The following is a 110346-nucleotide window of genomic DNA, read 5'->3' as shown; positions in this document are numbered from 1 at the left end:
CTGCGCGCGGCCGAGGTCTACGACGGCAGCGACCCCCGGCCGCTGCACTTCGACCCGCAGGGCTCGGGCGAGGACGAACTCGGCTGGCTGGTCGCCAACCACGTGATCCGCCGCGCGAGCTGGCAGGCGGTGCAGGGCCAGGACGCCATCGAGCTGCGCCCGGCGACGCGCGTGCTGGGCCTTTCCTTCGACGCCGCTGGCGCGACGCTGCGCTGCAAGCGCGCCGACGGCGGCGAAACCACGCTGCGCGCGCCGCTGATCGTCGCCGCCGACAGCCGCTTCTCCGAAGCGCGCCGCCAGGCCGGCATCGGCGCGCGGATGCGCGACTTCGGCCGCAGCGTGATCGTCTGCCGCATGGCGCACGGCGCCTCGAACCGCGCGGTGGCGCAGGAGTGCTTCCACCACGGCCACACGCTGGCGGTGCTGCCGATGAACGGCGGCGAAAGCTCGATCGTGCTGACGATCCGCTCCGACCAGGCGCTGGCAATGCAGCGCTGGGACGACGCGGCCTTCACCGCCTGGGTGCAGCAGCAGCTCGGCGAGCGCCTGGGCACGCTGGAATCGCGCGGCAAGCGCCACCTCTACCCGCTGGTGGCGGTGTACGCGCAGCGCTTCGTCGCGCCGCGCTTCGCGCTGGTCGGCGACGCGGCGGTGGGCATGCACCCGGTCACCGCGCACGGCTATAACTTCGGCCTCTATGGTGTCGACGAGTTGAGCGCGCTGCTGGCCGCGGCGCGGCGCGGCGGGCGCGACCTCGGCAGCCTGGACGTGCTGCTGCCCTACGAGACGCGCCACCGGCGCGAGACCTGGACCATCTTCCACGGCACCAACACGATCGTCGGCCTGTTCACCGACGACCGCCAGGCGGCGCGCGTGCTGCGCCAGGCCGTGGTGCGCGTGGCCGAGCACCTGCCGCCGCTCAAGCGCGCGATCACGCAGCGCCTGACGCGCAGCGGCCCGACGCCGTGGCCATCGCCGCCGCCGCTGCCGAAATTCCCGAAACTGCCGGACGCGCTGGCGGCCTTCCTGCGCGGCTGATCAGCTCGCCAGCAGTGCGGCGACGCGCTCGCGCAGGAGCTTGGGACTGACCTGCGCGGCCGGCACCGGCTCGCCCGCCACCAGCCCGACGCGGCTGAAGAAGCCGCGCCGGAACGGCTTGCTCATCGCGTTGCCGTCGATGCGCGAGAAGAACGAGCCCCACAGGTTCTGCAAGGCCATCGGCACCACCGGCACCGGGTTGGCCTCGAGCAGCTTCATCACGCCGCCCTTGAACTCGCCCAGCGAGCCGTCGCGCGTGATCGCGCCCTCGGGGAAGATGCACAGCAGGTCGCCGCCGTCGAGCACCTCGCGGGCGCGCGCGAAGGCCTGCTCGTAGGCGCGCGGGTCTTCCTTCTGCGACGCGATCGGGATCGCCCTGGCCAGCCGGAACAGCGTGCCCAGCACCGGCGTCTTGAAGATGCGGTGGTCCATGATGAAGGCGATCGGCCGCGGGCTGGCCGCCATCAGCAGGATCGCGTCGACGAAGCTGACGTGGTTGCACACCAGGATCGCCGCGCCCTCGGTCGGGATGTGCTCGTCGCCGCGCACCTTGAAGCGGTACACCAGCCGCGTGGCCACCCAGGCGATGAAGCGCAGCAGGTACTCGGGCACGACGAGGAAGATGTAACCCGCGACGAGCAGGTTCAGCAGCCCGGTGATCAGGAAGAGCTGCGGCACGCTGACGCCGGCCTTCAGCAGCAGCACGGCCATCGCGGCGCTGCCGATCATGAAGAGGGCATTGAGGATGTTGTTGGCGGCGATGACGCGCGAGCGGTGGCTGGGCTTGGCGCGCATCTGGATCAGCGCGTACATCGGCACGCTGTACAGGCCGGCGAACAGCGCCAGCAGCGCGAGGTCGGCCATCACGCGCCAGTTGGCGCCGAGCGCGGCGAACTGCGCCAGCGTCAGCGCCGTCGGCGGGTGCGCGACGGAACGCGAGGCGAAGTACAGGTCGATCGCGAACACGCTCATGCCGAAGGCGCCGAAGGGCACCAGGCCGATCTCGACGTGGCGCCGCGACAGCGTCTCGCACAGCAGCGAGCCGGTCGCGATGCCGATCGAGAACACCACCAGCAGCAGCGAGGCCACCTGCTCGTTGCCGCCCAGCACGTCCTTCGCGAAGGCGGGGAACTGCGTCAGGAACACCGCGCCGAAGAACCACATCCACGAGATGCCCAGCAGCGAGCGGAACACCGCGATGTTCTCGTGCGCCAGCTTCAGGTTGCGCCAGGTCTCGGTGAAGGGGTTCCAGTTGATGCGCAGCGCCACGTCGGTGGCCGGCGCGGCGGGCACGAACTGCGCCGCCAGGCGGCCCAGCACGGCCAGCGCGAGGCAGCTCCAGGCCACGTAGCGCGCGCCGACCTCGGGCACCGCGATCAGCAGGCCGCCGGCCACGTTGCCGAGCAGGATGGCGACGAAGGTGCCCATCTCGACCATGCCGTTGCCGCCGGTCAGCTCGCGCTCGCTCAGGTGCTGCGGCAGGTAGGCGTACTTCACCGGGCCGAACAGCGTGGAGTGCACGCCGAGCAGGAAGGTGCACAGCAGCAGCACCGGCACGCTCTTCGCGGCGAAGCCGTACAGCGCCAGCGCCATGATCACGATCTCCAGCGTCTTGACGAAGCGGATCAGCGTGGCCTTGTCGTATTTGTCGGCGAGCTGGCCGGCGGTGGCCGAGAACAGCAGGAAGGGCAGGATGAACAGCGCCGCGATCAGCTGCACCACCAGCGCGGGCTCGAGGCCGCCGGCCTGCGCCGTGCCGTAGGTCACCATCACGGTGAAGGCGAACTTGAACAGGTTGTCGTTGCCGGCGCCCAGGAACTGCGCCCAGAAGAACGGCGCGAAGCGGCGCTGGCCGAGCAGCGCGAATTGATTCGGGTGCGGGTCGTGCACGGTCTGTCCTCCCGTTGTCGTTCTCGGCTCAGCGCACCGTCTGCACCGGCGCGCCCAGCCCGCTGCGATTCAACCACGCGAACACGGAGTCGACGGTGACGGTCTCGATGCGATCCGAGAAGCGCTTCTCGTTCGGATGGTCGTCGAAGGCGATGTTGACCGCGGTGGCGCGCGCGCCCAGGCGGGTCAGCGCGCCCAGGCGCAACGTGGTCGGCTCGTAGCCGCTGAGCTTCAGCCAGGCCTGGGCGCGTTCACGCGTCGTGGCCTGCGGCGCGCTGGCCAGCGCCAGCGTCTCGACGGCCCACTGGTTGCTCTGCTGGTAGCGCTGCGCCCAGGGGTAGGCCACCATGCTGTAGGCGCTGGTGTGCAGCCGCGTCGCCTGCGCGTCGTCGCGCAGCAGCGGCAGCAGCCTGGCCTGCAGGGCCGGCTCGGGCACGACGAAGCCGGCCTTGTACTCGTGCAGGTCGTCGAGGAAGAACTCGCCCAGGCCCTGGCGGAAGACGTCGGCGCGCGCGCTGCCGCAGGCATTGAGCTTGTGCACCACGCGCCAGCGCGGCCCGTCGCGGTAGGCCAGGCCGAGGTGAGACCAGGCCAGGCCGTACTTCGACAAGTCCTGCCCGGCGCGCGCCAGCACCACCACCTGCGCGCCGCTGGCGTCGAGTGCAGCGGCGGTGTGCTGGGCGAGCGTCATCGCGCGCTGCACGTTGAGCGCCTCGGGCGGCTTCTGCTCGCAGCTTCGCCCGGCCTGCGCGGCGCCGGCGGCCAGCGCCAGCACGAGGGTCAGCGCGGCTTTCATCGGCTGATGCGCTCGTTGTAGAGCAGCGCCTGCCCGATCTCGTTCGGGATGTAGGCCAGCGCCTTGCCCGCCGCCGACAGCACCCAGCCGGCGCTGAAGGCGCTGACGGTGATCGCCGTGCCGGCGGCCACCGAAAGCCCGCCGGCCGCCGCGGCCGACAGCGTGACGCTGGCGCGCACGCCGTCGGAGACGCGCTCCAGCACCCACACCGTGCCTTCGGCCGAGGCCTGCACCGCGACGACGGTCAGCATCGCGCCGCCGGACAGCAGCATCGCCGGCGCGGCCACCGACACCGCCACCGGCAGCATCGACAGCGCGCTGGCGTCCGAGGCATGCGGGTGGGCGCGCGCCGGGCCGGCCAGGCTGGCGGCCAGCGCGGCCGCGACGGCGATGGAACGGAAAAGTCGGTTCGGGTTCTTCATCGTGCGCCTCACTGCTCGTGGCCCATGCGGCGCGCCTCGGCGCGGATCTCGGCGATGCGCGCCTCGTGCGCGTCGCGCAGCGTCTTGGCCAGCGTGAACACGCTGGAGACCAGGAACATCCAGGCCACGCCGAGGAAGGCCTTGTAGGTCGGGTTGATGTCCATGCGCCACAGGCCCCAGCCGGTGAGCGCCATCGCCAGCGCGAAGCCGCCCCAGACGACCAAGCCCCACATCGGCGTGTCGACGCGCTGGCCCTGGTTGTCGCGCACGTACTTGGCGACCATGAAGGCGGCCGAGAGGCTGAAGCCGTAGCCCATGAACATGAAGGCGCGGTCCAGGTCCTGGCCGGGCAGGTAGGCCAGGCCGGTGGCGGCCAGGCAGGCGGCGACGCCGAAGGAGATCCAGACCTGGGCCTTCCAGGCCTTGGTGTCGTGGTGGATCGCGGTGCGGTTCATGCAGTCATCCCTGTCGGGTGGTTGAAGGTGGTTGCATCCTGCCGTGCCGCGCCGACGGTATCCATCACCCCAAGGAGGGTTGCATTGCTGCGCGCCTGAAGTATCGTTTCGTGGTACTTTTAGGAGCCGAACGAGATGAGCACAACCCACGACCTGGTCACCGCGCTGAAGGCCGAGCTGAAGGCCGCCGGCGTCACCTACGCCGACCTGGCGCGCGAGCTGGGCATGGCCGAATCGAGCATCAAGCGCGTCTTCGCCAAGGCCGACATGCCGCTGTCGCGCATCGACGAGGTGCTGCGCGTGCTGAAGATGGATTTCGCCGACCTGGCGCGCAAGGTGGCCGACGCGCAGCCGCTGCGCCGCGAGCTGACGCACGAGCAGGAGGCCGCGGTGGTGGCCGACCGCAAGCTGCTGCTGGTGGCGATCTGCGCGCTGAGCCAATGGACCTTCGAGCAGATCGTCGCCACCTACCAGCTCACCGAGGCGGAGTGCGTGCAGTGCCTGGTGCGGCTCGACAAGCTCGGCTTCATCGAGCTGCGCCCGCTGAACCGCTACCGGCTGAAGGTGGCCAAGGGCTTCCGCTGGCGCCCGCACGGGCCGGCGATGAGCTACTTCCGCCAGCACGTGGTCGACGACTACTTCAGCGGCGGCTTCGACGCCGAGGGCGAGATGCTGATGCTGGTGCACGGGCAGGTGGGGCGCAGCCTGGCGGCGACCTTCATGGAGCGGCTGCAGCGCGTCGGGCAGGACTTCGCGCAGCAGCACCTGGCCGACCAGAAGCTCGCGCCCGAGCAGAAGCGCCCCTACACGCTGGTGGTGGGCATGCGCTCGTGGCTGTTCGCCGCGTTCCGCGACCTCAAGCGCGAGCCGGACCGGCTGCCCTGAGGCTTCGCTTCTTCAGCGCGCCGGCAGCAGCGCCGCCGCGGCGGCCGCGGCCGTGGCGCCGCGCGCCGAGGCGACGCGCGCGCCGGCCAGCGTCTCGGCCAACGGGCTTTGCAGCGTCGCGGCCAGCGTCGCCGGGGTCTGCCGCGGGTCGTGCGGCAGCCCGCGCCAGGGCTGGGCGCCGTGGGCGAGCAGGTAGTCGACCAGCTCGCGCCGGCGCGTTTCGTCCGCGACGAAGGCCGGCGTGATCACGCGCGCCAGCGGCGCCCACGGAAGCTGGTTGGCCTGTTCGGCGGGCACGCGGTCGACCAGCGTCGGCACACGCTGCACCCACCAGTCGAGCGCGTCGAAATCGGCGCTGCGCAGCGCTTCCTCGAAGCCGCCGCTCAGGCGTCCGTGGTGGGCGCCCAGCCCGGCCTGCGCGCTGTGGCCGCCCGCCTCCAGCGCCCGCGCCAGCGGCGCGCGCAGGTGGCTGGGGTGCAGCGCGCCCAGCATGCCGAAGGGCAGGGTGTCGGCGCGCAACTGGCCCTGCGCGAGCCAGCCGTCGAGCACCGTGTCGAGGCCGGCGGCGCGTGCGTTCGGGCAGCTCAGCGCGCGCACCACGTCGTGGTGGATGGCGCGCGCGTCGGCCTCGGCCAGCCAGCGCAGCGCCTCGCGCTGGGCCTGGCTCGCCGCCGCGAAGTCGGGGCAGGGTTGGGCCTGCGCCAGCGCCACCCAGGGCGGCGTGGTGCAGGCCTCGGGCGACGCGCCCTTGTCGATCAGCTCGGGCAGCATCGCCCAGTGCGCCGGGTCGCGCGCCGCCAGCGCCAGCGGGCACAGCGGCAGGCCGGAGACACGCACGTCCTCGGCCTTCAGGCTGCCGCCGCGGTAGGGGCCGCAGCGCGGCTGCAAGGCGCGCTCGACGCTGTTGAGGCGGTGGCACGAGGTCGGGTCGCCCTCGGTGAACTTGTCGTACAGATGCGCCACCACCAGCGAGGTGGTGCAGCCGCCGAGCAGGCACGCCCCCGCCGTCAGGACGAGGGCGGCGGCGAGGCGGTGCAGCGCATTCTTCTTCATGCGGCCCCTGCCTCAAAAAACGTGCCCTGCGCCGAAGTGACCAGCTCCGTCGCCCGGCGGTAAGCGCTTGTTGCGGCTTGTGGGCCATGTGCGTTACATCGCGCTACAAATGCCGCCGCAGCGGGCGATCGAAGAATGTCGAGCGCGCCTCAGGCGGCCTTGTGGTCGAGCAGGAAGTTCGCGCCCGCGACCTGCCCCAGCGCCTCCACCAGCCAGGGCAGCACGCCGGCCAGCGTGTCGTGCAGCGTGTAGGGCGGGTTGATCACGAACATGCCGCTGCCGGCCAGGCCGAAGCCCTGCGCGTCGGCGCGCGCCACCGTCAGCCGGGCGTGCAGCCAGCCCTTGGGCGCCAGCGCCTCCAGCCGGCGCGGCAGCTCGGCCGCCTCGACCTTCTGCACCTGCGGATACCAGACCATGTAGACGCCGTCGGCGAAGCGCTGCACGGCGTCGCGCAGCGTGGCGACCCCGCGCGCGTAGTCGCCGTGGCCTTCGTAGCTGGGGTCGATCAGCACCGCGCCGCGCCGCGAGGGCGGCGGCAACTGGCTCTTCAGGCCGTCGAAGCCGTCGGCGTGGCGCACGTCGACGTGGCGCTGCCCGCCGAGGTAGGACGCCAGGATGCGGTGCTCGGTCGGGTGCAGCTCGAACAGGCACATCGGGTCGCCCGGGCGCATCACCATGCGGGCGAAGGCCGGCGAGCCGGGGTACTGCTCGAGCCGGCCGCCGGGGTTGAACTCGCGCACGCGCGCCACGTAGTCGGCCACCGGTTCGGGCAGGCTCTCACCCTTGGCGTCGCGCTCCCACAGCCGCGCGATGCCGTCGAGGTACTCGCCCTTCTTCTGCGCGTAGCGGCCTTCGAGCGAGTAGCCGCCGGCGCCGGCGTGGGTGTCGACGAAGCGGTAGGGCTTGTCCTTGCCGTTCATGTGGCGCAGCACCTGCACCAGCACGACGTGCTTGAGCACGTCGGCGTGGTTGCCCGCGTGGAAGGCGTGTCGGTAGGCGAGCATGGCGTCAGTCGGCGGGCGAAACGCGCACTGTATCGCCAAGCCCTTCGTCCTCGACGCGGGCGAAGCGCTCGGCCAGCCAGTCGACCAGCCGGCGCACGCGCAGCGGCACGTGGCGGCTGCCGGGCAGGATGGCGTGCAGCGGGAAGGACTCGCGCGTCCATTGCGGCAGCAGCGCCACCAGCCGGCCGGCGCGCAGGTCGGCCAGCACGTCCAGCCGCGACTTGTAGGCCAGGCCCAGGCCCTGCACGGCCCATTCCCGCACCAGGCCGCCGTCGTCGGCGCGCCGGTTGCCGTGCACGCGCACTTCCACGGTCTGCGCGCCCTTGGCGAACGCCCACACCATCTGCGCGCGCCCGCCCAGCGTCAGCGGCAGGCAGTTGTGGCGCTCCAGGTCCTGCGGATGCGCCGGGCTGCCGTGCGCGGCCAGGTAGGCCGGCGCAGCCACCAGCACCCGCGTCGTCGTGTGCAGGTGGCGCGCGACCAGGCCGGAATCGCGCAGCAGGCCGTAGCGCAGCGCGATGTCGACCTGCTCGCGGCGCAGGTCGTGCATCGCATCCGACAGGTGCAGCGCGACGCGCAGGCCCGGGTGCTGGGCGAGGAAGTCGTCGAGCATCGGGCCGAGACGCTGCCGGCCGAGGTCGGACGGCGCGGCGATGTGGATCTCGCCTTCCAGCCGCTCGCGGCGCGCGCCGAGCAGCGCCATCGCGTCGTCGATCGAGCCGAGCGCGCGCTGCGCGTGTTCGCGCAGCAGTTCGCCTTCCGGCGTCAGGCGCAGCGAGCGTGTGCTGCGCTCGACCAGCCGCACCTTCAGCAGGCTCTCCAGCCGCTTCAGCGAGGCGCTGGCGGCGGCCGGCGTCAGGTGCAACTGGCGCGCCGCCGCGCTCAGCGTGCCGGCATCGGCCAGGCGCAGGAACAGCCGGAGCTGCGGCAGTTGCAGGTCGGCGGGCGCTTCCATCATCAAATCTCGATTGAAACTGAAGTCAGATCGAGCGCCATTATCAAACGTCGATGACGAACCTACATTGGCCGCATCGTCCTCTTTGCAATCACATCCGATGAAAGCCGTTGCCTACCGACGCCCATTGCCGATCGACGACCCGCAGTCGCTGATCGACCTCGACCTGCCCGAACCCGAGCCGCGCGGCCGCGACCTGCGCGTGCGCGTTCACGCCGTGTCGGTGAACCCGGTGGACACCAAGCTGCGGCGCAACAGCGCGCCGCCGCCGGGGCAGGCCAGGGTGCTCGGCTGGGACGCCGCCGGCGTCGTCGACGCGGTCGGGCCCGAAGCGAGCCTGTTCAAGCCCGGCGACCGTGTGATGTATGCCGGCGACATCACGCGGCCCGGCAGCAACAGCGAGCTGCACCTGGTCGACGAGCGCATCGTCGGGCGCATGCCGGCGGCGCTGGACTTCGCCGAGGCGGCGGCGCTGCCCCTGACCGCGATCACGGCGTGGGAACTGCTGTTCGACCGGCTCGGCGTCGATGCGCAGACCGAAGGCACGCTGCTGATCGTCGGGGCGGCCGGCGGCGTCGGCTCGATGCTGACCCAGCTCGCGAGACAGTTGACCCGGCTCACCGTGGTCGGCACCGCCTCGCGGCCCGAGACCACCGCCTGGGTGCACGAACTCGGCGCCCACCGGAGCCTCGACCACCGCCAGCCGCTGGCCGAGGCGCTGCGCGCCGCCGGCCTGCCCGCCGTGACGCACGTCGCCAGCCTGACGCAGACCGAACAGCACTTCGCCCAGTTGATCGAGGCGCTCGCCCCGCAGGGCCGGCTGGCCCTGATCGACGACCCGGCCCAGCCGCTGGACGCGCGCGCGCTCAAGCGCAAGAGCCTGTCGCTGCACTGGGAGCTGATGTTCACGCGCTCGATGTTCGCCACGCCGGACATGCAGGCGCAGCACGACCTGCTCGGCCGGGTCGCCGACCTGGTCGACGCCGGCCGGCTGCGCAGCACGCTGGGCGAACACTTCGGCCAGATCAATGCGGCCGACCTGCGTCGCGCGCACGCTTATATCGAATCCGGAAAAGCCCGTGGCAAGGCGGTTCTGGCAGGTTTCTGATTCACTCGCACCATGACGACCAAGCTCTTCACCCCCTTCCAGGCCGGCGACATCGCGCTGGCCAACCGCATCGTGATGGCCCCGCTGACGCGCAACCGCGCGCTGCCCGGCCGCGTTCCCGGCGACCTTCAGGCCGAGTACTACCGCCAGCGCGCCGGCGCCGGGCTGATCGTCACCGAGGCCTCGCAGATCTCGCCCGAGGGCCAGGGCTACCTCGACACGCCGGGCATCTACAGCGCCGAGCAGGTGGCTGGCTGGCGCCGCGTGACCGACGCGGTGCACGCCGCCGGCGGCAAGATCGTGATCCAGCTCTGGCACGTCGGGCGCGTCTCGCACGTCTCGCTGCTGCCCGAGGGCATGGTGCCGGTGTCGGCCAGCGCGCAGGCGGCCCAGACCAAGACCTACACCGCCAAGGGTTTCGAGCCGGTGTCGGCGCCGCGTGCGCTGCGCGGCGACGAACTGCCGCGCATCGTGGCCGACTACCGCGCCGCGGCGCGCAACGCGGTCGCTGCCGGCTTCGACGGCGTCGAGCTGCACGCCGCCAACGGCTACCTGCTGGAGCAGTTCCTGCGCGACAGCCTGAACGACCGGACCGACGCCTACGGCGGCGGCATCGCCAACCGCGCGCGGCTGCTGCTGGAGGTGATGGCCGCGGTGGTGGCCGAGGTCGGCGCCGGCCGCAGCGGCATCCGCCTGTCGCCGGTGACGCCGGCCAACGGCCTGGGGCAGGACAGCGACGCCGCGGCACTGTACGGCCACGTGGTCGAGAAGCTGGCGGCGCTGAAGCCCGCTTACGTGCACGTGATCGAAGGCGCCACCGGCGGGCCGCGCGACGTGGTGCCGTTCGACTTCGAGGCGCTGCGCCGCATCTACAAGGCGGGGCACCCGGCCGGCGCGTGGATGGTCAACAACGGCTACGACCGCGCGATGGCGATGGCCGCCATCGACCAGGGCCGCGCCGACCTGGTGGCGTTCGGCCGGCCCTTCATCTCGAACCCGGACCTGGTGCGGCGCCTGCGCGAGAACGCGCCACTCAACGAGTTGCAGCGCGAGGCGCTGTACGGCGGCGGGGCAGCCGGCTACACCGACTATCCCGCGCTGATGTGAGCCCCCGGGCCGCGGCGTACCGCGGCCACCCCCCGAGGGGGTCGCCGGCCGCTTGGGAGCGGCCCGGCGCGGGCCGGCGGCTGATCGCTTACTGCGGCGGAATGCGCAGCAACTGGCCCGGGTAGATCTTGTCCGGGTGACTGAGCATCGGCTTGTTGGCCTCGAATATCTTCGGGTACAGGTTGGCGTTGCCGTAGAACTTCTTGGCGATCGCCGACAGCGTGTCGCCCTTGACCACGGTGTGGTACTGCGACTCGTCGGCCGGCTGCGCCACGGTCATCAGGTCGGACACCGAGGCGACGCCCTGCACGTTGCCGCAGCACAGCAGGATCTTCTCCTTGGTGGCCTGGTCGGCGGCCTGGCCCGAGACGGTGACCGCGCTGCTCGTGCCGTCGAAGGCCACGGCGAGCCCGTCGGCCGAAAGACCTTGCGCGGCGATGTACTTCTCGATCGCCTGGCTGGCCGCGGCGTTGGCGGCGGCGGCGCGCTGCTGCAATTCGGCCGGGCTGGCCTGCGCCGGCGCGGCGACCGCTTCCTTGCCGCCGAACAGCTTTTCACCGGCTTCCTTGAAGAAACTCACGATGCCCATCGGGGCCTCCTTCCTTGGGTTGTGCGAAGCACGCGACATGGTGCTCACCCCCCATTCTGCCCCCCGATCGCGAACGGGCAAGACCACCCGCAGCCCCAGCACACCGAGTACACCCCGGCGTCGCCCGAGGGCCACGCGCGGGTGCAGCAGTTCCGCGAATCCGCCGGCCGGCCTCAGCGCGGCGCGCGGTAGCCGCGCCGGGCCGCCACCACGGCACGCCCCTTCGGCCCGGTGATCCAGCGCGTGAACAGCTTGCCGGCCGGGTGGTTGACACGAAACGAGCGCATCACGTGCACCGGCAGCGCCAGGCGCGCATCGCCGTCCACCAGCACCGCCAGCGGCGCGCCGCCCTGGCCGGCCCAGACGCCGCGCTCCACCAGCGCGTAGGCACCCTGGCGCCGCGCCTGCGCGGCCAGCGCGCCCGGCTCGGCCTTGGCGTACCAGGGCGCGGCGGGCGCGACCCGGGCCGCGCGCCACAGCGCCTGCTCGGCCGCATGCGTGCCCGAGCCGTCGCCGGCGCTGAGGAAGGTGATCGCTCCCGGGTTGGCCAGCGCCGCCTCGCGCAACTGCGCCAGCGCGGCGGCAACGTCGCCCATCCCGGCGACGCCGGCCGGATCGGGCGCCTTCTTTTTCGGCGCCGGCCCGACCAGCACCAGCGCCGCGTCGGCGACGCGGCGGCGGTCGTGCACCAGGCCCTGCGCTTCGAGGCGGGCTTCGGCCTCGGGCGCGTTGGTCAGCGCGGCGTCCAGTTCGCCGCGCTCCAGCGCGTCGAGCAGCGGCAGCGACGGCCCCGGCTGCAGCTTGACCGCCACGCCGGTGTCGCGCCCGAAAGTCTTCTGCAAGGCCGCCGCCAGGCCGGAGTCGACCAGCGCCTGGTCGACGCCCAGGCGCAGCGGGTCGGCCAGCGAGGCGCGCTGCTGGGCGCGCAGCGCGAGCGGCGTGGCCAGCGCGGCCACCGAGGCGATCAGGAGGCGTCGACGATGCGGCATGCGGCGATTCTGCGGGCGCCGCCGCCGCGCCGGGGCCCGTCAGGGCACCAGGACCAGGATCCAGTTCACGAGAGCGCGCGCTTCGCGCTCGCTGACCACCGCGGCGTTGGGCGGCATGTTGACGTCGGCCACCTTGCCGACCCAGTGGCGCGCAGCGGCGTTCGAGCCGCCCATCACCGTGGCGGTCAGGCGCTCGGAGGCGGCGGGGTCGTCGCGGTAGCGCCTGGCGATCTCGATCCACGCCGGCGCGATCGGCGGCAGGCCGTCGCTGCGCCGCGGCCCGGCTTGCAGCGCATGGCAGGCCAGGCAGCCGCGCTCGGTGGCGAGGCGGAACATCGCCTCGCCGTATTCCGCCGGCGTGGCGTGCGCCGCCGGGGCGGCAAGGGTGAGGGCGAGCACCAGCAGCGCCGGCGACGACGGTTTCAGCAGCAGGGGTTTCATCGGTGGTGCGAGCTTAAGCCGAGGACGGCACAGTCTGAGCATAGAACTATGCAGCGAATGCATGACCACCCCCGGCCTTCGGTGGTTACCGCGCCGGTACACTGATTTCACAATGGCGTCCAAGCGCCTCGCATCCGTGGCCTGCCGCCGCCAACCGGCCCGGCCACGAAACCCGCCGTAACCGCTGGCGAGCGCCGCGGCCACGGCAGGGCAAGCCCTCCGGAGCGTCTGTCCTCGGGCTTGGCCGGCTTGCCCCGCACCGATTTTTTGACCTTGAAGATTGGAATCGACATGAACCGTCCCGTGCTCGAAGGGGTGCGCCTGAACGCGCCTGCCTACGTCCGTCATGCCCGCCTGCTGGCCTGGGTCGCCGAGATGGCGGCGCTCACCGAGGCCAGGGACGTCTACTGGTGCGACGGCTCGCAGGAGGAATACGACCGCCTGTGCGCCCAGCTCGTCGAGGCCGGCACGATGAAGCGGCTGAACCCCGCGCTGCGCCCGAACAGCTACCTCGCCTGCAGCGACCCGAGCGACGTGGCCCGCGTCGAGGACCGCACCTTCATCTGCAGCGAACGCAAGGAAGACGCCGGCCCGACCAACAACTGGATGGCTCCGGCCGAGATGCGCGCGCTGCTGCAGACCGGCGACAAGGCCTTGTTCAAGGGCTGCATGCGCGGCCGCACGATGTACGTGGTGCCCTTCAGCATGGGCCCGATCGGCTCGCCGATCGCGCACATCGGCGTCGAGCTGTCCGACAGCCCCTACGTCGCCGTCAACATGAAGATCATGACGCGCATGGGCCGCGCCGTGCTCGACGTGCTGGGCAGCGACGGCTTCTTCGTGCCGGCGATGCACACCGTCGGCGCGCCGCTGGAGCCGGGCCAGAAGGACGCCGCCTGGCCGTGCAACAAGACCAAGTACATCGTCCACTACCCCGAGACGCAGGAGATCTGGAGCTACGGCTCGGGCTACGGCGGCAACGCGCTGCTGGGCAAGAAGTGCTTCGCGCTGCGCATCGCCTCGACCATGGGGCGCGACCAGGGCTGGCTCGCCGAGCACATGCTGATCCTGGGCGTCACCTCGCCCAAGGGCCGCAAGTACCACGTCGCGGCGGCTTTCCCGAGCGCCTGCGGCAAGACCAACTTCGCGATGCTGATCCCGCCGGCCGGCCTGAAGGGCTGGAAGGTCACGACCATCGGCGACGACATCGCCTGGATCAAGCCGCACGCCGACGGGCGCCTGTACGCGATCAACCCCGAGGCGGGCTACTTCGGCGTGGCGCCGGGCACCAACCGCAAGACCAACCCGAACTGCATGGACAGCCTCGCGCGCGACGTGATCTTCACGAACGTCGCGCTGACCGACGACGGCGACGTGTGGTGGGAAGGCATGACCGACGCGGCGCCCGCGCACCTGATCGACTGGCAGGGCAAGGACTGGACGCCCGCCATCGCCAAGGAAACCGGCGCCAAGGCCGCGCACCCGAACGCGCGCTTCACCGTGGCCGCCACCAACAACCCGGCGCTCGACGCCGAGTGGGACAACCCGAACGGCGTGGCGATCGACGCCTTCATCTTCGGCGGCCGCCGCTCGACCACCGTGCCGCTGGTCACCGAAGCGCGCAACTGGACCGAGGGTGTCTACATGGCCGCGACCATGGGCTCGGAGACCACCGCCGCCGCCGCCGGCGCGCAGGGCGTGGTGCGCCGCGACCCGTTCGCGATGCTGCCCTTCATGGGCTACAACATGAGCGACTACTTCCAGCACTGGCTGGACCTGGGCGCCAAGCTGCAGGCCGCCGGCACCAGGCTGCCGAAGATCTACTGCGTCAACTGGTTCCGCAAGGGCGCCGACGGCAAGTTCGTCTGGCCCGGCTACGGCGAGAACATGCGCGTGCTCGAATGGATGGTCGAGCGCATCGAGGGCAACGGCGGCGGCGTGGAACACGTGTTCGGCGTGACGCCGAACTACGAGCACCTGAACTGGACCGGCCTCGATTTCACGCGCGAGCAGTTCGACCAGGTCACGCGCATCGACCCGGCCGAATGGAAGGCCGAGATGGCGCTGCACGGCGAGCTGTTCAACCAGCTCTCGTACCACCTGCCGGCGGCGCTGACGCAGACCAAGGCGAAGATCGAGCAGCGCCTGGGCGCCTGAACCCCCGCGCGGCGAGACAAAAGAAAAGGCCGGCGGACGCCGGCCTTTGTCGTTGGACGGGCAAAACCTCAGTCGGGCTGGCTCATCGACGCGACGGCGCGCAGCTCGGCCGCGTGGCTCGGCTGGATGTCGTCGTAGGCCGCGGCCAGGCGCAGCAACTGCGCCGAGGCTTCCGGCACGGTGGGCGCGCGCAGGCGCAGCGAGCGGCCGATCGAACGCAGCGCCGACGGCAGTTCGAGGATGGCGCGCGCCAGCCAGTCGGCCAGGCGCGGCGCCGGGCCCTCGACGCCGAAGGCGTTGGCGTGGGCCGGGATGTTGACGATTGCAGTGGTCATGACGACCTCTTCTTTCTACTTCGGGTGGCCGTTCAGGCCTTTTCGTTGATCAATTCGTGGCGGTCGGCCGCGGCCATCAGGTCGGCGGCGAAGCCCGGGTCGGTGCGCAGGTAGCCGTTCGCGAACTGGCGCAGCTCGTTGGCCTCTTCGATGGCGCTGTGGCGACGGCCGCGCGGCACGCCGCGGCTCAGCGAGGACATCAGCGCCCGGGTCAGGCGCGCGGCGGCAAGAGCCAGGTCGCCGAAGGCCTGACCCACGCCGCCGGAACGCGCCGGACGGAAGGACTGGGAAGGCAGGATGTGGCTGGTCATGGCATTTACTCCTTGGGCATCTGTTTGATGCTGCGGTGCAGTATAGGGTAAACACTTATCGCATGCAGTGAATGTTATGAATACTCGGCATTCACGCAAGGAATGGGAGGCAGCCCGTGAACTTCCGCACGCTGGATCTCAATCTGCTGCGCGTCTTCGACACCGTGATGGCCGAAGGCAGCATCACACGCGCCGCCGAACGCCTGGCGATGACGCAGCCCGCTGTCAGCAATGCCTTGAAGCGCCTGCGTGATACCGTAGGCGAGGACTTGCTTACACGCGCACCCAGAGGTGTCGCCCCCACAGCCTTCGGCGAGGCGCTGTGGCCTCAGGTGCGTTCGGCGCTGGGCCAGTTGCGCGCCGCGCTGGAACCGGGCGATTTCGACCCGTGCGCCGATGCCCGCGTGTTCCGCCTGACGATGGCCGATGCGATGGCGGCCTTCCTGCTGCCGCCGCTGATGGCGCGCTTCCAGGCGTTGGGCGCGCGCTGCCGGATCGAGGTGCGCCCGCTGCTCGACCGCGACCCGCGCGAGGCGCTGGGGCACGCCGACATCGACCTCGCGCTGGGCCACTTCCCGGAAGTGGTGGCGGCGCTGGTGGCGCAGGGCCGCGTCGCACCACTGCGCCACCGCCGCTTCGGCGAGGGGCGCTACGTCTGCGCGATGCGGCGCGAGCACCCGCTGGCCGGAGCGCCGCTGACGCTGGACGCCTTCTGCGCCGCCGAGCACGTGCTGGTGAGCTTCAGCGGCCGGCCGCACGGCTTCGTCGACCAGGCGCTGGCCGGCCAGCAGCGCAGCCGCCGCGTCGTGCTGACGGTCAACCAGTTCTTCAGCGCCGCGCGCGTGGTGGCGCAGGCCGACCTGCTGACCGTGCTGCCCGAGCGCTTCCTGGCGCTGACGGGGCTGGACGACCGCCTGGTGGTGCGCGAGCTGCCGGTCGAGCCGGGCGCGGTGTACTCCGACGCGCTCTGGCACGTGCGCCACGACCGCTCGGCGGCGCTGCAATGGCTGCTGGCGCAGATCGCCGAGGTGGCGGACGCCGCGCCTTGACGCGGCCGGTGGTTTTTGCGATGCTTTGCCAAGTGGTCTAGGCCACTTTATCCACCTCACGCCGGAGCCCGCCATGAACTCACCCGCCGACCAGAACCGCGTGGCCCACGCCGCCGCGCAGGCCGCCCGCAGCGCCCCGGGCCGCGTCGTGCGGGCGCCGCGCGGCAGCACGCTGGCGTGCAGGTCGTGGCTCACCGAGGCGGCCTACCGCATGATCCAGAACAACCTGGACCCCGACGTGGCCGAGCGGCCGCAAGAGCTGGTGGTCTACGGCGGCATAGGCCGCGCGGCGCGCGACTGGGCCGCGTTCGACCGCATCCTCGAATGCCTGAAGGAACTGGGCGACGACGAATCGCTGCTGATCCAGTCGGGCAAGCCGGTCGGCGTGTTCAAGACGCATGCCGACGCGCCGCGCGTGCTGCTGGCGAATTCGAACCTCGTGCCGAAGTGGGCCACCTGGGAGCACTTCCACGAACTCGACCGGCAAGGCCTGTTCATGTACGGCCAGATGACGGCCGGATCGTGGATCTACATCGGCACGCAGGGCATCGTGCAGGGCACCTACGAAACCTTCGCCGAGGCCGCGCGCCAGCACTACGGCGGCGCGAATGGTCAAGGATGGGCCGGCCGCTGGATCCTCACCGCCGGCCTGGGCGGCATGGGCGGCGCGCAGCCGCTGGCGGCGAGTTTCGCCGGCGCGGTGTCGCTGAACATCGAGTGCCAGCAGTCCAGCCTCGACTTCCGGCTGCGCACGCGCTACCTCGACAAGCAGGCGCGCGACCTCGACGACGCGCTGCGGCTCGTCGCCGAGCACACGGCGCGGCGCGAGGCGGTGTCGATCGGGCTGCTGGGCAACGCGGCCGAGATCCTGCCCGAGCTGGCGAAGCGGGCCAGGGCCGGCGGCCTCAAGCCCGGCCTGGTCACCGACCAGACCTCGGCGCACGACCTGATCAACGGCTACCTGCCGGCCGGCTGGACGGTGGCGCAGTGGCGCGCCGCGCAGGCCGATGCGAACCAGCACGCGCGGCTGAAGGACGAGGCGGCTCGCTCCTGCGCCGCGCACGTGCGCGCGATGCTCGACTTCCACGCGATGGGCGTGCCCACCGTGGACTACGGCAACAACATCCGCCAGGTCGCCTTCGACCAGGGCGTGAAGAACGCCTTCGACTTCCCCGGCTTCGTGCCGGCCTACATCCGCCCGCTGTTCTGCGAGGGCAAGGGCCCGTTCCGCTGGGTGGCGCTGTCGGGCGACCCCGAGGACATCCACAAGACCGACGCGAAGATCAAGCAGCTCTTCCCGCACAACGCCCACGTGCACCGCTGGCTCGACATGGCCGGCGAGCGCATCGCCTTCCAGGGCCTGCCGGCGCGCATCTGCTGGCTGGGCCTGGGCGAACGCCACCTCGCCGGGCTGGCCTTCAACGAGATGGTGAAGACGGGCGAGCTGAAGGCGCCGATCGTGATCGGCCGCGACCACCTCGACACCGGCTCGGTGGCCAGCCCGAACCGCGAGACCGAGGGCATGAAGGACGGCACCGACGCGGTGTCCGACTGGCCGCTGCTGAACGCGCTGCTGAACACCGCGGGCGGCGCCACCTGGGTGTCGCTGCACCACGGCGGCGGCGTCGGCATGGGCTACTCGCAGCACGCCGGCATGGTGATCGTGGCCGACGGCACGGACGCCGCGGCGAAGCGCCTGGCGCGTGTGCTGGTCAACGACTGCGCCAGCGGCGTGATGCGGCATGCCGACGCGGGTTACGAGCTGGCCGTGAAGACGGCGCGCGAGCAGGGGCTGAACCTGCCGATGCTGCGCGGATGAGCGCCGCACGGATCGACCTCGCGGCGATTCCGGCGCAGCGCTGGAGGAACGGCGCGGGGTGGACGCGCGAGATCGCGGCCGGCCCGGGCGGTGAGGACTTCGATTGGCGCCTGAGCGTCGCCGAGGTCGAGCGCGAGGCGCCGTTCTCGGCTTTTCCCGGTGTGGATCGCTGCATCGTCGTGTTGAGCGGCGAGGGCATGGCCTTGCACGACGAGGCGGGCGCGTTGGTGCAATCGCTGCGCCCGCTCGAACCCTGGTCGTTCGCGGGCGAACGGGCGCTGCACGCGCGACTGCCCTCGGGCGCGTGCCGCGACTTCAACGTGATGACACGCCGCGGCGCGTGGCGCGGCGACACCGCCGTGCTGCGTGCGGCGGCGCAACCCGGGCGCGGCGACAAGACGCTGCTGCTCGCCGCACGCGGCCGCTGGCGCATCGGCGATGCGGCATTCGGCGCGCTGCAAGGCCTGCTGCTCGATGGCGACGCACCGCCCGTCGCGCCGCTGGACGCCGCCGCCGCGCTGCTGCACGTGCGCCTGTGCCACGATCGGCAGCCATGAACCGCCTGCATGCAGAGCACGCGCTGCTGCCCGAGGGCTTCGCCGCCGAGGTGCTGCTCGCCTGGGACGAACAGGGCCGGCTCACCACGGTGCGGCCCGGGGCTGCCAAGCCCGAGGGCGTCGAGCGCATCGAAGGGCTGATCGTGCCCGGCCTGCCCAACCTGCACTCGCACGCCTTCCAGCGCGCCTTCGCCGGCCTGACCGAATACCGCGGCGCCGCGCAGGACAGCTTCTGGACCTGGCGCGACCGCATGTACCGCTTCGCCGGCGCGATCACGCCCGACCAGATGGAGGCGGTGGCCACGCAGCTCTACGTCGAGATGCTGCGCGCCGGCTACACCTCGGTGTGCGAGTTCCACTACGTGCACCACGACAACGGCGGCGAGCCCTACGCCGACCGCGCCGAGATGGCGCTGCGCCTCGCGGCGGCGGCGCGCCGCGCCGGCATCGGGCTGACGCTGCTGCCGGTGCTGTACCAGACCAGCGGCTTCGGCGCGAAGCCGCCGCGCGCCGACCAGAAGCGCTTCCTCAACCGCGTGGACGAGTTGCTGCGCATCGTCGAGGCGCTGCGCGCGCAAGACATCCGCAGCGGCGTCGCGCCGCATTCGCTGCGCGCGGTGCCGCCGCCGGCCTTGAAGGATCTGGTCGACGGCATCACGGCGCTCGACCCCGGCGCGCCCATCCACATCCACGTCGCCGAACAGACGCAGGAGGTCGACGACTGCCTCGCCTGGAGCGGCGCGCGCCCGCTGCAGTGGCTGCTCGACCATGCGCCGGTGGATTCGCGCTGGTGCCTGGTGCATGCCACGCACCTGGACGACGCCGAGCGTGCCGGCGCGGCGCGCGCCGGCGCGGTGATCGGCCTGTGCCCCAGCACCGAGGCGAATCTCGGCGACGGCCTGTTCGACCTGCCGGCCTGGACCGGCGCCTGGGGCATAGGCTCGGACAGCCACGCGAGCGTCGACGCCGCCGAGGAGCTGCGCCTGCTCGAATACGGCCAGCGCCTGGCGCGCCGCCAGCGCAACGTCGGCCTGGCCGAGCGGATGTGGAACACCGCCGTCGCCGGCGGCGCGCAGGCCGCGGGCCGCGCGGTGGCCGGCCTCGCGCCCGGCCAGCAGGCCGACTTCGTTCGCCTCGCCGACGCGATGCTCGACGACCTGGCGCCGGCCGAGCGCCTGGCCAGCCACCTGTTCGCCAGCCACCGCCGCGACGCGGTGCGCGATGTCTGGGTGGCCGGGCGCCGGGTGGTGCAGGCGGGCCGCCACGCCGCGGCGCCGGCCGCCGAGCGCGGTTTTCTCGCCGCGCGCGGCCGGCTGCGCGAGGCCTTGCGATGAACACCACGACACCCTTCGATCTGCTGCTGCGCAACGTGCGCGTCGTGAGCTGCGCCGACGCGGCCTGCGCGGTCTCGCCGCCGTCCTACGTCGCCGTCGCCGGCGGCCGGATCGCGGACCTCGGGCCGATGCAGCAACTGGCCCCGGCGACACGCGCGCTGCGCGAGATCGACGCGCAGGGCGCGCTGCTGACCCCCGGGCTGATCGACTGCCACACCCACCTCGTGCACGCGGGCCACCGCGCGCGCGAGTTCGAGATGCGCCTGCAAGGCGCGAGCTACGAGGAGATCGCGCGCGCCGGCGGCGGCATCGTCTCGACCGTGCGCCAGACGCGCGAGGCCAGCGAGGCCGAACTGCACGCGCAGTCGGCGCGCCGGCTGCGCGCGCTGATGGCGCACGGCGTCACGACGGTGGAGATCAAGTCGGGCTACGGCCTGTCGCTGGACGACGAGCTGAAGTGCCTGCGCGTGGCGCGCGCGCTGGGCGAGCAGTGGCCGGTCACGGTGCGCACCACGCTGCTGGCCGCGCATGCCGTGCCGCCCGAGTACGCCGGCCGCGCCGACGACTACACCGCGCTGGTGGCCGAGCGCATCGTGCCCGAGGCGGCGCGGCTGCAACTGGCCGACGCGGTGGACGCCTTCTGCGAGTCGATCGCCTTCGACCTGGCGCAGACGCGCCGCGTCTTCGAGGCCGCGCGGCGCGCCGGGCTGCCGGTCAAGCTGCACGCCGAGCAGTTGTCCAACATGCACGGCGCCGCGCTGGCGGCGGAGTTCGGCGCGCTGTCGGCCGACCACCTGGAGCACGTCGACGAAGCCGGCGTGATGGCGCTGGCGCGCGCCGGCACCGTGGCGGTGATGCTGCCCGGCGCGTTCTACTTCCTGCGCGACACGCGCGTGCCGCCGATCGAGTTGTTCCGAAAACACGGCGTGCCGATGGCCGTGGCCACCGACTGCAACCCCGGCAGCAGCCCGGGCACGCACCTGCCGCTGATGATGAACATGGCCTGCACGCTGTTCCGCATGACGCCGGCCGAGGCCTTGCTCGGCGTCACGCGCCACGCGGCGCGCGCGCTCGGCCTGGCCGCCACGCACGGCACGGTCGAGCCCGGCAAGGTGGCCGACCTGTGCCTGTGGGATGTCGACCACCCGGCCGAGCTGAGCTACGCGATCGCCGCCTCACCGCTGCGGGCGCGCCTGCACGGCGGCCTCGACCATCTGCCGTAGCAGCGGCTGCACACGCGCCGCGAGGTCGCCGCGGTAGGCGAAGGGCGCGGTTTCGTCCATGTAGGTGCACTGGCACAGCTCGAGCTGCAGCGCGTGCACGCCCTGGCCCGGCGCGCCGTAGTGGCGCGTGATCCAGCCGCCCTTGAAGCGGCCGTTGCTGACGTGGGTGTAGGCATCCTGCGCCCGCATCGGCGCCTCGGCGGCGGCCTGCACCGCGGCCGCGCAGGCGCGCCCGTCGGCGGTGCCCAGGTTCAGGTCGGGCAGCTTGCCGGCGAAGAAGCGCGGCAGCACGCTGCAGATCGAGTGCGCGTCCCACAGCACCACCTGGCCGTGGCGCGCGCGCAGGCGCGCCAGCTCCTCGGCCAGCGCGTCGTGGTAGGGCCGCCACCAGCGCTCGCGGCGCTCGTCGCGCTCGGCCGCGCCGGGCGCCTCGCCGGGAAGGTACAGCGGCTCCTTGCGGAAGCTGTCCAGCGGCAGCAGGCCGGTCACGTCCTGGCCGGGGTACAGGCTCTCGTCCTCGGGCGGACGGTTCAGGTCGATGACGTGGCGCGCGTAGTGGGCGGCGATCACCGTCGCGCCCATCGCGTGCGCGAACTCGTACAGGCGCGGCAGGTGCCAGTCGACATCGGCGCGCTGCAAGGCGGCCGGCGTCATGCGCCGCTCCAGCGCGTGCGGGATCAGCGTGCCGGCGTGCGGTATCGACACCAGCAGCGGCGCGGTGCCGCGGCTCAGCGAGAAGACTTCCTGCTCCATGCGTGACAACCCTGGGTCAAGTGGCCTAGGTAAGTGAAGGCCGCCGTGTAGACTGCGGCACGCGCCTTGCAAGGCGGACACATCCCACTCCAGGAGTCGAGACGATGAAGAACAAGCGCTCTCTTGCCATGTCCGTTGCCGGGCCGCTCGCGGCCGCCGCCATTCTCGCCGCCGCCGGGCCCGCGGCGGCCCAGGAAACCCCTGTGGCGATCGGCATTTCCGGCTGGACCGGCTTCGCGCCGCTGACGCTGGCCAAGGAGGCCGGCCTGTTCAAGAAGTTCGGGCTGGACGTGACGCTGCGCAAGATCCCGCAGAAGGACCGCCACCTCGCGATGGCCTCGGGCGACATCCAGTGCGCCGCCACCACCGTCGAGACCTGGGTGGTGTGGAACGCCAACGGCGTGGCCGCCACGCAGATCTTCCAGCTCGACAAGAGCTACGGCGCCGACGGCATGGTGGTCAAGCCCGGCGTGGCGAAGATCGCCGACCTGAAGGGCAAGACGGTGGCCGCCTCGGCGCCCGGCACGGCGCCCTACTTCACGCTGGCCTGGATGCTGAAGAAGAACGGCCTGTCGGTGAAGGACGTGAAGGTGGTCAACCTCGAACCGCAGGCCGCCGCCAACGCGATGATCGCCGGCAACCAGGACATAGCCGCCGGGATGACCTACGAGCCCTACCTCGGCGCGGTGCGCGCCAAGCCGGAGGCGGGCAAGATCATCGCCACCACGCTCGACTACCCGATGATCATGGACACCGTCGGCTGCACGCCCAAGTTCCTGAAGGACAACCCCAAGGCCGCCAAGGCGCTGGCCGACGGCTACTTCGCCGCGCTCGACATGATCAAGACCGACCCGAAGAAGAGCTACGAGATCATGGGCGCCGACGTCAAGCAAAGCGGCGAGGCCTTCGAGAAGAGCCAGGCCTACCTGCGCTGGCAGGACAAGGCGGCGAACCAGAAGTTCTTCGCCGGCGAGCACGCGCAGTTCAGCAAGGAGGCGGCGGAGCTGCTGCTGGAGATCGGCATCATCAAGCAGATCCCCGACCTGAAGTCGCTGGCCGACACCTCGTTCATTCAATGACAGCCCCCCAGTCGCTTCGCTCCCGCCCCCGAGGGGCGCCGTCCGCCTTGGGGCGGCCCGGCGGCGGACCGTGAAGCCGCTGCGCGAGGTCGCGCCCGGGCCGAAGGCGGCGCTGGGTGTCGCCTTCTTCGTGCTGTTCTTCGCCGCGTGGGCCGCCGCCACGCTGGGCGGCTACGTCTCGAAGACCTTCCTGGCCGACCCGCTGACCATGCTGCGCTCGGGCTGGACGCTGCTGGCCGAGCAGGGCTTCGCCACCGACATCGGCTACACCGTCTGGCGCGTGCTCGGCGGCTTCGTGCTGGCGGCGCTGCTGGCCGTGCCGCTGGGCGTGGCGATGGGCGCCTACAAGCCGGTCGAGGCCTTCTTCGAGCCCTTCGTCTCGTTCGCGCGCTACCTGCCGGCCTCGGCCTTCATCCCGCTGCTGATCCTGTGGGCCGGCATCGGCGAGGCGCAGAAGCTGGCGGTGATCTTCATCGGCTCGTTCTTCCAGCTCGTGCTGATGATCGCGGTGACGGTGGGCGGCACGCGCCGCGACCTGGTCGAGGCCGCCTACACGCTGGGCGCCAACGACTGGGGCATCGTGCGCCGCGTGCTGATCCCGGCCGCCGCGCCGCAGGTGGCCGAGACGCTGCGCCTCGTGCTCGGCTGGGCCTGGACCTACGTGATCGTCGCCGAGCTGATCGGCGCCTCGCACGGCATCGGCCACATGATCACCGACAGCCAGGCGCTGCTGGCCACCGACCAGATCATCTTCGGCATCATCACCATCGGCGTGATCGGGCTCGTCTCCGACCTCGCCTTCAAGTACGCCAACCGCGCGCTGTTCCGCTGGGCCTCGCTGTGAGCCGACCATGAGCCGCCTGTCCATCCGCGGCGTCGGCCGCACCTTCCCCGGCGTGAACCGCGGCGCGCCGACCGTCGCGCTGCAACCCACCGACCTGGAAGTCGCCGACAACGACTTCATCACCATCCTCGGGCCCTCGGGCTGCGGCAAGTCGACGCTGCTGCGCATCGTCGCCGGGCTGGACGAGCCGACGCAGGGCGAGGTGCTGCTCGACGGCGCGCCGGTGCGCGGCCCGGGCCCCGAGCGCGGCATGGTGTTCCAGAGCTACACGCTGTTCCCGTGGCTGACGGTGCGCGAGAACATCTGCTTCGGCCTGCGCGAGAAGGGCCTGCCGGCGGCGCAGCAGGCCGAGATCGCCGCGCGCTTCATCGCCGAGGTCGGCCTGCGCAGCTTCGAGAACCACTACCCCAAGCAGCTCTCCGGCGGCATGCAGCAGCGCGTGGCGCTGGCGCGCGCGCTGGCCAACGACCCGAAGATCCTGCTGCTCGACGAGCCCTTCGGCGCGCTCGACAACCAGACCCGCGCGCTGATGCAGGAGCTGCTGCTGTCGATCTGGGAGCAGCACCGCAAGACCGTGCTGTTCGTGACGCACGACGTCGACGAGGCGATCTTCATGGCCAACCGCTGCGTGGTGTTCAGCGCGCGCCCCGGGCGCATCAAGAACGAGCTGGCGATCGACCTGCCGACGCCGCGCCACTACACGGTGAAGACCACGCCGCGCTTCTCGGAGCTGAAGGCGGTGGTGACCGAGGACATCCGCGCCGAGAGCCTGAAGACGGCGCAGATGGAGCACTGATCGCGGCTCAGATCGTGGCGCCCTCTTCGACCAGCGCGGTGGCCGCGGCGATGTCCGGCGCCATCAGGCGATCTTCCGCCAGGCGCGGCACGCGCGCGCGCAGCCGCGCATGAAGCGCCTCGATCGTCGGCGAGGATTGCAGCGGGCGGTGGAAGTCCAGCGCCTGAGCGGCGGCCAGCCATTCGATGCCGACGATGCCGGCGGTGTTGTCGAGCATCGTGTGCAGGCGCCGCGCCGCGTAGGTGGCCATCGAGACGTGGTCTTCCTGGTTCGCCGAGGTCGGCAGCGAATCGACGCTGGCCGGGTGCGCGAGCGACTTGTTCTCCGAGGCCAGCGCGGCGGCGGTCACCTGCGCGATCATGAAACCCGAGTTCAGCCCGCCGTGCTCGACCAGGAAGGCCGGCAGGTTCGACAGCACCGGGTCCATCAGCATCGCGGTGCGGCGCTCGGACAGCGCGCCGATCTCGGCGATGGCCAGCGCGAGGTTGTCGGCCGCGAAGGCCACCGGCTCGGCGTGGAAGTTGCCGCCCGACAGCGCCTCGCCGGCATCGGCGAACACCAGCGGGTTGTCCGAGACGCCGTTGGCCTCGGTCAGCAGGATGTTCCAGGCGTGCGCCATCTGGTCGAGGCAGGCGCCCATCACCTGCGGCTGGCAGCGCAGGCAGTACGGGTCCTGCACCTTCTCGCAGTGCCGGTGCGATTCGCGCAGCGCGCTCGCGCCCAGCCAGGCGCGGTAGCGCGCCGCCACGGCGCGCTGGCCCTTCTGGCCGCGCACCGCGTGGATGCGGTCGTCGAAGGGCGTGTCCGAGCCCTTGGCGGCGTCGACCGTCAGCGCGCCGACGGCCAGCGCGGCGTCGAACACGCGCTCCAGCCGCAGCGCGGCGTGGATCGCCAGCGCGGTGGAGGCCTGCGTGCCGTTGAGCAGCGCCAGGCCTTCCTTGGGCCCGAGCGTGAAGGGCGTCAGGCCGGCATGCGGCAGCGCCTCGAGCGCGCTGATGCGCCGGCCGGCCACGAAGGCCTCGCCGACGCCGATCAGCACGCCGGCCAGGTGCGCCAGCGGCGCGAGGTCGCCGCTGGCGCCGACCGAGCCCTTCTCGGGCACCACCGGCAGCACGTCGTGCGCCAGCAGCGCGAGCAGCGCCTCGATCACTTCCAGCCGCACGCCCGACACGCCGTGCGCGAGGCTGGCCGCCTTCAGCAGCAGCATCAGCCGCACCACCGGCGCGGACAGCGGCTGGCCCACGCCGGCGCCGTGCGACAGCACGAGGTTCTTCTGCAACTGCGCCAACTGGTCGTCGGCGATGCGCGTCTGCGCGAGCTTGCCGAAACCGGTGTTGATGCCGTACACCGGCTCGTGGCGCGACACCAGCGCGCGCACGCAGTCGACGCTGGCCTGGATGGCGGGCCGGGCGGCATCGGCCAGCGCCAGCCGCAGCGGCCCGGCGGCGGCGCGCGCGAGCAGGTCCTTGTCCAGCCCGCCCGGGGCGATCGTCGTCGTGGGGGTCGAGGTCATCGCTGCGCTCCGCAAACTGGTCTAGACAACTTTAGCACGCCCACGGAGACGATCAAGCCATGACGACGCGCGCGCCCCGCCGCCTGCCCTCGAAGGACATCAAGGCCTCGATCCGCCAGCGCATCGCCGACGGCGGCTGGCAGCCGGGCATGAAGCTGCCCTCCGAGCGCGAGCTGGTGCAGCAGTTCGGCTGCGCGCGCATGACGGTGCACCACGCGCTGCGCGAGCTGGAGGACGAGGGCCTGATCGAGCGCCGCCAGGGCTCGGGCTCCTACGTCGCGCGGCTGCACCCGATCTCCAACGTGCTGCGGGTGCGCGACATCCACGAGGAGATCGCCGAGCGCGGCCACCTGCACGTGACGCGCGTGCTGTCGGTGGCGCGCGAGAAGGCCGGCGCCGAGGTCGCCGCGGCGATGCGGCTGCGCAAGGGCAGCACGGTGTTCCACGTGCGCCTGGTGCACCTGGAGAACGGCGTCGCCATCCAGCTCGAGGATCGCCACGTCAACCCGGCGCTCGCGCCCGGCTTCATGGCGCGCGACTTCACGCAGGTGACGCCCTCGCACGTGCTGTTCGAGCACGCGCCGCTGACCGAGGCCGAGCAGGTGGTCGAGGCGGTGCTGGCCGACGCCGAGCAGGCGCGCGCGCTCGAGGTGCCGGCCGGCTCGGCGCTGCTGCGCGTCTCGCGCCGCACGGTCTCGCAGGGTGCCGTGGCCTCGGTGGCGCGCCTGTACCATCCCGGCACCCGCTATCGCCTGATCGGACACTTCTCGGTCTGATCGCCCGTTTTCCATGAGCCACGACCTCACCGACGCCGAGTTCGCCGAACTCGACGAGCTGCTCGCGCAGACGCCCGAGCCCTTCGAGCCGCTCGACGCGGTGATGCTCGACGGCTACCTGTGCGGCGTGATCGTGCAGCCGGTGCTGCTCGAACCCGAGGCCTGGCTGGCGCACGTGTTCGACTTCGACGGCCAGCCGCTGCCCGACGACGCCGACCCGGCCTGGCGCGAGCGCGTCGGCGCGCTGATCCTGCGCCGCCACGCGGCGCTGCGCCATTCGATCGCCGAGGACGGCTCGGTTCGACCCGCTGATCCTCGAACTCGACGACTTCGAGCCGCCGCGCACCGACGAGCCGGCGGCCAGCCTCAACCCGGTGTCGCAGGCGCTGTTCCCGTGGGTGGCGGGCTTCCAGCACGCGATGGAGAGCTTCCCCGACCTGGTCGAGCTGCCCGACCCGGCCATCGACGTGGCGCTGGCGCGCCTGTACCGCCACCTGCCGGCGCAGACCGACGAGGAGCGCGAGGTGGTCGCCACGCTCGACGCGGAGCATCCGCTGGCCACGCTCGACGAGGCGATCGAAGACCTGATCGTGATCGTCGCCGACCTCGAAGACCTGACCCGCGAGCGGCGCTACAAGGTCGAGACGATACGCCGCGAGGCGCCCAAGGCCGGCCGCAACGAGCCCTGCCCCTGCGGCAGCGGCCGGAAGTACAAGCACTGCCACGGGCAGGGGTGAGCGGCCGATGAGGCTCCAGCTCCTGTCCGACCTGCACCTCGAGACCGAGCCCTTCGAGCCCGAGCCGAACCCGGCCGCCGAGCTGCTGGTGCTCGGCGGCGACATCGACAGCCGCTGGGCCGCGCTGGAGCGCTTCGCCGGCTGGCCGGTGCCGGTGCTGATGGTGGCCGGCAACCACGAGTTCGACGGCCGCGATCTCGACGCCGCCTGGCCGGCGCTGCGCGAGCGCTGCGACGCGCTGGGCATCACGCTGCTGGAGCGCGAGAGCCTCGTGCTCACCGACGCGCAGGGCGCGCGCATCCGCTTCGTCGCCACCGTGCGCTGGTGCGACTTCGACGTCTTCGGCGACGCCGGCCGCGCCGGCGCGATGCGCGCGGCGGCCTACTACATGCGCATCATGAAGAGCACGCGCCGCGGCGCGCCCTTGGCCCCCGAGGGCGTGCGCGAAGAGGCGCTGGCCTGCCGCGCCTGGCTGGCCGCCGAGCTGGCGCGCAGCGGCGCGTGGGACCGCAGCGTGGCGCTGACGCACTTCGCGCCCTCGCTGCGCAGCGCCGATCCGCGCTACGGCGCGCAGCCCGGCACCGCCAGCTTCTGCAACGGCGACGACGAACTGCTGCCGCTGGCCTCGACCTGGATCCACGGCCACCTGCACTGCCGGCACGACTACCTCGTCGAGCACCCGCGCGGGCGCACGCGCGTGGTCTGCAACGCGCGCGGCCACGTGCGCAACGGCGAGGCCGAAGGTTACGACGCGATGCGCTTGTACGAGGTCTAGAGTCCGCCGCGCGGGGCCGGCAGCCGCTGCCGCGCCAGCTCGGCGAAGTAGCGCGCGCCGATCGGCAGCAACGCGTCGTTGAAGTCGTAGGCGCTGTTGTGCAGCGGCACGCCGCCCGGGCTGCCGGCGGCGCCGTTGCCGATGAAGACGAAGGCGCCCGGCACGGCCTTCAGGAAGGCGCCGAAGTCCTCCGAGATCATCATCGGCGCGACCTCGGCGTCGACGTTCTCCGGCCCCACCACCGCGGCGGCGGCGCGCACCGCCACCGGCACGCACTGCGGCCAGTTCACCGTGGGCGCGAACTCGTGCGTGTAGTCCACCTCGCAGTGCACGCCGTGGGCCAGCGCGACGCCCGCGCACACCTCGCGCATGCGCCGCTCGAGCAGCGCCTGCACCTCGGGCGAGTAGCTGCGCGTGTCGCCCTGGATGACGACGTTCGACGGAATCGCGTTGCGGATGCCGTCGGTGTGCAGCTCGGTGCACGACAGCACCGCCGATTCGGCCGGATCGACCGCGCGCGCGACGATGGTCTGCAAGCCCAGCACGATCGCCGCCGCCGCCACCAGCGGATCGGCCGCCATGTGCGGACGCGCCGCGTGGCCGCCGCGTCCGCGCACGCGGATCACGAAGTTGTCCTCGCTGGCCATGATGCCGCCGGCGCGCGTGGCGATCGTGCCCACCGGCAGGCCCGGGATGTTGTGCGCGCCGTAGATCTCGTCGACCGGGAAGCGCTCGAACAGCCCGTCGTCCATCATCGCCCGCGCGCCGCGCCCGTGCTCCTCGGCCGGCTGGAAGATGAAGCGCACGGTGCCGTCGAAGTCGGGGCGGGCCCGCAGCAGGTGCGCCGCGCCGAGCACCATCGCCATGTGGCCGTCGTGCCCGCAGCCGTGCATGCAGCCCGGGTTCTGCGAGGCGTGCGCGCGGCCCTCGGCCGTCTCGGTCATCGCCAGCGCGTCCATGTCGGCGCGGATGCCGATCGCCGCCGCGCCGCCGCCGGCCCTCAGGCTGGCGACGACGCCGGTGCCGCCGATGCCGCGATGCACCTCCAGGCCCAGCGCCTGCAGCACGTTGGCCACGTAGTCCGAGGTCTTGCGCTCGTTGAAGCCGGTTTCGGGAAAGCGGTGCAGGTGGTGGCGCCACCGCACGAGCCGGGCCGACAGTTCGGGGTCGACGACGTGGTCCATGGGGGCGAAGCATAAAACTATCATCCCCGCACCCCCTCCCTCTCCCACGCCGCCGGAGCCGCCCTTGCCCACCGCCCCTCTTTCCCTCGACGCCGGCGCGCTGCTGGAGCAGCTTCGCGCGCTGGGCGCCATCGGCGCCGATGCGGCGGCGGGTGGGCGCACGCGCATCGCGCTGAGCGACGCCGACAAGGCCGGCCGCGACCAGCTCGTGCAGTGGATGCGCGAGCTGCGGCTCGAGGTGCGCGTGGACCGCATCGGCAACGTCTTCGGCATCCTGCCGGCGGCCGCGCCGGCGGGCGAGCGGCGGCCGCTGATGATCGGCTCGCACATCGACACGGTGCGCAACGCCGGCGCGCTGGACGGCTGCTACGGCGTGCTGGCCGGCCTGGCGGTCGCGCGCGCCTACCGCGCCGCCGGCACGCCGCCGCCGCGCGCCATCGTGGTCGCCGCCTTCACCAACGAAGAGGGCGTGCGCTTCCAGCCCGACATGATGGGCTCGCTGGTCTACGCCGGCGGCCTGGCGCTGGACGAGGCGCTCGACACCCTGGGCACCGACGGCGCGCGCCTGGGCGACGAGTTGCAGCGCATAGGCTACGCGGGCGAGATGGCGCCGGGCGCCATCGTGCCCGGGGAGTACCTGGAGCTGCACATCGAGCAGGGCCCCGTCCTGGAGGCCGAAGGCCGGCTCATCGGCGTGGTCGAGAGCCTGCAAGGCATCTCCTGGCAGAAGATCACCGTGCACGGCACGGCCAACCATGCCGGCACCACGCCGACCCGGCTGCGCCACGACGCGGGTTACGCCGCCGCGGCCATCGTGGCCTTCCTGCGCGAGCACGTCGTGGCCGCCGCGCCCGACACCACGCTGGCAACCACCGGCTCGCTGCGCCTCGAACCGGATGTGGTCAACGTGATCCCGCGCAAGGCGGTCTTCACGGTCGATTTGCGCGACCCGGACGAAGCGCGCCTGCAAGCCGCCGAGCGGCGCCTGGCCGACTTCCTCGTGCAGATCGCCGCCCGCGAAGGCGTGCGCATCGAAACCGAGCGCCTGGCGCGCTTCGAGCCGGTGAGCTTCGACGCCGGCCTGGCCGACGAGATCGAGGCCTCGGCGCGGCGCTTCGGCTTCACGCACCGGCGCATGACTTCGGGCGCGGGGCACGACGCGCAGATGATCGCGCGCATCGCGCCCGCGGCCATGATCTTCGTGCCCAGCCGCGGCGGCATCAGCCACAACCCGCGCGAGCACACCGACGACGCGCAGCTCGTGCAGGGCGCGCAGGTGCTGCTCGACGTGGTGCGGCGGCGCCTGGCCGCCAGCGCCTGAGACGAACACGAACGAACCTTCGCCATGCTGATCGCCAACGCGCGCGCCGGGCGCGCCGCCTATCCCGACGAACTGCGCGCCATCATGAGCATCGAGCGCGCCGAACAGAGCCGCCGCTGGCTCGCGCCCTGGCCGGCGCTCGCGCGCGGCGCCACGCCGCTGTACGACCTGCCCGACACGGCCGCCGCGCTGCGCGTCGCGCGTTTCAGCGTCAAGGACGAGTCGGTGCGCTCCCCGCTCGGCAGCTTCAAGGCCCTGGGCGCGCCGATCGCGCTGGTGCGCCAGATCCTGCGCCTGCACCCCGGCCTGGAGCCCGGCGCCATCCTGGCCGGCCGCTGCGCCGAACGGCTGGCCGGCTACAGCGTCGTCAGCGCCACCGACGGCAACCACGGGCGCGGCCTGGCCGCGGCCGCGCGCGACGCCGGCTGCCGCTGCGTGATCGTGCTGCACGCCCAGGTCAGCGCCGAGCGCGAGGCGGCGATCGCCGCGTTCGGCGCCGAGATCGTGCGCATCCGCGGCAACTACGACGAATCGGTCGCCGAGGCGGCGCGGCTGGCGGCGCGCCACGGCTGGCAGGTGATCTCCGACACCTCCTACGACGGCTACGAGGACATCCCGCGCGACGTGATGCAGGGCTACAGCGCCATCGCCGCGGAGATCGTCGAGCAGACCGGCGCGCGCCGCGGCGAAGACGGCGCCTACACCCACGTGCTGCTGCAAGGCGGCGTCGGCGGCCTCGCGGCCGGCCTGGTCAGCTACCTGTGGGAATGGCAGGGCGCGCGCCGGCCGCACTTCATCGTGGTGGAGCCCGAGCAGGCCGACTGCCTGCTGCAAAGCGCGCTGCGCGGCCGCGCCGCCAGGGCCTCGGGCACGGTCGATTCGCTGATGGCCGGCCTGGCCTGCGGCGAGACTTCGCCGCTGGCCTGGCGCTTCCTGAGCGGCAGCGTCGACCACTTCATGACCATCACCGACGCCCAGGCCGTCGCGGCGATGCGCGCGCTGGCGGCCGGCGGCGAACGCGACGTTCCCCTCGTCGCGGGCGAATCGGGCGTGGCCGGGCTGGCGGCGGCGCGGCTGCTGCGCGCCGACCCGGCGCTGTCGGCGGCGACCGGCCTCGATGCGCAGTCGCGCCTGCTGATCGTCAACACCGAGGGCGCCACCGCGCCCGGCGTCTACGCCGAACTGGTCGGCGAGCCCGCCGAGGCCGTGCTGGCGCGGCAGGCCGCACGCCGGAAAGCGGGCAAGATAACGGCGGGTTGACGTTCCACCCGCTACATCCCGCACCATGCCTGATGCCGCCGCCTTGCGACTCGAACTGTGCGGCGCGCCGCGGCTGCTCGAACCCGGGGGAGGCGTCATCACCATCGGGCCGCGCCTGGCCGCGCTGCTGGCGCTGGCGGCGCTGCGGCCGCCGCTGGCGCGCGAGCTGGCCGCGGCCTGGCTGTATCCGGAACTCGACGCGGCCGGGGCGCGCCGCAACCTGCGCCAGCTCCTGCACAAGCAGCGCGCCCTCGTGCAGCGCCTGCTCGTGCCGGACGGCGACCGGCTGCTGCTCGCCCCCGGCGTCGGCGTCGATGCCCTCCAGGCGCCGGACGCCGACGCGCCGCATCCGCCGCTGCTGCTCGGCACGCGCCACCAGGGCGATCTGCCGGCGCTGCAAGCCTGGCTGGACGGCGAGCGCGAGCGGCTCGCCGCGCGCTGGCGCCAGGCGGTGGCCGACCGTGCCGACGACGACGAGCGCGAAGGCCGCTTCGCCGCCGCGCTGGTGCACGCCGCCAAACTGGTGGCGGCGCTGCCGACCTCGGAGGCCGCGCATCGGCGCGTCATGCGGCTGCACGACCTGCGCGGCGACCGCGCGCAGGCGCTCGCCGCCTTCGACGCCTGCGAACAGGTGCTGCGCGACGAGTTGAGCGCCCGCCCCGGGCCCGAGACGCTGGCGCTGCGCGCCGGCATAGAGGCCGATGCCACCGCCCTGGCGCGGCCGACGCCGGCCGCCTTCGCCGAACGCCCGCTGCTGCACCGGCCGCCGCACCTGATCGGCCGCGACGCCGAGCGCTCGGCGCTGGCCGATGCCGTCGCGGCCGGCCGCCACGCAGTGGTGACGGGCGAGGGCGGCATAGGCAAGAGCCGGCTGCTCGAGGAGCACCGGCGCGCCCGCGGCGAGGCCGGCGCCCGCGCGCTCGAAGCCGGCGGCCGCCCGGCCGACGCCACCCTGCCGTACGCGCTGCTGGCGCGCCTGCTCGCCGCCGCGCTCGCGGCCTGCCCGCACGAACCGCTGCCGTCGGTGCGCGGCGAACTGGCGCACGTGCTGCCGCAGCCCGGCCATGAACCGAGCGGTCGCGCCGACGCGCTGCGCCTCGTGCGCGCGACGATCGCGCTGCTGCGCGACGTGGCCGCCGCCGGCGTCGAGACGATCGTCATCGACGACCTGCACCACGCGGACGACACCAGCCTGCGCCTGCTGTCGCACGTGGTCGCCGAGAGCGGGCTGGCCTGGGTGGTGGCGGCCCGGCCGGACGAGCTGGCGCCCGCCGGCCGCGAACTGCTGGCGGCGCTGGACCCGGCGGCGGCGCACCTGCCGCTGCGACCGCTGGCCGAGGCCGAGGTGCTGCGCCTGGTGCAGTCGCTGGGCGCGCCGGTCGTGCCCGGCGCGCCGGGCGAGTGGCTGCGCCGCACCGGCGGCAACCCGCTCTTCGTCGTCGAGTCGGCGAAGGCCTGGGCGGCCGCCCCGCCGGCCGCAGGCTCGGCGTGGCCGGTGCCCTTGTCGGTGGAGCGGCTGGTGCGCGATCGCATCGCGCGGCTGGGCGCGCCGGCCCTGCGCCTGGCGCGCTGCGCCGCCATCGCCGGCGACGACTTCGAGGCGGCACTGGCCTCGCACGTGCTCGGCGTGCCCGCGCTCGACCTCGCCGACGCCTGGTCGGAGCTCGAATCGGCCGGCCTGCTCGACGATGGCCGCTACACGCACGACCTCGTCCGCGATGCCGTCGAGGCGTCGGTGCCGGCGGCGCTGGCGCGCGAACTGCACGGCACGATCGCCGGCTGGCTGCTGCAGGCGGGGCGGGCCGCGGCGCGCGTCGCCTGGCACGCCGAGCGCGCGGCGCTCTGGCCGCTGGCGTCGGCGCAGTGGCGCCTGGCCGGCCAGGCACTGCGGCAACGCGGCCACCTCCTGGAGGCGAGCGTGTGCCACGACGCCTCCGCCCGCGCCGCCGAGCAGGCGGGCGATGCGGTCGCGACCTTCGAGGCGCGCCGCGCGCAGGCCGAGGCGCGCGCCATGCACCTGAACGACGCCGAGTCCGATGCGCTGCTCGCAGCCTTGCAGTCGCTCGCCGGCGATGCAGCGCAGGCACTTGCTGCGTTGCAACTGCGCGTGCACTGGCTGGCCTGCCGCGGCGAGCACGCCGCCGCGATTGCCCTCGGCCGCCCGGCGTTGGAAGACCACCGCGGTGGCGATCGGGCCGTTCTGCTGCGCATCGCCGGTTCGGTGGCGGATGCCCATATCCGGGAGGACGAGCCCGCGCGTGCGCTCGACGTGTTGCGGCCGTTCGAGCACTGGGTGGCGCATGCTGCCGATCCGGCAACGCGGCTTGTCTACGCGAGCGTGCGGGCCAATGCGTTGCAGACGGCCGGCCGTCTGAGGGCGGCAAGCGCGGCCTACGAGGAAGCGCTGACGCTCGCGCAAATGGTGGGCGACGAGGAAGAGGTGTCGATGAACACGGCCAACCTCGGCGTCGCCCACATGTACCGCGGCATGCTGTCGAGTGCCATCGCGCTGGCGCGCGAAGCGCGCCGACTGGCCGAGGCCAACGCCCGAGGCGAGCGCTCGCACAACGTGCTCACGGTCGAGACCGTGCTGGCAAAGTGCCTGCTCGACCACAACGACTACGACGAGGCGCTTGCCCTGCTGGAGCCGCTGCGCGAGGCGTTCGCCCGCCAGCGCTCGGGCTATTGGCGCTGCATGTGCGAGGTGTTTCTCGCCCAGGCGTGGGTGCAGCTCGGCCAGCCGGCGCGCGCTCTGGCCGCCCTCGACGCGGCTGAACCCGATCTGTCCGACATCCTGACCCGCGTGTACGCGCTCGGCCTGCGGGCCGAGATGGCCGCGCTGCTCGGCAACGGCGATGCAAACGCGTGCATCACCGCCGCTCGAGCGCTGCCCCTGTCGGGTGAGGGGGCGGCGGCGCAGGTCGTGCGCGTCTGGGGCAGCCGCTTCGAACCGCCCGAGGCCGCCGCCGAACTGCTCGTTGGCGCGCTGCGCTGGGCCGAAGCGCAGGAGCGCGCCGGCCTGCAGCTCGCCGCGCACGTGCGGGCCAGCGAGGTCGAGCGGCGCCGTGGCGATGCAGGCGCGGCACTGCGCCATGCCGAAGCGGCCGCGCGGCTCGCGCCCGAGGCGCATGCGGCGTGGTTCTACCGCGGCGAGCTCTGGCTGGAACTGCACGCCGCGCGCCGCGAAGCGGGCGATGCGGCCGGCGCGTGCCGCGCGCTCGACGACGGCCTCGACTGGCTGCGCGTGACCCTGACGCGCGTGCCGCCGCCGTTTCGCCGCTCCTTCCTCGACCGCAACCCCACCAACCTCGCGCTGCGCCGGCTCGGCCGCTCGCGCGGCGCCGACACCGTCTTGCTGGAGTGACGCCGCGCGAGGTGACGCCGAGGTGACGGCGCGCTGCCTACAACCGCGCCTGACGCGATCGGCGTCGCTTCGAGGGCGAGACATGGGCCACTTCTCCCTACCCGACCCCGTGCGTGCGGCGCGCCGCCGCCGGGTGGCCGCGATGATGGCGTCGCTGGCCCTGCTGGCCGCCTGCGGCGGCGGACACGACGGCGACGACCCGAACGCCGGCGCGCCGCCGCCCCCGCCGGTCGAAGGGCCGCCGCCGCCGGCCGTCGACACCACGCCGAAACCCACCGCCGTCGGCGTGCCCGTCGGCAGCGAGGTGGTGAAGACCATAGGCCCGGCGGGCGGCACCGTGGTCAGCGCCGACGGCGCGGCCTCGATCGTCATACCCGCCGGCGCGCTCGCCGGCGACACCCCCATCGCCATCCAGCGCATCACCGACAACGCGCCCGGCAGCCTGCGCACCTACGCCATGCGCCCCGAGGGGCAGACCTTCGCGGTGCCGGTGACGGTGCAGTTCAGCTACGACGAGAACGAGCTGATGGGCACCGCGCCCGAGGCCTTCGACATCGGCTACCAGGACGCGAACCGCTACTGGCGTGCGCTGCCCGTGGCCACGCTGGACACCACCGCGCGGACGGTCAGCGTCTCCACCACCCACTTCACCGACTGGGCGCTGCTCTCGACGATCCGCCTCACGCCGACGCGTGCGGCGGTGCGCGTCGGCAGCAAGCTGTCGCTGGACGTGGTGTCCTGCGGCCGCAGGGACGATCCCGGTACCGGCCAGCCGGCGCTGGTGGAGACCTGCGGCCCGAGCCCGCTGCGCGTGGACACCTGGGCGGTCAACGGCACCACCTACGGCGATGCCAGGGTGGGCACGGTGGATTCGGCCGGCACGGTGAAAGGCACCTACACCGCGCCGGCGAACAAGCCGAGCCCGTCGACCGTCGCGGTGAGCTGCTCGGTGCAGCTGCCGGCGGGCGACAGGGCCAAGGTGCTGCTGAAGACCGAGGTGCAGGTGGTGCAGCACGCCGGGTGGAACGGCAGCATCTGGTACTCGATGCGCGGCATGGAGAACACCACCGAGACGGTGCCGTTGCCCGGCAACATCGGCAGCACCACCACCGAGAAGATGCGCGAAGTGTTCGGCGGGGTGATTCTGACGATCGAAGCCGACAACGACTTCAGCGGACCGAACATCATCAAGGTGTCGAAGGTCGAGGGCAACTACGACTACCACGAGTCGGTGGCACGCAGCCGCACCGCCCAGGACGGGCCGTGTCTGCGCCAGACGCAAGGCAGCCTGGTGACCGACGCGACCGGGAAGCCGACGCTGCCGGCGCACAACCTGATGGCGATCGAGTTCGGCAACCCGACGATGACCGGGGGCGCGTACAAGATCGCCTTCGCGCCCGCCGAGGGCAAGCTGACCGGCACGTCGATCGAACAGATCAGCCAGACCGCGACCGGCGAGAACTGCGTGCCCACGCCGCCCACCGACGTCCGCGTCGACTACGAAGGCATGATCGACGTGATCGCCATCGACCTCGCCGGCAGCGCACCCGAGAAGGCCGACAACCTCTCGGGTCACGTCGCCAAAGAGTCGATGATGCTGGGCCTGCCGGTGACGTGGGAAGTGCACTGGCAGCTCAACCACTCCGTGAAGTGACGTGCGGGAGACGACCATGACCCGCCTGCTCCTGCCGCCGCGTGCGGCATCCCTGGCCCTTCTTGCCCTTCTTGTCCTTTACGTCGCGGCGTCGACGACGGCCTGCGCGCCGATGCTGCCGACGGCGCCCGCTGCACCGCCGCCGGCCCCGGCGGCCACGCCCACCGCCGGCGCGGCGCCGGTGGCGAGCCCGCTGTCCTACGGCGCGGTGACCTCGCAGGTGGTCAAGGGCCGCACCACGCAGCTCGAGCTGCTGCAGACGTTCGGCGGCCCCAACATCTCCACCGTCGACCGCGACGGCGTCGAGACCTGGGTCTACGAGCGCACCGCCACGCAGACCGAGCAGCAGAGCCAGGCACAGTCGGCGCAGGCGACGGCGAGCCTGGGCGCCTTCTTCAAGTACGTGGACGTGGGCGTCGGCGGCGGCGTCGCGCGGTCCAGCGGCGGCGTCACCACGTCGGGCTCGGTGCGCTCGCTGACGGTGATCGTCAAGTTCGCGGCCGACAAGACGGTGGCCGACTATTCGGTGCGCGCCACCACCTTCTGAGGAGGGCTCCGCGATGGCCGACACGATGAAGCGGGCGCGGCGCGGCGCCGCCGCCCTGGGTCTCCTGCTCGGCGCGGGCGGCTGCGCGATGGGCGGCGGCGCTGCGTCGGGCGCCGACATGCTGGGCGGGCTCGCCGCGGGTCGCGGCGCCGCGACGGGCCAGGCTCAACGCCCCGGCCTGGGGGGCATGCAGGACCTGATGGCGCGCCAGAAGCTGCAGATGGAGATGATGAACAACCCGGACCTGCCGGCCTGGCATGCGCAGCGCGAGAAGATGGCGCTGGCCCTCGGCGACCGCGTGTTCGACAAGCCCTTCGACGCGGTGTTCGACGGCCTCACGGTGGCGGTCGCCACGCTGGGCGCCCGGGTGCAGAACATGGAGCGCGGCTCGGGCTACCTGGCGGCAGCGATCCCCGCGCTGGAGCCGGCGCGCGCGCAGGCGCTGCAGGACGCGGCGCTGCGCGAGTACGCGGCGGGGCGCGGCTATCCGCCGTCGGTGTTCGAGGGCAGCGCGCCGTTCGGGATGGACGTGCGCATGGACGGGATGATGCAGCGCCAGAGCGCCGGCATGACGATCTCGCTGCTGCGCCAGGGGCGCGCTCAAACCAAGGTCAAGCTGCGCTTCGACAACGTCTACTACCCCGAGCAGGTGGCCGAGTACTACAAGCGCGTGTGGGCGGCGGTGGACCGCCAGATGTTCCTCGACCGCGGGCTGGATTGAGGCGGGGCGGCGCGGCGCACGGGCCGCCCCCGGACCGCTTCATACCCATTCGCGTTCGAACGTCAGACTCCGCTCGCCCTGAGCTTGTCGAAGGGCACGCGAGTGCCTCGGTGGGGCTTCGACAAGCTCAGCCCGAACGGGAACATTGATACGTTCGAACGCGAATGGGTATCAGCGCACCACGCGGTCGATGCGCACCGCGACGCCGCTCGCGCCGGGCGCCACCGGCGCGCTCTCGCCTTGCAGGTCGCCCGGCTGCGGCGTGGCATTGCCGCTCTTGCTGACGCGCGCGCTCACCACCACCTGCTGCGCCGACGACAGGCGCGTCTGCGGGCTCATCGCGGTGGAGTCGTCGAGCGTGAAGTCGAAAGGCAGGTCCTTGACCTGCTTGCGCACGATGGCCAGCGGCATCTTGGAACCGCTGGCGGCGCGCGCGAACACGAACACCGTGTCTTCCGGCGCGGCGCGGTCTTTCAGCGCGGCGGCCAGTCGCACCTGCCCGCTCAGCGTGGCGCCGGCGGCGGCCGGCGTGGCATCCGGCGCGGGCTTCGGCGCCGGGGCGCCGCTGCGCGAACGCGCCTCGGCGATGCCGCCTTCGAGGTTGCGCGCCAGTTCGCTGCCCGGCTCGGCCACCGCGACGGCGGCCTCCCACAGCCGCGCGGCCCGGGTGTAGTCGTGCTGCTCGAAGGCCACCGTGCCGGCCAGCGCCAGCGCCTTGAGGTTCTTCGGGTCGAGTTCGAGCGCGCGGGCGATCAGCGCGGCCGGCTCGCCGGCCAGCGAGCGGCCGGCGGCCATCGCCTTGGCGTCGGCGAGGTCGGCGTAGCCCGAGGCCTCCTGCGGCTTCAGCGTGACGACACGCTGGAACGCCGTCACCGCCTCGGGGTAGCGCCCCAGCGCGTTGTAGCTGCGGCCCAGCATGCTCCAGCCTTCCGCGTCGTCGGGCTGCGCCTTCAGGCGTTCCTCGAGCTTGCCGATCATCGCGTCGATCTGGCCCAGCGCGCCGGCCTGGCCGACCTCGGCCTCGCTGTGCGCCACCGGCACGCCCTTCCAGGCACCCGGCGTGCCGAAGCGCGCATAGCCGGCCGCGGCGACGAGCAGCACGAACACCGCGACACCGGCGAGCAGCCGCCGCGAGGGCCTGGGCGCGGCCTGGGCGTCCTGCGCCTCGAGGCGGCGGATCTCGCGCTTGAGTTCTTCGATAAGGGGGTCCATGGGGCGTGCATGGTAAGCCCGGCGCGCGCCGCCCGGCCCGGGCGGGATTGCGGGTTGTCAAGAACGGACGGCGCGCCTGTGCGAGACTCGATGCGTAGCCGTACCCCCGCACAGGAGCCCCCCGCGATGAAGATTCTTCTTGCCGTCGACGGCAGCGCGTTCACCAAGCGCATGCTGGCCTACCTCGCCGCCCACGACGAGTGGCTGGGCGGCCGGCACGACTACACCGTGCTGAACACCGTGGCGCCGGTGCCGGCGCGCGCCGCCTCGGTGATCGACCGCGAGACGCTGAAGAGCTACTACGCCGAGACCAGCGAAGCCGTCTTCAAGCCGATCCGCACCTTCTTCAAGAAGCAGGGCATCGAGGCGGAATACGTCGGCAAGGTCGGGCACGCGGCCGAGGTCATCGCCAAGACCGCCGACGCCGGCGGCTACGACCTGCTGGTGATGGGCTCGCACGGCCACGGCACGCTGGGCAACCTCGTGATGGGCTCGGTGGCGACCAAGGTGCTCTCGGCGTGCAAGACGCCGGTGCTGCTGATCCGCTGATCCTTTTCCGGACCCGCGCGCCCGCGCGGGTTCAGCGCCTGCGCGGCGGCGCCGCCGCCGGCACGGGCGCGCGGCGCTCGTCGGCGCGCGGCTCGTGCTGCGAATGTGTCTTGCCGAGGCTGGCGTCCAGGCCGAAGGCCGTGCCCATGTCCGCATAGTCGGTGTCGGGCACGCTCGCGGCCTTGCCGCCGAAGCCGAGTGCCGCCGACCACCAGGAACCCGAAGACGACTTGCCGCTGCTCATGACCATCACTCCCGTTCGTGCGCTGCCTGCCGCACGATCGGCATGATCCCAGCGCGATGAACGCCGTGGCAGGGGGCGAGGCCCACGAGGACGGGGCCGGCGTGCATTTCGATACGAATCTCAGTCGCGCACCGGCTCGGGCCGGCCGGCCTCGACGGTGAAGCTCGCCTGCGTGTGCAGCGCGGCGCCCGGCTGCGCCGGGTGCGGCGTGGCGCGCAGATCGCAGTGCGCGGCCCGCGCGGTGATCTCGAGCAGGGCGTAGCCGCGCTCGTCGCCGCGCGCGTGCAGCAGGTCGGGGTTGCCGGCACGGATCGCCGCCATGCGCGCCTCGGCCAAGCCGCGGCTGCTGATCGAGGTGCAGACGAACTCCGCCGCGACCACCGGCGAGCGCGGGTCGTCGGGGCGCTGGCGCAGTTGCGCGGCCACGTGGCGATGCACGTCGCCACCGAGCACCAGCGCGTTGCCACCCGCGGCGGTGGACGAGGCGATGGCGTCGAGCAGCCGCTCGCGGGCGCGCGGGTAGCCGTCCCAGCCGTCGCTGAACACGCGCCGCGCCTGGCCCGGCACGGCGACGCCGCTGGCGCCGAGCTGGCTGCCCTGGGCGAGCAGCCGCCACGGGCGCACGCTGCCCGCCAGGCCGTCGGCCAGCCAGCGCTCCTGCGCCGCGCCGAACACCGTGCGCGCCGGGTCGGCGAGTTCCTCGCAGTCACCACCGATGGTGCGGCCGCCCGCGGCGGCGTTGCCGCAGGCCTGCACGCTGCGGTACTGGCGCCCGTCCAGCGTCCACAGCTCGGCCAGGCGGCCCCAGCGGAAGTGGTCGTGGATGCGCATCGCCGCGCCGCGCGGCGCCATCGACGGCGACACCGGCAGGTGCTCGAAGTAGGCCTGGTAGGCGGCGGCGCGCCGGCGCAGGAAGGCCGGCGCGTCGAGCCCGCTCGGGCTGGCGTCGGCGGCGTAGTCGTTTTCGACTTCGTGGTCGTCCCAGGTCAGGATCCACGGGTGCGCGGCATGCGCGGCGCGCAGGTCGGCGTCGAGTTTGTAGGTGGCGTGACGCGCGCGGTAGGCGTCCAGCGTCTGCGGCACCGGGCCTTCGTGCGGCCGCAGGCGATGGCGCGGGTTGCTCGATTCGTAGATGTAGTCGCCGACGAAGAGCACGAAGTCCAGCTCGCGCGCGGCGATCTCGGCATGCGCCGCGTACCAGCCCTGTTCGTAGTGCTGGCAGGAGGCGAGCGCGAGGCGCAGCCGCGCCAGCGGCGCATCCTCGGCCGGCGCGGTGCGCGTGCGACCGACCGCGCTGACCGTGTCGCCGGCGATGAAGCGGTAGAAGTAGGGCCGTGCGCTCGCCAGTCCGCGCAGCTCGACGTGCAGCGCATGCGCGTTCTCCGGCCGGGCGATGAACTCGCCGCGCCGGAGGCCGGCGCCGAAGCGTTCGTCTTCGGCCAGCTCCCAGCGCACGCTGAACGGCAGCGGCGGCAGCCCGCCGCCGATGTCGTGCGGGCGCGGCGCGAGGCGCGTCCAGATCACCACCGAATCGGGCCGCGGCATGCCGCTGGCGACGCCCAGCGTGAACGGGTCGCCCGCGTCGACCGGCCAGGGTGCGGCCGGCTGCGCCTGCGCGGCGCCGAACAGCCGCGCCAGCGCGAGCGCGGCGGCCTGGCGGCCGAGGTGGCGGAACAGCGTGCGTCGGTCCATGAGCGGCACATTGTGCGGCGCGCGCATCTGCTGCCTACAATCGCGCCCCTCCAAGAAAGGGCTCACGTGTACTGCGCCATCGACTTCGGCACCTCCAACTCCGCCGTGGCCGTGCCCGACGCGGCGCGCGGCATGCGCCTGGTCGAGCTGGAGCCGGGGCAGGCGACGATGCCCACGGCGGTGTTCTACGCCGTCGACGGGCCGGAACAGTTCGGCCGCGCCGCGGTGGCCGCCTACGTCGACGGGCTCGACGGCCGGCTGATGCGCTCGATGAAGAGCATCCTCGGCAGCAGCCTGATCGCGCAGACCACCGAGGTCGGCGGCGGGCGCGGCGTCAAGTACCTCGACATCGTCGCCGGCTACCTGCGCCACCTGAAACGCCGCGCCGAGGCCGACGCGAAGTTGCGCATGGAGCGCGTGGTGCTCGGCCGGCCGGTGTTCTTCGTCGACGACGACGCGGCGCGCGACGCGCAGGCGCAGGCCGCGCTGGAGGCGGCGGCGCGGCAGGTGGGCTTCGCCGAGGTTCACTTCCAGTACGAGCCGATCGCCGCGGCCTTCGACCACGAGCGCCGCATAGCCCACGAGGAAGTCGTGCTGGTGGCCGACATCGGCGGCGGCACCTCGGACTTCTCGATCGTGCGGGTCGGCCCGCAACGCGCGCGGCGCCTGGAGCGCAAGGACGACATCCTCGCCAACCACGGCGTGCACGTCGCCGGCACCGACTTCGACCGCCGCATCGAGCTGGCGGCCATCCTGCCGGCTTTCGGCTACGGATCGCTCGGGCCGAGCCTGAACGGCGCGCCGCCGCGCGAGGTGCCCAGCGGCGTCTACTTCGACCTCGCCACCTGGCACCTGATCAACACCGTCTACAACCCGCAGCGCGTGGCCGAGCTGCGCGCGATGCGCGGCTTCTACGCCGACGCGCGCCAGCACCAGCGGCTGATGACGGTGGTCGACGAACGCCTGGGCCACGAGCTGGCGGCGCGCGCCGAGGCCGCGAAGATCGCGGTGGCCGAGGGCGGGCGCAGCACCATCGACCTGTCGAGCGTCGAGCGCGGCCTGGCGGTCGAGCTGAGCGAACCGCAGGCGCTGGCGGCGCTGGAGCACGACATGGGACGCATCGTCGAGGCCGCGCGCGAAACGGCGCGGGCCGCCGGCCTCGGCGCGGTGGACGCGCTGTACTTCACCGGCGGCTCCACCGGACTGCGCCTGCTGGCGCAGCGCATCGCGGCGGCCTTTCCCGGCGCGCGCATCGTGCGCGGCGACCGCTTCGCGTCGGTGGCCGGCGGGCTGGCGGTGTTTGCGCAGCGGTGGTACGGCAACGCTTGAAGCCCGTCTACCCGGTTACCCAGCTACCCAGTTGTCCAGTTACCCGGTTGCCCGGACAACCCCGTTCGGGCTGAGCCTGTCGAAGCCCCAGCGCAACGCTCGCCTGCCCTTCGACAAGCTCAGGGCGAACGGGGAGGCTGCGCTACTTCATGCGGCATGCGCCCGCCGCCGCAGCCACGGGCTGAGGCGGTAGCGCTCGCCACGGTACTCGGCGTCGAGGGCGCGGATCACCCTGGCGACGCCGTCGACGCTCCAGCCCTTCAGCCACTCGAAGGGCCCGGCGGGGTAGTTGACGCCGAGCTTCATCGCCGCGTCGGCGCCGGCTTCGTCGCACACGCCTTGCAGCACCGCGTCGGCGGCTTCGTTGACGAGCATCGCGAGCGTGCGCGCCACCACCAGCCCCGGCGCGTCGGCCAGCGGCAGCGGCGTGAAGCCCAGCGCGGCCAGCCAGGCGCCGGCCTGCGTGCGCCAGGCGGCGTGCGCGCCGGGCGCCACCGCATAGGCGAGCGCGGTGCCCGGGGCGATCGGGTGCGGCACGGGCCGGTCGAACACCGCCACGTCGGCGCTGCCGAGCTCGTGCGCGAGCTGCTGCGCGCTGCGGCCGTCGGTAAGCACGAGGCGCGCGCCGTCGATGGCCAGGCCGACCCAGTCGCTGCCCAGCTCGCGCGCCGGGCCCCAGCCCTGCGGCGCGAGCGCGGCCACGGCGGCATGTTCCAGGTGGTCGGCGATCGGGCCGACGCCGTGCACCGTCACCTGCCGCGCGCTGGCCGGCGCCTCGTGCACCGCCACCGGCAGCGGCGGCACGCCGTCGGCGCCGTCGCCGTAGGCGTAGAAGCCGCGCCCGCTCTTGCGGCCGAGCAGCCCGCCGGCCACCATCTCGGCCTGCACCAGCGAGGGCACGTAGCGCTTGTCGGCGAAGTTCGCCGCGTAGACCGAGTTCGTCACCGCGAAGTTGGTGTCGTGGCCGATCAGGTCCATCAGCTCGCACGGGCCCATGCGGAAGCCCGCCGCCCTGAGGCAGGCGTCCAGCACCTGCGGCGTGGCCGCCTGCTCCTGCAGCAGCGCCAGCGTCTCGGCGTAGTAGGGCCGCGCGATGCGGTTGACGATGAAACCCGGCGTGCTACGGGCATGCACCGGCGTCTTGCCCCAGGCCCGGCTCAGCTCGAAGATCGCCGCGGCCACGTCGGGCGAGGTCCGCAGGCCGTGCACCACCTCGACCAGCTTCATCAGCGGCACCGGGTTGAAGAAGTGCATGCCCACCAGCCGCTGCGGATGCCGCAGCCCGTTGGCGATCGCGGTGACGCTGATCGAAGAGGTGTTGGTCGCCAGCACCGCGCCGGGCGCGACGATGTCTTCCAGCGCGCCGAACAGCGCGCGCTTGGCGTCGAGGTTCTCGACGATGGCTTCCACCACCAGCCCGGCCGCGCGCGCCAACGCCAGCGAGTCGACCGGCGCGATGCGCGCGAGCGCGGCGCGCGCCGCCTCGGCGTCGAGCCGGCCCTTGTCGACCAGCGATTTCAGCGTCGCGGCGAGCTTGTCCAGCGCCTGCGCCGCCGCGCCCGCGCGCGTGTCGAACAGCTTGACCGGGTGGCCGGCCAGCGCCGCCACCTGCACGATGCCGGCACCCATGATGCCGGCGCCCACCACCAGCACCTCGGTGCCGCGAAGATCCATGCTCATGCGCTCAGTATGTCTCCAGATGGAGGCGTCCCTCGCGCTTCATCGCCGCGCCCACCGCGTCCCAGTCGAGCCCGGCGCCGCGCGCGATGTCGCGCAGCGTGGCCACCACGCCTTCTTCCATCGCCTTCAATCCGCAGACGTAGAAGAACGCGTTCGGGTCGGCCAGCAGCGGCGCGAGGTCGGCCGCGCGCTCGGCCATCGCGTGCTGCACGTAGCGCTTGGGCTGGCCGGCGGTGCGGCTGAAGGCGAAGTTGATGTCGATGAAGTCCTTGGGCAGGTTCTGCAGCGGGCCGAAGTAGGGCAGTTCTTCTTTCGTGCGCGCGCCGAAGAACAGCATCAGCCGGCCGCCCTCGAACTTGCCGCTGTGCCGCAGGCGGCGCCGCCACTCGGTCATCGCGCGCATCGGCGCGCTGCCGGTGCCGGTGCAGATCATCACGATGTGGCTCTTCGGGTGGTTGGGCATCAGGAAGGTGGTGCCGAAGGGGCCGATCACCTGCACCTTGTCGCCGACCTTCAGGTCGCACATGTAGTTGCTCGCGACGCCGCGCACCGGCCTGCCCTGGTGGTCTTCCAGCACGCGCTTGATGGTCAGCGAGAGGTTGTTGTACAGCGGCCGCTCGCCGTTGCGCGGGCTGGCGACCGAGTACTGGCGCGCGTGGTGCGGCCGGCCGTCGGCATCGCTGCCGGGCGGCACGATGCCTATGCTCTGGCCTTCCAGCACCGGGAAGGGCATCGCGCCGAAGTCGAGCACGATGTGGTGCGTGTCGTAGTCGGTACCGACCTCGGTGACGCGCACGTTGCCGGTGACGGTGGCGGTGACGCTTTTCTCCGCCGCCTTCGGGCCGTACAGGTTGGCATAGGCGTGCGCGGCCGACCAGGGCGGCAGCGTGGCGTTGTACTGCGCGCTGCTGACAGCCGCTTCGGCGACCGGCGCGGGCTGCTCGGCGGCCTCCACCGCCGCGCCGGCGGCGCTCACGCCGGCCTCGGCGAGCTGCTCGGGCGTCAGCTCGGGCGGCAACTCGTCCCAGCCGAGCTGTTCGTCCACGCCGTAGGCGCGCTGCCGGGGCAGGGTGCGCCAGTTGTCGATGCTGCCGGTCGGGCAGGGCGGAACGCAGGCCATGCAGAAGTTGCACTTGGCCGCGTCGACCACGTAGTTGCGCGAGTCGTGCGTGATCGCCGCCACCGGGCAGGTGGCTTCGCAGGTGTTGCAGCGAATGCAAATCTCCGGGTCGATCAGGTGCTGCCTGATCACCTCGGCGTTCACGGCCATGTCCATCGCGCCCTCGCCCTGTCAGTTGAACCTGACGTATTCGAAATCGACGGGCTGGCGGTTGATGCCCATCACCGGCGGCGCGATCCAGTTGGCGAACTTGCCCGGCTCGACGACGCGGCCCATCAGGCTGGCGACGAAGGCGCGGTCCTCGTCGGTGGGCAGCCAGCGCTCGACGCTCTGGTTCCACTCGTGGTCGTGGATGTGGCGGCCGTCGGGGCTGACCTTCACGCCGGCCAGCGCGCCGATGTTGCGGTGGAAGGCCTTGTGCGGCACCTTCAGCCGGAACGGGATGCCGGCCTTCTCGATCACCTTGTTCCAGCGCTCGACGCCGGCCCGGGAGTCGGTGATGTAGTCGTCGCGCAGCACCTCGTTGAGCGCGTTGAGCATCGGCACCTCCTTCTCGACCAGCATGCCGTCGTTGACCTCCAGCACCTTGTAGCTCTGGCCGCGAAGCTGGTGGTCGTCGGCGCGCTTGCCTTCTTCGAAGCGGCCCTTCAGCCCGGTGGAATAGAAGGTGGCGGCGTTGCTCGACTGGTCGGCGCCGAACAGGTCGATGGTCACCGAGAAGTGGAAGTTCAGGTAGCGCTGCAGGGTCGGCAGGTCGATCACGCCGGCGGCGCGCAGCTTGCCCGGGTCGTCGGTCTTCAGCTCGTTCATCACCTGGCAGGTGCGCTGGATCACGCGGCTGACGCCCGACTCGCCCACGAACATGTGGTGCGCCTCCTCGGTCAGCATGAACTTCGTGGTGCGCGCGAGCGGGTCGAACGAGCTTTCGGCCAGCGCGCAGAGCTGGAACTTGCCGTCGCGGTCGGTGAAGTAGGTGAACATGAAGAAGCTCAGCCAGTCCGGCGTCTGCTCGTTGAAGGCCTGCAGGATGCGCGGGTTGTCCTCGTTGCCGCTGCGGCGTTCGAGCAGCGCCTCGCCTTCCTCGCGGCCGTCGCGGCCGAAGTACTTGTGCAGCAGGTAGACCATCGCCCACAGGTGGCGGCCTTCCTCGACGTTGACCTGAAACAGGTTGCGCAGGTCGTACTGGCTCGGGCAGGTCAGGCCCAGGTGGCGCTGCTGCTCCACCGAGGCCGGCTCGGTGTCGCCCTGGGTGACGATGATGCGGCGCAGGTTGGCGCGGTACTCGCCGGGCACGTCTGCCCAAGCGTCCTCGCCCTTGTGCTCGCCGAAGTGGATCTTGCGGTCCTTCTCGGCCGGGTTCAGGAAGATGCCCCAGCGGTAGTCGGGCATCTTGACGTGGGCGAACTGCGCCCAGCCCTGCGGGTCGACGCTGATCGCGGTGCGCAGGTAGACGTCGAAGTTCTGCGAGCCGTCGGGCCCCATGTCGCCCCACCATTGCAGGTAGTTGGGCTGCCACTGCTCGAGCGCGCGCTGCAGCGTGCGGTCTTCGGCGAGGTTGACGTTGTTGGGGATCTTCTCGCTGTAGTTGATGGTGCTCATGTCTGCTCCGATGATTGGTTAGACGCGGTTCCAGTCGAAGGCGGCCTTGTCGCCCTTGCCGTAGACCTTCAGCGCGCCCTTGTCGCCCACGGCGTTGGGGCGCTGGAAGATCCAGTTCTGCCACGCGGTCAGTCGGCCGAACACGCGGGTGAACATGTTCTCCGGGCCGTTGAAGCGCAGGTTGGCTTCCATGCCGGTCAGCGCGTCGGGGCTCATCGCCACGCGCTCCTCGATGGCGATGCGCGTCTCGTCGGCCCAGTCGATGTCGTCGGGGTTGCTGGTGACCAGGCCGAGCTTGAAGGCCGCGTCCGCGTCCAGCGCCTGGCCGAGCTGCGCGCGCACGGCGTCCAGCGCCGGCGCCTCGTCGTAGAAGCGGCGTTGCAGGCGGCTCTGGCCGGTGACCATCGGGTACAGGCCGAAGTTCGCCTCGCCCACCGTGAGCCTGGGCGTCTTGGCCGCGTCGTCGGGCAGCATCAGCATGTAGCTGCGGTCGCAGGCCAGCGCCAGTTCGAGGAAGCTGCCGGCGAAGCACGAACCCGGCTCGATCAGCGCGAACAGGCTGCGCGAGCTGAGGTCGAGCCGGCTGAAGGTGCGGCGCAGGTAGCCTATGGTCTCGCGCACCAGCCAGTGGGTCTCGTGCGCGGCCAGCGTCGCGTCCATCGCCAGCACGGCTTGCGCGTCGCCTTCGCTCTTGATCAGCCACAGGCCGATGTCCAGTTCGTTGGTGCGCATCTCCAGGATCGCGTCCTCCAACTGCCGCGCGAGTTGCAGCGGATACCAGTCGGCGCCGGCCGCCTCGATGGCGGCGATGTCGCCCGGCTGCGCGCCGCCGGGCGCCTTGACCGTGAAGGTGGCGGTGCGCTTGGCGCGCTCGATCTCGACCGTGACGAACGGGTAACGCAGCGCGTCGGCCGCTATCGTGCGTTGCAGCGGCGTCAGCGCCACGCCGCGGGCGTCGGCCGGCCGGTCGCTGGCCTTGGCGAGTTCGAGCGCGCGCTCCTGCACCTTGGCGGCGAACACGGCCGGCTTGGCGATCTCGTCGACCAGCCGCCAGTCCTTGGCCTTCTGGCCGCGCACGCCTTCGTTCGTGGTGCAGAAGATGTCGGCCAGGTCGTGGCGCACCTTGCGCTTGTCGGTCACGCGGGTCAGGCCGCCGGTGCCGGGCAGCACGCCGAGCAGCGGCACTTCGGGCAGGCTGACGGCGCTGCTGCGGTCGTCCACCAGGATGATCTCGTCGCAGGCCAGCGCCAGCTCGTAGCCGCCGCCGGCGCAGGCGCCGTTCACCGCGGCGAGGAACTTCGGGCCGCCGTGCCGCGACGAGTCTTCGAAGCCGTTGCGCGTCTCGTTGGTGAACTTGCAGAAGTTCACCTTCCAGGCGTGGCTGGAGACGCCCAGCATGAAGATGTTGGCGCCCGAGCAGAACACCTTGTCGCGCGCGCTGGTCACCACCACCGTGCGCACCTCGGGGTGCTCGAAGCGGATGCGGTTGACGGCGTCGTTCAGCTCGATGTCGACGCCGAGGTCGTAGCTGTTCAGCTTGAGCTTGTAGCCGGGGCGCAGGCCGGCGTTCTCGTCGAAGTCGGCGATCAGCGTCGCCACCGGGCCCTCGAACTTCAGCTTCCAGTGCTTGTAGCGGCTGGGCTCGGTTTGGTAGTCGACGCGGTCGGCGCTGCTCATGCGTGTCTCCGTTCAGGCAATGATGCGCATCATAGTGCATGCATTTTGATGCGTCAATCGAAAGATGCAATTTCATGCATGAAGCGGCGGGCACTCAGGCGGGCAGGTCCAGCGCCTCGCGCACCAGGCGGCGCAGCGCGCGGAAGCTCGGCTCCAGCGCCTGCGCGCTGGTGTCCAGGCTGAATTCGGCCTTGGAATAGAAGGCGGCACGCCCGGCCAGGATGGATTTCAGGTCTTCCATCGCCTCACGGCTCGCCGCCATCGGGCGCGTATCACCTTGAGCGAGCACTCGCTTCATGTGATCTTCCGGTGTGGCCTGCAACCACACCGTGGTGCAGTGCGCCAGCAGCAGGTTGAAGTTGGCCGGGTCGGAGACGATGCCGCCGGGCGTGGCGATCACCGCTTCGGGATAGATCTGGATCGCCTCCTCCAGCGCGCGGCGCTCGTAGCGGCGGTAGGCGTTCTGGCCGTACAGCGCCTGGATCTCGCTGATGCTGCAACCGGCGAACTTCTCGATCTCGCGGCTCAGCTCGACGAAGGGAAAGCCGAGGTCTTCGGCCAGCATCGCGCCCAGCGTCGACTTGCCGGCGCCGCGCAGCCCGATCAGCGCCACCTGCTGGCTGCGCCGGCGCCCGCCGCTGGCGTTGGCGCCGCCGGTGCCCAGCATCTCGCCGACCGCCACGCGCACGCGGCGCAGCGTGGCCTCGTCGCGGTTTTCCAGCAGCTCGCGCAGCATCAGCCACTCCGGTGAGCTGGTGGTCACATCGCCGAGCAGCTCGGCCAGCGTGCATTGCAGCGCACGGGCCACGTCGAGCAGCACGAGGATGGAGGCGTTGCCGACACCGTACTCCAGGTTCGCCAGGTGGCGCTCGGAGACATCCGCCGCCAGCGCTAGCGCCTTGCGCGTCATGCCGCGCCGCGCGCGCAGCGCGCGGGCGCGTTCGCCCAGCGCCACCAGGAAGGGGTTCTTGGCTTCGTCGCTGTCGTCGGCCGCATCGGCCTCGACCTGGGGATTGCCCGAGGCCTGCAATATAGTGCTTGACATGATGAGGTTCTGGCCCTAGAGTGCCTTCACGCACAATACTGCATCCCCCGAACCAAAACAAGGCGGATGCGGCGCGATCGACTTCACCAAGCAGTGAGCCCCGCATGACCGAGTTGCTGAAGAACCACCTGGGCGGCCGTTGGGTGGCCGGCACCGGCGCCGGCACGGCGCTGTTCGACCCGGTGCTGGGCACCGAGCTGGCGCGCGTCGACGCCAGCGGGCTGGACCTGCGCGCCGGCTTCGCCTTCGCCCGCGAGGCGGGTGGCGCCGCGCTGCGTGCAATGAGCTACCGCGAACGCGCCGCGATGCTGGCTGCCGCCGTGAAGGTGCTGCAAAGCAAGCGCGACGACTACTACGCCATCGCCACCGCCAACAGCGGCACGGTGAAGAACGATTCGGCGGTGGACATCGACGGCGGCATCTACACGCTGTCCACCTACGCGAAGCTGGGCGAGTCGCTCGGCGAGCGGCGCTTCCTGCTCGACGGCGAGGCGGCGCGGCTGGCCAAGGAGCCGCTGTTCCAGAGCCGCCACGTGCTGGTGCCCACGCGCGGCCTGGCGCTGTTCATCAACGCCTTCAACTTCCCGAGCTGGGGGCTGTGGGAGAAGGCCGCGCCGGCGCTGCTGTCGGGCGTGCCGGTGGTGGTCAAGCCCGCCACCGCCACCGCCTGGCTGACGCAGCGTATGGTGCACGACGTGGTCGAGGCCGGCGTGCTGCCGGCCGGCGCGCTGTCGGTGGTGTGCGGCGGCTCGGCCGGGCTGATGGACGCGCTGGAGCCCTTCGACCTGGTGTCCTTCACCGGCTCGGCCGACACCGCCGCCGTGATCCGCTCGCACCCCGCGGTGACGCAGCGCTCGGTGCGCGTCAACGTCGAGGCCGACAGCGTCAACAGCGCGCTGCTGCTCGAAGGCAACGCGCCGGGCGGCGAGGCCTTCGATCTGCTGGTCAAGGAAGTGGCGCGCGAGATGACGCAGAAGTCGGGCCAGAAGTGCACCGCGATCCGCCGCGTCCTCGTGCCCGAGGCGCTGTACGGCGCGGCGGCCGAGGCGATCTCGGCGCGCCTGGCCAAGACCACCGTGGGCAACCCGCGCAACGAGAGCGTGCGCATGGGCGCGCTGGTCAGCCGCGCGCAACTCAACGCGGTGCGCGAAGGCCTCGCCCATCTGCAAGCCCAGGCCGAGACGCTGCACGACGGCGCCAAACATCCGCTGATCGACGCCGATGCGGCCGTGGCCTGCTGCGTCGGCCCGACGCTGCTGGGCGCGCGCGACGCCGCCGGCAGCGACGCCGGCGACCGCCTGCACGAAACCGAGGTGTTCGGCCCGGTGGCCACGCTGATCCCGTACCGCGACGCGGCGCACGCGCTGCGCCTGGTCGCGCGCGGCCAGGGCTCGCTGGTGGCCTCGCTGTACGGCGACGACGCCCGCGCGCTGGCCGACACCGCGATCGAGCTGGCGCCGCTGCACGGCCGCGTGCACGTGCTCAGCCCCGACGTCGCCGCGCTGCACACCGGCCACGGCAACGTGATGCCGCAGTCGCTGCACGGCGGCCCCGGCCGCGCCGGCGGCGGCGAGGAACTGGGCGGCCTGCGCGCGCTGAACTTCTACCACCGGCGCGCCGCCATCCAGGCGAGCACGGCCGCGCTGGACCTGCTGGCCTGACACCACCGGAGGCCTCATGACCCACACCGCCGACACCGCCGCCGCCGTCGCCGCGCCGCCCGCGGCCTTCAACTTCGCGCAGCACCTGCTCGGCCTGAACGCGGAGCGCCCCGACAAGGCCGCCTTCATCGACGACGCCGGCACGCTCGCCTACGGCGAGCTGGCCGAGCGCGTCCGGCGCCTGGCCGCCGGGCTGCGCGCGCTGGGCCTCAAGCGCGAGGAGCGCGTGCTGCTGCTGATGCACGACTGCAACGACTGGCCGGTGAGCTTCCTAGGCGCGATGTACGCCGGCGTGGTGCCGGTGGCGGTGAACACGCTGCTGAACGCCGATGACTACGCCTACATGCTGGAGCACAGCCGCGCGCAGGCGGTGCTGGTGTCGGGCGCGCTGCTGCCGACGCTGACCGCCGCGCTGGTGAAGTCCGACCACGAGGTGCAGAAGGTCATCGTCTCGCGCCCGGTGGCGCCGCTGCATCCGGCCGAGGTGGCGTTCGAGGCCTTTCTCGCCGCGCAGGCACCGATGGCCCGCCCGGCCGGCACCGGGCCGGACGACCCCGGCTTCTGGCTCTATTCCTCCGGCTCCACCGGCCGGCCCAAGGGCACGGTGCATTCGCACGCCAACCCCTACTGGACCGCCGAGCTGTACGGCCGCGCCGTACTCGGCCTGACCGAACGCGACGTGTGCTTCTCGGCCGCCAAGCTGTTCTTCGCCTACGGCCTGGGCAATGCGCTGACCTTCCCGATGAGCGTGGGCGCGACGACGCTGCTGATGGCCGAGCGCCCGACGCCCGACGCCGTCTTCAAGCGCTGGACCGGCGCCGTCGCCGGCTCCAAGCCCACGGTGTTCTACGGCGCGCCCACCGGCTTCGCCGGCATGCTGGCCAGCCCCGGCCTGCCGAAGAAGAACGAGGTCGCGCTACGCCTCGTGTCCTCGGCCGGCGAGGCGCTGCCGGCCGACATCGGCGAGCGCTTCAAGGCGCACTTCGGCGTCGACATCATCGACGGCATCGGCTCCACCGAGATGCTGCACATCTTCATCAGCAACCGGCCCGGCAAGGTGCGCTACGGCAGCACCGGCTGGGCGGTGCCGGGCTACGAGATCGAGCTGCGCGGCGACGACGGCAAGCCGGTGCCCGACGGCGAGCCCGGCGACCTGTACATCCGCGGCCCGAGCGCCGCGATGATGTACTGGGGCAACCGCGAGAAGACGCGCGACACCTTCCAGGGCGGCTGGACCAAGAGCGGCGACAAGTACATCCGCAACGCCGACGGCAGCTACACCTACGGCGGGCGCAGCGACGACATGCTCAAGGTCAGCGGCATCTACGTCTCGCCCTTCGAGGTGGAGGCCACGCTGGTGCAGCACGCGGCGGTGCTCGAAGCGGCGGTGATCGGCGTGCCCGACGCCGAAGGGCTGACCAAGACCAAGGCCTTCGTCGTGCTCAAGCCGGGCGGCGAGGCCAGCGCCGACGAGCTGAAGGCCTTCGTCAAGGACAAGCTCGCGCCCTACAAGTACCCGCGCCAGATCGTCTTCGTGCCCGACCTGCCGAAAACGGCCACCGGCAAGATCCAGCGCTTCAAGCTGCGCGAACTGGAGAAGGGCGCCGCGCCGTGAGTTCGGCCTTCGTCGAGATCGGCTGGCGCGGCAGGCGCGTGCGCATCGAGCATGCGTTCATTGCGCCGGCCACCCTTCGACAGGCTCAGGGTGAACGGGGGGGCACTGCGCCGCTCGAGCGGGGGAGCACTGCGCCGCTCGAGCGGGGGAGCGCGGCGCCGCTCGTCGTCTTCCTGCACGAAGGGCTGGGCTCGCTCGCGATGTGGCGCGACTTTCCGCAGGCGTTCTGCGACGCCGCCGGCGTGCGCGGGCTGGTCTACTCGCGCCCCGGCTACGGCCGCTCGACGCCGCGCGCGCCCGAGGAGGCCTGGGACCTGGACTTCATGCACCGCCAGGCGCACGAGGTGCTGCCGGCGCTGCTCGAAGCGCTGGGCATCGACGCCGCGCGGGACAAGCCCTGGCTGTTCGGCCACAGCGACGGCGGCTCGATCGCGCTGCTGTACGCTGCGAAGTTCCGCGACGCCGTGGCCGGCGCCATCGTGCTGGCGCCGCACATCCTCGTCGAAGACCTGTCGGTGGCGAGCATCGCCGAGGCCAGGACCGCCTACGAAACCACCGACCTGCGCCAGCGCCTGGCGAAGTACCACGACGACCCCGACTCCGCGTTCTGGGGCTGGAACCGCATCTGGCTGCACCCGCCCTTCAAGCAGTGGACGATCGAGGAAGAGATCCGCGCCATCGCCTGCCCGCTGCTGGCGGTGCAGGGGCTGGACGACCAGTACGGCACGCTGGAACAGATCCGCGGCATCGCGCGGCGCGTACCTCGGACACAATTGCTGGAATTGCCGGACTGCGGCCACTCGCCGCACCGCGACCAGGCCGCCGCGCTGATTGCGCACGCCACCCGCTTTCTTCATTCCAACACGACAGGAGACGACCGATGAAGCCCACGACCCTTGCCCTCGCCGCCGCCCTCGCCGCGCTTGCCGGTGCCGCCCACGCGCAAGGCGCCAAGCTCAAGGTCGGCTTGATGCTGCCGGCCACCGGCACCTACGCCGCCCTGGGCACCGCCATCGAGAACGGCTTCCGGCTCTACGTCGACGAGCAGGGCGGCAAGCTCGGCGGGCGCGAGATCGAGTACGTCAAGGTCGACGACGAGAGCGATCCGGCCAAGGCCACCGACAACGTCAACAAGCTCGTCAAGCGCGACAACGTCGACGTGCTGGTCGGCACGGTGCACTCGGGCGTCGCGATGGCGATGGCCAAGGTCGCCAAGGACACCGGCACGCTGCTGCTGGTGCCCAACGCCGGCGCCGACGCGGTGACCGGCCCGATGTGCGCGCCCAACATCTTCCGCTCCAGCTTCAGCAACTGGCAGCCCGGCTACGCGATGGGCGAGGTGGTGGCCAAGAAGGGCCACAAGAACGTGGTCACCATCACCTGGAAGTACGCCGCCGGCGACGAATCGGTGCGCGGCTTCAAGGAGGCCTTCGAGAAGTCGGGCGGCAAGGTGGTCAAGGAACTGTCGCTGCCCTTCCCCAACGTCGAATTCCAGGCGCTGCTGACCGAGATCGCGGCGAGCAAGCCGGACGCCGTCTACACCTTCTTCGCCGGCGGCGGCGCGGTGAAGTTCGTCAAGGACTACGCGGCCGCCGGGCTGAAGAAGAGCATCCCGCTGTACGCCGCCGGCTTCCTGACCGACGGCACGCTCGAAGCGCAGGGCGCCGACGCCGACGGCCTGCTGACCACGCTGCACTACGCCGACAGCCTGGGCAATCCGAAGGACAACGCCTTCCGCCTGGCCTACGCCAAGGCCTTCAAGCTGCAGCCCGACGTGTACGCGGTGCAGGGCTACGACGCCGCGCAGATGCTCGGCATCGGCCTGGCGGCGGCCAAGGGCGACGTGAGCAAGAAGGCCGAGATCGCCGCGGCGATCGAGAAGGCGAAGATCGACAGCCCGCGCGGCGCGTTCAGCGTCTCGAAGTCGCACAACCCGGTGCAGGACATCTACCTGCGCCAGGTCAGCGGCAAGGAGAACAAGCTGATCAGCGTGGCGAGCAAGTCGCTGGCCGATCCGGGGCGGGGGTGCAAGCTCTGACCGTCACGCCGGGGGCATCCGCTTCATGAGCGGACCCATGGGTCCGCTCAGACGACGTTTCAGGCGTCGCGGCTGATGCCCAGCCAAGCCAGGACAGCGGCCTCGACGTCCGCCAGTTGAATGGCGGCAAGAACGCCCAGCCGCCGCACCAACCTGACGGTTGGCACCGTGACGATGCTCTGCGCATCGAAGGCGCCAGGCTGCAAGAATCTGACGCGGGTCGGCACCTCGAAGCGAGAGCCTCGCACGCTTGTCGTGTGCGGCACGAGGCAGACGAGCGAGCGCTCCGGTTCCTCGATAGGAACGTTCAAGACCAAGCATGGACGAACCTTCGCGGCAAGGCCGAGATCGACCAGCCAAACCTCACCACGAGGCGGCGACTTCACTGGTGCTGCTCGGCTTCGTCCAGCGCGAGAAAGACCTGCTCAGCCGCTTGGATCAGTTCGTCCTCGGATGGAGTCGTGTACTCCGCCTCGATGGGCAGCCGAAGGAGGCTGACAAGCACGTCATGCTGATCGGCTTGCGGAAGCGCCTTGAAAGAGCGCAGAAAACGTTGCGCGGCTTCGCTCATGGGCGCAGTCTACTGCGTTAGCGGCTCGACGAGTGCTCTCAGGGGCGTCGGGCAGGCCGGAAGGTCGGGCGTGCCCGGCCAAGGATCTGCAGCGATGAAGCGCTGCATCAATGACCGCGCGAGACGATCAGGCGACTTGCGCCAACGGAACGAGGATTTCCACAGCCTCGAAGGGAACCGATACGGCCCCTTCATCCGTGCGCTCCACGAGACCGAGTTCTTCGAGGCGGGCAACGTCGGTGTGCACGTTGGAGTAGTTGCGTTCGGCCGCCTTGGCCAAGGCATATACGCTGCAAGGGCCGACCCGGCGCAGCGTGTCCAGCAAATCCAGACGAGCGGGCGTCAGTTCCGAGAACAAGGTGCGCGCCGATTCGAAGCTGAGGCGGAAGTCCGGCGACTGACCTTGCCTCGCCGCAGCGAGCTGCCGCCTGGCCGAACGAACGGCCGAACCGCGCTTCGCAACTTCAACGATCGCCTTCATGGTGCACCTCGCTTGCGCATGTCGAGTTCAAAATCGTCGAGCAACTGCTCGATGGAGACAAACACGTACGGCTGCTCTTCTCCATCGACATGGCGGTGATCGCCCTTGCCGCGCTCGTTGTTAGGCCGCACTTCGCGACTCGGCCAACGCCTTGAGTTTGGCCAGCGTGACCGGAAGCCCCGTGCGAAGACAACCCGTTCAACGCACCACGGCCGCAGGGGCGGACATGCGGGCTTGTGCTGCCTAACGTTTGAACTGAGGGACGGACGCCGGCGAGACGGCTTGGCCACGAGGCGGATGTAGACAGCGAGCGCCTCGCGGCCAAGGCGACTTGCTGTGGCCGCCACCTCCAGCGAAGGGTTAGGGCGCTGCGCACCGGAGCGCTTTGAGGAATGCTCTTGGGCCGGCTCGCGAGTACGCAATGTTGTCTACGTCCGCGCGAAGAAGAAGACCCTGAAGTTCTACATAGCCCGGAGTGCCAACGCAAACTTCTATCCGGCCCACTTCGATGTTGTCGTGAATGAGATCAAGCTCGACCACATGCGAGTCGAGTTCGCTGGCGACGAAGATTCCACGAGAGTAGGTGTACTTTGGCTCTGAATCATGCCGCCAGATCGTGTGGGTGCTCGTCCGCTTAACCTCTCCTCTGGGGTTCGCGCTAGATTCGTCGGCTAGCCAAACGTTCTCCAAATACGCGCAGCCTTTGTGATATAGCTTCAGTGCTCCCAGAAAGAGCGTGGCGACGTCAACGGCATCTTCGACCTCGACGCGGGACGGCTTGTAGTAGCGATGCTCCAAGACATTCCGAAGTTGTACAACTTTTCGTACTACTCTCGGCGCAACGAGGCCTAGATCGCGGATGCGATCAAGTCGTTCGGGAAAATTCCTGGGCTCAGGCAACCCAAGACATGCAAGAAGTGTGGAAATCTCACAGTCGATGGCACGCTTGGCATTGGTTAAGGCATTCACTAGTCCCCGCGAGCCACCTAGGCGCAGATCCTTCTCTGCAAACTCAAGGTACTGCAGCGGAGTAATGGGAGTCGTGTACTTGATGATTCCGAACGACTTTGGGTCGAGTATCGGCTTGCGCCAAGTGCCCGCGCAGGCATCTAGGTACTCACGTAGTTCCATTCAGCGCCCTAACCTGCTTTCTGCGACAACCGTTAACGTTGGAGCTGAGACGACCGCTGCGGCATGCGGCCTTGCCCGCGTGACGCTTGATGAACAGAGGCGGCACGCGGGCAAGGCCGCATGCCGCAGCAGGGGGCGGCTCGAGCGACGTGTTAGGCCGCACGCTCGGCTGTGCGTGCGATCGGTTCATCTGTGCGCAAGTTGTCAAGTGGGTCATCGAGGAAGCGTAGACGATGGGCAATGAAGCCTTGCTTGAGGTCAATCGCCGTGGATGAGTTGCACGTAGGATGATTCAAATACCAGAACGATAGGATCGCATGTGAAAGTCTTCCTTGTCTTCGCTCACCCCGAGCCGCAATCGCTTACCGCGTCACTGCGCGATGTTGCGACGCACGAACTTATGGCTTTGGGTCATGAAGTAAATGTTTCAGACCTCTATGCGATGGGTTGGAAATCAAATATTGATCGCCCGGACTTCCCAATGCTTGCGCCGGATGAACGCATGCGGGTCGCCTACGCTTCAGGCTCCGCCTTTCTTACCGGGACGCTCACCGATGACGTGAAGGCGGAGCAGGCAAAGCTCTTATGGGCTGATGCGGTGATCCTTCAGTTTCCCCTCTGGTGGTACTCGATGCCAGCGATTCTCAAGGGTTGGGTTGAGCGCGTCTATTCCGCGGGTTTTGCATACGGTGTTGGTGTATCCAATGAGTGCCGTGGGGGGGATAGATATGGCGAAGGAGTGTTTGCTGGCAAACGCGCCATGCTTGTAGTTTCGGTGGGCGGCAGGCAGGAGAACTATTCTTCACGAGGAATCTGCGGTCCTATAGATGACGTTCTATTCCCGATCAATCACGGCATCCTCTACTATCCGGGGTTCGACGTGCTACCGCCTTTCATCGCCTGGGAAACGGACAGGATGGACGCGCCAGGGTTCGAAGCTGCCAGCAGCGCATTGCGTGACCGGATGCAGTCTTTGGAGACCACAGAGCCGATCCCCTACCGCTCTTTGAACGGCGGGGACTACGAGTTTCCCGGCCAGACACTCCGACCAGAACTCGGTGCTGCCGACGCATTCGGATTCAGGCTACATGTGCGGGAGTGAAGCGGCACATTCTGCTCGGCATACGCCAGCGGTGCGCGGGAAAATGCCTTCCCGACGTCGCGCAGCAGCGATGTTCTGCTTGAACGCCCATGCCAAGCTGGCAACGTGAGCGATGGCGCAAGCTTGGTGGGAAAACACGCCAGTGCGAGAGCCTTGCATCCCAAGCGCAGATCGTGCAGGGTGGTGCCTGGTGCGGCCTAACGTTTGAGCTGAGGGGCCGGAGCCGGAATGGCGCTTGGCCCGCGAAGTGGATGATGACAGCGAGCGCTTCGCGGGCCAAGTGCCAGGCCGGTGGAGGCCCCGCTCCAGCGAAGGGTTAGGCGTCACTTCGGCAGATAGGCCTTGAGAATTTCAACGCCGAGCCCAGAAACCAACCCGATGACAAGTGCGGACACGACGCCGAAGGACCAAACACCGACCATTTTCAGGCGATGAGCCCAAGTCTCCTTCTCGATGGCGCTGCAAAGCTCGTCCAGGAACACTCTTCCCTTCGTGTTGATCTGGAAGCCGAGTACGTGGGCAACTCGCCCGCGGTCGTCTCTGCCCTTCGACACTTGATACTTGCCATCGGCGAAACCTGCGTCAATCAGTTCCCGGGCAAGCGCAAAGTCACTCTCGGACGATGGGCCATGTTCAAGGATGCGCGCGTACTCTTTCTTGTACAGTGAACGGATGGCTGTCATGGTGCGATAAACGCCTTAACGGGATGGGTCCGATGCGACGTGGAGGCAAGGTGGGGTTGGTGACGCCTAACGTAGAGCTGAGCTGCGTGCTACGGCAGACGGCCCTGGCCGCGCGGAGCATCATGGACCAAGGCGTAGCGCGGCCAGGGTTGGCTGCTGTAGCACGTCGGCTCGAGCGACGGGTTAGGGCGCATTCGCGGCGCCCTCGGGCTGGGATGCCTGAGCCTGGAGGGCGTGAATTGCTTCCTCGAGTGCGAAGGCAAATGACGTAGACGGACATGCGGCGATGAGACGGTCCGCGCGATACCAGCCACTTTGCACGCCGATGACCCCGTACTTCCACTTGTTGTCGTCTCGCTTGAGCATGAAGATGGGGCCGCCACTCATGCCGTCGATGTTGTTCACGACTTGTTCACTCCCGTCAGCGAGGCGGGCGTAGAACTGGTTCTCGGCTCGTTGCCCCGCTTGTGGCGGAACTTCAGCAGCACGGAGAGGGGCTACGACAACGCGGGCGGTGATGATGGTTTCGCCGTCGTAGGCGACGCTCTCGGACGGGATGCCCACCAGAACCCAGTGCTCGTGGTCCATGTCCGGTGTTCCCCAAGCGGCCCTTGCTAGTGGTGTGGTGCCGCCGGCCTCCAATTGGAGGCGATAGAGCGACGCCACGTGCGTAGCTGCGTAGTCGAGGCCAAGTTCTTCGTTCTCGATGACGCACCAGTGCTCGGGCCGAAAGTCGTAGGGGACGGCCATGCCCTTGAACTTGTCCTCGACCGTGTGATCGCCGAGGCGCCAGATGTCAAACGTGGACCCGGAGGCGAGTGCTGCCCGGATGAGCCGGAGGATGTGGCCGGCGGTGACGTAGAACCACTCTCCCGCGACCTCGACGACAAAGCCGGAAAAGACAAGCGGCTTCGGCTCGGCATCAGGCGGCTGCTGAACGCAGGAGAGCGAGACGAAGTGCTGGCGGACGGTCTGAGCGACGCGGCTTGTGAGATCGACCATTGCGCCACTTTACAGCGCGGACCTATAAGTGGCGATGCCTGTGCGCCCGAACGTCCCCGTTGCGGCGGGCGGACTGCGCGATGGCTTTCGCGGCGCAGCGAATGTGCAGTGCAGTGCCATGCCGTAGCGCGTCCGGTTGAGCGAGGGGTTAGGCCTCACTGTGCGGGTGGCTCGAATATGAGGCACGTAGTTGTACCGTGAGCCAAGAGGCGACCTCGCCCATCTGTTACTCAGCCTTCTGCCGTGCCAGCTCGCCGCCCACTGCTGAGAACCTTTCCTTCTGCGCGGATCGAGCCAGTTTCGACTGTGATGGGACGGAGGAATGAGATCTTGAACTCAAGCGTCGTGGATCCAACGCCTTTGTCTACCGTCGACTGAATCGCAAGGCCCATACAGCTATCGAGCAACGTAGCGGCCAGCCCACCGTGCACTGTGCCCCACGGATTGAAGTGACCGTCGTTGGGCTCCGCAGTAATGACCACCCGTCCCTTCTCAGCTTCCACGATGTCGTAGCCAAGAGTCCTGGCCATCTGGTTCAGCGGCAGCGAGCCATTTACTAGGCCCTCCACGAACTGAAGGCCGGTTAGTTGGCGAAGTTTTTCAGAACTGACCGTTCCGTATGTCCTGGTACATTGATCTTGCATCGGGTACTCCTTGGAAAGGCCTCACCCTAGCGAGGTCGGCGGCAGCAAGCTAGCCGTTCTCGGACATCTCCTTCCCGCTGCGTGCCTTCCCCTGCTCTTTCGTAGCGGGGGAAGCTACAGCACAGGTTGTGGTGAGGCCTAACGTTTGAGCTGAGGGGCGGACGCCGGCGAGACGGCTTGGCCGCGAGGCGGATGATAGACAGCGAGAGCCTCGCGGCCAAGCTGGCTTGCCGGTGGCCGTCCCCTCCAGCGAAGGGTTAGGTTTCACTCGCTCGGCTTCTCACGTTTCGGCGAGTAGCTCTTGTTGGCGGTTTCTTCAAACTTCACGGTGAAGTCGTGAATTTGATCAAAGAGATCTTTGTCACCGAACGCCTTCGCGACCACCCCAAAGGCGAGGATGCTTCGGCAGTAGTAGTTCCAGAGGTCCATGCGGTACTCAGCGTGACGACGCGTACCCAACATGCCCTCGACGTGAAAGTGCGGAGGGTTCCCGCCGTACATGTCCATGATTTGCGGGGAAGCTGCATGGACGAAGCCAGAGTAAGTTTTTGTGAGCGTCTTGGAGAGTGCGATTGCACGACTCGGGTCTAGATCCGAGCCTTCCTTGTTCGCGATGTAGGCTTGAATCTTCGACCTGCGTGCCATCGGGCGCTTCTGAGTGGAGTCGATTGGATCATCTGTGTCGAACTCCTCTTCATAGAAGGCGTCAAGATACTGTTTGTGCAGAGAAGTCAGATCTTTGAAGATCAAGCCGTAGGCCAAGAAGGTGATGTCTTCGTGAATCTCGTGAATGACCCGCTGCAATGCTCCTTGCTCCTGCACGAGACCATGCTGCATCAGGAGCGTTGCCGCTTGAAGCGTCGTGACCACGCGCGCGAGTTTTTGAACGATGGCTTGCTCGGGCAGTTGCTCGACATAGCGGAACACGAATGAAGTCTTGTAGGGAACCCTCTGTGGTGGCGGCACGCGTGCGGCAAGGCCATGCACTGTGCGCTGCATGTTTGCAAGCGCCGACTCGTACAGTTGTTCTCTCGGCATCTTGTGAAACCTAACCTGCTTTCTGCGACAGTCGTAACGACCGACCTCGAACGCATGTTGCGAGACTTGGGCACATGTTGGCCGTACTGACTACCGACCATCAGGCATCCAGGCACACTCGTTGCGCAAGCGTCCCGCGTTGTCACCTCTGACAATCCACTTGATCTGGAGCGACCGCTCCACCTGCCCATGTTGTAGTAGCGCAGGCTCTTCGTGACGGCCAGCTAATTAGGCTAGGCCGCTCCGACGAATCCCAGCCGCGCCGGCGTCAGCAGGTGCTCAACGCGGCGCAAGCTCACATCACCCCCGCCATCGCCCCTGCCGTCGCCTCGACGTTCCCCTCGTTCAACCCCGCCACGCACATGCGCCCGGATCGGATCAGGTAGACGCCGAACTCCTCGCGCAGCCTGTCCACCTGCGCCGCTGAGAGCCCCGTGTAGCTGAACATGCCGCGCTGGCTGAGGAAGTAGCCGAAGTCGCGCCCCGGCAGCTTGGCGCTCAGCACGCCGTGCAGCCTGGCGCGCATCGCCAGCATGCGCTTGCGCATCGCGGCGAGTTCGTTTTCCCACAGCGGGCGCAGTTCGGCATCGGTGAGCACGCGCGCGACGATCTGGCCGCCGTGGATCGGCGGGCTGGAATAGTTGCGCCGCACGGTGAACTTGAGCTGGCCCAGCACCAGCGCGGCCTGCTTCGCGTCGGGGCAGACCACGCTGAGCGCGCCGGCACGCTCGCCGTAGACGCTCATGCTCTTGGAGAAGCTGTTCGCCACGAAAGCCGTCAGCCCCGCCGCGGCGATGGCGCGTATCGCGTAGGCGTCCTCGGCGATGCCGTCGCCGAAGCCCTGGTAGGCGAGATCGAGATAAGGAATCAGGTTGCGGCGTTTCAGCAGCGGGATCAGTTCGTCCCACTGCGCGCGCGTCAGGTCCACGCCGGTCGGGTTGTGGCAGCAGGCGTGCAGCAGCACGATGCTTTTCGCCGGCAGCTTGTCGAGCGCGGCCAGCATCTCGGCGAAGCGCACGCCGCCGGTCTTGGCGTCGTAGTACGGGTAGGTGTTCACCGCGAGGCCCGCGCCCTCGAACATCGAGCGGTGGTTGTCCCAGGTCGGGTCGCTGACCCACACGGCACTGCCGGGCAGCCAGCGCGCGATGAAGTCGGCGCCGACCTTCAGGCCGCCGGACGAACCCACCGACTGGATGGTCGCCACGCGCTCGCCCGTCACGGCCTCGTGCCCGGCGCCGAACAGCAGCGCCTGCACCGCGCTGCGGAAGTTGGCCGCGCCTTCGATCGGCAGGTAGGGCTTGGGCCCGCCCTCGGCGAGCAGCCTGGCTTCGGCGCGTTTCACCGATTCGAGCACCGGAATGCGCCCGGCCTCGTCGAAATAGATGCCGATCGACAGGTTGATCTTGTGCGCTCGCGGATCCTTCTGGAAGTCTTCGTTGAGGCTGAGGATGGGGTCGCCGGCGAACGGCTCGACGTGGGAGAACATGCTGTGCTTGGGGAAGTGATTCAGGCCTTGGCCGCGAGCGCGGCTTCGATGTCGCGGCGCAGGGATTCGGGGGTGTCGGTGGGCGCGTAGCGCTTGAGCACCGTGCCGTCGCGGCCGATCAGGAACTTGGTGAAGTTCCACTTGACCGCCTGCGTGCCGAGCACGCCGCGCGCTTCGCTGGTGAGGTATTTCCACAGCGGGTGCGCGTTGCCGCCGTTGACCTGCACCTTGCCCATCATCGGGAAGCTCACGCCGTAGTTCAGCTCGCAGAACGACGAGATCTGCTCGTTGCTGCCCGGGTCCTGGCTGCCGAACTCGTTGCTCGGGAAGCCGATCACCACCAGGCCGCGCTCGCGGTAATCCTTCCAGAGCTGTTCGAGCCCCGCGAACTGCGGCGTGAAGCCGCACTGGCTGGCGGTGTTGACGATCAGCAGCACCTTGCCGCGCTGGCTGGCGAGTTGCGCCGGCTTGCCGTCGATCGACAAGGCCTCGAAGTCGTAGACGCTGGTTTCGGCCATGCTGCTCTCCCGGGGTGGAGCCGCGATGGTAGCCGGCGCAACGGCGGCGTGATGAATCACCGGCAAGAATCCGGCAATCCCGGGCGGCCCCGGCCGGCGCGCGCCGCGCCGCGCGATGATGCGCGGCCATGGCCGAGCGCGCGTTCGTCGACACCTACACCGTCGCCATCGAGGGTTTCTCGGCCTTCGAGCGCCAGTCGCTGGCCTCGTTCTTCCGCCTCGCGGCGCGGCGCCAGCCGGCATTCCGCCAGGTCGACGAAGCGGGCCTGGCCGATTTCCTGATCGCCGACGCCGACCACGCCGCCTCGGTGGCCGCGGTGCGGCGCGGCCAGCGCGTCGAGGACACGGTGTTCGTCGGCGCGCAGGCGCCGGCCGGCGCGGCCGCGTGGCTGCCGCGCCCGATCGACCCGATGCACGTGATGCGCGCGCTGGACGACCTGGTCGAGCTGCGCCTGAACGCCCCCGAGCCGCCCAGCGCGATGATGGATCTCGACCCGATGGAGATCGACACGCTGCGCGGCGGGCTCGACGACCTGCCGCAGCGCCGTGCCGCGCCGCCGGTCGAAACACCCGCACCCGCCCCCGCGCCGGCGGCGCCCCCGCGGCCGCGCGGCGGCGGCGGCCGCGAGGTGCTGGTGGTCGAAGACAGCCCGATCGCGCGCCAGTTCCTCAAGCAGCGCCTGCAGCAGCTCGGCTACCGCGTGGTCGAGTGCGCCTCCGGCGAGGAGGCGCTGGAGCTGCTGTCGCGCCGCACCTTCGAGATCGCCTTCCTCGACATCGTGCTCGGCGCGGCGGGCAGCGTCGACGGGCTGCAGCTCTGCCAGCGCCTGAAGCAGCGCGGCGCGCAGCGCGCCGGGCTGCGCACGGTGGTCGTGATGGTCACCGGGCTGGACAGCGCCACCGACCGCGTGCGCGGCTCGCTGGCCGGCTGCGACGCCTACCTCACCAAGCCGCTGCACGAAAGCGAGTTCATCGCCACGCTGCTGCAGGTCGACCCGAAGTTCGAGTGGAACGCCGCGGGCACGGCCCCGGCCTGAACCCGCCGCGGTGTCAGTGCGCGTCGGCGCCGGAGAAGGTCGACAGCAGCGCCGCCGCCAGGATTAGCACGCCGCCGGCGACGAGTTGCGCGTCGAGCCGGCCGCCGCCGAGCGCCAGCGCCGACACCGAGGCGAACAGGATCTCGGTCAGCATCACCACCGAGGTCACGTTGGCCGGCAGCCGCGCGGCGCCGTATTGCAGCGCCAGGTTGCCGCCCAGGAACAGCAGCGCCAGCGCCGCCACGCCGGCCATCCACACCGCGCCCGGCGCCGGCAGCGCCGGCACCCAGCCGCCGCTGCGCAGCGCCAGCGCCAGCGTGCCGGCCACCAGCATGCCGCCGACGAACATCGCCAGCGCGCGCGCCTCTTCCGGGCGCCCGGCCTCGCGGCGCAGCATCACGTTGTTCAGCGCGAAGGTGAAGCCGCCCAGCACGCCCAGCCAGTCGGGCAGCGTGCGCGGCAGCGGCAGCGGCAGCGCCTCCCAGCCGCTGCGCCCGGCCGGCCACAGCACCACGGCGGCGCCGGCCAGCGCCAGCGCCACGCGCGCCGCGGCGGAGCGCGTCAGCGGCTCGCGCAGCAGCACGCGCGCCAGCAGCACCGCCCACAGCGGCATCAGGTAGAACAGCAGCACCACGCGCAGCACGTCGCCTATGGTCACCGCCCAGTTGAAGGCGGCGTTGGTGGTGCCCGAGGCGATCACCAGCACCCACAGCACCGGCGCGCGCAGCAACTGGCCCAGCGCGCGCGGCCGCAGCGCCAGGATGAACAGCGCGGCCGCCGCGTAGATCATCACCGTGGCCCACAGCGGGTGCAGCCCGCGCGCCTCCAGTTGCCGGAACGGCCACCACGAGGTGCCCCAGACGAAGGCGTTGATCACCAGGGCGCCGGCCGGGGCGGCGAAGGAGGTTCGGGCGGCGGTCGAGGCGGAAGCGGAGGCGGCGGACATCCGGCCGATTCTCCCCGCTGGGCATGAAGCGGCTCCCACGCTTGACGGATTGCCCCCGCGCGGCCGCGGCGCTACCGTGCGCTGCCCAGGAGGACAGCTCAATGACGATCAACCCGCTGAAGGTCCACGCCCCGTCGGACCTGGACACGCCCGACCTCGCCCCCAACCTCGGCGGCCATGGCCTGCGCCTGCTCGCCGAGGGCGACTCGTGGTTCACCATAGGCGCGCTCAATCCGCTGAAGAACGCCAACCTGCTGTTCGCGATGCGCTTCGAACAGACCGCCGTGGCGATCAACTGCGCCACGCCGGGCGACACGCTCAAGCGCATGACCGAGCTGCGCCGCGACCCGGTGTTCGCCGACCTGCTGGCCGGCCGGCGCCAGCGCGCCTGGGACGGCATCCTGCTGTCCTGCGGCGGCAACGACCTGATCGACGCGCTCGGCGTGCAACCGGCCGGCGTGCCGCTGAACCTGCGCCTGCTGCGCGCGCCGGCCGAGTGGGGGCCGGCCGGCGAGGGCGCGGCGCGCTACCTCAGCGACGCCGGCTGGCAGACCTTCCGCGGCTACTTCAAGGCCAACCTAGACGCCATCGTCGCGCTGCGCGGCGCGGGTGTCTCGCACGGCGCGCCGATCTTCCTGCACGGCTACGCGGTGCCGACGCCGCGGCCGGCGCCGGCCGGGCTGGGCATCGGGCCATGGCTGCTGCCGTCCATCCAGGCCTGCGGCATCCCCGAGGCCGACTACGGCGCCGTCGCCGCCGTGCTGATCGGCCGCCTGGCCGCGCTGCTGGCCGAGTGCGCCGCCGACGCGACGCGCTACCCGAATGTGCACTTCTTCGACACGACGAAGATCGCGCTCACCCCGGCCGCCGTGGGCAGCAGCGGCGAAAGCGGCGACTGGATCAACGAGATCCACCTGAACCGCGCCGGCTGCACCAAGCTGGCCGTGCCCTGGGCCACGGCGATCGAGCGGGTGATCGTCGCGCAGCGCGGCTGAGCGCGCTTCGCCGCAGGCATCGACCGATGGTCAATGCTTGTCGGTGCGGGCGATCGCCAGCAGGTGCTCCAGCTCTTCCTTGTGCCGGATGCCGTTGTTGCGGTGCCAGCGCCGGATCAGCTCCATCGTGCCGGCGACCACCAGGCCGAACAGCGTGATCGCGCCGAAGGCCGACAGGCCGAAGCGCGTCATGCCGGCGTAGAAGGCGCCCAGGCCGAGGATGCAGGCCTGCTCGTTGAAGTTCTGCACCGCGATCGAGCGGCCGGCGCCCATCAGGTTGTGGCCGCGGTGCTGCAGCAGCGCGTTCATCGGCACGATCAGGAAGCCGCAGATCGCGCCCATCACGATGAGGAAGGGCACCGCGGTCCACAGCGTATTGATGAACACCAGCCCGATCATCAGGAAGCCGACGAAGGTCGCCAGCGGGATCACCGAGGTGGCGCGGTCCAGCTTCATGGTCACCGAGGCGATCATCGCGCCGGCGATCGAGCCGACCACCACCACGCCGGCCAGGTTGGAGGCCTGCGCCGTGCCGTAGCCCAGCGCCGCGGCGGCCCAGGCGAACACGATCACGCGCAGGTTGCCGAAGATGCCCCACAGCAGCGTGGTCGTGGCCAGCGAGATCTGGCCGAGCTTGTCGCCCCACAGGCGCGAGTTGCAGTTCGAGAAGTCGCGCACCAGCGTGATCAGCCCGCTGGCCGGCTGCAGCGGCGCGTCGGTGCGCGGGATCTTCAGGTTGAACAGCGCGGCGACGGCGTAGAAGAACACGATCACCGCGATCGCCGCCTCGGGCGCGGTGTCGATGCCGGTGTCGATCAGCGGGATGTCGAACGACAGCAGCGGGCCTGAGACGCGCGAGCCGAGCAGCAGGCCGCCGGCCAGGATGCCGAGGATGACCGAGGCCACCGTGAGCCCCTCGATCCAGCCGTTGCCCTTGACGAGCTGCGAGGGCGGCAGCAGTTCGGTGAGGATGCCGTACTTGGCCGGCGAGTAGGCCGCCGCGCCCAGCCCCACCACCGCGTAGGCCAGCAGCGGGTGGCCGCCGAACAGCATCAGCAGGCAGCCCACCACCTTGATCGCGTTCGAGACGAACATCACCTTGCCCTTGGGCACGGCGTCGGCGAAGGCGCCGACGAAGGGCGCGAGCACCACGTAGAACAGCGCGAACATCGGCGCCAGGGCCGGCACCTGCCACGACGGCGCCTTGGATATCCGCAGCAACTCCACGGCCGCCACCAGCAATGCGTTGTCGGCCAGCGAGCTGAAGAACTGCGCCGACATGATGGTGTAAAAGCCTTTTTTCATTCGCTGGCGTGTCGCTCGCGCGAAGCCCCGAAGGCGCGCGGAAGGAGTCGGCGGCGCCGGTTTATAGCATGCGGTTACGAGCCCTCACGGCCGGACGAAGCGCCGGGCGTGAAGCGGCTGGCAGAATGATCCGCACCATGCCCCGCCCGATCGCCGCGACCATCCACACCGACGCCCTGGCCCACAACCTGCGCCGCGCGCGGCGCGCCGCGCCGCATGCGCGCGTCTGGGCGGTGGTCAAGGCCGACGCCTACGGCCACGGCATAGAGCGCGCCTATGCCGGGCTGGCGGGCGCGGACGGTTTTGCGCTGCTCGACCTGGCCGAGGCGCAGCGCGTGCGCGCGCTCGGCTGGCGCGGCCCCATCCTGCTGCTCGAAGGCTGCTTCGAGCCGCGCGACCTGGAACTTTGCTCGCGCCTCGATCTCTGGCACGTGGTGCACCACGACGCGCAGATCGACATGCTGGCCGCCCACAAGACCCACGCGCCGCAGCGCGTCTTCCTGAAGATGAACAGCGGCATGAACCGGCTCGGCTTCCGCCCGCAGCACTACCGCGCGGCGTGGCAGCGCCTGTCGGGGCTGACGCAGGTCGACGAGATCACGCTGATGACGCACTTCGCCGACGCCGACGGCGCCGCCGGCGTGGCCGCGCAGCTCGAAGTCTTCGAGGCCGCCACGCGCGACCTGCCCGGCGAGCGCTCGCTGTCCAACAGCGCGGCGACGCTGCGCTTCGCCGGCGCCGACGGCGCGGGCGCCGAGGTCGCCGCCGACTGGGTGCGCCCCGGCATCATGGTCTACGGCTCCTCGCCCGACCACCCGGCGCACGACGCGCCGGCCTGGGATCTGCAGCCGGCGATGACGCTGGCGGCGCGGCTGATCGCCATCCAGCAGCTCCAGCCCGGCGAGCGCGTCGGCTACGGCGGCCACTTCACGGTCGAGGCGCCGCTGCGCATCGGCGTGGTGGCCTGCGGTTATGCAGACGGCTACCCGCGCGTGGCGCCCACCGGCACGCCGGTGCTGGTCGACGGCGTGCGCACGCGCACCGTCGGCCGCGTCTCGATGGACATGCTGACGGTCGACCTGACGCCGGTGCCGCAGGCCGGCCTCGGCGCCGAGGTGACGCTGTGGGGCCGCGCGGCCAACGGCGCCGTGCTGCCGGTCGACGAGGTGGCGCGCTCGGCCGGCACGCTGGGCTACGAACTGCTGTGTGCGCTGGCGCCGCGCGTGCCGGTCGGCGTGGCGTGAGCGCCGCGCGCGGCGGCATCGACCCGGCGGGCTTCGAGCGCCGCGTGCGCGCCGACCTGCGGCGCCGCCGCTGGCTGCGCGTGCATGCCCTGCTGCTGGGCACGCTGTGTTTCCTCGCCTGCTGGGCGTTCTCGGCGGCGCTGATGCGCGCCGGCGTCACCGCGCTGGCGCTGCGCTGGCCGCTCGCGCTGGCCGGCGGCTACCTGGTGTTCCTCGCGCTGCTGTGGCTGTGGTGCCGCTGGCTGCTGTCGCGCGACGCGGCCGACGGCGACTGGCCGCTCGACGCCGCCGATGCCGCGTTCTCGTCGCGCGGCGGTGGCGGCGGCGTCGAGTGCGGCGACAGCGGGCTGGAGATGGGCGATCTCGCCGAAGGCGCGCTGAACCTGGCCGGCGCGGCCGACGAGGGCGCGGTCGTCGTGGTGCCGCTGGCGGTGGTGGTGGGCATCGCGGTGCTGATCGCCACCGGCCTGAGCGTCGCGGTGTTCGGCCTGTTCGGCGTCGAGGTGCTGCTCGGCGTGGCGGTGGAGATCGCGTTCGCCGCGGCCGGCGGCGCGCTCGCGTTCCGGGCGCGCCGCGAGGGCTGGCTGCTGCACGCCACCGGGCGCACCTGGCGCTCGATGCTGGCGCTGATCGCCGTCGCCGCGCTGCTCGGCATGCTGATCGACCACTGGCTGCCGCAGGCCGGCTCGCTGCCGCAGGCGCTCAGGCTGCTGCGCGGCGGCGCATGACACGCATCGCCTTCACGCTGGAGCCGGCCGAGGTGGAATTCAGCGCCATCCGCGCGCGGGGCGCGGGCGGCCAGAACGTCAACAAGGTGTCGAACGCCGTGCACCTGCGCTTCGACATCGGCGCCTCGTCGCTGCCCGACGAGCTGAAGGCGCGCCTGCGCGCGCTGCGCGACCAGCGCATCAGCGACGAGGGCGTGGTGGTCATCAAGGCGCAGACGCACCGCAGCCTGGAGAAGAACCGCGCCGAGGCGCTGGCGCGGCTGCGCGCGCTGGTCGAGAGCGCCGCGCGCATCCCGCGCACGCGCCGGCCGACCCGGCCGACACGCGCCTCGCAGCAGCGCCGGCTCGAAGGCAAGGCGCTGCGCGGCGGCGTCAAGGCCGGCCGCGCCAAGGTCGGCGCCTCGGACGGCTGAGGCGGCGGCGCGCCCTCAGGCGGCGCGCTTGAAGAAGGCCAGCAGCGTGCCGGCGGCGACAAACAGCGCGCCGAAGCCGCGGTTCATCGCGCGGATGTGCGACGGCGCCTTCAGCGCGCCCAGCACGCGCGCCGCCAGCGCGGTGTAGCCGGCCATCACCACCAGGTCGGTGCAGGCCAGCGTCAGCGCGATCACCGCGTACTGGCGCAGCATCGGCTGCGACAGGTCGAGGAACTGCGGCACCACCGCGAGCAGGAACACCGTGCCCTTGGGGTTCAGCGCGTTGACGATCCAGCCGCGCACGAACAGGTCGCGGCGCGAGACCAGCGCCGCCTCGTCGTCCTCGGCGGCCAGCGGCACGGCCGGCGCGCGCCACTGCCTGATGCCCAGCCACACCAGGTAGGCCACGCCGCCCCACTTGACGATCGTGAAGGCGAGGCTGGAGGTGGCGATCAGCGCGCCCAGGCCGATGCCGACCACCAGCACCTGCGTCCAGATGCCGGCCACCAGGCCGAAGGTCAGCGCGTAGCCGCGCCGGAAGCCGTGGCTGAGGCCGGCGCTCATCGCGGCGACCGCGCCGGCGCCCGGCGAGAGGCTGATGGCCCAGGCGGCGGCGAAGAAAGCGAGCCAGGTCGAGAGTTGCATGCGCCGATTGTCGCCGCGCGGCGAGAATGCCGCATGGCCAAGGACAAGTCGATCTACACCTGCAACGAATGTGGCGCGAGCAGCCCGAAGTGGCTGGGCAAGTGCCCCGGCTGCGGCGCGTGGAACACGCTGGTCGAGACGGTGGCCGAGCCGGGCGGCGCGGGCAGGAACCGCTTCCAGTCGCTGGCGAAGAGCCAGCCGGTGGCCACGCTGGGGGAGATCGAGGCCAGCGACGTGGCGCGCACGCCCACCGGCATCGCCGAACTCGACCGCGTGCTCGGCGGCGGCATCGTCGAGGGCGGCGTGGTGCTGATCGGCGGCGACCCCGGCATCGGCAAGAGCACGCTGCTGCTGCAGGCGCTGGACGCGCTGTCGCGCCAGGCCAGGACGCTGTACGTCACCGGCGAGGAAAGCGGCGCGCAGGTGGCGCTGCGCTCGCGCCGGCTCGGGCTGGAGGCCTCGCAGGTGCGCGTGCTGGCCGAGATCCAGCTCGAACGCATCCTCGCGACGCTCGAATCCGAGCAGCCCGCGGTGTGCGTGATCGACTCGATCCAGACGCTCTATTCCGAGCAGCTCAGCTCGGCGCCCGGCTCGGTGGCGCAGGTGCGCGAATGCGCCGCGCACCTGACGCGCACCGCCAAGGCCGGCGGCACCACGGTGATCCTGGTCGGCCACGTCACCAAGGACGGCCAGCTCGCCGGCCCGCGCGTGCTCGAACACATCGTCGACACGGTGCTGTACTTCGAGGGCGACACACATTCGAGCTTCCGCCTGGTGCGCGCGATCAAGAACCGCTTCGGCGCGGTCAACGAGATCGGCGTGTTCGCGATGACCGAGCGCGGCCTGAAGGGCGTGGCCAACCCGAGCGCGATCTTCCTGTCGACGCACGCCGAGCCGGTGCCCGGCGCCTGCGTGCTGGTGACGCTGGAAGGCACGCGGCCGCTGCTGGTGGAGGTGCAGGCGCTGGTGGACGGCGGCGGCCCCAGCCCGCGGCGCCTGTCGGTGGGCCTGGAGCGCGACCGCCTGGCGATGCTGCTGGCGGTGCTGCACCGCCATGCCGGCATCGCCACCTTCGACCAGGACGTGTTCGTCAACGCGGTCGGCGGCGTGCGCATCAGCGAGCCGGCGGCCGACCTGGCGGTGATGCTGGCGATCCAGGGCTCGCTGCGCGCCCGGCCGCTGCCGCGCGGCTTCTTCGCCTTCGGCGAGGTCGGCTTGGCCGGCGAGGTGCGCCCCGCGCCGCGCGGCCAGGAGCGGCTGAAGGAAGCCGCCAAGCTCGGCTTCTCGGTGGCCGTGGTGCCGCAGGCCAACGTGCCGAAGAAGGGCATCGAGGGCCTGACCATCCACGCCGTCGAGCGCGTCGAACAAGCCATCGAACTCGTGCGCAAGCTGTGACTTTCCTCCCATGAACCCGATCCTCGGCTGGGCGCTGGCCGCCCTCTTCGTCGCGCTGGCCTGGCAGCAGTACGGCTGGCAGGGCGTGCTGTTCGCCGTCAGCGCGGTGGCCTTCTGGCTGCTGCTGCAGTTCAACCGCACGATGCGCGCGATGCGCAACGCCGCGCAGCGCCCGGTGGGCCACGTGGACAGCGCGGTGATGCTGCACGCCAGGCTGCGGCCCGGCCTGACGATGCTGCAGGTGATCGCGCTGACCGGCAGCCTGGGCCGCAGGCTGGGCGAGGGCGAGGACGACTGGGCCTGGGCCGACGAAGGCGGCAGCGGCGTGCGGTTGCACTTCACGCGCGGCAAGCTGGCGCGCTTCGAACTGGACCGCCCGGCCCCGTAAAATCGCCGGTTCGCACGAACACACACAGGAGAGCCGCCATGTCGATGGCCGATCGCGACGGGAAGATCTGGATGGACGGCCGGCTCGTGGAGTGGCGCGACGCCAAGATCCACGTGCTGAGCCACACGCTGCACTACGGCTGCGGCGCCTTCGAGGGCGTGCGCGCCTACAACACGGCCGGCGGCACGGCGATCTTCCGCCTGCGCGAGCACACCGAGCGGCTGTTCAACAGCGCCAAGATCCTGCGCATGAAGATCCCCTTCAGCCTCGAGCAGGTGATGGACGCGCAGCGCGAGGTGGTGCGCGCCAACGAGCTGGAGAGCTGCTACATCCGCCCGCTGACCTGGATCGGCTCGGAGAAGCTGGGCGTCAGCCCCAAGGGCAACACCATCCACCTGATGATCGCCGCCTGGGCCTGGGGCGCCTACCTGGGCGAAGAGGGTATGAAGCGCGGCATCCGCGTCAAGACCAGCAGCTACACGCGCCACCACGTCAACATCACGATGACGCAGGCCAAGACGGTGAGCAACTACACCAACTCCATCCTCGCCAACACCGAGGCCACCGACGACGGCTACGACGAGGCGCTGCTGCTCGACGCCGCCGGCTTCGTCTCCGAGGGCGCGGGCGAGAACCTGTTCGTCGTCAAGAACGGCACGATCTACACGCCCGACCTGTCGGCCGGCGCGCTCAACGGCATCACGCGCAACACCGTGTTCGCGATCTGCCAGGACCTGGGCATCAAGCTGGTGGAAAAGCGCATCACGCGCGACGAGGTCTACATCGCCGACGAGGCCTTCTTCACCGGCACCGCCGCCGAGGTCACGCCGATCCGCGAGCTGGACCGCATCGAGATCGGCCGCGGCTCGCGCGGCCCCGTCACCGAGAAGATCCAGAGCGCGTTCTTCGACATCGTCAACGGACGCAACCCCAAGTACGCCGAGTGGCTGAGCAAGGTCTGAGCATGAGCAGCAGCAACCCAGCGCAAGCGGCGGTCGAGGTGACCGCGAAAGACGTGCACGGCGACGGCGTGGTGTTCTGCCCGAACCCCAGGATGCCGCTGTGGAGCAACCACCCGCGCGTCTTCATCGACGTGGCCACCGAGGGCGAGGGCAAGTGCCCGTACTGCGGCACCGTGTACCGGCTGAAGGCTGGAGAGAAGCTGCACTCCCACTGAGCCCATGACGGCAGACCCGCGCGCCGAGGCGCTGACGCACGACGCGCTGCTCGGCGCCGGCACGTCGGTATGGGAGTGGGACGTCGCCACCGACCGGCTCACCAACTTCAGCGCGAGCCTGGCCGTGCTGGGCCTGGCGCCCGACGGGCTGGTGCCCACGCAGGCGACCTGGAACCGCTTCATCCACCCCGAGGACCTCGCCGCCAACGAGGAGGCCTACCGGCGCCACGCGCACGGCGAGACCGCCTTCTACGAACACGAGTACCGCGCGCTGGCGCGCGACGGAAGCTGGCGCTGGGTGGCAGAGCGCGGCCGCATCGTCGAGCGCGCCGCCGACGGCACGCCGCTGCGCATGGTGGGCACGCTCAGCGACATCTCGCAGCGCCGCGCGGCGCAGGGCGAGGCGCTGGTGCTGGCCGAGCGCATGCGCCGCGTGGTGCGCAACGTGCCCGGCATCGTCTACCAGTACCGCATGCACGCCGACGGCAACGGCCACTTCCTGTTCATCAGCGACCGCTGCATCGACCTGCTCGGCCTGATGCCGGCCGCGCTGCTGGCCGACGTGCGCGTCGCGCTGCGCCTGATCGAGCGCGAGGACCGCGAGCGCGTGTTCGCCAGCGTCGGGCGCGCGCTGCGCGCGATGCGCCAGTGGCGCAACGAGTTCCGCCTGCACCTGCGCGACGGCGAGCAGCGCTGGATGAGCGTGGTGGCGACGCCGCAGCGCGAGGCCGACGGCTCCGTGCTGTGGCACGGCTACCTGGAAGACATCACCGACAAGCGCGAGCTGGAGCGCGCGCGCGCCGACGCCGCGGCGGCGCAGGCCTCGAACCGCGCCAAGACCGAGTTCCTCTCGCGCATGAGCCACGAGCTGCGCACGCCGCTGAACGCGGTGCTCGGCTTCTCGCAGTTGCTCGAGATCGACACGCAGGAGCCGCTGACGGCCATGCAGCGCCGCCGCGTCGGCCTGATCCGCGAGGCCGGCACGCACCTGCTGGCGATGATCGGCGAGCTGCTCGACCTGACGCGCATCGAGTCGGGCCGGCTCGCCGTGTCGCTGGCGGCCCTGCCGCTCGCGCCGCTGCTGGCCGACAGCGTCGAGCTGGCGCGGCCGCAGGCCGACGCGGCCGGCGTCACGCTGCAGCTCGGCGCGATCGACGCGACGGTGCAGGCCGACGCGACGCGGCTGCGCCAGGTGCTGCTGAACCTGATCGACAACGCGATCAAGTACAACCGCCGCGGCGGGCGCGTCGAGATCGGCGCGCGCACCGAGGGCGACAACGTGCTGCTGCAGGTGCGCGACACCGGCGTGGGCATCACCGCCGACGACCTGCCGCGCATCTTCCAGCCCTTCCAGCGCGGCGCGCAGGCGCACGGCACGATCGAAGGCACCGGCATCGGCCTGGCGGTGACGCAGGCGCTGGTCGAGCTGATGGGCGGCCGGATCACGGCCAGCAGCACGCCGGGCGCCGGCTCGGTGTTCAGCGTCACGCTGCGCAGCGCGGCGCCGGGCTGAGGGCGGCGCGCTCCGTACAATGCGGCGCTCCCGCCGGAGTGCCCATGCCCAGCCGCCACGAGTTCGTCCTCACCCTGTCCTGCCCCGACGCCAAGGGCATCGTGCACGCGGTCTCGGGCCTGCTGTTCCAGGCCGGCTGCAACATCATCGACTCGCAGCAGTTCGGCGACGTGCTCGCCAGCGACGCCACCGGGCTGTTCTTCCTGCGCCTGCACTTCGAGGCGCCGCCGCACCTGGCCGACGTGGCGACGCTGGGGCCGCTGTTCACCCACCTGCGCGAGCAGTTCGGCATGCGCACCGCGCTGCACGCGCTGGCGCGCAAGCCGCGCGTGCTGCTGATGGTCAGCAAGCACGGCCACTGCCTGAACGACCTGCTGTTCCGCTGGCGATCGGGGCAGCTCGACGTCGAGATCCCGGCGATCGTCTCCAACCACCCCGACTACGCCGACCTCGCCGCGAGCTACGGCATCCCCTTCCACCACCTCGCGCTGCCCACCGGCGCGCCGGCCGAGGCCAAGCGCGCGCAGGAGCGCCAGGTGGAGGCGCTGGTCGAGCGCGAGCAGGTCGACCTCGTCGTGCTGGCGCGCTACATGCAGATCCTCAGCGGCGAGTTCTGCGCGTTCCTCGAGGGCCGCGCGATCAACATCCACCACAGCTTCCTGCCCAGCTTCAAGGGCGCCAAGCCCTACTACCAGGCGCACGAGCGCGGCGTGAAGCTGATCGGCGCGACGGCGCACTACGTCACCGCCGAGCTGGACGAGGGGCCGATCATCGAGCAGGACGTCGCGCGCGTGGACCACACGCTCAGCCCCGAGGACTTCACCGCCGTCGGCCGCGACGTCGAATGCGTGGTGCTGGCGCGCGCGGTGCGCTGGCACGTCGAGCACCGCGTGCTGCTCAACGGCCGCAAGACGGTCGTGTTCCGCTGACGCCGATGCCCAGCATCAAGCCGCCGCCGCTGCCGGCCACCCCCGACGAGATCGAGCAGCAGTTCTACGAGGCGCTGCAGCACGCCGACATCGAGGCGCTGATGGCGCTGTGGTCGCACGACGAGGACGTGGTGTGCGTGCACCCGGGCGGGCCGCGCATCGTCGGGCCGGCGGCGATACGCGCGGCCTTCGAGGCCATGTTCGCCAACGGCGCGATCACCGCGCGGCCCGAGAAGGTGCGCCGCCTGCAGGGTCCGGGCTGCGCGGTGCACAGCGTGCTCGAGCGCATCGAGATCGGCACCGCCGCCGGCGCGCAGACGGCCTGGGTGGTGGCGACCAACGTCTACCTGAGGTCCGGCGCCGGCTGGGCGATGGTGGCGCACCACGCCAGCCCGGGCACGGCGCGCGAGGTGCACGACATCGTCGACGCGCCGGCGACGATCCACTGAGTTGGAACAGTACCGTTCGCCGCGCTGGCTGCCCGGCGGCAACGCGCAGACGATCTGGCCGGCGCTGTTCGGGCGGCGCCATCACGGCGCGCCGCTGAGCTTCCGGCGCGAGCGCTGGACCACGCCGGACGGCGACTTCGTCGATGCCGACTGGCTGGATGAAACGGCAGCGAGCCGGGTGCCGGGCCGCCCCAAGCCCGGCGAGGCCTCCTCGGGGGGCGCGCCCGGCGTACCCGCCGGGCCGGGGGCCGACATTCGGCCGTTGCTGGTGCTCTTCCACGGCCTCGAAGGTTCGTCGCGCAGCCACTACGTGCAGGCCTTCGCCGACTGGGCGCGGCGCCACGGCTGGCGCTTCGTGATGCCGTACTTCCGCGGCTGCTCGGGCGAGCTGAACCTCGCGCCGCGCGCCTACCACTCGGGCGACTACGAGGAGATCGGCTGGATGCTCGCGCAGGCCCGCTTGCGCCACGCCGGGCCGCTGGCCGCGGTGGGCGTCTCGCTGGGCGGCAACGCGCTGCTGCGCTGGGCCGAGGAGGCCGGCGACGGCGCCGCGGCCACCGCGAAGGCCGTCGCCGCGATCAGCTCGCCGATCGACCTGGCCGCCGGCGGCCACGCCATCGGGCGCGGCTTCAACCGCCTCGTCTACACGCGCATGTTCCTGCGCACGATGAAGCCCAAGGCGCTGGCCAAGCTGGCGCAGCACCCCGGCCTGTTCAGCCGCGAGAAGCTGCTGGCCGCGCACGACCTCTACGCGTTCGACGACGTCTTCACCGCGCCGCTGCACGGCTTCGAGGGCGCCGACGACTACTGGGCGCGCGGCTCGGCCAAGCCGCACCTGCACCGCATCCGCATCCCGGCGCTGGTGCTCAACGCGCGCAACGACCCCTTCGTGCCCGGCGCCAGCCTGCCGGCGGCGCACGAGGTCGGCGCGGCGGTGACGCTGTGGCAGCCGGCGCACGGCGGGCACGTCGGCTTCCCGGCCGGGCGCTGGCCCGGCCACGTGATGACCCTGCCCGACGCGGTGATGGGCTGGATCGCGCGGCGGCTTTGACGCAGCATCGGCACATGGACGAGATCGTCAAGGCGGCATTGAAGAAGTGGCCCAACGTGCCGCACTGCTGGGGCTGGCTGGCGCTGGACGCGCGCGGCGAATGGTTCATGCGCGACGACCGCGTGCAGCGCGCCGGGCCGTTCCCGCAGGTCAAGGGCAGCCGCATCCTGCACGACAAGCTGCGCGAGTTCATCCACCGCAACTACGGCGCCGACGAGCACGGCGCGTGGTTCTTCCAGAACGGGCCGCAGCGCGTCTACGTCGAGCTGGAGGCGGCGCCCCTGGTGTGGCGGCTGGAGCCGCGCGACGGCGAGGCGCCGGCGCTGGCGAGCCACACCGGCCAGCCCGGCGGCGCCGTCGCCGAGGCCTGGCTCGACGAACACGGCCGGCTGTTCCTCGCCACGCCGCTGGGCCTGGGGCTGGTGCACACGCTCGACATGAACCTGGCCGCCGATGCCGTCGAGCGCGGGCAGTGGACGCCGCGGGAGACGGCCTTCGACGAACTGCCGCGGCGCTACGGCTACGTGCTCAGCCCGGACCGGGCGCGCGCGGAAGGTGTGAACCCGGCATGAAAAAGCCGGCCCGCAGGCCGGCTCGTCTCGAAAGTAGCTCCGCTCAGTTCGCGGCCGACGCGGCGGCGGCCGGCGCCTTCGGCTCGGCGAAGTTCGCGCCGCCCTTGTTGGCCATGTAGACCACCGCGCGGGCGATCTCGAAGTCGCTGAAATCGCCGCCGCCTTGCGCGGCCATCGCGCCCTTGCCCTTCAGGGCCGAGTGCAGCAGCGTGTCGAAGCCGGTGCCGATGCGCGACGCCCAGGCGGCGTTGTCGCCGATCTTGGGCGCGCCGGCGGCGCCCGAGGTGTGGCAGGCGGTGCACTGCACGTTGAACACCTGCTCGCCGGTCTTGAGCGCGCTGGCGTCGGAAGCGTCCTTGATCTGGATGCCGCCGATCGGCTGGATGCGCCGCGCCACCGCTTCGGCGCCCAGGCCGTCGCTGCCGGCGGCGCCGTGGCTTTCGCTGCCGACGTACTTGGTCAGCAGCGCGATCACCGCGATCGGCACCAGGAAGGAGAACACCACCGCCAGGATCAACTGCTTGGGCGTCTTGATCGGACCTTCGTGCGGGCCGGCGTGGTCGTGCGAGTCGCTCATGGAATCCTCGGAGTCGGGCTGTCGGGCAAAAACCTTCGAATTATAGGAGGCAGCTCGCGGCTAGAATGCGCGCCTCGCGTGCGACCGTGGTGAAGTGGATATCATGCAGCCCTCCGAAGGCTACGTCGCAGGTTCGATTCCTGCCGGTCGCGCCACGTGGCGCAATGCACCATACAGATTCGCAGCCGTCTTCCCCGACGAAGGTCCCGGGCCAGGGGCTCGCCGTGCTGGCCGAGTCGCTGTACCTGGTCAACCTGCTGGTGGCCCCCGGGCTGGCCTTTGCCATGCTCGTGTGGCTGTGGCTGAAGCATCGCCGCAGCGCACCGCCGCTGGCGCGCAATCACCTGGGCCAGGCAACCGCCGCCAGCGTGGCGGCCGGCGTGCTGATCGCCTGCTTTTCCGCCGCCATCGTGGCATTGGGCGGATGGGAATGGCACTGGACCTGGGTCGTCGTGCTGACCTATTTCGTCTGCATCCACGGCGCCCTGGTCATGATGGGGATGTTCGCGCTGGCCAAGGCCATGGCCGGGCGGGCCTGGCGCTATCCACTCGTCGGGCCGCGCGTTCCCTAGGCGCCGCCGCGAACGGGCCGGGGCACATCGAGGGTCGCCCGAAGTGCAGCACGGCGCCGACCGGACACAATCGGCGCTCCGCCTCCGACCGGAGACCGCCTTGCCGCCGCCTGCTTCCGTTGCCGCGCCGCCTGCGCGCGGTGTGCTGGCCTTCATCTCCTACGCGCATGCCGACGAGGAGTTGCGCGCCAAGCTGCGCGTGCACCTGGCCGCGCTCGAACGCGAGGGGCTGATCCAGGCCTGGGACGACCGCGAGATCCTGGCCGGCGATGCCTGGGCCGACGAGATCGACGCGCGGCTGAACCGGGCCGACCTGGTGCTGCTGCTGGTGTCGGCCGACTTCATCAACTCGAAGTACTGCTACGGCAAGGAGCTGGTGCGCGCACTCGAGCGGAACGCCGACCCCAAGGACCGGGCCATCGTGATCCCCATCATCCTGCGCCCCTGCGACTGGCAGAAAAGCCGCTTCGCCCACCTGCAGGCCCTGCCGACCGGCGGGCGCCCGATGCCCGACTGGCCGACGCCGGACCACTACTTCACTGACGTGGTCAAGGGCCTGCGCGAATGCCTGCAGAAGCTGATCTTCGACCACAACGAGTCCAGGGGCGACGGGCCCCCGAGCGATCCACCGTGGTGGCAGCAGCCGCGCGTGTGGGCCAGCGCGCTGGCCTGCGCCGCAGTGCTGGCCGGCTCGGCCGCCTGGGCCTGGCGCGCCGCGGTGCGGGCCGACCATGAGGTGTCGGTCGCGCTGCAGGCGCTGCGCAGCGGCCGCGCGGCGGACGCGGTGTCCGTGCTGGGCCCCGTCTGCCGTTCGTGGGTCAAGCGCGGCGCCTGCTTCGCGCTCACCAAGGCCGGCCTGGTCGCCGAGCTGCCCGGGCTGGACGGGCCTCAGCTCGCACGCTGGGGGGCCCGGGTCGACGAGCTGAAGGCGCTGGCCCCGGACGACCCCGACCTGCTGTTCATGTCCGCCCAGGTGGCGCTGCACGAGGCCCAGCCGTCGCGCTACGCGCAGGCGGTGGCGGACCTGCAGCGCGCGCTCACGCTCACCGGCCAGCGCTACCCGGAGGTGCATTTCGCGCTCGCCAACCTGCTGATGCGCGACGGGCGCTTTGCCGATGCGCTGCAGCCGCTGGACAGGGCGCTCGATCCGGCCATCAACCCGATCGCGCCGGCGCACTACCTGAACGCGCGCGCCTATGCGCGGGCACGCAGCGGCGACTTCAATGGCGCGATCCACGACTACGAGCGCAGCATCGAGCAGGGCTCCATCCTGTCGCGCATCGAACTGGCGGAACTGCTGTGGACCCGCTCCGAGTTCGAGCGCGCCAGCGACCAGTTGCGCGCCGCCGCCGCCGCCGTGGCGGACACGGGCCGCCCGCAGAGCGGCAGCAATGCGCTGCCGTGGTCGTTCGCGACGGCGCCGGGCGATGTCGTCGTGCTCAGGCAGCCCTTCGAGAAGCGCTGCTTCGCGCGCTGGATGGAACGGGCCGGCCTGGCGCTGGCCGGCCGCCCCGTCCCGGCCGAGGCCCCCGGCTGGGACGATTGCGGCGCCGAGGCCACACGCATCGCTGCCACGCTGGCCGCCTCGCTGCAGCGTGCGGCGGGCGCGGGAATGAACGACACTGGCCGCGAGCGGCTGGCGCAGTTCATGCGCCAGTACCGGCTCTAGGGCCTGTTCACCCTACGGATGCCAGATGCGTTGCCCCGACAAAGCCCGCGAGCAAGGCGCAAAGCGCAGCCCAGGCTGGACGCCTGGGCAAGGTTTGCAACGCCGCGCGCGGGCTTTGTCGGGGCAACCCGCAGGGAACGGGCCTGGCAGGGCGCACGGCGGCGTTGCGCTCCTAGCCAAGCCGTCCAGGCTTGGCGTCGTCGCGCGCCTTGCCCTGCGCCCTGCCAGGCTCGTTCGCACTGGCATCCGTAGGGTGAACAGGCCCTAGCATGCAGGAGTCACGGGCCATGGGCTTGCGTCGCGCCGGGACCTTGTTCGCCGCGGCATGGCTGGCGCTGGTCAGCCCCGCCCATCCGGCCGCGCCGAACGCCGAGCCGCTGGCGCGGCTGGAAACCGGCATGCACACCGCGGCGATCACGGCCATCGCCACCGACCGCGCCGGCCGCTGGGCGGTGACCGCCTCGATGGACCGCAGCGCGCGCGTGTGGGACGTGGCCACCGGGCGGCTGGCCGGCGTGCTGCGCCCGCCGCAGGACGACGACAACGAGGGCAAGCTGTTCGCCGTGGCGATGTCGCCCGACGCCGAGGTGGTGGCGGTGGCCGGGCGCACCCTGCTCGGCTCCGACGGCGGGCACACGATCTATCTCTTCGACCGCGCCAGCACACGGCTGCTGCGCCGCATCCCTTCGCTGCCCGATCCGGTGCTGCGGCTGGCCTGGTCGCCCGACGGCCGCTGGCTGGCGGCCGGGCTGCAGGGCAAGGGCGGCGTGCGCCTGTTCGACGCCGCGCAGGGCGGCGAGCGTGCGCGAATTGCCGGCGTGGCCGACAACGTGCGCGGGCTGCACTTCAGCGCCGACTCCACGCGCCTGCTCAGCGCCAGCTACGACGGGCTGCTGCGCGTGCATGCGCTGGACGCGCGCGGCGCGCTCGCGCCGCTGGCGTCGGCGCGGCTGGCGGGCGGCGCGCGCCCGCACGACGCACGCTTCTCGCCCGACGGCCGGCGCATCGCGGTGGGGTTCGACGACAGCGCGGTGGTGCAGGTGCTCGATGCCGCCACGTTGCAGGAAGTGGCGCGCCCGTCCAGCGCCGGCGTCGACAACGGCAACCTGAGCCGCGTGGCCTGGTCCGCCGACGGCGCCAGCCTGCTCGCCGGCGGAACATGGTCGACCCGCGAAGGCCACATGCTGCGGCGCTGGGCGGCGGACGACTGGGCGCGCCCGCACGACGGCGTGGCCGGCCGCGACGACATCGCCGACCTGGCCGGCGTGCCGGCCGGCGCCGGCGGCGGCTGGCTGTTCGCCGCCGCCGACCCGCGCTGGGGCGTGCTCGATGCGTCGGCGCGTGTGCTGCACCAGCACGATCCGCCGGGCGCGGACTGGCGCGGCCAGGCCGAAGCGCTGCAAGTCTCCGACGACGGCCGGCGCGTGCGCTTCGCCACGCGCGGCCCGGGCGCGGCGATGCTGTCGTTCGACCTGCCCTCGCGCACCCTGCAGGCCGACGACGTCGCGCCGCTGCCCACCGCGCGCACCGCGGCGCCGGGCCGGCAGGTCACCGGCTGGCGCGACGGGCTGCAGCCGCAGCTCGACGGGCGGCCGCTCACGCTGGACCGCCACGAGGCCTCGCGCAGCCTGGCGCTGGCGCCCGACGGCCGGCGCTTCGTGCTCGGCTCGCAATGGAACCTGCGCCTGTTCGACGGGCCGTCCAAGGCGCGCTGGCGCCAGCCGGTGCCCGGCGTGGCATGGGCCGTGAACGTCAGCGGCGATGGCCGCTTCGTCGTCGCCGCCTACGGCGACGGCACGATCCGCTGGCATCGCCTGCAGGACGGGCGCGAGGTGCTCGCGCTGTTCGTGCACGCCGACGCCACGCGCTGGGTGGCCTGGACGCCCGAGGGCTACTTCGACGCCTCGCCCGGCGCCGAAAGCGAGATCGGCTACCACCTGAACCGCGGCGGCGACCGCGAAGGCGAGTTCGTCGACGCGCGCCGGCTCTGGGAGACCTTCTACCAGCCCGGCCTGATCGCGCGCCGGCTCGACGCCGACGGCGACCGCCTGCTGCGCGACCTGGTGCGGCGCCGCGGCGACGTGCGGCAGTTGCTGGCGGCCGACAGCGCACCCGAGCTGGTGCTGGAGTCGCCCGCCAGCGCCCGCAGCGACGGCCGCTACGAGCTGGCGGTACGCGTGCTGCGCGCCGGCCAGGGCGAAGGCCGTCTGGTGCTGCGGGTGGACAACGGCGCCGAACTGCAGGGGCGCTGGAACGCTCCGGTGCTGACCGCCGGCAGCGTGGTGCGCATGCCGGTGGACCTGCCCGACGGCGAGCGCAAGCTGAGCGTCGAGCTGGTCGACGCGCGCGGCGTGGCCTCGCGCACCGTCAGCGCCGAGGTGACGGTCAAGCGCGCGCAGAGCCCCGGCGCCGGCACGCTGCACGTGCTGGCGGTGGGCGTGGCGAACTACCGCCACGTCAGGCCGAAGCTGCGCTTCGCGGCCGACGACGCCCGCGCGGTGGCGGGCCGGCTGGCCCGCAACGGCGGCGCCGCGTTCGACGGCCGCGTGGTGACGCGCACGCTGGTCGACGACGAGGCCACCGTGGAACGCATCGGCGCCACCCTCGCCGAGATGGCGGCCAAGGCGCGCCCGGAGGACACCTTCGTGCTGTTCATGGCCGGCCACGGCACGACGGTCGCCGAGCAGTACTACTTCCTGCCGGTGGACCTGGACGCGGTGGACGACGCGACGGTGCGCGCGCGTGCGCTCGGCCAGGCCCAGCTTCGCAACTGGATGAGCCTGCTGCCGGCGAAGTCGCTGCTGCTGCTCGACACCTGCCGCGCCGGCAGCGCGGCCGCGCTGGCCGCCGCCGTGGCCGAGGAGTCCGGCGCGGTGTCGGCGCTGTCACGCCTGAGCCAGCGCTCGGTGATCGCCGCGAGCAGCGGCGACAACGTCGCGCTGGAGGGCTACAACAGCCACGGCGTGTTCTCGTGGGTGGTGCTGGACGCGCTGGAGCGGGCCGACTACGACGCCAACGGCATGGTGGAGGTCAGCGACATCGGCATCCACGCGCGCAAGCACGTCAGCGACATCACCGAGCGGGTGTTCAGGTTCCGCCAGATGCCGACGCTGAACACGCCCGGCGACCCGTTCGTGATCGCCAAGCCGATGCGCTGACGCGGCTTCGGGCCCGCTCGGGCCCGGCGCGCTCAGCCCTTCGCGCCGTGCCGGATCAGGTGGTCGAAGGCCGACAGCGCCGCTTTCGCGCCATCGCCCGCGGCGATGATGATCTGCTTGTAGGGCACCGTCGTCGCGTCGCCGGCGGCGAACACGCCCGGCACGCTGGTGGCGCCCCTGGCGTCGACGACGATCTCGCCGTAGCGCGACAGCTCCAGCGTGCCCTTGAGCCACTCGGTGTTCGGCACCAGGCCGATCTGCACGAACACGCCGGCCAGGTCCACCGTGTGCTCGGCGCCCGTGGCGCGGTCCTTGAAGCGCAGGCCGACGACCTTCTGGCCGTCGCCGGTGATCTCGGTGGTCTGCGCGTTGACGTGGATGGCCACGTTGGGCAGGCTCCTGAGCTTGTCGACCAGCACCGCGTCGGCCTTGAGCTGGTCGGCGAACTCGACCAGCGTGACGTGCTCGACCACGCCGGCCAGGTCGATCGCCGCCTCGACGCCGGAGTTGCCGCCGCCGATCACCGCGACCTTCTTGCCCTTGAACAGCGGGCCGTCGCAGTGCGGGCAGTAGGCCACGCCCTTGTTGCGGTACTCGGCTTCGCCGGGCACGTTGACGTTGCGCCAGCGCGCGCCGGTCGCGAGGATCACCGTGCGGCCCTCGAGCTGCGCGCCGTTGGACAGCGTGACGGTCGCCGCGCCGCCGCCTTGCGGCGCCGGCTCGAGCTTCTCGACGCGCTGGCCGTTCATGATGTCGACGTCGTAGTGGCGCGCGTGCGCCTCCAGCGCGGCGGCGAACTTCGGGCCCTGCGTTTCCAGCACCGAGATGAAGTTCTCGATGCCCAGCGTGTCCAGCGTCTGGCCGCCGAAGCGTTCGGCGACGATGCCGGTCTTGATGCCCTTGCGCGCCGCGTACACCGCCGCCGCCGCGCCCGCCGGGCCGCCGCCGACGATCAGCACGTCGAATACGTCCTTCTTCGCCAGCCTGGCGGCGTCGCGCGCCGCGGCGCCGGTGTCTATCTTGGCGAGGATCTCGACTATCTCCATGCGGCCCGAACCGAAGGGCTGGCCGTTCAGGAAGACCGTAGGCACCGCCATGATCTTGCGGTCGTTGACCTCGGCCTCGAACAGCCCGCCGTCGATCGCCACGTGGCGGATCTTCGGGTTGAGCACGGCCATCAGGTTGAGCGCCTGCACCACGTCCGGGCAGTTGTGACAGGTCAGCGACATGTAGGTCTCGAAGGCGAAATCGCCTTCGAGGGACTGGATCTGCTCGATCACCTCCGCCTCGAGCTTGGGCGGGTGGCCGCCGGCCTGCAGCAGCGCCAGCACCAGCGAGGTGAACTCGTGGCCCATCGGAATGGCCGCGAAGCGCATGCCCATGTCGGCGCCGGCGCGGGTGATCTGGAACGACGGCTTGCGCGCGTCGTTGCCGTCGAAGCGCGCCTCCACCAGCGGACTCAGCGCCGCGATCTCCTCGATCAGCTCGCGCATCTCGGCCGAGGCCTCGCGCTCGTCGAGCGAAGCGATCAACTGCACCGGCTCGCGAACGCGTTCCAGGTACGAGGCGAGTTGAGACTTCAGGCCGTCATCCAACATGGTGGCAATGCTCCAACGTGATCAAGCGGCCGCCGCGGAACCGGCTTTGCCGGGCCGCTGGCGGCGCCCCTGGGGGGGAGCGCGTGAGCGCTCCGGGGGGATTAGATTTTCCCGACGAGGTCCAGCGACGGCGTCAGCGTCTTCGCGCCCTGCTGCCACTTGGCCGGGCACACCTGGCCGGGGTTCTTGGCGACGTACTGGGCGGCCGTCAGCTTGCGCAGCGTTTCCTTGACGTCGCGCGCGATGCTGTTGTCGTGCACCTCGACGGTCTTGATCACGCCTTCCGGGTTGATGATGAAGGTGCCGCGCAGCGCCAGGCCTTCTTCCTCGATGTGCACGCCGAAGGCGCGCGTGAGCTGGTGCGTCGGGTCGCCGACCAGCGGGAACTTGGCCTTGCCGACGGCCGGGCTGGTTTCGTGCCACACCTTGTGCGAGAAGTGCGTGTCGGTGGTGACGATGTAGACCTCGGCGCCCAGCGACTTGAAGGTGTCGTAGTTGTCGGCGGCGTCCTCGACTTCGGTCGGGCAGTTGAAGGTGAAGGCGGCCGGCATGAAGATCAGCACGGACCACTTGCCCTTCAGCGTGGCATCGCTGACCTCGATGAACTTGCCGTTGTGGAAGGCGTTGGTCTTGAACGGTTGGACTTGGGTGTTGATGAGCGACATGCTGGGGTTTCCTTGGATTGAAGTGGGTACAAGGGACTGACGGGGGCTATTTTGTGTGCATCGCAGCATATCGTGGTTTGATTGCGGAAATCCCCACGATTGGCGCTGCCTATCGACACCCGCCGGCCGTGGCCGGCGCTCGGCTCGGTCCAGCCTCAATCCAGCGTCACCACCCGGTCGCCGGGCTCGGCCTGGCAGCCTTCGGCGATCGGCGTCCAGCCGTGCCGCACGACGATGCGCGCGCCGGCCTGGCAGAACTCGACGCGGCGCGCCTGCGGCCAGCGCGCGCGCACGAAGGCCTCGATCGCCGAGGGCATGCTGACGCGGTAGACCCCCCGGGCCAGGTCGTCGGACGGATGGTCGATGTGGTGCAGCCAGGGAATCACCGCGACCAGCCACATCAGCGGCGCGAAAGGCACCTGGAATTCGTGCGCCTCGTAGCCGGCGTCGCGCAGCCAAGCCTGGGCGTGGGCGCGCGCTTCATCGTCGCCCGCCGGTGCCCCGCCCCAGGCCAGCGCGAGCAGTTCGGCCACCCACTGGTTGCAGTTCAGGTAGCGCAGCGCCCAGGCGTACGCGTTGGCGCTGTACTCGCCGCGCAGCAGCGCCAGCGCGCGGCGGTCGTCGAGCGCGGCGCGCTCCAGCGGCGCGGCGGCCTCGTCGGGCAGGAACACCGCCGAGACGTAGCCGCCGTCGGGCCGGCTCATGCCGAACATGAAGGCGGACAGGCCCTGGTCGAAGATGCGCGCGCGCTTCTCGTCGCAGGCGTAGTAGAGCTGGCGCACCGACCAGGGCGCCATCGCGCTGGAGCGCAGCGCCAGGCCGGCGTGCGAGTAGCGCTCGCCGAAGCGCGACAGGTCGAGCCCGGCGCGCGACAGCAGCGCGACACGCTGGCCCGAGCCCTCCAGCTCGCCGCGCACCACCTCGGCGAAGCGCAGCATGCGGTCGCGCTCGGCGTGCGTCATCTCGGTGGGCGCGTCGCAGTAGCGAAGCTGGCCGGCCTGCGCGCCGGCGGCAAGGATCGCGAACGCCAGCGCGGCGGCCGCGCGGGCCAGCATGGGGAGGATGTCCGGCGCCGGGCCGCCCCCGGCTGGACGGCGCCCCTCGGGGGCAGGAGCGCAGCGACTGGGGGGCCTGATCAGAGCGAAACCGGCCGCGTCTGCAGCTCGCGGTACCACTCGTCCTTCAGCGCCATGAAAAAGCCCTTGAGCGTCTTCGCATGGGCGAATTCCAGGCCGTAGGGCTTGTGGCGCGCCATCACCAGGCCGCCGGGGGCGAGCTTGCCCTGCTCGACCACCGGCTGCGGCACGTAGAGGAAGAACTCGTCGGCCCCCGCCGCGCCGGCGGGCTGGACGGCCTGCAGCGTCAGGCGCTGCGTGCCCGGCTGGCCGGCGACCTCGGCCACCTCGATGATGCGGTACTCGCCCTCGGCGACGTTGCGGTCGCCCGAGGAGCTGTTGCTGGAATGCTCGATCGAGCCCGAGATGCTGCCCACGCTCTGCGAGGCCGCCGACGACGCCGACGAGGTCGAGTCGGCCCAGGCGGGCGCGGCGAGCGCGGCGGCGACGAACGCGGCGAGCGTGGCACGGTGCAAGGGGTAGGCCATGGGCTGCTCCAGCGGTTGGCGGGGAAGGTACGCGATGCTAACGCGGCGATGTTCCCGGACGATTGTTTCCGGACGATTGCCGCGTGTGTCACCGCGCGACGCCGCCGCTGCCGCCACTGCCCCGGCCTTGGTTAGCATCGCGGCGCCGTGACCACCGTTTTGCACCGCCGCTGGCTGCCCGCCGCGCTGCTCGCAGCGCTGGTGCTGGCCGGCTGCGGCTCGGGGCCCAAGTCCATCGGGCGCGACGGCCCCGAGGCGAACCCGCCGGCGGGGCTGGCGAACGTGCCCGACGCCGAACCGCGCATCGAGCCGATCCGCAGCGGCGGGCCGAACAAGCCCTACGAGGTGCTGGGCCAGAGCTACGTGCCGATCACGCAGGACCGCGCCTTCAAGGAGCGCGGCCTGGCCTCGTGGTACGGCCGCAAGTTCCACGGCCGGCGCACCGCCAACGGCGAGGTCTACGACATGTACGCGATGACGGCCGCGCACCCGACGCTGCCGCTGCCGAGCTACGCGCGCATCCGCAACCCGGCCAACGGCCGCGAGGTGATCGTGCGGGTGAACGACCGCGGGCCCTTCCACAAGGGCCGCATCGTCGACCTCAGCTACACCGCCGCGCTGCGGCTCGACCTGCTGCGCGGCGTCGCGCCGGTGGAACTGGAGCGCATCACCTTCGCCGAGATCCGCAGCGGCGCGTGGCGGCGCGGCGCGGCCCAGCCGGCGCCGGTGGCGCTGGCTCCCGCCGCGCCGCCGCCCGAGCCCGAACCGCCGCCGCCCGCAGCCGCCGCCGAGCCGCCCGAACCGGAGGGCACGAGCGCGCTGCGCCCGCTCGAACTCGCGCCGCCCGGCTTCTGGATCCAGCTCGGCGCGTTCCGCCAGCGCGATGGCGCCGAGAGCTTCCAGCGCCGCGTCGCCGACGAACTCGACTGGCTCGCGCCGCGCCTCGCGCTGTTCGTCGACACGCCGCTGCTGCGCCTGCAGGCCGGGCCGTATGCCACCCGCGAGGAAGCGCGGCAGAGCGCCGAGCGCGTGCGCGAGGCCTTGCAACTGGTGCCGGTGATCGTCGAGCGTCGTTAGGCGGCGTCGTAGTTCACCGGCTCGACGTAGCGCGCATCCTCGTGCAGCGCCCAGTAGGCGGCCTGCAGGCGCGCCGTCACCGGGCCGAAGACGCCGGCCGCGCGGCCGCCCACCGCCACGCCGTCGACCCGCGCGATGGGGATCACGCCGCCGCCGGTGCTGCTGAGGAACACCTCGTCGGCGCGGCGCAGCGCGGCCACCGGCAGCAGCGCCTCGCGCACCGCGATGCCCTGCGCGCGCGCCAGCTCGATCACGGTGCGGCGCGAGATGCCTTCGAGCACGCCCGCGGCGGGCGTCAGCAGCTCGCCGTCGACCAGCGCGAAGACGTTGAAGCCCGGGCCTTCGGTGACGTTGCCGGCGCCGTCGACCAGCACCACCGTCTCGGCGCCGTGCTCGTAGGCCTGGAACAGCGCGCCCACCATGTCGAGCCAGTGGTAGTTCTTGATGCGCGGGTCGACGCTGGCCGGCGCGATGCGCTGCACGTCGCTGACGTGCAGGTCGACGCCGCGCGCCTGCTTGGACGGGTCGGCGATCCACACGAACGGGATCGCGAAGGCCATGAAGCGGTTGGTGCAGCCGCGCGGGTCGCGCGAGCCCGGCGCGGGCAGGCCGCGCGTGCACAACACCTCGACGTAGGCGTCGCGCAGGCCGCTGCGGCGCACGCATTCGTGCATCACCGCGCGCACCTGCTCGCGCGTGCGGCCCGGGTCGAGCCGCAGGCGCCGCATGCTGGCGAAGAAGCGCTCGACGTGGTCGGACAGGCGGAAGAACTTTCCCTGCCAGACGTGCGCGACGTCGTAGGTGGCGTCGCTGTGCAGGAAGCCCCAGTCGAAGATCGAGATCTTCGCGTCCTCGGGGGCGACGTAGCGCTCGTCGACAAATGCACAGCCGGGCATCGCGGGCTCCGTGGGTTGAGGGTGCGCCACAGTATGCTCCGCGCGACCATGGCCACGCCGCCCCCCCAGCCCGTCACCGCGCCGCGCCAGGTGCTGCTGTTTTCCGGCCACCTGGTCGACGCGCCCGGCCGGCCGCAAGCGCGTTTTCCGCTCGCCAAGGAAGACGCCGCCGCGCGGCGCATCGGGGCCGAGCTGGACCGCCTGGACGCCGGCGCGCAGGACCTGGCGCTGACGCAGGGCGCGGCCGGCGGCGACCTGCTCTTCGCCGAGGCCTGCGTGGCGCGCGGCGTGCCGCTGACGCTGCTGCTGCCGCTGCCCGAGCGCGAGTTCCTCGAACGCTCGATGCGGCCCTGCGAGGGCGGCGAAGCCTGGTGCGCGCGCTACCGCGCGCTGAAGGCGCATCTGCGCGAGGCGCCGCGCGTCGCCGACGACGAACTGGGCCCGCTGCCGCCCGGAGAGGATGCCTTCGAGCGCGCCAACCGCTGGCTGCTGTCCAGCGCGCTGGCCTTCGGCGCGGCGCGGCTGCGCTTCATCACGCTGTGGGACGGCGCCGGGGGCGACGGCCCGGGCGGCACGCGCGACATGGTCGAGGCGGTGCGGCGCGCGCGCGGCGAGGTGTGCTGGATCGACAGCCGGACGCTCTGACCGGCCCGGCCGGCGCGGTTCGTTCAGTGCGGCCCGATGCGCGCCGCCGGCTGCGCCGCGGCGCGTTCGGAGCGGTCCCAGGCCAGCGCCGCGAGCGCGCTGACGACGGCGACGACGACGAGAACGAGGGCGATGCGGGCAACGAGGCGCATGGGCGAAGCCGGGAAGCGGGAAAACGACAGGGCGCGATGCTAAGCGCAAGCGTCGGCCGCGCCGGTAGAGTGCGCTCCCGGTCGTGGTGAAGCCGCGCACGACGCGCCGCCGGCGCCACGCGCGGCGGGCAGATGTCACGCCGGCTGGGGCGAGAATCGGCGCTCATGACCAAGTCCGCGCCGCAGCGCGCGCTCGAAAAGCTCGGCCTCACGCGCGACATCGACCTCGCGCTGCACCTGCCACTGCGCTATGAGGACGAGACCCGGCTGACGCCGATCGCCGCGCTGCGCGACGGCGAGACGGCGCAGGTCGAGGGCGTGGTGCTCGACAGCCGCGTGCAACCGCACCCGCGCCGGCAACTGGTCGTGAAGCTCCATGACGACAGCGGCGAGCTGCTGCTGCGCTTCCTGCACTTCTATCCCTCGCACCAGAAGACGCTGGCGGCCGGCGCGCGCGTGCGCGTGCGCGGCGAGGCGCGCGGCGGCTTCTTCGGGCTGGAGATGGTGCACCCGGCCTTCAAGGCGGTGGCCGAGGGCGCGCCGCTGGCCGCCGCGCTGACGCCGGTCTATCCGGCCAGCGCGCAACTGCCGCAGGCCTATCTGCGCAAGGCCGTGGCCTCGGGCCTGGCGCGCGCCGACCTCTCCGAGCTGCTGCCGCCCGGCACGCTGCCGGCGCGGCTACCGAGCCTGCGCGAAGCGCTGGCCTTCCTGCACCACCCGGCGCCCGACGTGGGCCTGGCGACGCTGGAAGACCGCAGCCACCCGGCCTGGCAGCGCCTGAAGTTCGACGAGCTGCTGGCGCAGCAGCTCTCGCAGCTCGAAGCCAAGCGCGAGCGCGCACAACAGCGCGCGCCGGCCTTCGCGCTGCGGCCGGGCGGCTTGCAGGAAAAGCTGCTCGCCGCGCTGCCCTTCGCCTTGACCGAGGCGCAGCGGCGCGTGGTCGAGGAGATCGCGCTCGACCTCGGCCGGGAAACGCCGATGCACCGCCTGCTGCAAGGCGACGTCGGCTCGGGCAAGACGGTGGTGGCGGCGCTGGCCGCGGCCGTCGCGATCGACGCCGGCTGGCAGTGCGCGCTGATGGCGCCCACCGAGATCCTCGCCGAGCAGCACCTGCGCAAGCTGGTCGGCTGGCTGGCGCCGCTGGGCGTCACGGTGGCCTGGCTGACCGGCAGCCGCAAGGGCAAGGCGCGGCGCGAGATGCTGGCACAGGTGGCCTCGGGCGAGGCGGCGCTGGTGGTGGGCACGCACGCGGTGATCCAGCAGCAGGTGGAGTTCGCGAGGCTGGGCCTGGCGATCGTCGACGAGCAGCACCGCTTCGGCGTCGCGCAGCGGCTGGCGCTGCGCTCCAAGCTCGCCGACGGCCCGCTCGAGCCGCACACGCTGATGATGAGCGCCACGCCGATCCCGCGCACGCTGGCGATGACGCTGTTCGCCGACCTCGACATCAGCACCATCGACGCGCTGCCGCCCGGCCGCACGCCGGTGCTGACCAAGCTGTTCGCCGACACGCGACGCGACGAGGTGGTCGCGCGCATCCGCGACGAGGTGGCCGCCGGCCGGCAGGTCTACTGGGTGTGCCCGCTGATCGAGGAGTCGGAGACGCTGGACCTGCAGAACGCCACCGCGACGCACGCGCAACTGTGCGACGCGCTGCCCGGCCGCGGCGTCGGCCTGCTGCACGGCCGCATGCCGGCGGCGGAGAAGGCGGCGGCGATGGCGCTGTTCACGGCCGGGCGCATGGACGTGCTGGTCTCGACCACGGTGATCGAGGTCGGTGTCGACGTGCCCAAGGCCTCGCTGATGGTGATCGAACACGCCGAGCGCTTCGGCCTGAGCCAGCTCCACCAACTGCGCGGGCGCGTCGGCCGCGGCGCGGCGGCCAGCGTGTGCGTGCTGCTGTACGCGACGCCGCTGTCGGCGACGGCCAAGTCGCGCCTGAAGGCGATGATCGAGACCACCGACGGCTTCGAGATCGCGCGCCGCGACCTGGAGATCCGCGGCCCGGGCGAGTTCTTCGGCGCGCGCCAGTCGGGCGCGCCGCTGCTGCGCTTCGCCGACCTCGCCGAAGACGAGCCGCTGCTGCGCCAGGCGCGCGCCGTGGCCGAGACGCTGTTAGCGCGGCACCGCCCGGCGGCCGCGCGCCACGTCGCGCGCTGGCTGGGGGCGAAGACGGACTACCTGAAGGCCTAGCCAGACGCTAGGCTAGAAGTGCATCTGGTACTTCGCGCCGTCGGAGAACAGGCACACGCCGGTGCCCATCGTCGGCCCGCTGATCAGGTACTCGCACTGCGCGTTCACGCCCTTCGATCCGTAGGCGTTGGCGATGCCGCGGCGGCCGCTGAAGTGGCGCGCCGCCGTGCCCAGCACCTCGTTGTGCACGCGGCCGAAGGCGGCGTAGCCGGCGTCGACGCGCGTGGCCTCGCCTTGCAGCGTGTCGCCCAGGTAGGCGAGGCTGAAGCTGCCGCGGCCGGTGTAGCCGTCGACCACGGTGGCGTTGAGCAGCCCGCCCTGGTTCGCCTGCGGGTTCAGCGGGTAGAGGCGCACGTTCAGCACGCCGGGCTGCGGCGGCGCGGCCGGCGCCGGCGGCGTGAGCACGGTGATGCCGTCGCGCACGGCCGGCGGCGGATAGGGTTGGCCGGTGCGCGGATCGAGCGGCACCACGACGCAGGCGGACAGCGCCGCGGCCGCAGCGAGCGCGGCGAACACGAGGCGGATGCGATGGCGTGACGAAGCTGTGTGCATGGGTCGAAGCGAATCGCGGCACATGCCGCGCACACAGGTTCCCCCGCGCCGCCGCTTGCCGCAAGCGCGCGACGCGCCGGTACAGCGCCGCGATGCCCGACGGCGCACGCCGCGATGCGCCGCGCTGCGATACTCGCCGCATGACGCTCACGGAACTCCGCTACATCGTCGCCGTCGCCCGCGAGAAGCATTTCGGCCGCGCCGCCGAGGCCTGCTTCGTCTCGCAGCCGACGCTCAGCGTGGCGATCAAGAAGCTGGAGGAGGAGCTGGACGTCAAGATCTTCGAGCGCGGCGCCAGCGAGGTCAGCGTCACGCCGCTGGGGCAGGAGATCGTGCGCCAGGCGCAGTCGGTGATCGAGCAGGCCGCGGCGATCAAGGAGATCGCCAAGCGCGGCAAGGACCCGATCTCCGGCCCGCTGCGCCTGGGCGTGATCTACACGATCGGGCCCTACCTGCTGCCCGACCTCGTCAAGCAGGCGATCGAGCGCGTGCCGCAGATGCCGCTGATCATCCAGGAGAACTTCACCGCCAAGCTGCTGGAGATGCTGCGCACCGGCGAGCTGGACGCGGCGATCATGGCCGAGCCCTTTCCCGACACCGGCCTGGCGGTGGCGCCGCTGTACGACGAACCCTTCATGGCCGCGGTGCCCAAGACGCACCCGCTGGCCCGGCGCAAGAGCCTCACGGCCGAGGAGCTGAAGAACGAGACCATGCTGCTGCTGGGCACGGGGCACTGCTTCCGCGACCACGTGCTGGAGGTCTGCCCCGAGTACGCGCGCTTTTCCAGCGACGCCGAGGGCATCCGCAAGAGCTTCGAGGGCTCGTCGCTGGAAACCATCAAGTACATGGTCGCCTCGGGCATGGGCGTCACGGTGGTGCCGCAGCTCTCGGTGCCCAAGGAGGCGCAGCCGCACGTCACCTACATCCGCTTCGCCGCGCCGGTGCCGACGCGCCGCGTGGTGCTGGCCTGGCGCCGCACCTTCACGCGCTACGAGGCGATCGCGGCGCTGCGCAACTGCATCTACGCCTGCGAGCTGCCGGGCGTGGCGCGCCTGACCGAATGAGGCTATCGCCGCCTTAGCGGCAATTGTTTTGACCTGCCTCGGGGTGGTTCCTAGAGTGGCGCAGCACCATTTCGCCATTCACCACGAAGGAATCCACCGATGTCGCAGACCCAGACCCCCGAAGCCGCCGGCTGCCCGTTCGCCGGCCACGCCAAGCCCGCCGGCATCGGCGGACGCAGCAACGCCGACTGGTGGCCCGACCGGCTCAAGCTCGAACTGCTGCAGCAGCACTCCGAGCGCTCCAACCCGATGGGCACGGCCTTCGATTACGCCGAGGCCTTCGAGCGGCTCGACCTCGACGCGGTGGTCGCCGACCTGAAGGCGCTGATGACCGACTCGCAGGACTGGTGGCCGGCCGACTTCGGCCACTACGGCCCGCTGTTCGTGCGCATGGCCTGGCACAGCGCCGGCACCTACCGCATCGCCGACGGCCGCGGCGGCGGCGGCCGCGGCCAGCAGCGCTTCGCGCCGCTGAACAGCTGGCCCGACAACGTCAGCCTCGACAAGGCGCGCCGGCTGCTGTGGCCCATCAAGCAGAAGTACGGCCGCAGCCTGTCGTGGGCCGACCTGATGATCCTGGCCGGCAACGTCGCGCTGGAGAGCATGGGCTTCAAGACCTTCGGCTTCGCCGGCGGCCGCGAAGACGTGTGGGAGCCCGACCAGGACGTCTACTGGGGCCGCGAAGCCCAGTGGCTGGGCGGCGCCGAGCGCTACGACGCCGACACGTCGTCGCGCCTGCTGGAGAACCCGCTGGCCGCGGTGCAGATGGGCCTGATCTACGTGAACCCGGAAGGCCCCAACGGCAAGCCAGATCCGGTGGCCGCGGCCCACGACATCCGCGAGACCTTCGCGCGCATGGCGATGAACGACGAGGAGACGGTGGCGCTGATCGCCGGCGGCCACACCTTCGGCAAGACGCACGGCGCGGGCCCGGCGACGCACGTCGGCGCCGACCCGGAAGCCGCCGCCATCGAGGCTCAGGGCCTGGGCTGGGCGAACGGCTTCGGCTCCGGCAAGGGCGCCGACACCATCACCAGCGGCCTGGAAGTCACCTGGACCACCACGCCCACGCGCTGGAGCAACAACTTCTTCTGGAACCTGTTCGGCTTCGAGTGGGAGCTGACCCAAAGCCCGGCCGGCGCGCACCAATGGATACCCAAGCACGGCATGGGCGCCGGCACGGTGCCGCATGCGCACGACAAGTCCAAGCGCATCGCGCCGGCGATGCTGACCACCGACCTGTCGCTGCGCTTCGACCCGGCCTACGAGAAGATCTCGCGCCGCTTCATGGAGAACCCCGACGAGTTCGCCGACGCCTTCGCGCGCGCCTGGTTCAAGCTGACGCACCGCGACATGGGCCCGCGCTCGCGCTACCTCGGCAAGCTGGTGCCGCAGGAAGAGCTGGTTTGGCAAGACCCGGTGCCCGCCGTCGACCACCCGCTGGTCGACGCGCAGGACATCGCGGCGCTGAAGGCGCAGGTGCTGGGCTCGGGCCTGACGACGGCGCAACTGGTCTCCACCGCCTGGGCCTCGGCCTGCACCTTCCGCGGCGGCGACAAACGCGGCGGCGCCAACGGCGCGCGCATCCGCCTCGCGCCGCAGAAGGACTGGGAGATCAACCAGCCGGCCACGCTGGCCAAGGTGCTCGACACGCTGGAGAACATCCGTAAAGAGTTCAACGGCACCGCCGGCGGCGGCCGGAAGATCTCGCTGGCCGACCTGATCGTGCTGGCGGGCAACGCAGGCGTCGAGGCGGCGGCCAAGCAGGCCGGTGTCGACGTGACGCTGCCCTTCGCGCCCGGCCGCACCGACGCGACGCCGGAGCAGACCGACGTCGAATCCTTCGCGGTGCTCGAACCCAAGGCCGACGGTTTTCGCAATTACCTGCGCGCCGGGCTGGAGCCCTACGCGGCCGAGCTGCTGATCGACAAGGCGCAGTTGCTGACGCTCAGCGCGCCGGAGATGACGGTGCTCGTCGGCGGCCTGCGCGTGCTGGGCGCCAACGCCGGCGGCGTGAAGCACGGCGTGTTCACGCAGCGCGAGGGCACGCTGTCCAACGACTTCTTCGTCAACCTGCTCGACATGCGCACCGCCTGGCAGAAGTCGGCCGCCGCCGGCGTGTTCGAAGGGCGCGACCGCCGCAGCGGCGAGACGCGCTGGACCGCCACCGTCGCCGACCTGGTGTTCGGCTCGAACTCGCAGCTTCGCGCGCTGGCCGAGGTCTACGCGTCGAGCGACGCGCAGGAGAAGTTCGTGCGCGACTTCGCCGCCGCCTGGACCAAGGTGATGAACCTGGACCGCTTCGACCTCGCCTGAGCGCGCTTGTCGATCGTCATTGGCGCAACCCTGCCGCTTGGTTAAAGTGGCAGGGTCGTTTTTCTTTTCGAATCGAGGAGCATCGAGCATGGCGAAGAGCAGCAGCAAGACCCCCGCGAAGACCCCCGCGAAGTCGTCCGGGCCGGCCATCAACATCGGCATCGGCGAGAAGGACCGCACCGCCATCGCCGGCGGGCTGTCGCGCCTGCTGGCCGACACCTACACGCTGTACCTGACCACCCACAACTTCCACTGGAACGTCTCCGGGCCGCTGTTCAACTCGCTGCACGCGATGTTCATGGCCCAGTACACCGAGCTGTGGAACGCGGTCGACCCGATCGCCGAGCGCATCCGCGCGCTCGGCGCGGCGGCGCCGGGCTCCTACGCGCAGTTCGGCGCGCTGGCCTCGATCAAGGACGCGCCGGCCAAGCCGCCCAAGGCGATGGAGATGGTGCGCATCCTCGTGCAGGGCCACGAGGCGGTGGCGCGCACCGCGCGCAGCGTCTTCGCGCTGGCCGACAAGGCCGACGACCAGCCCACCGCCGACCTGCTGACGCAGCGCCTGGACATCCACGAGAAGACCGCGTGGATGCTGCGCTCGCTGCTGGAAGAGTGAGCGTTCGGGTCGCGGTCGTCGCCTTCGACGGCTTCGACGAACTCGACACCTTCGTCGCGCTGGGCCTGCTGAACCGGCTGGCCGCGTCGGGCTGGAAGGCCGAGATCGCCAGCCCGGCCTCGCACGTCACCTCGATGAACGGGGTGACGGTGCAGGCGCAGCGGCCGCTGGAATTCGCCAACGAGGCCGACGCGGTGATCTTCGGCAGCGGCCTCTACGCCCGCGCGATCGCCGAAGGCGCAGGCAAGAGCGGCACGCTGCTCGACCGATTGCAGCTCGACCCGCTGCGCCAGACGATCGGCGGGCAGTGCTCGGGCGTGCTGCTGATGGCGCGCCTCGGCCTGCTGGCCGACATGCCCGCCAGCACCGATGCGCTGTCCAAGCCGTGGGTGGTGCAGGCCGGCGTGCGCGTGATCGACGCGCCCTTCCATGCGCGCGGCCCCGTCGCCACCGCCGGCGGCGGCCTCGCCGCGCAGTACCTGGCCGCGTGGATGATGGCCCGGCGCGCCGGCTTCGACGCCGCCGCGCAGGCGCTGCACCCCGCCGCGCCGGTGGGCGAGAAGGACGAATACGTGGCGCGGCTGCTCGGCGTGGTGCGCCCCTTCGTCGACGCGCCGGCCGGCTGAGCCCGGCGCGGCGGGGATAATCGCCGCCCCATGTCCGATCTCACCCCGCAAGTGCGGCGCCGCCGCACCTTCGCCATCATCTCCCACCCCGACGCCGGCAAGACCACGCTGACGGAAAAGCTGCTGCTGTTCAGCGGCGCGATCCAGATCGCCGGCAGCGTGAAGGCGCGCAAGGCCAGCCGCCACGCCACCTCGGACTGGATGGAGATCGAGAAGCAGCGCGGCATCTCGGTCGCGTCGTCGGTGATGCAGATGGAGTACCGCGACTGCGTGGTCAACCTGCTCGACACGCCCGGCCACCAGGACTTCTCGGAGGACACCTACCGCGTGCTGACCGCGGTGGACGCCGCGCTGATGGTGATCGACGCGGCCAATGGCGTCGAGCCGCAGACGCGCCGGCTGCTGCAGGTCTGCCGCGCGCGCAACACGCCCATCCTCACCTTCGTCAACAAGATGGACCGCGAGGTGCAGGAGCCGCTGGCGCTGCTGGACGAGATCGAGCGCGAGCTGGGCATGTCGGCGGTGCCCTTCACCTGGCCGGTGGGCATGGGCAAGCTGTTCGGCGGCGTGCTCGACCTGCGCCGCGACCAGATGCGCGTGTTCTCGGCCGGCGAGGACAGGGTGAAGGAGGGCGGCGACGAGATCGTCGACGGCATCGCCAACGCCTCGCTGCGGCAGCGCTTCGGCGCCGCCTACGAGCAGGCCGCCAACGAGGTCGAGCTGGTGCGCGAGGCCGCGCCGGCCTTCGACGAGGCGCAGTTCCTCGCCGGCCGCCAGACGCCGATGTTCTTCGGCTCGGCGATCAACAACTTCGGCGTGCAGGAGGTGCTGGACGCACTGGTCGAGCTCGCGCCCAGCCCGGGCCCGCGCCAGGCCATCCAGCGCGAAGTGCAGCCCGACGAGAGCAAGTTCAGCGGCGTGGTCTTCAAGATCCAGGCCAACATGGACCCGGCGCACCGCGACCGCATCGCCTTCGTGCGCGTGGCCTCGGGCCACTTCGAGCGCGGCATGCGGCTGAAGGTGGTGCGCTCGGGCAAGGAGCTGCGGCCGAACACCGTGGTGAGCTTCCTGAGCCAGCGCCGCGAGCTGCTCGACGAGGCGTTTGCCGGCGACATCATCGGCATTCCCAACCACGGCGTGCTGCAGCTCGGCGACACGCTGACCGAAGGCGAAGCCTTGCAGTTCACCGGGCTGCCGTTCTTCGCGCCGGAGATGTTCCGCACCGTCGAGGTGGCCGACCCGCTGAAGACCAAGCAGTTGCGCGCCGGCCTGACGCAGCTCGGCGAGGAGGGCGCGATCCAGGTGTTCCGCCCGCTCGGCGGCTCGATGCTGCTGCTCGGCGCCGTGGGCCAGTTGCAGTTCGAGGTGGTGGCGCACCGCCTCGAACACGAGTACGGCTGCAAGGCGCGCATCCAGCCGGCGCGCTACAACGTGGCGCGCTGGGTGACCTGCGACGACGCGGACAGCGGCGAGCGCGAGCTGAAGCGCTTCGTCGACGGCAATTCGCACCGGGTGGCCTACGACGCGGTGGACGCACCCTGCGTGCTGCTGGAATACGCCGGCGAACTGCGCGCGATGCAGGAGAACTGGCCCAAGATCCGATTCCACGCGCTGCGCGAGCACGCGGGGCTGGTGTTCCACAAGCAGATCGACGCCTAGGCTTAGGCCACGATCGGGATCGTCAGCCGGTCCTCGTCGTGCAGCATCAGCGCCTGCGTCGCGCTGACCTTGCAGACCCAGGTTTCGAGGCGGTGCGCCGCGCTCAGGCTCAGTGCCTGCGGCGCCAGCACCGCGCCGCAGATGCCGCCGGGCCGGCGCACCGAGGCGTAGCGGATCCACTGCGCCTTGCCGTGGCTGCGCGCCGCGCGCGCCAGCGCCTGGCAGGGTGTGTAGTCGTCGCGCAGCGCCCATGACGCAGACGCCGCCGACCATGGCGCGCGGCGCAGGTCCAGCACCACGCCTTTCACCTGCGCCTGGAAGAAGGTGTGCTCGGTGACGAGTTCGCCCGCGCGCAGCCCCTCGCTGTCCATCAGGAAGCGCCAACGCCAGTAGCCGACCTCGGTGCAGGCGGTCTCGCGCTCGCGGGCGCCGTACCAGACGCCCGGGTCGGTGCCGGCGCGAAAGCGCGAGCCCCAGGGCGAGCGGTAGCGGAAGGGCGTGGCCAGCAGGTAGTGCAGGCCCTCGGCGGCTTCCGGCAGCGGCGGCTTGCTGGCGTCGAGCAGGCGTTCGAGCGTGGCCTGGTCGTCCAGGCTGTCCACCAGGCGCAGCGTCGCCACCCGGTGCTGCGCCTCGACGCCGCGCCACAGCAGCGCGCTGGCGCCGCGCAGCGGCGTGGCGAACCACTCGTCGCGCCAGGGCTGCATCTACCCGCCGCCCCGCCGCCACCCAGCCATCCGACGCCGGATGGCGCTGCAGGCCTGAGCCGAACCGGGCAGTCGCCGCGGATCCGGCTCCGCCGGTCCGCTGGCGGCGCTCCCCTGGGGGGGTGCGCCGCAGGCGCTCCGGGGGGGATTCATCAGACCGGCGCGCGCATCGCGTCGAGGTAGGCCACCGCGGCGACCAGCCCCTGCGCGCTGAGGATCAGCGTGGCCGGCACGCCGCCCAGCGCGTCGTTGCGGCTGCGCATCCAGGCCAGGCGGCGCGCCTCGTCGTTGCCCACCAGCGCGTCGAGCGAGCGGTACAGGCGCACCAGCAGCAGGGCCAGCTCGCCTTCCTTGGCGGAAGGCGCCAGGCCGCGCTCGCCGCGCGCGATGCGCGACACCGTGGCCTCGCTGACGCCGAGGATGCGCGCCAGCGCCGCGCCGTTCAGCCCGAGCAGCGCGGCGGCGCGCTGCGTCGCGGTGGCAAGCACCGCGGCGGGGTCGGAGGCGGCGCGGGCCGGCTTGCGGCGGATGGGCAGGGTGATCGTGCTCATTTCATATGAAAGACTATGCTAGTTTTCATTCAATTGCAAGCGATCGGGGCAAGCCCGCGCCGCGCGCACAATCGCGCCATGAACACGCTCGCCGCCCCGTCGCGCCTGGCGCTCTACCTGGACCTGATCCGCTGGGACCGCCCCGCCGGCAGCTACCTGCTGCTGTGGCCGACGCTGTCGGCGCTGTGGATCGCCGCCGGCGGCTTCCCGGGCTGGCATCTGCTGGCCGTCTTCGTCGCCGGCACCTTCCTGATGCGCAGCGCCGGCTGCGCCGTCAACGACGTCGCCGACCGCGAGTTCGACCGCCACGTCAAGCGCACCGCGCAGCGCCCGGTCACCAGCGGCGCGATCTCGCCGCGCGAGGCGCTGCTGTTCGGCGCGCTGCTGGCCTTCGCCGCCTTCCTGCTGGTGCTGAGCACCAACCGCGCCACCATCCTGTGGAGCTTCGCCGCGCTGGCGGTGACGATTTTCTACCCCTTCACCAAGCGCTTCTTCTCGATGCCGCAGGCGGTGCTGGGCGTGGCCTTCAGCTTCGGCATTCCGATGGCCTTCGCGGCGACGCGCGGCGAGGTGCCCGCGCTCGCCGGGTGGCTGCTGCTGGGCAACCTGTTCTGGGTGCTGGCCTACGACACCGAGTACGCGATGGTCGACCGCGACGACGACCTGAAGATCGGCATCCGCACCTCCGCGATCACGCTCGGCCGCTTCGACGTGGCCGGCGTGATGCTGTTCTATGCCGCCTTCCTGGCGATCTGGGCCTGGCTGGGCGCGGGGCTGGGCCTGGGCTGGCCCTATTTCGCGGGCCTCGCCGCGGCCGGCGCGATCGCCGGCTGGCACTGCACGCTGATCCGCAGCCGCACGCGCGAAGGCTGCTTCCGTGCCTTCCGGCTCAACCACTGGGTGGGTTTCGTGGTGTTCGCCGGCGTGGTGGCGGCCTTCGCGCTGCGCTGATCAGGGATAGAGCCCGCGCTCCTCGCGCGCCGTCAGGATGCGCTCGCAGGCCACCGCGAAGGTGGCGGTGCGCAGCGTGATCCGGTGCTTGTCGGCGGTGTCCCAGATGCGCTTGAGCGCGCCGACCATGATCTTGTCCAGGCGCAGGTTGATCTCGTCCTCGGTCCAGAAGAACGAGCTGAAGTCCTGCACCCACTCGAAGTAGCTGACGGTCACGCCGCCGGCGTTGCAGATCACGTCGGGCACGACGAGGATGCCGCGCTCGGCGAGGATGTCGTCGGCCTCGGGCAGCGTCGGGCCGTTGGCGCCTTCGAGCACCAGCTTCGCGCTGGTGCGCCGGGCGCGCTCGGGCGTGATCTGGCTCTCCAGCGCCGCGGGGATGAGGATGTCGCACTTCACGTCCCAGAACGACTCGTCGTCGGCGCGCTCCGCGCCCTTGAAGTCGCCGACGCCGCCGTACTGCTTGAGCGTGGGCATCAGCTCGGCCATGGCGATGCCGTTTTCGTTGACGATGGTGCCGGTGTGGTCCTGGATCGCGACGATCTTGGCGCCGGCCTGCGCGAACAGCTCGGCCGCCGCCGAACCGACGTTGCCGAAGCCCTGCACCGCGACGCGCGCGCCGTCGAGTTCGAGGCCGATGCGCCGCGCCGCCTCGCGCCCGGTGACGAACACGCCGCGCCCGGTGGCCTTCACGCGGCCGAGCGAGCCGCCCAGGTGGATCGGCTTGCCGGTGACCACGCCGGTGGCGGTGCTGCCGGTGTTCATCGAGTACGTGTCCATCATCCACGCCATGATCTGCGGGTTGGTGTTCACGTCGGGCGCCGGGATGTCCTGGTTCGGCCCGATGATGATGCCGATCTCGCTGGTGTAGCGGCGCGTCATGCGCTCCAGCTCCTTGTGCGAGAGCTTCTTCGGGTCGACGCGGATGCCGCCCTTGGCGCCGCCGTAGGGCAGGTTGACCGCGGCGTTCTTGATCGACATCCACGCCGCCAGCGCCATCACCTCTTCCAGCGTGACGTCGGGGTGGTAGCGCACGCCGCCCTTGCCGGGGCCGCGCGACAAGTTGTGCTGCACGCGGAAGCCCTCGAAGTGCGCCACCGAGCCGTCGTCGAGTTCGATCGGCACGTCGACGATCAGCGCGCGCTTGGGGCGCTTGAGCGTCTCGCCCCAGCGGGCCAGGTGGCCGAGGTAGGGCAGCACGCGGTCGACCTGCGACAGATAGGTCTGCCAGGGGCCGCGCGGATGCGGGTGGACATAGGACAGGCTCGGGGTCATGGTGTCTCCGGTGTTGAGGTGCCTGCGTGCCCGCGCCGCGCTCGTGGCGCGGCCGGCCGCATGCGGCGAGACTGTAGGCCGGCTCGCGCCGAGTTTTTCACCGTCCGCCATGCCGGCTTTGCATGGCTTGCGCCGCGGGCGGCATGCCCGCGGGTTCAGGCGAACTCGTCGCCGAGTTCCTTCGCGCGTTGCTGCGCCGCGAGAATCGCCCGCGCGAAGGCATTCTTGACGCCGTCGGCTTCCAGCGCGCTCAGCGCGGCGTGGGTGGTGCCGCCCTTGGAGGTGACGCGCTCGCGCAGCACTTCCGGCGGCTCGCTGGAGGCCTGCGCCAGCGCGGTCGCGCCGGCGAAGGTGGCCAGCGCGAGCTGCTTGCCCTGTTCGGCGGACAGGCCCATCCGCTGCGCCGCCTGCGTCATCGCCTCGACGAAGTAGAAGACGTAGGCCGGCCCCGAGCCCGACAGCGCGGTGACGGCGTCCAGGTCTTCCTCGCGCGCCACCCACAGCGTGCGGCCGGTCGGCGCGAGCAGCGTCTCGGCGAGGCGGCGCTCGTCGGCGCTCACCGCGTCGCGCGCGAACAGTCCGGCGATGCCCTGGCCGATCAGCGCCGGCGTGTTGGGCATGCTGCGCACCACGCGCTGGCTGCCGGTGGCGCGCACGATGGTCTCGCTGCGGATGCCGGCCATCACGCTGAACTGCAGCGCGCCGCCCACGTGCGCGGCGCAGGGCGCGGCGGCGTCGCGGAAGAGCTGCGGCTTGACCGCCCAGACGATCGCCTTCGCCTGCGCCAGCGCCGCGTCGGGCGTGCCCTGGGTGCGCACGCCGTGCTCGGCGGCCAGCTTGGCGCGCTGCGCCGCGCCGGGGTCGATCACCAGGATGGAGTCGCCCGGCCGGCCGGCGGCGACCAGCCCGCCGATGATGGCCGAGGCCATGTTGCCGCCGCCGACGAAGGCGAGCAGGTCGTGCTGCGGAGTGCTCATCGGGGGTTCCTCACTGCGGGGCCGACGGGATCGACGCAGGCGATGAAGGCGCCGGGGGCGCCGAGGCCGGCTGCGCCGGCAGCACCACGCCCGGGCCGAGCGGGATGTCGGTCGCCTCGACGATCTTGTTGACGAAGAAGCGCGTCTCGCCGAAGCAGCTCGTCGGCAGGCCGACCTTCTCTTCGTAGTGCAGGCTGACGCGCTTGCCCATCGCGGCGCTGATCTCGTGCGCCAGCGCGTCGTCGTGCACGGTGAAGTTGAACTTCTCCACCGAGCTGCCGGGCAGCGAAACCAGCGCCAGCTCGCCCTCCCAGGTCTTGCAGATCCAGCCGCGCTTGGAGAACTTCTGCACCCAGCCGGCGCGCTCGCCGCTGGCGTAGCTCCAGTTCAGCGCGAACGCGAACCAGGCGGTGACGAGGGCGACCAGGGCGACGATGGCGATGACGACGGTTTTCATGGGTGCAATCGTCGCACACCCGCGATGTCAGTCCCGCGCCAGCCCGGCCAGCAGCTCGACGTTGCCGCCGGCCGCCGCGGTGTTCACCGTCAGCGTCTGCTCGGCGCAGAAGCGGTACAGGTAGTGCGGCCCGCCGGCCTTCGGCCCGGTGCCCGACAGGCCCTCGCCGCCGAAGGGCTGCACGCCGACCACGGCGCCGATCATGTTGCGGTTCACGTAGACGTTGCCCACGCGCGCCGCCTCGGCGATGCGCAGCGCGCGGCCGTCGATGCGCGTCTGCACGCCCAGCGTCAGGCCGTAGCCGAGCGCGTTGACGCGCGCCACCAGCGCATCGACCTCGCCGCGCCAGCGCACGATGTGCAGCACCGGGCCGAAGATCTCCTGCGTCAGCGCGCCGACGTCGTCCAGCTCGAAGGCCACCGGCGCGACCAGGCGCTCGACGCCGGAGCCCGCCGGCGTCTGGCCGACCAGGCGCGCCTCGCGGCGCAGCCGCTCGACCTGCGCGCGCAGGCCGGCGTGCGCCTCGGCGTCGATCACCGGGCCGACGTCGGTGGCCAGCAGCGCCGGGTCGCCGAGCGCCAGCTCGGCCATCGCGCCGCGCAGCATCTCGATCACGCCGTCGGCCACGCTGTCGTGCAGCAGCAGCAGGCGCAGCGCCGAGCAGCGCTGGCCAGCGGAGCGGAAGGCGCTGGTCACCACCGCGTCGACCACCTGCTCGGGCAGCGCGGTGCTGTCGACGATCATCGCGTTGATGCCGCCGGTCTCGGCGATCAGCGGCACGATGGCGCCGTCGCGGTTGGCCAGCGTGCGGTTGATGGCGCGCGCCACCGCGGTCGAGCCGGTGAAGCACACGCCGGCCGTGCGCGCATCGGCCACCAGCGCGGCGCCGACCGTCTCGCCGGCGCCGTGCAGCAGCGCCAGCGCGTCGCCCGGCACGCCGGCCTCGTGCAGCAGCGCCACCAGGCGCTGCGCCACGCGCGGCGTCTGCTCGGCCGGCTTGGCGGCCACGCTGTTGCCGGCCACCAGCGCGGCGGCCACCTGGCCGGTGAAGATGGCCAGCGGGAAGTTCCACGGGCTGATGCAGACGAACACGCCGCGGCCGTGCAGGCGCAGCTCGTTGTGCTCGCCGGTCGGGCCGGGCAGGGTCTGCACCGCGAGGCGCTGCTCGGCCTGCTCGGCGTAGTAGCGCAGGAAGTCGACCGCCTCGCGCACCTCGGCCACGCAATCGGCCAGCGTCTTGTGCGCCTCCTTGACCAGCAGGCCGCAGAACTCGGCCAGCCGCGCGTCCAGCGCGTCGGCGGCGCGGCGCAGCACCTGCGCGCGCTCGGCCACCGGGCGGGCGCTCCAGCGCGGGAAGCCGGCGTGCAGGCGCTGCATCGCGCTGTCGATCTCGCCGGGCGTCGCCTCGGCCATCGGCTCGACGCGCGCGGCGGCCACCGCGGCCAGCAGCGGCGCGCGCTGCGCCAGCACGGCGAGGTCGGCGCCGGTCGAGTTCGGCCGCGTGCCGTACAGGTCGCGCGGCAGCGCCAGCCCCGGGGCCTGCGCCGGCGCCAGCGGCGAGGCGAGCAGCGCGTCCACGTCCACCGCCGGGTCGGCGAGCTGGTGCACGAAGGAGGAGTTGGCGCCGTTTTCCAGCAGGCGGCGCACCAGGTAGGCCAGCAGGTCGCGGTGCTCGCCCACCGGCGCGTAGACGCGCACCGGCACGGCGGTGCTCGCCATCACCTCGCGGTAGACGCTCTCGCCCATGCCGTGCAGGCGCTGCATCTCGAAGGCCGCGCCGCTGCCTTCGGCCATTTGCAGGATGGCCGCGATGGTGCCGGCGTTGTGGGTGGCGAACTGCGGGTAGATCACCTCGTGCCGCGCCAGCAGCGCGCGGGCGCAGGCGAGGTAGGACAGGTCGGTGTGCTGCTTGTGGGTGAACACCGGGTAGCCGGCCAGGCCCAGCTCCTGCGCGCGCTTGACCTCGCCGTCCCAGTACGCGCCCTTGACCAGCCGCACCATGAAGCGCAGGCCGTGCTGGCGGGCGATGCGCGCCACCTCCTCGATCACCGCCAGCGCGCGCGTCTGGTAGGCCTGGATCGCCAGGCCGAAGCCGCGCCAGCGCGGATGCGCCTGCGCGATGCGCGCGGCCAGCGCCTCGAGCACGTCGAGCGAGAGTTCGAGGCGCTCGCTCTCCTCGGCGTCGATGGTGAGCTTGAGGTCGGCGCGCGCCGCCGCGTCGACCAGCGTCCACACGCGCGGCAGCAGTTCGGCGAAAACACGCTCGCGCTGCGCCGCCTCGTAGCGCGAGAACAGCGCGCTGAGCTTGATCGAGATGCCGTCGCCGGCCTCGGGCCCGCCGCCGGGCGAGGCCTGCGCGATGCGCTCGATCGCCTGCGCATAGGCGGCGTGGTAGCGCTGCGCGTCGGCCTCGCTGCGCGCGCCTTCGCCGAGCATGTCGTAGCTGAAGCGCAGCGCCGGCTGGGCGCGGCGCTGCGCCTGCGCCTCGGCCATCGCCTCGGCGATGTGGCGGCCGAGCACGAACTGGCGGCCGAGCAACTGGATCGCGCGCACCGTGGCCGCCACCACGGTCTGCGCGCCCAGGCGCTTGAGCAGGCCCGACTCCTGCTCGGCGCCGGGCAGGAAGCGCTTGGACAGGCCGATCGCGCTGGCCGACAGCGCGGCGAGCATGCGGTGCGGGCCTTCGGCGTGGTGGGCGTCGAACTGCGCCTTGCCGAGCTGGTCGGCGGTCAGCGCGATCGCCGTCTCGGCGTCGGGCACGCGCAGCAGCGCTTCGGCCAGGCGCATCAGCGCCAGCCCCTCGGCGCCGGAGATCGGGTATTCGCGCAGCAGCGACTCCATCGCCCAGAACGGCGCCGGCTTGTCGCGCACCGCGCGCACCCAGGGCGCGGCGACGGCGGCGGCGCGCGGCCAGTCGAGCCGGCCGGCGAGTGTTTGCAGCGCGGCGTCGAGCGCCTCGCGCTCGGGCCGGTAGGGGTCGGGCAGGCGGGCGGTCTCGGGCGCGGCGGTGAACATGGCTGGCCTCCGTGGTAACGACAGGATTCGAATAAGTTGCTAGGTTATAGATTGCTCACTAGGATTAATCGCTGAATCGACCCCATCACGCCGGATAAATTTCACCACACCTCATGAACACCGACGACAGCGACCGCGCCCACTCGCTCGACAAGATCGACGTCCGCATCCTGCGCGTGCTGCAGAAGGACGGGCGCATCTCCAACCTCAAGCTGGCCGAGGAAGTGCACCTCTCGCCCACCGCCGTGCTGGAGCGCGTCAAGCGCCTGACGCGCGACGGCTTCATCCTCGGCTACGAGGCGCGCCTGAACCCGGACAAGCTCGGCGCCGGCATGCTGGTCTTCATCGAGGTGGTGCTCGACCGCACCACGCACGACGCGATGAACGCCTTCAAGGCCGCGGTGCAGGTGCGCGCCGAGATCCAGGAGTGCCACCTGGTGGCCGGCGGCTTCGACTACCTGATCAAGACGCGCGTGGCCAACATGCAGGCCTACCGCGAGCTGGTGGGCTCGGTGGTCTGGGCGCTGCCGGGCGTGCGCGAGACGCGCACCTACGCGGTGATGGAAGAGGTGAAGAACACGGCGCTGCTGGCGATCTGAACGCGCCGGCGACGCGTCAGCCCTTGCGGCCCGGCGCCGCGCCGGTCTTCACCGGCTCGGGCAGCGGCTTGGCGGCCAGCACGCGCACCTGCTCGACGAGGTGGTTGTGCGCGTCGAGAAAGGCCGCGGCGATCACCTTGCCCTCGTTGGTGTTGCTCCAGCCCAGGCCGCCGGCGCCGCCGGTCTTGCCGATGACCAGGCCGCCGAGGCCGAGGTCGGTGGTGCGCGCGGCGCCGGTGGCCGACGAGAGCTGCTCGGTGGTCTCGTTGTCGGTCAGCAGCAGCACCACCTGCGCCTCCTTCAGCTTGACCTGCTCGGCCGCGCCGGCGAATTTGTCGAGGAAGGGGATCTGCGCCAGGATGCCGCCGATCTGGCGGCCGGCGTCCTGTTCGCTGAAGGTCAGGCTGGGCACCACGCTGTACTGCGCGACGATGCCG

107 protein-coding genes, 1 tRNA gene and 1 pseudogene (2 of these 109 running past the window's edge) are annotated in these 110346 nt (G+C 71.4%); 58 read left to right on the top strand and 51 right to left on the bottom strand.

All coding sequences use genetic code 11. The annotated features are described in order from the left end of the window. Positions 1-1038, top strand: the 3' portion of a protein-coding gene (gene ubiM, locus QM792_RS03125) for a 5-demethoxyubiquinol-8 5-hydroxylase UbiM (RefSeq protein WP_415147722.1). It extends 261 nt beyond the left edge of the window; the window shows 1038 of its 1299 coding nt (coding positions 262-1299); its start codon lies off the left edge, out of view; its stop codon occupies positions 1036-1038. Here ubiM and QM792_RS03120 read toward each other — a convergent pair whose 3' ends face one another. The 4 genes from QM792_RS03120 to QM792_RS03105 are packed head-to-tail and all read right to left on the bottom strand — an operon-like array spanning position 1039 to position 4601. Next, positions 1039-2928, bottom strand: coding sequence for an MFS transporter (locus QM792_RS03120; protein ID WP_415147721.1), 1890 nt, complete (start codon positions 2926-2928; stop codon positions 1039-1041). It lies immediately after the preceding gene. A 28-nt stretch (positions 2929-2956) separates the two neighbouring features. Continuing rightward, the gene (locus QM792_RS03115; RefSeq protein WP_415147720.1) at positions 2957-3724 is read right to left on the bottom strand and encodes a DUF2145 domain-containing protein; all 768 of its coding nucleotides are present in this window, start codon (positions 3722-3724) and stop codon (positions 2957-2959) included. Then, positions 3721-4146: a hypothetical protein gene (locus tag QM792_RS03110; RefSeq protein WP_415147719.1), complete on the bottom strand. Its 426-nt coding sequence runs from the start codon at positions 4144-4146 to the stop codon at positions 3721-3723. Before QM792_RS03110 ends, QM792_RS03115 begins: the two co-directional genes overlap by 4 nt. Positions 4147-4154: 8 nt before the next feature. Next, a complete protein-coding gene (locus QM792_RS03105) occupies positions 4155-4601 on the bottom strand; it encodes a YiaA/YiaB family inner membrane protein (RefSeq protein ID WP_415147718.1) in 447 nt (148 codons plus the stop codon). A 135-nt stretch (positions 4602-4736) separates the two neighbouring features. Between QM792_RS03105 and QM792_RS03100 the strand changes: the two genes are divergently transcribed. Next, the gene (locus QM792_RS03100; RefSeq protein WP_415147717.1) at positions 4737-5486 is read left to right on the top strand and encodes a helix-turn-helix domain-containing protein; all 750 of its coding nucleotides are present in this window, start codon (positions 4737-4739) and stop codon (positions 5484-5486) included. Between the two features lie 12 nt (positions 5487-5498). On the opposite strand, the gene QM792_RS03095 is transcribed toward QM792_RS03100, so the two are convergent. From QM792_RS03095 to QM792_RS03085, 3 genes are all read right to left on the bottom strand, one after another. Beyond that, positions 5499-6539 (bottom strand): hypothetical protein, encoded by a 1041-nt coding sequence (locus QM792_RS03095; RefSeq protein ID WP_415147716.1) that lies wholly within the window; start codon positions 6537-6539, stop codon positions 5499-5501. Positions 6540-6688: 149 nt separating this feature from the next. Continuing rightward, positions 6689-7543 (bottom strand): 23S rRNA (adenine(2030)-N(6))-methyltransferase RlmJ, encoded by an 855-nt coding sequence (locus tag QM792_RS03090; RefSeq protein WP_415147715.1) that lies wholly within the window; start codon positions 7541-7543, stop codon positions 6689-6691. Positions 7544-7547: 4 nt separating this feature from the next. Continuing rightward, complete coding sequence (locus QM792_RS03085) at positions 7548-8498, bottom strand: LysR family transcriptional regulator (RefSeq protein ID WP_415147714.1); 951 nt, start codon at positions 8496-8498, stop codon at positions 7548-7550. Positions 8499-8598: 100 nt separating this feature from the next. Here QM792_RS03085 and QM792_RS03080 point away from each other — a divergent pair, with 100 nt between their 5' ends. Continuing rightward, positions 8599-9606, top strand: coding sequence for a zinc-binding alcohol dehydrogenase family protein (locus QM792_RS03080; RefSeq protein ID WP_415147713.1), 1008 nt, complete (start codon positions 8599-8601; stop codon positions 9604-9606). Positions 9607-9618: 12 nt separating this feature from the next. After that, positions 9619-10713: an alkene reductase gene (locus QM792_RS03075; RefSeq protein WP_415147712.1), complete on the top strand. Its 1095-nt coding sequence runs from the start codon at positions 9619-9621 to the stop codon at positions 10711-10713. A gap of 88 nt (positions 10714-10801) precedes the next feature. Here QM792_RS03075 and lysM read toward each other — a convergent pair whose 3' ends face one another. From lysM to QM792_RS03060, 3 genes are all read right to left on the bottom strand, one after another. Beyond that, positions 10802-11302: a peptidoglycan-binding protein LysM gene (gene lysM, locus QM792_RS03070; protein ID WP_415147711.1), complete on the bottom strand. Its 501-nt coding sequence runs from the start codon at positions 11300-11302 to the stop codon at positions 10802-10804. 173 nt (positions 11303-11475) lie between these two features. Beyond that, positions 11476-12291 (bottom strand): substrate-binding domain-containing protein, encoded by an 816-nt coding sequence (locus QM792_RS03065; protein ID WP_415147710.1) that lies wholly within the window; start codon positions 12289-12291, stop codon positions 11476-11478. 39 nt (positions 12292-12330) lie between these two features. Continuing rightward, complete coding sequence (locus QM792_RS03060) at positions 12331-12732, bottom strand: c-type cytochrome (RefSeq protein ID WP_415147709.1); 402 nt, start codon at positions 12730-12732, stop codon at positions 12331-12333. 291 nt (positions 12733-13023) lie between these two features. Here QM792_RS03060 and QM792_RS03055 point away from each other — a divergent pair, with 291 nt between their 5' ends. After that, positions 13024-14889, top strand: a complete 1866-nt coding sequence (locus QM792_RS03055) for a phosphoenolpyruvate carboxykinase (GTP) (RefSeq protein ID WP_415147708.1) — start codon at positions 13024-13026, stop codon at positions 14887-14889. A gap of 68 nt (positions 14890-14957) precedes the next feature. Here QM792_RS03055 and QM792_RS03050 read toward each other — a convergent pair whose 3' ends face one another. After that, on the bottom strand, positions 14958-15224 hold the full coding sequence (locus tag QM792_RS03050; RefSeq protein WP_415147707.1) for a hypothetical protein: 267 nt from the start codon (positions 15222-15224) through the stop codon (positions 14958-14960). Positions 15225-15256: 32 nt separating this feature from the next. Further along, positions 15257-15535, bottom strand: coding sequence for a hypothetical protein (locus QM792_RS03045; protein WP_415147706.1), 279 nt, complete (start codon positions 15533-15535; stop codon positions 15257-15259). Between the two features lie 116 nt (positions 15536-15651). Between QM792_RS03045 and QM792_RS03040 the strand changes: the two genes are divergently transcribed. The 5 genes from QM792_RS03040 to hutI all read left to right on the top strand — a co-directional run bounded on the left by QM792_RS03040 (position 15652) and on the right by hutI (position 21517). Further along, positions 15652-16584, top strand: coding sequence for a LysR family transcriptional regulator (locus QM792_RS03040; protein WP_415147705.1), 933 nt, complete (start codon positions 15652-15654; stop codon positions 16582-16584). Between the two features lie 73 nt (positions 16585-16657). Next, on the top strand, positions 16658-18403 hold the full coding sequence (gene hutU, locus QM792_RS03035) for a urocanate hydratase (protein ID WP_415147704.1): 1746 nt from the start codon (positions 16658-16660) through the stop codon (positions 18401-18403). After that, positions 18400-18960, top strand: coding sequence for a HutD family protein (locus QM792_RS03030; protein WP_415147703.1), 561 nt, complete (start codon positions 18400-18402; stop codon positions 18958-18960). Before hutU ends, QM792_RS03030 begins: the two co-directional genes overlap by 4 nt. After that, positions 18957-20294 (top strand): formimidoylglutamate deiminase, encoded by a 1338-nt coding sequence (locus QM792_RS03025; RefSeq protein ID WP_415147702.1) that lies wholly within the window; start codon positions 18957-18959, stop codon positions 20292-20294. Before QM792_RS03030 ends, QM792_RS03025 begins: the two co-directional genes overlap by 4 nt. Further along, a complete protein-coding gene (gene hutI, locus QM792_RS03020) occupies positions 20291-21517 on the top strand; it encodes an imidazolonepropionase (protein WP_415147701.1) in 1227 nt (408 codons plus the stop codon). The genes QM792_RS03025 and hutI overlap by 4 nt, the downstream gene beginning before the upstream one ends. Here the strand turns inward: hutI and hutG are convergent. Then, entirely contained in the window at positions 21470-22270 is an 801-nt protein-coding gene (gene hutG / locus QM792_RS03015; RefSeq protein WP_415147700.1) for an N-formylglutamate deformylase, read from the bottom strand. The two genes, hutI and hutG, sit on opposite strands and share 48 nt — an antisense overlap. Before the next feature lie 104 nt (positions 22271-22374). Between hutG and QM792_RS03010 the strand changes: the two genes are divergently transcribed. The 3 genes from QM792_RS03010 (at position 22375) to QM792_RS03000 (ending at position 24989) form a co-directional block, all read left to right on the top strand. Beyond that, on the top strand, positions 22375-23349 hold the full coding sequence (locus tag QM792_RS03010; RefSeq protein WP_415147699.1) for an ABC transporter substrate-binding protein: 975 nt from the start codon (positions 22375-22377) through the stop codon (positions 23347-23349). A gap of 70 nt (positions 23350-23419) precedes the next feature. After that, a complete protein-coding gene (locus QM792_RS03005; RefSeq protein ID WP_415147698.1) occupies positions 23420-24193 on the top strand; it encodes an ABC transporter permease in 774 nt (257 codons plus the stop codon). Positions 24194-24200: 7 nt separating this feature from the next. Continuing rightward, positions 24201-24989 carry an ABC transporter ATP-binding protein gene (locus QM792_RS03000; protein ID WP_415147697.1) on the top strand — a complete coding sequence of 263 codons (789 nt, stop codon included), beginning with the start codon at positions 24201-24203 and terminating at the stop codon, positions 24987-24989. Positions 24990-24996: 7 nt separating this feature from the next. Here QM792_RS03000 and hutH read toward each other — a convergent pair whose 3' ends face one another. After that, positions 24997-26502 (bottom strand): histidine ammonia-lyase, encoded by a 1506-nt coding sequence (hutH, locus tag QM792_RS02995; RefSeq protein WP_415147696.1) that lies wholly within the window; start codon positions 26500-26502, stop codon positions 24997-24999. A gap of 59 nt (positions 26503-26561) precedes the next feature. Here hutH and hutC point away from each other — a divergent pair, with 59 nt between their 5' ends. The 4 genes and pseudogenes from hutC to QM792_RS02975 all read left to right on the top strand — a co-directional run bounded on the left by hutC (position 26562) and on the right by QM792_RS02975 (position 28790). Then, the gene (gene hutC, locus QM792_RS02990; protein WP_415147695.1) at positions 26562-27278 is read left to right on the top strand and encodes a histidine utilization repressor; all 717 of its coding nucleotides are present in this window, start codon (positions 26562-26564) and stop codon (positions 27276-27278) included. 13 nt (positions 27279-27291) lie between these two features. Then, positions 27292-27516, top strand: a pseudogene (locus QM792_RS02985) (UPF0149 family protein); the annotation flags it as partial. Between the two features lie 136 nt (positions 27517-27652). Further along, positions 27653-28015, top strand: a complete 363-nt coding sequence (locus QM792_RS02980; RefSeq protein WP_415147694.1) for an SEC-C metal-binding domain-containing protein — start codon at positions 27653-27655, stop codon at positions 28013-28015. A 7-nt stretch (positions 28016-28022) separates the two neighbouring features. Further along, positions 28023-28790: a metallophosphoesterase gene (locus QM792_RS02975; protein WP_415147693.1), complete on the top strand. Its 768-nt coding sequence runs from the start codon at positions 28023-28025 to the stop codon at positions 28788-28790. Here QM792_RS02975 and QM792_RS02970 read toward each other — a convergent pair. Further along, entirely contained in the window at positions 28787-29974 is a 1188-nt protein-coding gene (locus tag QM792_RS02970; RefSeq protein WP_415147692.1) for a M20 aminoacylase family protein, read from the bottom strand. The two genes, QM792_RS02975 and QM792_RS02970, sit on opposite strands and share 4 nt — an antisense overlap. 64 nt (positions 29975-30038) lie before the next feature. On the opposite strand from QM792_RS02970, the gene QM792_RS02965 reads away from it, so the two are divergent. The 6 genes from QM792_RS02965 to QM792_RS02940 all read left to right on the top strand — a co-directional run bounded on the left by QM792_RS02965 (position 30039) and on the right by QM792_RS02940 (position 38841). Continuing rightward, positions 30039-31295, top strand: a complete 1257-nt coding sequence (locus tag QM792_RS02965; RefSeq protein WP_415147691.1) for a Zn-dependent hydrolase — start codon at positions 30039-30041, stop codon at positions 31293-31295. A 24-nt stretch (positions 31296-31319) separates the two neighbouring features. After that, complete coding sequence (locus QM792_RS02960; protein WP_415147690.1) at positions 31320-32555, top strand: diaminopropionate ammonia-lyase; 1236 nt, start codon at positions 31320-31322, stop codon at positions 32553-32555. Positions 32556-32580: 25 nt separating this feature from the next. Beyond that, positions 32581-35919 carry an ATP-binding protein gene (locus QM792_RS02955; RefSeq protein WP_415147689.1) on the top strand — a complete coding sequence of 1113 codons (3339 nt, stop codon included), beginning with the start codon at positions 32581-32583 and terminating at the stop codon, positions 35917-35919. A gap of 82 nt (positions 35920-36001) precedes the next feature. Continuing rightward, positions 36002-37573 (top strand): hypothetical protein, encoded by a 1572-nt coding sequence (locus QM792_RS02950; protein ID WP_415147688.1) that lies wholly within the window; start codon positions 36002-36004, stop codon positions 37571-37573. Between the two features lie 16 nt (positions 37574-37589). Beyond that, positions 37590-38120 carry a hypothetical protein gene (locus tag QM792_RS02945; RefSeq protein WP_415147687.1) on the top strand — a complete coding sequence of 177 codons (531 nt, stop codon included), beginning with the start codon at positions 37590-37592 and terminating at the stop codon, positions 38118-38120. A 13-nt stretch (positions 38121-38133) separates the two neighbouring features. After that, complete coding sequence (locus tag QM792_RS02940; protein WP_415147686.1) at positions 38134-38841, top strand: hypothetical protein; 708 nt, start codon at positions 38134-38136, stop codon at positions 38839-38841. Between the two features lie 171 nt (positions 38842-39012). Here the strand turns inward: QM792_RS02940 and QM792_RS02935 are convergent, their stop codons facing one another. Continuing rightward, positions 39013-40053, bottom strand: coding sequence for a tetratricopeptide repeat protein (locus QM792_RS02935; protein ID WP_415147685.1), 1041 nt, complete (start codon positions 40051-40053; stop codon positions 39013-39015). Between the two features lie 126 nt (positions 40054-40179). Between QM792_RS02935 and QM792_RS02930 the strand changes: the two genes are divergently transcribed. Continuing rightward, positions 40180-40602: a universal stress protein gene (locus tag QM792_RS02930; RefSeq protein ID WP_415147684.1), complete on the top strand. Its 423-nt coding sequence runs from the start codon at positions 40180-40182 to the stop codon at positions 40600-40602. A 31-nt stretch (positions 40603-40633) separates the two neighbouring features. Here the strand turns inward: QM792_RS02930 and QM792_RS02925 are convergent, their stop codons facing one another. Continuing rightward, the gene (locus QM792_RS02925; protein ID WP_415147683.1) at positions 40634-40846 is read right to left on the bottom strand and encodes a hypothetical protein; all 213 of its coding nucleotides are present in this window, start codon (positions 40844-40846) and stop codon (positions 40634-40636) included. 120 nt (positions 40847-40966) lie between these two features. Continuing rightward, positions 40967-42538 (bottom strand): alkaline phosphatase D family protein, encoded by a 1572-nt coding sequence (locus QM792_RS02920; protein WP_415147682.1) that lies wholly within the window; start codon positions 42536-42538, stop codon positions 40967-40969. Between the two features lie 66 nt (positions 42539-42604). Between QM792_RS02920 and QM792_RS02915 the strand changes: the two genes are divergently transcribed. Further along, positions 42605-43867, top strand: a complete 1263-nt coding sequence (locus tag QM792_RS02915) for an Hsp70 family protein (protein ID WP_415147681.1) — start codon at positions 42605-42607, stop codon at positions 43865-43867. 147 nt (positions 43868-44014) lie between these two features. On the opposite strand, the gene QM792_RS02910 is transcribed toward QM792_RS02915, so the two are convergent. The 5 genes from QM792_RS02910 to QM792_RS02890 all read right to left on the bottom strand — a co-directional run bounded on the left by QM792_RS02910 (position 44015) and on the right by QM792_RS02890 (position 50988). After that, entirely contained in the window at positions 44015-45547 is a 1533-nt protein-coding gene (locus tag QM792_RS02910) for a 3-hydroxyacyl-CoA dehydrogenase (RefSeq protein ID WP_415147680.1), read from the bottom strand. Between the two features lie 4 nt (positions 45548-45551). Further along, positions 45552-46823 carry a benzoyl-CoA 2,3-epoxidase subunit BoxA gene (boxA, locus tag QM792_RS02905; protein ID WP_415147679.1) on the bottom strand — a complete coding sequence of 424 codons (1272 nt, stop codon included), beginning with the start codon at positions 46821-46823 and terminating at the stop codon, positions 45552-45554. A gap of 15 nt (positions 46824-46838) precedes the next feature. Beyond that, positions 46839-48266: a benzoyl-CoA 2,3-epoxidase subunit BoxB gene (gene boxB / locus QM792_RS02900; protein WP_415147678.1), complete on the bottom strand. Its 1428-nt coding sequence runs from the start codon at positions 48264-48266 to the stop codon at positions 46839-46841. An 18-nt stretch (positions 48267-48284) separates the two neighbouring features. Beyond that, positions 48285-49943 (bottom strand): 2,3-epoxybenzoyl-CoA dihydrolase, encoded by a 1659-nt coding sequence (gene boxC / locus QM792_RS02895; protein WP_415147677.1) that lies wholly within the window; start codon positions 49941-49943, stop codon positions 48285-48287. Positions 49944-50037: 94 nt separating this feature from the next. Further along, complete coding sequence (locus QM792_RS02890; protein ID WP_415147676.1) at positions 50038-50988, bottom strand: helix-turn-helix transcriptional regulator; 951 nt, start codon at positions 50986-50988, stop codon at positions 50038-50040. 104 nt (positions 50989-51092) lie between these two features. Between QM792_RS02890 and QM792_RS02885 the strand changes: the two genes are divergently transcribed. The 4 genes from QM792_RS02885 to QM792_RS02870 are packed head-to-tail and all read left to right on the top strand — an operon-like array spanning position 51093 to position 56302. Continuing rightward, positions 51093-52649: a 3,4-dehydroadipyl-CoA semialdehyde dehydrogenase gene (locus QM792_RS02885; RefSeq protein ID WP_415147675.1), complete on the top strand. Its 1557-nt coding sequence runs from the start codon at positions 51093-51095 to the stop codon at positions 52647-52649. Between the two features lie 16 nt (positions 52650-52665). Beyond that, entirely contained in the window at positions 52666-54264 is a 1599-nt protein-coding gene (locus QM792_RS02880) for a benzoate-CoA ligase family protein (RefSeq protein WP_415147674.1), read from the top strand. Then, on the top strand, positions 54261-55148 hold the full coding sequence (locus tag QM792_RS02875; protein ID WP_415147673.1) for an alpha/beta fold hydrolase: 888 nt from the start codon (positions 54261-54263) through the stop codon (positions 55146-55148). Before QM792_RS02880 ends, QM792_RS02875 begins: the two co-directional genes overlap by 4 nt. Beyond that, a complete protein-coding gene (locus tag QM792_RS02870) occupies positions 55145-56302 on the top strand; it encodes an ABC transporter substrate-binding protein (protein WP_415147672.1) in 1158 nt (385 codons plus the stop codon). Before QM792_RS02875 ends, QM792_RS02870 begins: the two co-directional genes overlap by 4 nt. A 59-nt stretch (positions 56303-56361) precedes the next feature. Here the strand turns inward: QM792_RS02870 and QM792_RS02865 are convergent, their stop codons facing one another. The 4 genes from QM792_RS02865 to QM792_RS02850 all read right to left on the bottom strand — a co-directional run bounded on the left by QM792_RS02865 (position 56362) and on the right by QM792_RS02850 (position 58485). Next, entirely contained in the window at positions 56362-56688 is a 327-nt protein-coding gene (locus QM792_RS02865; RefSeq protein WP_415147671.1) for a type II toxin-antitoxin system PemK/MazF family toxin, read from the bottom strand. Next, positions 56685-56873, bottom strand: coding sequence for a hypothetical protein (locus QM792_RS02860; protein ID WP_415147670.1), 189 nt, complete (start codon positions 56871-56873; stop codon positions 56685-56687). The genes QM792_RS02865 and QM792_RS02860 overlap by 4 nt, the downstream gene beginning before the upstream one ends. Before the next feature lie 127 nt (positions 56874-57000). Further along, positions 57001-57354: a MarR family transcriptional regulator gene (locus QM792_RS02855; RefSeq protein WP_415147669.1), complete on the bottom strand. Its 354-nt coding sequence runs from the start codon at positions 57352-57354 to the stop codon at positions 57001-57003. Between the two features lie 360 nt (positions 57355-57714). Then, positions 57715-58485, bottom strand: a complete 771-nt coding sequence (locus tag QM792_RS02850; protein ID WP_415147668.1) for a hypothetical protein — start codon at positions 58483-58485, stop codon at positions 57715-57717. Positions 58486-58804: 319 nt separating this feature from the next. Here QM792_RS02850 and QM792_RS02845 point away from each other — a divergent pair, with 319 nt between their 5' ends. Further along, positions 58805-59587 carry an NAD(P)H-dependent oxidoreductase gene (locus QM792_RS02845; RefSeq protein WP_415147667.1) on the top strand — a complete coding sequence of 261 codons (783 nt, stop codon included), beginning with the start codon at positions 58805-58807 and terminating at the stop codon, positions 59585-59587. A gap of 323 nt (positions 59588-59910) precedes the next feature. Here QM792_RS02845 and QM792_RS02840 read toward each other — a convergent pair whose 3' ends face one another. The 6 genes from QM792_RS02840 to QM792_RS02815 form a co-directional block, all read right to left on the bottom strand. Next, positions 59911-60270, bottom strand: a complete 360-nt coding sequence (locus QM792_RS02840) for a hypothetical protein (RefSeq protein WP_415147666.1) — start codon at positions 60268-60270, stop codon at positions 59911-59913. A 183-nt stretch (positions 60271-60453) separates the two neighbouring features. Continuing rightward, the gene (locus QM792_RS02835) at positions 60454-61272 is read right to left on the bottom strand and encodes a hypothetical protein (protein WP_415147665.1); all 819 of its coding nucleotides are present in this window, start codon (positions 61270-61272) and stop codon (positions 60454-60456) included. Between the two features lie 230 nt (positions 61273-61502). Then, positions 61503-61916, bottom strand: coding sequence for a PaaI family thioesterase (locus tag QM792_RS02830; protein WP_415147664.1), 414 nt, complete (start codon positions 61914-61916; stop codon positions 61503-61505). 264 nt (positions 61917-62180) lie between these two features. Continuing rightward, the gene (locus QM792_RS02825; protein WP_415147663.1) at positions 62181-62915 is read right to left on the bottom strand and encodes a hypothetical protein; all 735 of its coding nucleotides are present in this window, start codon (positions 62913-62915) and stop codon (positions 62181-62183) included. 334 nt (positions 62916-63249) lie between these two features. Beyond that, entirely contained in the window at positions 63250-64440 is a 1191-nt protein-coding gene (locus QM792_RS02820) for an aromatic amino acid transaminase (protein ID WP_415147662.1), read from the bottom strand. Between the two features lie 20 nt (positions 64441-64460). Then, positions 64461-64958 (bottom strand): glutathione peroxidase, encoded by a 498-nt coding sequence (locus QM792_RS02815; RefSeq protein ID WP_415147661.1) that lies wholly within the window; start codon positions 64956-64958, stop codon positions 64461-64463. A 128-nt stretch (positions 64959-65086) separates the two neighbouring features. On the opposite strand from QM792_RS02815, the gene QM792_RS02810 reads away from it, so the two are divergent. Next, a complete protein-coding gene (locus QM792_RS02810; protein WP_415147660.1) occupies positions 65087-65995 on the top strand; it encodes a response regulator in 909 nt (302 codons plus the stop codon). A 13-nt stretch (positions 65996-66008) separates the two neighbouring features. Here QM792_RS02810 and QM792_RS02805 read toward each other — a convergent pair whose 3' ends face one another. Further along, complete coding sequence (locus tag QM792_RS02805; RefSeq protein ID WP_415147659.1) at positions 66009-66941, bottom strand: EamA family transporter; 933 nt, start codon at positions 66939-66941, stop codon at positions 66009-66011. 101 nt (positions 66942-67042) lie between these two features. On the opposite strand from QM792_RS02805, the gene QM792_RS02800 reads away from it, so the two are divergent. Next, positions 67043-67936: a hypothetical protein gene (locus QM792_RS02800; RefSeq protein WP_415147658.1), complete on the top strand. Its 894-nt coding sequence runs from the start codon at positions 67043-67045 to the stop codon at positions 67934-67936. A 30-nt stretch (positions 67937-67966) separates the two neighbouring features. On the opposite strand, the gene lplT is transcribed toward QM792_RS02800, so the two are convergent. Next, positions 67967-69241, bottom strand: a complete 1275-nt coding sequence (gene lplT / locus QM792_RS02795) for a lysophospholipid transporter LplT (protein ID WP_415147657.1) — start codon at positions 69239-69241, stop codon at positions 67967-67969. A gap of 137 nt (positions 69242-69378) precedes the next feature. On the opposite strand from lplT, the gene alr reads away from it, so the two are divergent. Genes alr through arfB form a run of 3 tightly spaced genes read left to right on the top strand, consistent with a single transcriptional unit; the run spans position 69379 to position 71626 of the window. Then, positions 69379-70485, top strand: coding sequence for an alanine racemase (gene alr / locus QM792_RS02790; protein ID WP_415147656.1), 1107 nt, complete (start codon positions 69379-69381; stop codon positions 70483-70485). Next, positions 70482-71213 carry a hypothetical protein gene (locus QM792_RS02785; protein ID WP_415147655.1) on the top strand — a complete coding sequence of 244 codons (732 nt, stop codon included), beginning with the start codon at positions 70482-70484 and terminating at the stop codon, positions 71211-71213. The genes alr and QM792_RS02785 overlap by 4 nt, the downstream gene beginning before the upstream one ends. Continuing rightward, entirely contained in the window at positions 71210-71626 is a 417-nt protein-coding gene (arfB, locus tag QM792_RS02780) for an alternative ribosome rescue aminoacyl-tRNA hydrolase ArfB (protein ID WP_415147654.1), read from the top strand. The genes QM792_RS02785 and arfB overlap by 4 nt, the downstream gene beginning before the upstream one ends. Before the next feature lie 15 nt (positions 71627-71641). Here arfB and QM792_RS02775 read toward each other — a convergent pair whose 3' ends face one another. After that, on the bottom strand, positions 71642-72271 hold the full coding sequence (locus QM792_RS02775; protein WP_415147653.1) for a LysE family transporter: 630 nt from the start codon (positions 72269-72271) through the stop codon (positions 71642-71644). Positions 72272-72304: 33 nt separating this feature from the next. On the opposite strand from QM792_RS02775, the gene radA reads away from it, so the two are divergent. The 9 genes from radA to QM792_RS02730 are packed head-to-tail and all read left to right on the top strand — an operon-like array spanning position 72305 to position 79745. Beyond that, positions 72305-73666 carry a DNA repair protein RadA gene (gene radA, locus QM792_RS02770; protein ID WP_415147652.1) on the top strand — a complete coding sequence of 454 codons (1362 nt, stop codon included), beginning with the start codon at positions 72305-72307 and terminating at the stop codon, positions 73664-73666. A 10-nt stretch (positions 73667-73676) separates the two neighbouring features. Further along, entirely contained in the window at positions 73677-74054 is a 378-nt protein-coding gene (locus QM792_RS02765; RefSeq protein ID WP_415147651.1) for a hypothetical protein, read from the top strand. A 38-nt stretch (positions 74055-74092) separates the two neighbouring features. Then, positions 74093-75016, top strand: a complete 924-nt coding sequence (locus QM792_RS02760) for a branched-chain amino acid transaminase (protein ID WP_415147650.1) — start codon at positions 74093-74095, stop codon at positions 75014-75016. A gap of 2 nt (positions 75017-75018) precedes the next feature. Next, the gene (locus QM792_RS02755; RefSeq protein ID WP_415147649.1) at positions 75019-75231 is read left to right on the top strand and encodes a zinc-finger domain-containing protein; all 213 of its coding nucleotides are present in this window, start codon (positions 75019-75021) and stop codon (positions 75229-75231) included. A 4-nt stretch (positions 75232-75235) separates the two neighbouring features. Then, positions 75236-76744, top strand: a complete 1509-nt coding sequence (locus tag QM792_RS02750) for a PAS domain-containing protein (RefSeq protein ID WP_415147648.1) — start codon at positions 75236-75238, stop codon at positions 76742-76744. 44 nt (positions 76745-76788) lie between these two features. Further along, positions 76789-77673, top strand: a complete 885-nt coding sequence (purU, locus tag QM792_RS02745; RefSeq protein WP_415147647.1) for a formyltetrahydrofolate deformylase — start codon at positions 76789-76791, stop codon at positions 77671-77673. Positions 77674-77678: 5 nt separating this feature from the next. Then, complete coding sequence (locus QM792_RS02740) at positions 77679-78122, top strand: YybH family protein (protein WP_415147646.1); 444 nt, start codon at positions 77679-77681, stop codon at positions 78120-78122. Position 78123: 1 nt separating this feature from the next. Beyond that, positions 78124-79173: a YheT family hydrolase gene (locus QM792_RS02735; protein WP_415147645.1), complete on the top strand. Its 1050-nt coding sequence runs from the start codon at positions 78124-78126 to the stop codon at positions 79171-79173. A gap of 14 nt (positions 79174-79187) precedes the next feature. Continuing rightward, the gene (locus QM792_RS02730) at positions 79188-79745 is read left to right on the top strand and encodes a DUF2946 family protein (protein ID WP_415147644.1); all 558 of its coding nucleotides are present in this window, start codon (positions 79188-79190) and stop codon (positions 79743-79745) included. Between the two features lie 43 nt (positions 79746-79788). Here QM792_RS02730 and QM792_RS02725 read toward each other — a convergent pair whose 3' ends face one another. Beyond that, the gene (locus QM792_RS02725; protein ID WP_415147643.1) at positions 79789-80322 is read right to left on the bottom strand and encodes a c-type cytochrome; all 534 of its coding nucleotides are present in this window, start codon (positions 80320-80322) and stop codon (positions 79789-79791) included. 80 nt (positions 80323-80402) lie between these two features. On the opposite strand from QM792_RS02725, the gene QM792_RS02720 reads away from it, so the two are divergent. The 4 genes from QM792_RS02720 (at position 80403) to QM792_RS02705 (ending at position 85721) form a co-directional block, all read left to right on the top strand. After that, positions 80403-80477 (top strand) — tRNA-Arg (locus QM792_RS02720). A gap of 69 nt (positions 80478-80546) precedes the next feature. Continuing rightward, positions 80547-80894 carry a hypothetical protein gene (locus QM792_RS02715; protein ID WP_415147642.1) on the top strand — a complete coding sequence of 116 codons (348 nt, stop codon included), beginning with the start codon at positions 80547-80549 and terminating at the stop codon, positions 80892-80894. Between the two features lie 100 nt (positions 80895-80994). Next, a complete protein-coding gene (locus tag QM792_RS02710) occupies positions 80995-82563 on the top strand; it encodes a TIR domain-containing protein (protein WP_415147641.1) in 1569 nt (522 codons plus the stop codon). A 287-nt stretch (positions 82564-82850) separates the two neighbouring features. Next, positions 82851-85721, top strand: coding sequence for a caspase family protein (locus QM792_RS02705; protein WP_415147640.1), 2871 nt, complete (start codon positions 82851-82853; stop codon positions 85719-85721). A 32-nt stretch (positions 85722-85753) separates the two neighbouring features. Here the strand turns inward: QM792_RS02705 and ahpF are convergent, their stop codons facing one another. From ahpF to QM792_RS02685, 4 genes are all read right to left on the bottom strand, one after another. Beyond that, complete coding sequence (gene ahpF, locus QM792_RS02700; RefSeq protein ID WP_415147639.1) at positions 85754-87319, bottom strand: alkyl hydroperoxide reductase subunit F; 1566 nt, start codon at positions 87317-87319, stop codon at positions 85754-85756. 101 nt (positions 87320-87420) lie between these two features. Further along, complete coding sequence (gene ahpC, locus QM792_RS02695; protein ID WP_415147638.1) at positions 87421-87984, bottom strand: alkyl hydroperoxide reductase subunit C; 564 nt, start codon at positions 87982-87984, stop codon at positions 87421-87423. A 155-nt stretch (positions 87985-88139) separates the two neighbouring features. Further along, positions 88140-89039 carry a DUF2145 domain-containing protein gene (locus QM792_RS02690; RefSeq protein ID WP_415147637.1) on the bottom strand — a complete coding sequence of 300 codons (900 nt, stop codon included), beginning with the start codon at positions 89037-89039 and terminating at the stop codon, positions 88140-88142. A gap of 80 nt (positions 89040-89119) precedes the next feature. After that, on the bottom strand, positions 89120-89587 hold the full coding sequence (locus tag QM792_RS02685; RefSeq protein WP_415147636.1) for a hypothetical protein: 468 nt from the start codon (positions 89585-89587) through the stop codon (positions 89120-89122). A gap of 147 nt (positions 89588-89734) precedes the next feature. Here QM792_RS02685 and QM792_RS02680 point away from each other — a divergent pair, with 147 nt between their 5' ends. After that, positions 89735-90664, top strand: a complete 930-nt coding sequence (locus QM792_RS02680) for a septal ring lytic transglycosylase RlpA family protein (protein ID WP_415147635.1) — start codon at positions 89735-89737, stop codon at positions 90662-90664. On the opposite strand, the gene QM792_RS02675 is transcribed toward QM792_RS02680, so the two are convergent. Beyond that, positions 90661-91560: an aminotransferase class IV gene (locus tag QM792_RS02675; protein ID WP_415147634.1), complete on the bottom strand. Its 900-nt coding sequence runs from the start codon at positions 91558-91560 to the stop codon at positions 90661-90663. The genes QM792_RS02680 and QM792_RS02675 overlap by 4 nt on opposite strands. Positions 91561-91608: 48 nt before the next feature. Here QM792_RS02675 and QM792_RS02670 point away from each other — a divergent pair, with 48 nt between their 5' ends. Continuing rightward, a complete protein-coding gene (locus QM792_RS02670; RefSeq protein ID WP_415147633.1) occupies positions 91609-92205 on the top strand; it encodes a hypothetical protein in 597 nt (198 codons plus the stop codon). 23 nt (positions 92206-92228) lie between these two features. Here QM792_RS02670 and QM792_RS02665 read toward each other — a convergent pair whose 3' ends face one another. Beyond that, positions 92229-92357, bottom strand: a complete 129-nt coding sequence (locus QM792_RS02665) for a hypothetical protein (RefSeq protein WP_415147632.1) — start codon at positions 92355-92357, stop codon at positions 92229-92231. A 132-nt stretch (positions 92358-92489) separates the two neighbouring features. On the opposite strand from QM792_RS02665, the gene recG reads away from it, so the two are divergent. Next, positions 92490-94547 (top strand): ATP-dependent DNA helicase RecG, encoded by a 2058-nt coding sequence (gene recG / locus QM792_RS02660; protein WP_415147631.1) that lies wholly within the window; start codon positions 92490-92492, stop codon positions 94545-94547. A 12-nt stretch (positions 94548-94559) separates the two neighbouring features. On the opposite strand, the gene QM792_RS02655 is transcribed toward recG, so the two are convergent. After that, positions 94560-95063 carry a hypothetical protein gene (locus QM792_RS02655; RefSeq protein ID WP_415147630.1) on the bottom strand — a complete coding sequence of 168 codons (504 nt, stop codon included), beginning with the start codon at positions 95061-95063 and terminating at the stop codon, positions 94560-94562. 176 nt (positions 95064-95239) lie between these two features. Here QM792_RS02655 and QM792_RS02650 point away from each other — a divergent pair, with 176 nt between their 5' ends. The 5 genes from QM792_RS02650 (at position 95240) to QM792_RS02630 (ending at position 101380) form a co-directional block, all read left to right on the top strand. Further along, positions 95240-96163 carry a hydrogen peroxide-inducible genes activator gene (locus QM792_RS02650; protein WP_415147629.1) on the top strand — a complete coding sequence of 308 codons (924 nt, stop codon included), beginning with the start codon at positions 95240-95242 and terminating at the stop codon, positions 96161-96163. A gap of 99 nt (positions 96164-96262) precedes the next feature. Beyond that, complete coding sequence (gene katG / locus QM792_RS02645; protein ID WP_415147628.1) at positions 96263-98479, top strand: catalase/peroxidase HPI; 2217 nt, start codon at positions 96263-96265, stop codon at positions 98477-98479. 88 nt (positions 98480-98567) lie between these two features. Beyond that, positions 98568-99095, top strand: a complete 528-nt coding sequence (locus QM792_RS02640; RefSeq protein ID WP_415147627.1) for a Dps family protein — start codon at positions 98568-98570, stop codon at positions 99093-99095. Continuing rightward, on the top strand, positions 99092-99721 hold the full coding sequence (locus QM792_RS02635) for an AraC family transcriptional regulator (RefSeq protein ID WP_415147626.1): 630 nt from the start codon (positions 99092-99094) through the stop codon (positions 99719-99721). Before QM792_RS02640 ends, QM792_RS02635 begins: the two co-directional genes overlap by 4 nt. A gap of 30 nt (positions 99722-99751) precedes the next feature. After that, positions 99752-101380, top strand: a complete 1629-nt coding sequence (locus QM792_RS02630) for a peptide chain release factor 3 (RefSeq protein ID WP_415147625.1) — start codon at positions 99752-99754, stop codon at positions 101378-101380. 2 nt (positions 101381-101382) lie between these two features. On the opposite strand, the gene QM792_RS02625 is transcribed toward QM792_RS02630, so the two are convergent. Both QM792_RS02625 and QM792_RS02620 read right to left on the bottom strand, forming a co-directional pair. Next, positions 101383-102084: an RES family NAD+ phosphorylase gene (locus QM792_RS02625; protein ID WP_415147624.1), complete on the bottom strand. Its 702-nt coding sequence runs from the start codon at positions 102082-102084 to the stop codon at positions 101383-101385. Between the two features lie 152 nt (positions 102085-102236). Beyond that, complete coding sequence (locus tag QM792_RS02620; protein WP_415147623.1) at positions 102237-102635, bottom strand: antitoxin Xre-like helix-turn-helix domain-containing protein; 399 nt, start codon at positions 102633-102635, stop codon at positions 102237-102239. Between the two features lie 78 nt (positions 102636-102713). Between QM792_RS02620 and ubiA the strand changes: the two genes are divergently transcribed. Then, positions 102714-103586 carry a 4-hydroxybenzoate octaprenyltransferase gene (ubiA, locus tag QM792_RS02615; protein WP_415147622.1) on the top strand — a complete coding sequence of 291 codons (873 nt, stop codon included), beginning with the start codon at positions 102714-102716 and terminating at the stop codon, positions 103584-103586. Here the strand turns inward: ubiA and QM792_RS02610 are convergent, their stop codons facing one another. The 4 genes from QM792_RS02610 to QM792_RS02595 all read right to left on the bottom strand — a co-directional run bounded on the left by QM792_RS02610 (position 103587) and on the right by QM792_RS02595 (position 109310). After that, positions 103587-104861: a Glu/Leu/Phe/Val family dehydrogenase gene (locus QM792_RS02610; protein ID WP_415147621.1), complete on the bottom strand. Its 1275-nt coding sequence runs from the start codon at positions 104859-104861 to the stop codon at positions 103587-103589. It abuts the gene before it with no gap. Between the two features lie 155 nt (positions 104862-105016). After that, positions 105017-105838: a pyrroline-5-carboxylate reductase gene (gene proC / locus QM792_RS02605; protein ID WP_415147620.1), complete on the bottom strand. Its 822-nt coding sequence runs from the start codon at positions 105836-105838 to the stop codon at positions 105017-105019. A 10-nt stretch (positions 105839-105848) separates the two neighbouring features. Next, complete coding sequence (locus QM792_RS02600) at positions 105849-106295, bottom strand: hypothetical protein (protein WP_415147619.1); 447 nt, start codon at positions 106293-106295, stop codon at positions 105849-105851. A gap of 27 nt (positions 106296-106322) precedes the next feature. After that, the gene (locus QM792_RS02595) at positions 106323-109310 is read right to left on the bottom strand and encodes an L-glutamate gamma-semialdehyde dehydrogenase (RefSeq protein WP_415147618.1); all 2988 of its coding nucleotides are present in this window, start codon (positions 109308-109310) and stop codon (positions 106323-106325) included. A gap of 113 nt (positions 109311-109423) precedes the next feature. Between QM792_RS02595 and QM792_RS02590 the strand changes: the two genes are divergently transcribed. Next, positions 109424-109909, top strand: coding sequence for an Lrp/AsnC ligand binding domain-containing protein (locus QM792_RS02590; protein ID WP_415147617.1), 486 nt, complete (start codon positions 109424-109426; stop codon positions 109907-109909). 16 nt (positions 109910-109925) lie between these two features. Here QM792_RS02590 and QM792_RS02585 read toward each other — a convergent pair whose 3' ends face one another. Beyond that, positions 109926-110346, bottom strand: partial view of a CsgG/HfaB family protein gene (locus tag QM792_RS02585; protein ID WP_415147616.1) — the 3' portion only. It continues 386 nt past the right edge of the window; only the last 421 of its 807 coding nucleotides appear in the window; its start codon lies off the right edge, out of view — the gene reads right to left on this strand; the stop codon is at positions 109926-109928.

Origin of the sequence: Piscinibacter sp., from assembly GCF_047600445.1 — a bacterium.
In the GTDB taxonomy this organism is placed as follows: Bacteria; Pseudomonadota; Gammaproteobacteria; order Burkholderiales; family Burkholderiaceae_C; genus Piscinibacter.
The sequence above is the reverse complement of the archived record's forward strand: the minus strand, read 5'-3'. Positions and strand labels throughout refer to the sequence as shown.

Bases quoted from the DNA above. Each gene is read 5' to 3' on its own strand.
- hutI (WP_415147701.1), top strand. From the start codon at position 20,291: ATGAACACCACGACACCCTTCGATCTGCTGCTGCGCAACGTGCGCGTC.
- QM792_RS03080 (WP_415147713.1), top strand. From the start codon at position 8,599: ATGAAAGCCGTTGCCTACCGACGCCCATTGCCGATCGACGACCCGCAG.
- boxB (WP_415147678.1), bottom strand. From the start codon at position 48,266: ATGAGCACCATCAACTACAGCGAGAAGATCCCCAACAACGTCAACCTC.
- QM792_RS02800 (WP_415147658.1), top strand. From the start codon at position 67,043: ATGACGATCAACCCGCTGAAGGTCCACGCCCCGTCGGACCTGGACACG.
- QM792_RS02920 (WP_415147682.1), bottom strand. From the start codon at position 42,538: ATGGACCGACGCACGCTGTTCCGCCACCTCGGCCGCCAGGCCGCCGCG.
- QM792_RS03100 (WP_415147717.1), top strand. From the start codon at position 4,737: ATGAGCACAACCCACGACCTGGTCACCGCGCTGAAGGCCGAGCTGAAG.
- QM792_RS02630 (WP_415147625.1), top strand. From the start codon at position 99,752: ATGTCCGATCTCACCCCGCAAGTGCGGCGCCGCCGCACCTTCGCCATC.
- QM792_RS02925 (WP_415147683.1), bottom strand. From the start codon at position 40,846: ATGAGCAGCGGCAAGTCGTCTTCGGGTTCCTGGTGGTCGGCGGCACTC.
- QM792_RS02775 (WP_415147653.1), bottom strand. From the start codon at position 72,271: ATGCAACTCTCGACCTGGCTCGCTTTCTTCGCCGCCGCCTGGGCCATC.
- QM792_RS03115 (WP_415147720.1), bottom strand. From the start codon at position 3,724: ATGAAAGCCGCGCTGACCCTCGTGCTGGCGCTGGCCGCCGGCGCCGCG.
- QM792_RS03045 (WP_415147706.1), bottom strand. From the start codon at position 15,535: ATGACCAGCCACATCCTGCCTTCCCAGTCCTTCCGTCCGGCGCGTTCC.
- hutH (WP_415147696.1), bottom strand. From the start codon at position 26,502: ATGACCTCGACCCCCACGACGACGATCGCCCCGGGCGGGCTGGACAAG.
- QM792_RS02765 (WP_415147651.1), top strand. From the start codon at position 73,677: ATGAACCCGATCCTCGGCTGGGCGCTGGCCGCCCTCTTCGTCGCGCTG.
- QM792_RS02600 (WP_415147619.1), bottom strand. From the start codon at position 106,295: ATGAAAACCGTCGTCATCGCCATCGTCGCCCTGGTCGCCCTCGTCACC.
- QM792_RS02675 (WP_415147634.1), bottom strand. From the start codon at position 91,560: ATGCCCGGCTGTGCATTTGTCGACGAGCGCTACGTCGCCCCCGAGGAC.
- QM792_RS02625 (WP_415147624.1), bottom strand. From the start codon at position 102,084: ATGCAGCCCTGGCGCGACGAGTGGTTCGCCACGCCGCTGCGCGGCGCC.
- QM792_RS02960 (WP_415147690.1), top strand. From the start codon at position 31,320: ATGCTGATCGCCAACGCGCGCGCCGGGCGCGCCGCCTATCCCGACGAA.
- QM792_RS02930 (WP_415147684.1), top strand. From the start codon at position 40,180: ATGAAGATTCTTCTTGCCGTCGACGGCAGCGCGTTCACCAAGCGCATG.
- QM792_RS02760 (WP_415147650.1), top strand. From the start codon at position 74,093: ATGTCGATGGCCGATCGCGACGGGAAGATCTGGATGGACGGCCGGCTC.
- purU (WP_415147647.1), top strand. From the start codon at position 76,789: ATGCCCAGCCGCCACGAGTTCGTCCTCACCCTGTCCTGCCCCGACGCC.
- QM792_RS02725 (WP_415147643.1), bottom strand. From the start codon at position 80,322: ATGAGCGACTCGCACGACCACGCCGGCCCGCACGAAGGTCCGATCAAG.
- QM792_RS03095 (WP_415147716.1), bottom strand. From the start codon at position 6,539: ATGAAGAAGAATGCGCTGCACCGCCTCGCCGCCGCCCTCGTCCTGACG.
- QM792_RS02595 (WP_415147618.1), bottom strand. From the start codon at position 109,310: ATGTTCACCGCCGCGCCCGAGACCGCCCGCCTGCCCGACCCCTACCGG.
- QM792_RS02830 (WP_415147664.1), bottom strand. From the start codon at position 61,916: ATGCAAGATCAATGTACCAGGACATACGGAACGGTCAGTTCTGAAAAA.
- recG (WP_415147631.1), top strand. From the start codon at position 92,490: ATGTCACGCCGGCTGGGGCGAGAATCGGCGCTCATGACCAAGTCCGCG.
- QM792_RS03090 (WP_415147715.1), bottom strand. From the start codon at position 7,543: ATGCTCGCCTACCGACACGCCTTCCACGCGGGCAACCACGCCGACGTG.
- QM792_RS02860 (WP_415147670.1), bottom strand. From the start codon at position 56,873: ATGAGCGAAGCCGCGCAACGTTTTCTGCGCTCTTTCAAGGCGCTTCCG.
- QM792_RS02755 (WP_415147649.1), top strand. From the start codon at position 75,019: ATGAGCAGCAGCAACCCAGCGCAAGCGGCGGTCGAGGTGACCGCGAAA.
- QM792_RS03055 (WP_415147708.1), top strand. From the start codon at position 13,024: ATGAACCGTCCCGTGCTCGAAGGGGTGCGCCTGAACGCGCCTGCCTAC.
- QM792_RS02815 (WP_415147661.1), bottom strand. From the start codon at position 64,958: ATGGCCGAAACCAGCGTCTACGACTTCGAGGCCTTGTCGATCGACGGC.
- QM792_RS03025 (WP_415147702.1), top strand. From the start codon at position 18,957: ATGAACCGCCTGCATGCAGAGCACGCGCTGCTGCCCGAGGGCTTCGCC.
- QM792_RS02690 (WP_415147637.1), bottom strand. From the start codon at position 89,039: ATGCTGGCCCGCGCGGCCGCCGCGCTGGCGTTCGCGATCCTTGCCGCC.
- QM792_RS03030 (WP_415147703.1), top strand. From the start codon at position 18,400: ATGAGCGCCGCACGGATCGACCTCGCGGCGATTCCGGCGCAGCGCTGG.
- QM792_RS03085 (WP_415147714.1), bottom strand. From the start codon at position 8,498: ATGGAAGCGCCCGCCGACCTGCAACTGCCGCAGCTCCGGCTGTTCCTG.
- QM792_RS02820 (WP_415147662.1), bottom strand. From the start codon at position 64,440: ATGTTCTCCCACGTCGAGCCGTTCGCCGGCGACCCCATCCTCAGCCTC.
- QM792_RS02970 (WP_415147692.1), bottom strand. From the start codon at position 29,974: ATGGACCACGTCGTCGACCCCGAACTGTCGGCCCGGCTCGTGCGGTGG.
- QM792_RS02885 (WP_415147675.1), top strand. From the start codon at position 51,093: ATGACCGAGTTGCTGAAGAACCACCTGGGCGGCCGTTGGGTGGCCGGC.
- QM792_RS02870 (WP_415147672.1), top strand. From the start codon at position 55,145: ATGAAGCCCACGACCCTTGCCCTCGCCGCCGCCCTCGCCGCGCTTGCC.
- ubiA (WP_415147622.1), top strand. From the start codon at position 102,714: ATGAACACGCTCGCCGCCCCGTCGCGCCTGGCGCTCTACCTGGACCTG.
- alr (WP_415147656.1), top strand. From the start codon at position 69,379: ATGCCCCGCCCGATCGCCGCGACCATCCACACCGACGCCCTGGCCCAC.
- QM792_RS02650 (WP_415147629.1), top strand. From the start codon at position 95,240: ATGACGCTCACGGAACTCCGCTACATCGTCGCCGTCGCCCGCGAGAAG.
- QM792_RS02610 (WP_415147621.1), bottom strand. From the start codon at position 104,861: ATGACCCCGAGCCTGTCCTATGTCCACCCGCATCCGCGCGGCCCCTGG.
- QM792_RS02890 (WP_415147676.1), bottom strand. From the start codon at position 50,988: ATGTCAAGCACTATATTGCAGGCCTCGGGCAATCCCCAGGTCGAGGCC.
- ahpF (WP_415147639.1), bottom strand. From the start codon at position 87,319: ATGTTGGATGACGGCCTGAAGTCTCAACTCGCCTCGTACCTGGAACGC.
- QM792_RS02880 (WP_415147674.1), top strand. From the start codon at position 52,666: ATGACCCACACCGCCGACACCGCCGCCGCCGTCGCCGCGCCGCCCGCG.
- hutG (WP_415147700.1), bottom strand. From the start codon at position 22,270: ATGGAGCAGGAAGTCTTCTCGCTGAGCCGCGGCACCGCGCCGCTGCTG.
- QM792_RS03075 (WP_415147712.1), top strand. From the start codon at position 9,619: ATGACGACCAAGCTCTTCACCCCCTTCCAGGCCGGCGACATCGCGCTG.
- QM792_RS02590 (WP_415147617.1), top strand. From the start codon at position 109,424: ATGAACACCGACGACAGCGACCGCGCCCACTCGCTCGACAAGATCGAC.
- radA (WP_415147652.1), top strand. From the start codon at position 72,305: ATGGCCAAGGACAAGTCGATCTACACCTGCAACGAATGTGGCGCGAGC.
- QM792_RS03065 (WP_415147710.1), bottom strand. From the start codon at position 12,291: ATGCCGCATCGTCGACGCCTCCTGATCGCCTCGGTGGCCGCGCTGGCC.
- QM792_RS02840 (WP_415147666.1), bottom strand. From the start codon at position 60,270: ATGACAGCCATCCGTTCACTGTACAAGAAAGAGTACGCGCGCATCCTT.
- QM792_RS02955 (WP_415147689.1), top strand. From the start codon at position 32,581: ATGCCTGATGCCGCCGCCTTGCGACTCGAACTGTGCGGCGCGCCGCGG.
- QM792_RS02740 (WP_415147646.1), top strand. From the start codon at position 77,679: ATGCCCAGCATCAAGCCGCCGCCGCTGCCGGCCACCCCCGACGAGATC.
- katG (WP_415147628.1), top strand. From the start codon at position 96,263: ATGTCGCAGACCCAGACCCCCGAAGCCGCCGGCTGCCCGTTCGCCGGC.
- QM792_RS03110 (WP_415147719.1), bottom strand. From the start codon at position 4,146: ATGAAGAACCCGAACCGACTTTTCCGTTCCATCGCCGTCGCGGCCGCG.
- QM792_RS02810 (WP_415147660.1), top strand. From the start codon at position 65,087: ATGGCCGAGCGCGCGTTCGTCGACACCTACACCGTCGCCATCGAGGGT.
- QM792_RS02665 (WP_415147632.1), bottom strand. From the start codon at position 92,357: ATGCGCCTCGTTGCCCGCATCGCCCTCGTTCTCGTCGTCGTCGCCGTC.
- lplT (WP_415147657.1), bottom strand. From the start codon at position 69,241: ATGAAAAAAGGCTTTTACACCATCATGTCGGCGCAGTTCTTCAGCTCG.
- arfB (WP_415147654.1), top strand. From the start codon at position 71,210: ATGACACGCATCGCCTTCACGCTGGAGCCGGCCGAGGTGGAATTCAGC.
- QM792_RS02945 (WP_415147687.1), top strand. From the start codon at position 37,590: ATGACCCGCCTGCTCCTGCCGCCGCGTGCGGCATCCCTGGCCCTTCTT.
- QM792_RS03060 (WP_415147709.1), bottom strand. From the start codon at position 12,732: ATGAAACCCCTGCTGCTGAAACCGTCGTCGCCGGCGCTGCTGGTGCTC.
- QM792_RS02950 (WP_415147688.1), top strand. From the start codon at position 36,002: ATGGGCCACTTCTCCCTACCCGACCCCGTGCGTGCGGCGCGCCGCCGC.
- QM792_RS02835 (WP_415147665.1), bottom strand. From the start codon at position 61,272: ATGGTCGATCTCACAAGCCGCGTCGCTCAGACCGTCCGCCAGCACTTC.
- QM792_RS02935 (WP_415147685.1), bottom strand. From the start codon at position 40,053: ATGGACCCCCTTATCGAAGAACTCAAGCGCGAGATCCGCCGCCTCGAG.
- boxA (WP_415147679.1), bottom strand. From the start codon at position 46,823: ATGGACATGGCCGTGAACGCCGAGGTGATCAGGCAGCACCTGATCGAC.
- hutU (WP_415147704.1), top strand. From the start codon at position 16,658: ATGAACTCACCCGCCGACCAGAACCGCGTGGCCCACGCCGCCGCGCAG.
- QM792_RS02670 (WP_415147633.1), top strand. From the start codon at position 91,609: ATGGCCACGCCGCCCCCCCAGCCCGTCACCGCGCCGCGCCAGGTGCTG.
- QM792_RS02855 (WP_415147669.1), bottom strand. From the start codon at position 57,354: ATGAAGGCGATCGTTGAAGTTGCGAAGCGCGGTTCGGCCGTTCGTTCG.
- QM792_RS02975 (WP_415147693.1), top strand. From the start codon at position 28,023: ATGAGGCTCCAGCTCCTGTCCGACCTGCACCTCGAGACCGAGCCCTTC.
- QM792_RS02825 (WP_415147663.1), bottom strand. From the start codon at position 62,915: ATGCAGCGCACAGTGCATGGCCTTGCCGCACGCGTGCCGCCACCACAG.
- QM792_RS03105 (WP_415147718.1), bottom strand. From the start codon at position 4,601: ATGAACCGCACCGCGATCCACCACGACACCAAGGCCTGGAAGGCCCAG.
- QM792_RS02705 (WP_415147640.1), top strand. From the start codon at position 82,851: ATGGGCTTGCGTCGCGCCGGGACCTTGTTCGCCGCGGCATGGCTGGCG.
- lysM (WP_415147711.1), bottom strand. From the start codon at position 11,302: ATGGGCATCGTGAGTTTCTTCAAGGAAGCCGGTGAAAAGCTGTTCGGC.
- QM792_RS03000 (WP_415147697.1), top strand. From the start codon at position 24,201: ATGAGCCGCCTGTCCATCCGCGGCGTCGGCCGCACCTTCCCCGGCGTG.
- QM792_RS02685 (WP_415147636.1), bottom strand. From the start codon at position 89,587: ATGGCCTACCCCTTGCACCGTGCCACGCTCGCCGCGTTCGTCGCCGCC.
- QM792_RS03050 (WP_415147707.1), bottom strand. From the start codon at position 15,224: ATGACCACTGCAATCGTCAACATCCCGGCCCACGCCAACGCCTTCGGC.
- boxC (WP_415147677.1), bottom strand. From the start codon at position 49,943: ATGAGCAGCGCCGACCGCGTCGACTACCAAACCGAGCCCAGCCGCTAC.
- QM792_RS02640 (WP_415147627.1), top strand. From the start codon at position 98,568: ATGGCGAAGAGCAGCAGCAAGACCCCCGCGAAGACCCCCGCGAAGTCG.
- ahpC (WP_415147638.1), bottom strand. From the start codon at position 87,984: ATGTCGCTCATCAACACCCAAGTCCAACCGTTCAAGACCAACGCCTTC.
- QM792_RS02910 (WP_415147680.1), bottom strand. From the start codon at position 45,547: ATGAGCATGGATCTTCGCGGCACCGAGGTGCTGGTGGTGGGCGCCGGC.
- QM792_RS02620 (WP_415147623.1), bottom strand. From the start codon at position 102,635: ATGAGCACGATCACCCTGCCCATCCGCCGCAAGCCGGCCCGCGCCGCC.
- QM792_RS02730 (WP_415147644.1), top strand. From the start codon at position 79,188: ATGGACGAGATCGTCAAGGCGGCATTGAAGAAGTGGCCCAACGTGCCG.
- QM792_RS02805 (WP_415147659.1), bottom strand. From the start codon at position 66,941: ATGTCCGCCGCCTCCGCTTCCGCCTCGACCGCCGCCCGAACCTCCTTC.
- QM792_RS02750 (WP_415147648.1), top strand. From the start codon at position 75,236: ATGACGGCAGACCCGCGCGCCGAGGCGCTGACGCACGACGCGCTGCTC.
- QM792_RS02850 (WP_415147668.1), bottom strand. From the start codon at position 58,485: ATGGAACTACGTGAGTACCTAGATGCCTGCGCGGGCACTTGGCGCAAG.
- QM792_RS02940 (WP_415147686.1), top strand. From the start codon at position 38,134: ATGGCCGACACGATGAAGCGGGCGCGGCGCGGCGCCGCCGCCCTGGGT.
- QM792_RS03010 (WP_415147699.1), top strand. From the start codon at position 22,375: ATGAAGAACAAGCGCTCTCTTGCCATGTCCGTTGCCGGGCCGCTCGCG.
- proC (WP_415147620.1), bottom strand. From the start codon at position 105,838: ATGAGCACTCCGCAGCACGACCTGCTCGCCTTCGTCGGCGGCGGCAAC.
- hutC (WP_415147695.1), top strand. From the start codon at position 26,562: ATGACGACGCGCGCGCCCCGCCGCCTGCCCTCGAAGGACATCAAGGCC.